The organism is Pseudoalteromonas sp. 2CM39R (genome assembly GCF_023161845.1).
The window spans coordinates 1-115343 of record NZ_JALNTM010000020.1 but is presented as its reverse complement, the minus strand read 5'-3'; the positions used below and the strand labels follow the sequence as shown (position 1 = coordinate 115343).

General features: G+C 41.7%; 103 protein-coding genes, 1 tRNA gene and 1 riboswitch (1 of these 105 running past the window's edge). Of the genes, 71 read left to right on the top strand and 33 right to left on the bottom strand.

Annotated elements, in window-relative coordinates:
• Positions 1-184 carry the final stretch of a D-aminoacyl-tRNA deacylase gene (gene dtd, locus MTF66_RS30850; RefSeq protein WP_058583992.1) on the top strand. Its footprint begins 254 nt before the window's first position, so only the last 184 of its 438 coding nucleotides appear in the window; the start codon falls outside the window, past its left edge; the stop codon is at positions 182-184.
• A gap of 216 nt (positions 185-400) precedes the next feature.
• Here dtd and MTF66_RS30845 read toward each other — a convergent pair whose 3' ends face one another.
• A complete protein-coding gene (locus tag MTF66_RS30845) occupies positions 401-1090 on the bottom strand; it encodes a spermidine synthase (RefSeq protein WP_248529542.1) in 690 nt (229 codons plus the stop codon).
• A 228-nt stretch (positions 1091-1318) separates the two neighbouring features.
• Here MTF66_RS30845 and MTF66_RS30840 point away from each other — a divergent pair, with 228 nt between their 5' ends.
• The gene (locus tag MTF66_RS30840) at positions 1319-2212 is read left to right on the top strand and encodes a bifunctional GNAT family N-acetyltransferase/hotdog fold thioesterase (protein WP_054563461.1); all 894 of its coding nucleotides are present in this window, start codon (positions 1319-1321) and stop codon (positions 2210-2212) included.
• A gap of 70 nt (positions 2213-2282) precedes the next feature.
• Here the strand turns inward: MTF66_RS30840 and MTF66_RS30835 are convergent, their stop codons facing one another.
• The 5 genes from MTF66_RS30835 to dapA all read right to left on the bottom strand — a co-directional run bounded on the left by MTF66_RS30835 (position 2283) and on the right by dapA (position 7475).
• Positions 2283-3320 carry a phospholipase A gene (locus MTF66_RS30835; RefSeq protein WP_248529541.1) on the bottom strand — a complete coding sequence of 346 codons (1038 nt, stop codon included), beginning with the start codon at positions 3318-3320 and terminating at the stop codon, positions 2283-2285.
• Between the two features lie 186 nt (positions 3321-3506).
• Positions 3507-4625: a succinylglutamate desuccinylase/aspartoacylase family protein gene (locus MTF66_RS30830; protein WP_248529540.1), complete on the bottom strand. Its 1119-nt coding sequence runs from the start codon at positions 4623-4625 to the stop codon at positions 3507-3509.
• Positions 4626-4630: 5 nt separating this feature from the next.
• Positions 4631-5836, bottom strand: coding sequence for a PLP-dependent decarboxylase (locus tag MTF66_RS30825; RefSeq protein WP_248529539.1), 1206 nt, complete (start codon positions 5834-5836; stop codon positions 4631-4633).
• Positions 5836-6576 carry a 2,3,4,5-tetrahydropyridine-2,6-dicarboxylate N-succinyltransferase gene (locus MTF66_RS30820; RefSeq protein ID WP_054552405.1) on the bottom strand — a complete coding sequence of 247 codons (741 nt, stop codon included), beginning with the start codon at positions 6574-6576 and terminating at the stop codon, positions 5836-5838. Before MTF66_RS30820 ends, MTF66_RS30825 begins: the two co-directional genes overlap by 1 nt.
• 14 nt (positions 6577-6590) lie before the next feature.
• Entirely contained in the window at positions 6591-7475 is an 885-nt protein-coding gene (gene dapA / locus MTF66_RS30815; RefSeq protein WP_248529538.1) for a 4-hydroxy-tetrahydrodipicolinate synthase, read from the bottom strand.
• Positions 7476-7612: 137 nt separating this feature from the next.
• A riboswitch (Lysine riboswitch) is annotated at positions 7613-7809 on the bottom strand.
• Between the two features lie 183 nt (positions 7810-7992).
• Between dapA and MTF66_RS30810 the strand changes: the two genes are divergently transcribed.
• The 9 genes from MTF66_RS30810 to MTF66_RS30770 all read left to right on the top strand — a co-directional run bounded on the left by MTF66_RS30810 (position 7993) and on the right by MTF66_RS30770 (position 22888).
• Positions 7993-8688 (top strand): DNA-3-methyladenine glycosylase I, encoded by a 696-nt coding sequence (locus tag MTF66_RS30810; protein ID WP_175078888.1) that lies wholly within the window; start codon positions 7993-7995, stop codon positions 8686-8688.
• 8 nt (positions 8689-8696) lie between these two features.
• Positions 8697-10109, top strand: a complete 1413-nt coding sequence (locus tag MTF66_RS30805; protein WP_248529537.1) for a YdiU family protein — start codon at positions 8697-8699, stop codon at positions 10107-10109.
• Positions 10110-10575: 466 nt separating this feature from the next.
• Positions 10576-11646 carry an OmpA family protein gene (locus tag MTF66_RS30800; protein ID WP_054563468.1) on the top strand — a complete coding sequence of 357 codons (1071 nt, stop codon included), beginning with the start codon at positions 10576-10578 and terminating at the stop codon, positions 11644-11646.
• A gap of 295 nt (positions 11647-11941) precedes the next feature.
• Positions 11942-14539: a bifunctional aconitate hydratase 2/2-methylisocitrate dehydratase gene (gene acnB, locus MTF66_RS30795; RefSeq protein ID WP_058583984.1), complete on the top strand. Its 2598-nt coding sequence runs from the start codon at positions 11942-11944 to the stop codon at positions 14537-14539.
• A gap of 212 nt (positions 14540-14751) precedes the next feature.
• The gene (locus MTF66_RS30790) at positions 14752-15693 is read left to right on the top strand and encodes a hypothetical protein (protein WP_054563470.1); all 942 of its coding nucleotides are present in this window, start codon (positions 14752-14754) and stop codon (positions 15691-15693) included.
• Positions 15693-16697, top strand: a complete 1005-nt coding sequence (locus MTF66_RS30785; protein WP_248529536.1) for a hypothetical protein — start codon at positions 15693-15695, stop codon at positions 16695-16697. The genes MTF66_RS30790 and MTF66_RS30785 overlap by 1 nt, the downstream gene beginning before the upstream one ends.
• A 106-nt stretch (positions 16698-16803) precedes the next feature.
• Positions 16804-20808 carry a hypothetical protein gene (locus MTF66_RS30780; RefSeq protein ID WP_248529535.1) on the top strand — a complete coding sequence of 1335 codons (4005 nt, stop codon included), beginning with the start codon at positions 16804-16806 and terminating at the stop codon, positions 20806-20808.
• A gap of 199 nt (positions 20809-21007) precedes the next feature.
• A complete protein-coding gene (locus MTF66_RS30775) occupies positions 21008-21640 on the top strand; it encodes a 2OG-Fe dioxygenase family protein (protein ID WP_248529534.1) in 633 nt (210 codons plus the stop codon).
• A 9-nt stretch (positions 21641-21649) separates the two neighbouring features.
• Complete coding sequence (locus MTF66_RS30770) at positions 21650-22888, top strand: cysteine desulfurase-like protein (RefSeq protein WP_248529533.1); 1239 nt, start codon at positions 21650-21652, stop codon at positions 22886-22888.
• 79 nt (positions 22889-22967) lie between these two features.
• Here MTF66_RS30770 and MTF66_RS30765 read toward each other — a convergent pair whose 3' ends face one another.
• The gene (locus tag MTF66_RS30765; protein ID WP_054563475.1) at positions 22968-23672 is read right to left on the bottom strand and encodes a 2OG-Fe(II) oxygenase; all 705 of its coding nucleotides are present in this window, start codon (positions 23670-23672) and stop codon (positions 22968-22970) included.
• 36 nt (positions 23673-23708) lie between these two features.
• Here MTF66_RS30765 and MTF66_RS30760 point away from each other — a divergent pair, with 36 nt between their 5' ends.
• The 10 genes from MTF66_RS30760 (at position 23709) to MTF66_RS30715 (ending at position 33691) form a co-directional block, all read left to right on the top strand.
• Positions 23709-24104, top strand: coding sequence for a thioesterase family protein (locus MTF66_RS30760; protein WP_248529532.1), 396 nt, complete (start codon positions 23709-23711; stop codon positions 24102-24104).
• A gap of 85 nt (positions 24105-24189) precedes the next feature.
• Entirely contained in the window at positions 24190-24768 is a 579-nt protein-coding gene (locus MTF66_RS30755) for an aminodeoxychorismate/anthranilate synthase component II (RefSeq protein WP_058583980.1), read from the top strand.
• Positions 24769-24816: 48 nt separating this feature from the next.
• A complete protein-coding gene (locus MTF66_RS30750; RefSeq protein WP_248529548.1) occupies positions 24817-25977 on the top strand; it encodes an HDOD domain-containing protein in 1161 nt (386 codons plus the stop codon).
• A 369-nt stretch (positions 25978-26346) separates the two neighbouring features.
• Positions 26347-27552, top strand: a complete 1206-nt coding sequence (locus MTF66_RS30745; protein WP_248529531.1) for an aspartate aminotransferase family protein — start codon at positions 26347-26349, stop codon at positions 27550-27552.
• A gap of 80 nt (positions 27553-27632) precedes the next feature.
• Positions 27633-28649: an arginine N-succinyltransferase gene (gene astA, locus MTF66_RS30740; protein WP_055198948.1), complete on the top strand. Its 1017-nt coding sequence runs from the start codon at positions 27633-27635 to the stop codon at positions 28647-28649.
• An 18-nt stretch (positions 28650-28667) separates the two neighbouring features.
• Entirely contained in the window at positions 28668-30137 is a 1470-nt protein-coding gene (astD, locus tag MTF66_RS30735) for a succinylglutamate-semialdehyde dehydrogenase (protein WP_248529530.1), read from the top strand.
• A 128-nt stretch (positions 30138-30265) separates the two neighbouring features.
• Positions 30266-30613, top strand: a complete 348-nt coding sequence (locus MTF66_RS30730; RefSeq protein WP_054563480.1) for a DUF3802 family protein — start codon at positions 30266-30268, stop codon at positions 30611-30613.
• Positions 30614-30758: 145 nt separating this feature from the next.
• Positions 30759-31172, top strand: coding sequence for an OsmC family protein (locus tag MTF66_RS30725; RefSeq protein ID WP_055020887.1), 414 nt, complete (start codon positions 30759-30761; stop codon positions 31170-31172).
• A gap of 88 nt (positions 31173-31260) precedes the next feature.
• On the top strand, positions 31261-32073 hold the full coding sequence (gene speD, locus MTF66_RS30720; RefSeq protein ID WP_054563482.1) for an adenosylmethionine decarboxylase: 813 nt from the start codon (positions 31261-31263) through the stop codon (positions 32071-32073).
• A 118-nt stretch (positions 32074-32191) separates the two neighbouring features.
• Complete coding sequence (locus MTF66_RS30715; RefSeq protein WP_248529529.1) at positions 32192-33691, top strand: NAD(P)H-hydrate dehydratase; 1500 nt, start codon at positions 32192-32194, stop codon at positions 33689-33691.
• Between the two features lie 25 nt (positions 33692-33716).
• Here the strand turns inward: MTF66_RS30715 and MTF66_RS30710 are convergent, their stop codons facing one another.
• Positions 33717-34166, bottom strand: a complete 450-nt coding sequence (locus tag MTF66_RS30710) for a response regulator (RefSeq protein ID WP_130167205.1) — start codon at positions 34164-34166, stop codon at positions 33717-33719.
• A gap of 200 nt (positions 34167-34366) precedes the next feature.
• Between MTF66_RS30710 and MTF66_RS30705 the strand changes: the two genes are divergently transcribed.
• Positions 34367-35095 carry a LexA family transcriptional regulator gene (locus MTF66_RS30705; RefSeq protein ID WP_248529528.1) on the top strand — a complete coding sequence of 243 codons (729 nt, stop codon included), beginning with the start codon at positions 34367-34369 and terminating at the stop codon, positions 35093-35095.
• 9 nt (positions 35096-35104) lie between these two features.
• On the opposite strand, the gene MTF66_RS30700 is transcribed toward MTF66_RS30705, so the two are convergent.
• The 5 genes from MTF66_RS30700 to MTF66_RS30680 form a co-directional block, all read right to left on the bottom strand.
• Positions 35105-37447, bottom strand: a complete 2343-nt coding sequence (locus MTF66_RS30700; RefSeq protein WP_248529527.1) for an ATP-binding protein — start codon at positions 37445-37447, stop codon at positions 35105-35107.
• On the bottom strand, positions 37444-38076 hold the full coding sequence (locus tag MTF66_RS30695; RefSeq protein WP_248529526.1) for a biliverdin-producing heme oxygenase: 633 nt from the start codon (positions 38074-38076) through the stop codon (positions 37444-37446). The genes MTF66_RS30700 and MTF66_RS30695 overlap by 4 nt, the downstream gene beginning before the upstream one ends.
• A 225-nt stretch (positions 38077-38301) precedes the next feature.
• A complete protein-coding gene (groL, locus tag MTF66_RS30690) occupies positions 38302-39951 on the bottom strand; it encodes a chaperonin GroEL (RefSeq protein ID WP_058583976.1) in 1650 nt (549 codons plus the stop codon).
• 51 nt (positions 39952-40002) lie between these two features.
• Positions 40003-40290, bottom strand: a complete 288-nt coding sequence (locus tag MTF66_RS30685) for a co-chaperone GroES (RefSeq protein WP_248529525.1) — start codon at positions 40288-40290, stop codon at positions 40003-40005.
• A 143-nt stretch (positions 40291-40433) separates the two neighbouring features.
• Positions 40434-40910 (bottom strand): FxsA family protein, encoded by a 477-nt coding sequence (locus MTF66_RS30680; RefSeq protein ID WP_054552425.1) that lies wholly within the window; start codon positions 40908-40910, stop codon positions 40434-40436.
• Positions 40911-41072: 162 nt separating this feature from the next.
• Here MTF66_RS30680 and cutA point away from each other — a divergent pair, with 162 nt between their 5' ends.
• The 15 genes from cutA to MTF66_RS30605 all read left to right on the top strand — a co-directional run bounded on the left by cutA (position 41073) and on the right by MTF66_RS30605 (position 56727).
• Positions 41073-41393 carry a divalent-cation tolerance protein CutA gene (gene cutA, locus MTF66_RS30675; protein ID WP_248529524.1) on the top strand — a complete coding sequence of 107 codons (321 nt, stop codon included), beginning with the start codon at positions 41073-41075 and terminating at the stop codon, positions 41391-41393.
• Positions 41393-43219 (top strand): protein-disulfide reductase DsbD, encoded by a 1827-nt coding sequence (locus tag MTF66_RS30670; RefSeq protein WP_248529523.1) that lies wholly within the window; start codon positions 41393-41395, stop codon positions 43217-43219. The genes cutA and MTF66_RS30670 overlap by 1 nt, the downstream gene beginning before the upstream one ends.
• A 348-nt stretch (positions 43220-43567) precedes the next feature.
• Positions 43568-44020 (top strand): type II 3-dehydroquinate dehydratase, encoded by a 453-nt coding sequence (gene aroQ / locus MTF66_RS30665; protein WP_062566645.1) that lies wholly within the window; start codon positions 43568-43570, stop codon positions 44018-44020.
• A 30-nt stretch (positions 44021-44050) separates the two neighbouring features.
• Positions 44051-44515: an acetyl-CoA carboxylase biotin carboxyl carrier protein gene (gene accB, locus MTF66_RS30660; RefSeq protein ID WP_054552429.1), complete on the top strand. Its 465-nt coding sequence runs from the start codon at positions 44051-44053 to the stop codon at positions 44513-44515.
• Positions 44516-44538: 23 nt separating this feature from the next.
• The gene (gene accC / locus MTF66_RS30655; RefSeq protein WP_248529522.1) at positions 44539-45879 is read left to right on the top strand and encodes an acetyl-CoA carboxylase biotin carboxylase subunit; all 1341 of its coding nucleotides are present in this window, start codon (positions 44539-44541) and stop codon (positions 45877-45879) included.
• Between the two features lie 142 nt (positions 45880-46021).
• Positions 46022-46495, top strand: coding sequence for a tRNA (adenosine(37)-N6)-threonylcarbamoyltransferase complex ATPase subunit type 1 TsaE (gene tsaE, locus MTF66_RS30650; protein ID WP_055020890.1), 474 nt, complete (start codon positions 46022-46024; stop codon positions 46493-46495).
• A gap of 66 nt (positions 46496-46561) precedes the next feature.
• Positions 46562-47869: an N-acetylmuramoyl-L-alanine amidase gene (locus MTF66_RS30645; protein WP_248529547.1), complete on the top strand. Its 1308-nt coding sequence runs from the start codon at positions 46562-46564 to the stop codon at positions 47867-47869.
• A gap of 23 nt (positions 47870-47892) precedes the next feature.
• On the top strand, positions 47893-49737 hold the full coding sequence (gene mutL, locus MTF66_RS30640) for a DNA mismatch repair endonuclease MutL (protein WP_248529521.1): 1845 nt from the start codon (positions 47893-47895) through the stop codon (positions 49735-49737).
• 15 nt (positions 49738-49752) lie between these two features.
• A complete protein-coding gene (gene miaA, locus MTF66_RS30635) occupies positions 49753-50670 on the top strand; it encodes a tRNA (adenosine(37)-N6)-dimethylallyltransferase MiaA (protein WP_248529520.1) in 918 nt (305 codons plus the stop codon).
• Between the two features lie 80 nt (positions 50671-50750).
• Positions 50751-51014 carry an RNA chaperone Hfq gene (gene hfq / locus MTF66_RS30630; protein WP_054552435.1) on the top strand — a complete coding sequence of 88 codons (264 nt, stop codon included), beginning with the start codon at positions 50751-50753 and terminating at the stop codon, positions 51012-51014.
• Between the two features lie 17 nt (positions 51015-51031).
• A complete protein-coding gene (gene hflX / locus MTF66_RS30625; protein WP_248529519.1) occupies positions 51032-52321 on the top strand; it encodes a ribosome rescue GTPase HflX in 1290 nt (429 codons plus the stop codon).
• A 91-nt stretch (positions 52322-52412) separates the two neighbouring features.
• On the top strand, positions 52413-53579 hold the full coding sequence (gene hflK, locus MTF66_RS30620; protein WP_054563492.1) for an FtsH protease activity modulator HflK: 1167 nt from the start codon (positions 52413-52415) through the stop codon (positions 53577-53579).
• A 5-nt stretch (positions 53580-53584) separates the two neighbouring features.
• Entirely contained in the window at positions 53585-54463 is an 879-nt protein-coding gene (gene hflC, locus MTF66_RS30615) for a protease modulator HflC (protein ID WP_062566639.1), read from the top strand.
• 225 nt (positions 54464-54688) lie between these two features.
• Entirely contained in the window at positions 54689-56002 is a 1314-nt protein-coding gene (locus tag MTF66_RS30610) for an adenylosuccinate synthase (RefSeq protein ID WP_058583965.1), read from the top strand.
• A 116-nt stretch (positions 56003-56118) separates the two neighbouring features.
• Positions 56119-56727, top strand: a complete 609-nt coding sequence (locus MTF66_RS30605) for a tetratricopeptide repeat protein (RefSeq protein WP_054563494.1) — start codon at positions 56119-56121, stop codon at positions 56725-56727.
• 51 nt (positions 56728-56778) lie between these two features.
• Here the strand turns inward: MTF66_RS30605 and MTF66_RS30600 are convergent, their stop codons facing one another.
• Positions 56779-58638, bottom strand: a complete 1860-nt coding sequence (locus MTF66_RS30600) for a sodium:proton antiporter (protein ID WP_248529518.1) — start codon at positions 58636-58638, stop codon at positions 56779-56781.
• A 909-nt stretch (positions 58639-59547) separates the two neighbouring features.
• Between MTF66_RS30600 and proB the strand changes: the two genes are divergently transcribed.
• The gene (gene proB / locus MTF66_RS30595; RefSeq protein ID WP_248529517.1) at positions 59548-60654 is read left to right on the top strand and encodes a glutamate 5-kinase; all 1107 of its coding nucleotides are present in this window, start codon (positions 59548-59550) and stop codon (positions 60652-60654) included.
• Positions 60651-61898 (top strand): glutamate-5-semialdehyde dehydrogenase, encoded by a 1248-nt coding sequence (locus MTF66_RS30590; protein ID WP_248529516.1) that lies wholly within the window; start codon positions 60651-60653, stop codon positions 61896-61898. The genes proB and MTF66_RS30590 overlap by 4 nt, the downstream gene beginning before the upstream one ends.
• 158 nt (positions 61899-62056) lie before the next feature.
• Here the strand turns inward: MTF66_RS30590 and MTF66_RS30585 are convergent.
• Positions 62057-62132: transfer RNA gene (locus MTF66_RS30585), tRNA-Ala, on the bottom strand.
• Between the two features lie 165 nt (positions 62133-62297).
• On the opposite strand from MTF66_RS30585, the gene MTF66_RS30580 reads away from it, so the two are divergent.
• Together MTF66_RS30580 and MTF66_RS30575 are read left to right on the top strand one after the other, a co-directional pair.
• Positions 62298-62684: a hypothetical protein gene (locus MTF66_RS30580; RefSeq protein WP_054552444.1), complete on the top strand. Its 387-nt coding sequence runs from the start codon at positions 62298-62300 to the stop codon at positions 62682-62684.
• On the top strand, positions 62685-63185 hold the full coding sequence (locus MTF66_RS30575; protein WP_248529515.1) for a prolyl-tRNA synthetase associated domain-containing protein: 501 nt from the start codon (positions 62685-62687) through the stop codon (positions 63183-63185).
• Here MTF66_RS30575 and MTF66_RS30570 read toward each other — a convergent pair.
• Entirely contained in the window at positions 63152-64288 is a 1137-nt protein-coding gene (locus MTF66_RS30570; RefSeq protein ID WP_248529514.1) for an MFS transporter, read from the bottom strand. The genes MTF66_RS30575 and MTF66_RS30570 overlap by 34 nt on opposite strands.
• A 232-nt stretch (positions 64289-64520) precedes the next feature.
• Here MTF66_RS30570 and MTF66_RS30565 point away from each other — a divergent pair, with 232 nt between their 5' ends.
• The 4 genes from MTF66_RS30565 (at position 64521) to MTF66_RS30550 (ending at position 67569) form a co-directional block, all read left to right on the top strand.
• Positions 64521-65060, top strand: coding sequence for a DUF2058 domain-containing protein (locus MTF66_RS30565; protein WP_054563501.1), 540 nt, complete (start codon positions 64521-64523; stop codon positions 65058-65060).
• Between the two features lie 103 nt (positions 65061-65163).
• Complete coding sequence (locus tag MTF66_RS30560; RefSeq protein ID WP_058583960.1) at positions 65164-65487, top strand: c-type cytochrome; 324 nt, start codon at positions 65164-65166, stop codon at positions 65485-65487.
• Between the two features lie 129 nt (positions 65488-65616).
• The gene (locus tag MTF66_RS30555) at positions 65617-66384 is read left to right on the top strand and encodes a class II aldolase/adducin family protein (RefSeq protein ID WP_054552449.1); all 768 of its coding nucleotides are present in this window, start codon (positions 65617-65619) and stop codon (positions 66382-66384) included.
• 9 nt (positions 66385-66393) lie between these two features.
• On the top strand, positions 66394-67569 hold the full coding sequence (locus MTF66_RS30550; protein WP_054552450.1) for a mandelate racemase/muconate lactonizing enzyme family protein: 1176 nt from the start codon (positions 66394-66396) through the stop codon (positions 67567-67569).
• Positions 67570-67634: 65 nt separating this feature from the next.
• Here MTF66_RS30550 and MTF66_RS30545 read toward each other — a convergent pair whose 3' ends face one another.
• The 9 genes from MTF66_RS30545 to MTF66_RS30505 all read right to left on the bottom strand — a co-directional run bounded on the left by MTF66_RS30545 (position 67635) and on the right by MTF66_RS30505 (position 74833).
• Complete coding sequence (locus tag MTF66_RS30545; RefSeq protein ID WP_248529513.1) at positions 67635-68009, bottom strand: hypothetical protein; 375 nt, start codon at positions 68007-68009, stop codon at positions 67635-67637.
• A gap of 8 nt (positions 68010-68017) precedes the next feature.
• Positions 68018-69565, bottom strand: coding sequence for a S41 family peptidase (locus MTF66_RS30540; RefSeq protein ID WP_248529512.1), 1548 nt, complete (start codon positions 69563-69565; stop codon positions 68018-68020).
• Between the two features lie 44 nt (positions 69566-69609).
• Complete coding sequence (locus MTF66_RS30535) at positions 69610-70452, bottom strand: amidohydrolase (RefSeq protein WP_248529511.1); 843 nt, start codon at positions 70450-70452, stop codon at positions 69610-69612.
• Positions 70449-71174: an SDR family NAD(P)-dependent oxidoreductase gene (locus MTF66_RS30530; protein WP_248529510.1), complete on the bottom strand. Its 726-nt coding sequence runs from the start codon at positions 71172-71174 to the stop codon at positions 70449-70451. Before MTF66_RS30530 ends, MTF66_RS30535 begins: the two co-directional genes overlap by 4 nt.
• A 9-nt stretch (positions 71175-71183) precedes the next feature.
• On the bottom strand, positions 71184-71672 hold the full coding sequence (locus MTF66_RS30525; RefSeq protein ID WP_054552455.1) for a peptidylprolyl isomerase: 489 nt from the start codon (positions 71670-71672) through the stop codon (positions 71184-71186).
• A gap of 63 nt (positions 71673-71735) precedes the next feature.
• Positions 71736-73232 carry a LysM peptidoglycan-binding domain-containing protein gene (locus MTF66_RS30520; RefSeq protein WP_248529509.1) on the bottom strand — a complete coding sequence of 499 codons (1497 nt, stop codon included), beginning with the start codon at positions 73230-73232 and terminating at the stop codon, positions 71736-71738.
• A 28-nt stretch (positions 73233-73260) separates the two neighbouring features.
• Positions 73261-74247 carry an MBL fold metallo-hydrolase gene (locus MTF66_RS30515; RefSeq protein ID WP_248529508.1) on the bottom strand — a complete coding sequence of 329 codons (987 nt, stop codon included), beginning with the start codon at positions 74245-74247 and terminating at the stop codon, positions 73261-73263.
• Between the two features lie 68 nt (positions 74248-74315).
• Complete coding sequence (locus tag MTF66_RS30510) at positions 74316-74603, bottom strand: cell division protein ZapA (protein ID WP_054563511.1); 288 nt, start codon at positions 74601-74603, stop codon at positions 74316-74318.
• Complete coding sequence (locus tag MTF66_RS30505; protein ID WP_054563591.1) at positions 74603-74833, bottom strand: cell division protein ZapB; 231 nt, start codon at positions 74831-74833, stop codon at positions 74603-74605. The genes MTF66_RS30510 and MTF66_RS30505 overlap by 1 nt, the downstream gene beginning before the upstream one ends.
• 240 nt (positions 74834-75073) lie before the next feature.
• Here MTF66_RS30505 and MTF66_RS30500 point away from each other — a divergent pair, with 240 nt between their 5' ends.
• On the top strand, positions 75074-75913 hold the full coding sequence (locus tag MTF66_RS30500; RefSeq protein ID WP_248529546.1) for a 23S rRNA (adenine(2030)-N(6))-methyltransferase RlmJ: 840 nt from the start codon (positions 75074-75076) through the stop codon (positions 75911-75913).
• Between the two features lie 55 nt (positions 75914-75968).
• Here MTF66_RS30500 and MTF66_RS30495 read toward each other — a convergent pair whose 3' ends face one another.
• A complete protein-coding gene (locus tag MTF66_RS30495) occupies positions 75969-76778 on the bottom strand; it encodes an META domain-containing protein (protein WP_058583951.1) in 810 nt (269 codons plus the stop codon).
• A 150-nt stretch (positions 76779-76928) separates the two neighbouring features.
• Positions 76929-77495 (bottom strand): alkylphosphonate utilization protein, encoded by a 567-nt coding sequence (locus MTF66_RS30490; RefSeq protein ID WP_058583950.1) that lies wholly within the window; start codon positions 77493-77495, stop codon positions 76929-76931.
• 183 nt (positions 77496-77678) lie between these two features.
• Between MTF66_RS30490 and MTF66_RS30485 the strand changes: the two genes are divergently transcribed.
• From MTF66_RS30485 to MTF66_RS30455, 7 genes are all read left to right on the top strand, one after another.
• Positions 77679-78956 (top strand): EAL and HDOD domain-containing protein, encoded by a 1278-nt coding sequence (locus MTF66_RS30485; protein WP_248529507.1) that lies wholly within the window; start codon positions 77679-77681, stop codon positions 78954-78956.
• Positions 78957-79010: 54 nt separating this feature from the next.
• A complete protein-coding gene (locus MTF66_RS30480) occupies positions 79011-79625 on the top strand; it encodes a paraquat-inducible protein A (protein ID WP_175079148.1) in 615 nt (204 codons plus the stop codon).
• Positions 79626-79668: 43 nt separating this feature from the next.
• Positions 79669-80022 (top strand): hypothetical protein, encoded by a 354-nt coding sequence (locus MTF66_RS30475; RefSeq protein ID WP_054563518.1) that lies wholly within the window; start codon positions 79669-79671, stop codon positions 80020-80022.
• A gap of 104 nt (positions 80023-80126) precedes the next feature.
• Positions 80127-81449, top strand: a complete 1323-nt coding sequence (locus MTF66_RS30470; RefSeq protein WP_248529506.1) for a TolC family protein — start codon at positions 80127-80129, stop codon at positions 81447-81449.
• A complete protein-coding gene (locus tag MTF66_RS30465; RefSeq protein ID WP_248529505.1) occupies positions 81442-82899 on the top strand; it encodes an efflux RND transporter periplasmic adaptor subunit in 1458 nt (485 codons plus the stop codon). Before MTF66_RS30470 ends, MTF66_RS30465 begins: the two co-directional genes overlap by 8 nt.
• Positions 82896-86000 carry an efflux RND transporter permease subunit gene (locus MTF66_RS30460; protein ID WP_248529504.1) on the top strand — a complete coding sequence of 1035 codons (3105 nt, stop codon included), beginning with the start codon at positions 82896-82898 and terminating at the stop codon, positions 85998-86000. The genes MTF66_RS30465 and MTF66_RS30460 overlap by 4 nt, the downstream gene beginning before the upstream one ends.
• A gap of 143 nt (positions 86001-86143) precedes the next feature.
• Complete coding sequence (locus MTF66_RS30455) at positions 86144-86599, top strand: hypothetical protein (protein ID WP_054563522.1); 456 nt, start codon at positions 86144-86146, stop codon at positions 86597-86599.
• Positions 86600-86620: 21 nt separating this feature from the next.
• On the opposite strand, the gene ppx is transcribed toward MTF66_RS30455, so the two are convergent.
• The 3 genes from ppx to MTF66_RS30440 form a co-directional block, all read right to left on the bottom strand.
• On the bottom strand, positions 86621-88108 hold the full coding sequence (ppx, locus tag MTF66_RS30450) for an exopolyphosphatase (protein WP_248529503.1): 1488 nt from the start codon (positions 88106-88108) through the stop codon (positions 86621-86623).
• Positions 88101-90182 (bottom strand): polyphosphate kinase 1, encoded by a 2082-nt coding sequence (ppk1, locus tag MTF66_RS30445; RefSeq protein WP_248529502.1) that lies wholly within the window; start codon positions 90180-90182, stop codon positions 88101-88103. The genes ppx and ppk1 overlap by 8 nt, the downstream gene beginning before the upstream one ends.
• A 160-nt stretch (positions 90183-90342) precedes the next feature.
• Complete coding sequence (locus MTF66_RS30440) at positions 90343-90849, bottom strand: glycine cleavage system protein R (RefSeq protein ID WP_054563525.1); 507 nt, start codon at positions 90847-90849, stop codon at positions 90343-90345.
• Positions 90850-91197: 348 nt separating this feature from the next.
• Between MTF66_RS30440 and MTF66_RS30435 the strand changes: the two genes are divergently transcribed.
• From MTF66_RS30435 to MTF66_RS30390, 10 genes are all read left to right on the top strand, one after another.
• Positions 91198-93432, top strand: coding sequence for an ABC transporter permease subunit (locus MTF66_RS30435; RefSeq protein WP_248529501.1), 2235 nt, complete (start codon positions 91198-91200; stop codon positions 93430-93432).
• A gap of 15 nt (positions 93433-93447) precedes the next feature.
• Complete coding sequence (pstA, locus tag MTF66_RS30430) at positions 93448-95097, top strand: phosphate ABC transporter permease PstA (protein ID WP_130167225.1); 1650 nt, start codon at positions 93448-93450, stop codon at positions 95095-95097.
• Between the two features lie 26 nt (positions 95098-95123).
• Positions 95124-95951 (top strand): phosphate ABC transporter ATP-binding protein PstB, encoded by an 828-nt coding sequence (pstB, locus tag MTF66_RS30425; RefSeq protein WP_062566615.1) that lies wholly within the window; start codon positions 95124-95126, stop codon positions 95949-95951.
• Between the two features lie 47 nt (positions 95952-95998).
• On the top strand, positions 95999-96700 hold the full coding sequence (phoU, locus tag MTF66_RS30420) for a phosphate signaling complex protein PhoU (protein ID WP_054563528.1): 702 nt from the start codon (positions 95999-96001) through the stop codon (positions 96698-96700).
• Between the two features lie 150 nt (positions 96701-96850).
• Positions 96851-97528 carry a TIGR00153 family protein gene (locus MTF66_RS30415; protein WP_248529500.1) on the top strand — a complete coding sequence of 226 codons (678 nt, stop codon included), beginning with the start codon at positions 96851-96853 and terminating at the stop codon, positions 97526-97528.
• Between the two features lie 42 nt (positions 97529-97570).
• On the top strand, positions 97571-98839 hold the full coding sequence (locus tag MTF66_RS30410; RefSeq protein ID WP_248529499.1) for an inorganic phosphate transporter: 1269 nt from the start codon (positions 97571-97573) through the stop codon (positions 98837-98839).
• 76 nt (positions 98840-98915) lie between these two features.
• Positions 98916-99830 carry a hydrogen peroxide-inducible genes activator gene (locus MTF66_RS30405; RefSeq protein ID WP_248529498.1) on the top strand — a complete coding sequence of 305 codons (915 nt, stop codon included), beginning with the start codon at positions 98916-98918 and terminating at the stop codon, positions 99828-99830.
• A gap of 131 nt (positions 99831-99961) precedes the next feature.
• Complete coding sequence (locus MTF66_RS30400) at positions 99962-100504, top strand: RNA polymerase sigma factor (protein ID WP_248529497.1); 543 nt, start codon at positions 99962-99964, stop codon at positions 100502-100504.
• Positions 100497-101096, top strand: coding sequence for a hypothetical protein (locus MTF66_RS30395; RefSeq protein WP_248529496.1), 600 nt, complete (start codon positions 100497-100499; stop codon positions 101094-101096). Before MTF66_RS30400 ends, MTF66_RS30395 begins: the two co-directional genes overlap by 8 nt.
• 1 nt (position 101097) lies before the next feature.
• Complete coding sequence (locus MTF66_RS30390; RefSeq protein ID WP_248529495.1) at positions 101098-102006, top strand: hypothetical protein; 909 nt, start codon at positions 101098-101100, stop codon at positions 102004-102006.
• A gap of 23 nt (positions 102007-102029) precedes the next feature.
• On the opposite strand, the gene MTF66_RS30385 is transcribed toward MTF66_RS30390, so the two are convergent.
• Together MTF66_RS30385 and MTF66_RS30380 are read right to left on the bottom strand one after the other, a co-directional pair.
• Positions 102030-102233 (bottom strand): hypothetical protein, encoded by a 204-nt coding sequence (locus MTF66_RS30385; RefSeq protein WP_054563535.1) that lies wholly within the window; start codon positions 102231-102233, stop codon positions 102030-102032.
• 233 nt (positions 102234-102466) lie between these two features.
• A complete protein-coding gene (locus MTF66_RS30380) occupies positions 102467-104977 on the bottom strand; it encodes an EAL domain-containing protein (protein WP_248529494.1) in 2511 nt (836 codons plus the stop codon).
• A 214-nt stretch (positions 104978-105191) separates the two neighbouring features.
• On the opposite strand from MTF66_RS30380, the gene queA reads away from it, so the two are divergent.
• The 8 genes from queA to MTF66_RS30340 all read left to right on the top strand — a co-directional run bounded on the left by queA (position 105192) and on the right by MTF66_RS30340 (position 114110).
• Positions 105192-106223, top strand: coding sequence for a tRNA preQ1(34) S-adenosylmethionine ribosyltransferase-isomerase QueA (gene queA, locus MTF66_RS30375; RefSeq protein WP_248529493.1), 1032 nt, complete (start codon positions 105192-105194; stop codon positions 106221-106223).
• A 156-nt stretch (positions 106224-106379) separates the two neighbouring features.
• Positions 106380-107507, top strand: coding sequence for a tRNA guanosine(34) transglycosylase Tgt (gene tgt, locus MTF66_RS30370; protein WP_248529492.1), 1128 nt, complete (start codon positions 106380-106382; stop codon positions 107505-107507).
• Positions 107508-107535: 28 nt separating this feature from the next.
• Positions 107536-107874 (top strand): preprotein translocase subunit YajC, encoded by a 339-nt coding sequence (yajC, locus tag MTF66_RS30365; RefSeq protein ID WP_036973302.1) that lies wholly within the window; start codon positions 107536-107538, stop codon positions 107872-107874.
• Positions 107875-107893: 19 nt separating this feature from the next.
• Positions 107894-109753, top strand: coding sequence for a protein translocase subunit SecD (gene secD / locus MTF66_RS30360; protein WP_248529491.1), 1860 nt, complete (start codon positions 107894-107896; stop codon positions 109751-109753).
• Between the two features lie 8 nt (positions 109754-109761).
• On the top strand, positions 109762-110709 hold the full coding sequence (gene secF, locus MTF66_RS30355) for a protein translocase subunit SecF (protein ID WP_248529490.1): 948 nt from the start codon (positions 109762-109764) through the stop codon (positions 110707-110709).
• A 56-nt stretch (positions 110710-110765) separates the two neighbouring features.
• Positions 110766-111317, top strand: coding sequence for a hypothetical protein (locus MTF66_RS30350; RefSeq protein ID WP_248529489.1), 552 nt, complete (start codon positions 110766-110768; stop codon positions 111315-111317).
• Between the two features lie 87 nt (positions 111318-111404).
• The gene (locus MTF66_RS30345; RefSeq protein ID WP_248529488.1) at positions 111405-113195 is read left to right on the top strand and encodes a GGDEF domain-containing protein; all 1791 of its coding nucleotides are present in this window, start codon (positions 111405-111407) and stop codon (positions 113193-113195) included.
• Positions 113196-113279: 84 nt separating this feature from the next.
• The gene (locus MTF66_RS30340; RefSeq protein WP_248529487.1) at positions 113280-114110 is read left to right on the top strand and encodes an ABC transporter substrate-binding protein; all 831 of its coding nucleotides are present in this window, start codon (positions 113280-113282) and stop codon (positions 114108-114110) included.
• A gap of 34 nt (positions 114111-114144) precedes the next feature.
• On the opposite strand, the gene suhB is transcribed toward MTF66_RS30340, so the two are convergent.
• Entirely contained in the window at positions 114145-114948 is an 804-nt protein-coding gene (gene suhB / locus MTF66_RS30335) for an inositol-1-monophosphatase (protein ID WP_054552496.1), read from the bottom strand.
• Between the last annotated feature and the right edge of the window lie 395 nt (positions 114949-115343).

Genomic DNA, 115343 nt, shown 5'->3' with positions numbered 1-115343 from the left:
TAAAAAGGGTATGCGTCCGAGCTTTTCAAGTGCTGGCACGCCAGAACAAGCCAATACGCTCTATGAGTATTTTATTGCTGAGGCTAAAAAAGCTGGCTTAACAGTGGCTACAGGTCAGTTTGGTGCTGATATGCAAGTAAGCCTATGTAACGATGGTCCCGTTACTTTTAATTTATCTGTGTAATACCAACCCGCAATAATACTTAATCATTTTGAGGGATTAAACCTGTCGCTAACTGCGTTAAAAATCTCTCATTTACGACTGCATGGATGCAGGAGGTAGAGCAATGCAGGAGCAATTGCCGAGAACAACTAAATAACGAAATTTTTGCCTTGTTATCAACGAGGTTTTATTGCCTCAAAATAGACTGCTTAATTAAGCGGATTGGTATAAGTATTTTTATTTTTTGATCATCACGATGTGATTCACGTAGTCGGGGATTTTTACAATGCTTGGGCGCTTGCCAAACTCGGTGATTAGCAGGTGCTCAAGTTGTTTTAGTTGCGATGGGTGATTAGATAAAAAATTAATGAACAACAAGCCATCTTTTGCCATCGCTGCTCTTAGTTTGGTGTAAAACTGGTGCTTGTATAAAAATAATGGCGCATCTACCTCACTGAATAAATCTAGGATAATCCAATTGTATTCGTTGTTTTGCTCTAATACTTGCTGCGCATCAAAACAGTGCAGGTTATTGGCATGGTCGCCACCAAAATAGCGTTTATAGCAGTGAATTATGTCGGGGTTTTTATCAACCGATGTCAGTTGGCTGTCAGGGTAGGTGTACTGTAAGTAATTACGAATAGCACCACCGCCTAGCCCTAGTTCTAAAATCTTTTTAGGTTCCTCTAAGTCTTGCCAAAGCTTTGCAAGGTATTGTAAATGCGGGAAAAGTAATCTGGCAGGTCGGCGTTTTTCAATGACCGATTGCAGAGTTTCGTTGATCAGTAACCAGCGTAATTGGTTAAGTTGCCTAACTTGAATACTGTAATTGCCTTGTTTATGCCAATAGATGAGTTGCCCTAATCGGTGGCAGTCCTCAATAAAACTATGTTTTACTGCGCCACTGGGTTCAAGAAAATGTTCCATATTTCGGGCCTTTAGCTATTTATTTATTAAAATAATACAATTATTTCAGCATAGACCAGCAGGCTTAAAGTGCAATTGTGCATTAGTTTTTACAGCCAAGAATAATAATTTAGGCTGGGTCACCAAAGTATTATTCCAACTTGTTAGAAGATCGCGTATCGTAATTCGCATTCCAAAGGCCATGACAGAAAAACAACAGACAGTGGCTGAATTATCACAGGAGTTTTTATGTTTAAAGTGACCACCCCACAAAGCAGCGAAGATTGGCAAGCGTATTATTCATTACGTTGGCAGGTTTTAAGAGCACCTTGGGGCGAGCCGCGTGGTTCTGAGCAAGATGACTTAGAGCAAGACGCTGAGCACCGCTTTATCAAAAATAATGACGGCGAAGTATTAGGTGTAGCTCGCCTGCATTTTAATAATCATCAGCAAGCGCAAGTTCGTTATATGGCGGTCGCTGAAGGTAATCGTAACCAGCATATTGGTAGCCGTTTATTACATGAATTAGAAAAAATCGCATGGACTCAAGATGCTGACGAGCTGGTTTTGTTTGCTCGTGAGCGAGCTCTTGATTTCTATAAGCGTCATGGCTACGAATTAAAAGAAAAAGCGCACCTTGCTTATGACGATGTACAGCATTGGAAAATGGTAAAGCAAAAACCATCTGAGCCGGGTTGGTTCCGTCATCCAAATTGGACACAAGTACTGCAAAACACGTGGCGTGAGTCGATCCCAATCAGTGATGCGATGGGCATTAAAGTTGAAAGCTATACCGATTGGCAGTTTACTACCCGCGCTGATTTAGATGCGAACTTAAACCTTCATAACACTATGTTTGCGGGTTCAATTTATAGTTTAGCAACCTTAACAGGGTGGGGTGCAACTTACCTAGCGCTGAAAGAAGCAGGCCTTGAAGGAAATATCGTGTTAGCTGATGCGAACATTAAATACCTTAAACCACTCAATAACGACCCTCGTGGTAGTGTTGAGCTGGCTGGTTGTAAAGGCAAGTTAGCTGATTTAGAAGACAGTGGTAAAGCAAGCTACCATGTGCCAGTAAATGTATACGATGGTGATGTGTTAGTAGCAGAATTCGAAGGTCACTTCATCGTTAAAAAATAACGACTATTTAGAGCGAGCTAACTAAAGCTCGCTCTTTATTACAGTTAAAGCAAGTCAGTTAATACTGCAGTTAAAGTAAGTCAGTTAATAGAATACCCACACCAAAACGTTCAATATCGGCGTTGTAATCAATCAAGCTCTCACCATAACCATTAAAATATTGTGCGTAGCCACGTAATCGGCCCCAAAGAGGGAAAGACCAATCTAATTGGATTGCGCCACGGTTATCTGAATTTAAGTTATTACGGGTCATAAAGCTAAATTCATGCTCGTTGTAACGGTATGCACCTGAAAACTCAAAGTAACCCATGTATTTGTAGATATCAGGATTATCATCGCCACGGGCTTCTAGCTCATCGTCTTTTTTATCTTCAGGAATGCGGTACCAAGGCTTAAAGCTAAAAACAAAGCCATCTTTTTCCCATAGGAAATCGGCATAGATACGGTTCCACGAACGTGAATTAGGTTGGCTGCGGCCATTCGATTGATGTGAGGCACCAATTGCAATTGCCATTTCATCGCCCCAAAGCACATGCTCAGGATCAAGGTAGTTCACCCAGAAGATCTCTGGTTCGTAATTTGTTTCACGAAATGGTGATGAAATATCTTTGTTGTAAAACTGCCAAAACGATTGCATGGTAAACGCAAAGAATACGCCCTGATCTTCATCTGAAAAGCCTTCGAAGATAGGCACTTTTATTGAAAGTTGATATTTCACTTCAAGATTATCAAGTGGTTCGCCATCAGTTTGCTCAGCAAGATCTTTTAAACCATCAAAAGGGCGCTCATTCGGGTTAGATACGTATGAAAGCGGTAATATGTAGTTACGCTTATGTGGGGTGATCACATTACGGTTTTTCTTGCTCACTTCTTCGCGGGCTTTACGCTTGTCTAAAGCGGTGAGCTTTTTACTCTCGTCTAAGTCTGAGCATTTCTTACGAAGTTCTTCGAGTGTTTGTTTACCGTCACCGCCAATCGCTTCGTTCAAAATACACTGCTTTACGAGTTCTAGCGCGTCGTCTTGTTCGTTAGTTTGTGGTTGTTCAGTTTGAGCAAATACAGGTACAGAAAATAAACCAGCTGCTGCCAGCCAAATGCGCCATCCCATTGCAGTTCCCTTTCAGTAGACTTTTAAGTAGATATAATTATAACGATTTTTACATAAGTAACCGTGAACTTGTACTGAATTGTTGAAATTTTAGGTAAATAGAGAGCCCCAAGCTAAGCTTGGAGCCCTGCTGTAACGGCCTAAGGGCATAAGCCGTTGACTCTCACGCAATGAGAAGGTGTGAGCTTATAGCTCAAATACGTTGGTAAAAAACTTATAAAGTTCGGTGCCTTGATTCACGCTTGCTGAAGCAAAATGCAAAATAGCAATGGCGTCTTTATCAAAGCTTAATGTTTGTAGCGGTTGCTCAGAAAGGTAGCGCTCCATTCTTAAAATACGGGCAATGGGCTCGCCAGCTTTAATATGCCCGCCCAGTGGGGCAAGGTATTCAACCATGCCACCCATAGGTGCATAGTAAGCTACATAATCTTCAAGCATGCAGGCATAGCGTATCATCGCTTTTGGTTGATACGCTGCATCAACTAATACCTCTTTGTGATTGAGGTAACTTAAAATGCTATTTGCATCTTCAAGAGCCGCACTTAAATCGATTTTTTCTTGGCTACCTAGCTCAACGGTGAATGCTTCTACTTGAACAGCAAACTCTCGGCCTTGTTTGCCAAGCTCTTCAGATAGTGACCACCATGGACAAAAACTTGCTTCATCCATCGCGCCATCAAAATCACTTGGGATCAATAACACATGCTCGATGTTGAAGTAACTTGCGCTGTCTTTGGCGTATTCAGGGCAATATAAGTGCTTACTTGAGATAGGCCCAGTGTGAAGGTCTAAAACAATATCAGCCTGATGGGCAAGCTTTTGCAAGTTAAGGGCAATACGCTTACCCGTTGTTAGGCTGTAATCAGGACCCGTTAATTGACTATCGATGTCAGCAACGAGTGCCCGTTTAAACGCAGCTTTAAGGGTCGCATCATCACTGTCTTTATGCTGTTCAGCAATCTGTGACGGTAACGCTTTATTAAAGCGGTACATGCGGTTCCAGTTGGTGCCCGTGATTGGATCGAAGCGACCTAAAGTAAACTCACCTGATTTTTGGTTGCAACCAATAGGGTTAGCATAAGGAACTAGGGTAATATCGCCACGCAGCTTGAGTGATTTTAGCTGCTCAAGCAATTGATAAATTACTGCATTACCTTGTACTTCAGCGCCGTGCATATTTGCTTGTATATACACGTTTGGTCCCGTGCCATTGCCTTTTAAGCGATACACTGGGATTGTTAGAGGTAGGCCGTTGGCAATCTCGCCAACCACAATATTCTCTTGGCTGATTAACTCTTTACTCATGGCAATTACCTTAAATAATAGCTGGCATCTTCAGCGCTACGAATGCACTCAATATTGCCTTGTTCAAGGATGTATTCAGCCGCTAATTCGTGACATAAAAAGTACGGCATACTTTCGGTAAAGCCGTAAGCGCCACATTGGCTGAATACCAACCAGTCTTGCTCATTTAAATCGCTCGCTAATTGGTGCTCACCTAAGCAATCAAGGGCGGTGCAAAGTGGTCCGTATAAAGTCATTGCCGCAGGCTCAGCCGTCGATTCGCGTAGTAAGGCCGCTGGAAAATCTTGGCTTGTCACAGCTGGGCGAAGTAAATGGTTAATGCCGCCTGATAAAATCACCTGTTGTTGATTGTAATTCTCTTTGCGCTCAACAACCGGTGTTGCGTAATGGCCGCATTCGCCCACCGCATAGCGGCCAAGTTCCATCCAAAGCTCTTTGACACCAGCATCCGCTTTAATACCCGCCAGAGTCTCGATAAGTGCAGACCAATCGAGTCGGTTAGCATCTTGAGTATAAGGAATGCCTAAGCCACCCCCTAAATCGAGAATATTAAGGTTAATATTTATTGAGCTTGCTAGCTGTTGTAATGGTGCAATCATCGCACGCCATAGCTCGGCGAGCTTGTCAGTACTTAGCATATTGCCCCATTGGAAAATATGCAGGCCATCAAAGTTAAGAGCTGGGTAATCACTTACAGTGAGTGCTTGCCACTCATCACAGCCCAAACCAAAAGGAGTAAGGCTATCGCCACCAAGAGGGTTCTTTTCGCTGTCTGGCCAACGAAGTTGAACACGCAATAGAACTTGCAGCTGACAATTTGCTTTTGTTGCTTGTTCGTTTAACCAGCGCACTTGGTTAATGCTCTCGGCCACGAAGGTACGCACGCCGCGAGCAATAAAATGTGAAATTTGTTTAGGGCTTTTTGCAGGCCCTGTGTTGAGCACGCGCTCGCTATCGATGCCTTGAGCAAGTACTTGCTCAAGTTCACCTTTACTTGCAACATCAAAGTTAAACCCTGCGCTGTCTAAACATTGAATAATGCGAGACAGTGGGTTGGCCTTAACGGCATACCAAAGTTTCACATCGGTTTGCGCAGTCAGTTGATTTAAATGTGCAGTTAATTTATCTAAATCATAGATAAAAAATGGCGTATCAAGATGTGTTGAAACTTGTTCAACCGCTTGCTTGATGGGCGTGCTCAAAAAGCTCATTAACGTAAAACCTCTTCTAACAGTAATGATGCATCGCTTTGTTCATCACGGTATTTCACGATCAATGCACAAGACATGCTTAGACCTTGCTCGCGAGCCCATGCATTTGAAGCAGGGCGAGAGCCTGGGATCACAATCGCGTTTTCTGGGATGGCTTCACCTTTGTCTAGCTGGCGTTCGTTAACGCAATCGTAGACAGGAATAGTTGCAGATAAACGAACACCTGGCGCAAGTACAGCACCTTTTTTCACAACCACACCTTCAACAATAACGCAGCCTGCGCCGATGAATGCGTCGTCTTCAATAACCACAGGGCTAGCACCAATTGGCTCTAGTACACCACCTAATTGTACTGCTGCACTGAGGTGAACATTTTTACCCACTTGTGCGCATGAACCCACTAATGCGTGGCTGTCGACCATAGTGCCTTCGTCGATGAACGCGCCAATATTTACATACGCTGGTGGCATGATAATCGTGCCTTTGGCAACATGTGCGCCACGGCGAACACTGCTACCACCAGGTACCATACGCACGCCAGCATCTGCTGCAAAGCCTTGTGGTGCTAAGTTGTGCTTATCAACAAATCCACCTGGGAACTCGGTATTTGTGCCATTTTTAAAGGCTTCTAAAATGCCTTGTTTAACTTCAACATTGGCGTGCCAGTTGCCGTTCTCGTCTTGTGTTGCTGCGCGAACTGCGCCTGATTCTAAGTTGTTTAATAATTCTAACCAGCTCATGATAAAACCTGTTTTTAGTTCCAAGATAAAATTGTGTTGTTTGCGTGGGTGATGCTGTCTGTTTGCTCAAGCTCTAAATGCGTAAGCGGTGGACGTAAATGCGGGGTATTTATTTTACCTTGCAGGTGCATCAGTACTTTTACGGGGATTGGGTTTGCCACAGCGAATAAACTTTGGATTGCTTGCGACCAATCGGTGAATAGATTTGGGTATTGACCACTTAAACTGCGTTTAACAAACTCATGGGTTTGACTCGGCCAAGCATTCGCGGCAACCGAAACTAAACCTTTTGCTCCTGCTTGAGCAAAATACGGCATAAGAGCATCATCGCCACTAAATATGGCAAGTGTAGGTGATGCCGTTCTAAAGCCTTCAAATTTGCTAATGTCGCCACTGGCTTCTTTTAAAGCCCAAAGATTTTTGTGTTCAGCAAGGTTTTTGATCACCTGCGGTGAAATCTCAACTGCGCTGCGTCCTGGTACGTTATACAACATACAAGGGTGGTTACTTGCGTCTAGTAGGCTTTCAAACCAATGTGTTTGGCCAACAACCCCAGGTTTTGCATACAGAGGTGAACCTAACAGGTAGCCATGAATAGGTAGTTGGTTGCAGTATTCAACCCAAGCAACTTGTTGTTTGAGGTTCATGCCACCCACAGCAACCATAAGTGGTACAGTCGGTGCTAATTGGCAAACATGCTCAACAATGGCTTGTTGCTCTTTGAGTGAAAGCGCCAGTCCTTCACCGGTACTGCCAAGCAGTAAAATGCCGTTATTTGCATCTTGCTGCTCCGCAACCAGTTGTTCAAGGGTCGTGTAATCGACCTCGCCAGATTCAGAAAATGGCGTGACAAGCGCTGTCCATAATGGATAGTCGTTTAAATCAAAATTGTTGATCATCTCTCACGAACTTATAAGGTATTCGAAGAGTTTATGCGGGAACATTTGAATGGAGCCGCATGTCGTCGTTCGAACAAGGTATAATTCGAAGAGCGAATGGGCTTAAAATAATAAAGACGCGACGGCCTCATTATACTAAGACCAGAAGCTCTCCACCAAACTAATCAATAGCGCTTTGCTATTGTTGGTGACAGTCGCTGGGATTCAGCCCAGTCGCCCGAAATAAGCACCTCACAAACGGTGTTACTTCTCGGCGTTAATTCCCCTTACGTATGATCAACAGAGTCTGTGCTCTTCCCATACGCTACCTGAATAACGCACCTCTTCCAGCCCTTTATGCTCGCTTTAAAGGTTAAAGCCAACATAGTTAAATAGGGTATTGGCGGCGATTAAAGCATTTTAGCCATCTAGGTGTCAAGGCGAAGGATTTGTTTTTTAGTGACCGATTTTGCAACATGGTTACGTATAAGCGTGTTTTTACGTACACTTAGCGTTAACCAAATAAATTGGAAAAATGATGGAAAAATTTAACGATATTTATCAGCGAGCCGTATCTCGAAAAGGCAGCGAAGAAATGCTGCATGCATTGTTATCAAACCCGCTCGATGATACTGATATTGCCAAAATGCATGACGATTTATGGTTAGAAGAGTTCACGCGTAAAGTCTTTCAAAGCGGTTTTTATTGGTCTGTTATCAATAATAAATGGGCTGGTTTTCGTGATGTGTTTTGGGATTTTAGCGTAGAAAAATTGTTGATGATGCCGCCAGATATGCTTGAGCAAAAAGCCAGTGATGAGCGAATTGTTCGTAATTTTAAAAAAGTACAAACGATCCCAGAAAATGCGTACATGATCCACGAAGTTGCCGAGAAACATGGCAGTTTTAGCCAATTTATTGCAGATTGGCCAACTGACAATATTATTGGTTTGTGGGCCTATCTTAAAAAGCATGGTGCGCGTTTAGGGGGAAATACTGGCCCGTACGCTTTGCGAGCGCTTGGTAAAGATACCTTTTTGCTTTCTCGCGATGTAGAAGCCTACTTGCGTGCCCATGAGTTGATTGATGGCGGCTTACAAACTAAAAAGTCATTACAAGCAGCACAAGATTTTTTCAATGAATTACAACAGCAAAGCGGTTACAGCTTGCAGGCATTAAGCCAACTAGTGGCCTATGGTGTAGGCGATAATCGCGTAGGTGTTGCAACACCTTAAGGACAGTTATGAAACTGCAAACCCGATACACAGATATTAGTGAGCTGCTTGCTATTAAAGATATGCCTAGCGCCGTTGCTAAGCCGCAATTACTGCTATTCAATGACAAGCTCGCTGATAATTTTGCGATTAACCACGACAGCGAATTTTTAGCTAAATTTCTATCTGGTTCAACAATAGATAAAGATGTTGCACCGGTTGCACTTGGTTACTCAGGTCATCAATTTGGTCATTTTTCACCGCGCCTTGGTGATGGCAGAGCGCATTTGCTTGGTGCTATTGCAGATCAAAATGGCACCCTGTGGGACTTACAGCTAAAAGGCGCAGGAGCAACTGTATTCTCTCGTGGTGGTGATGGTCGCTGTGCAATTGGTCCGGCTGTACGTGAGTACATCATGAGTGAGGCACTTCATGCGCTTGGTATCGCGACTACGCGTTGTTTAGCTGTAGTTACAACTGGCGAAACGGTATATCGCCAGCCACCTCGCCCGGGTGCAGTTGTCACTCGTTTAGCTAAAAGTCATATCCGTGTTGGCTCATTTCAATACTTAGCTACACAAGGTGATATAGAAGGGCTAGAAAAGCTCGTTGATTACGCAGTTGATTGCCACTTTCCTGACATCAGCAGTAATGGTGAGCAGCGTTATATTGAATTTTTAACCGCCGTGTTAGATAAGCAAATAGAGCTCGTTATCAGCTGGATGCGAATTGGCTTTATACATGGCGTTATGAATACAGATAATACCTTGATTAGTGGTGAAACCATTGACTATGGCCCCTGCGCGATGATGAATCAGTTTGACTTAGACACGGTGTTTAGTTCGATTGACCATCAAGGGCGCTATGCATTTGGTAATCAGCCGAACATTGCCAATTGGAATATTGCGCGTTTAGCTGAAAGCTTAATCCCTTTATTTGCTGATCAAGATGCTGCCGTTGAGCAACTCTCACCGGTTGTGAATGGTTTTGCTGCTAAATTTAATGATGCATTTAATGTTATGTGGCTGCAGAAATTAGGCTTAGCTGGTCAGCAAGAAGGCGATCATGCTTTAGTTTCAGAGTTACTGGGGTTAATGAAGCAACACCAACTTGACTACACCAACACTTTCAATGCACTTACTGAATCTTTAGTGAAAGACTTTGTTATAGATTCTAATTTAAAAGAATGGGTTTCAAAATGGAGGCTCAGAACATCAGCTGAAAGTTACAGCACAATGCGAGCTGTTAATCCTGCAGTCATTCCCCGTAATCATAATATTGAAATGATCTTGGCTGAGTATGAAAAGGCAGGATCTAGTTCATCAATCAATGAGTTTTTAAAAGTTATTCAAAAACCATATGAGTATGAGGAAGAATTTGCGGCATGGTATCAACCTCCGAAGGAAGGTGATTGTAATTACCAAACTTTTTGTGGTACTTAAGGGTTAATCTTTATGGTTGATAACAATTGTAAATGCTCATTTTTTTAAATCTGAGTGTTCGTTGATTGAGCAAGTTAGCTGCCAGTGTTATGATTTATATCAATAAAATAGCACTAAAGTTTTGCTTTTTAACGAAAATTTACAAATAAAGTTGCTTTCAACTTGTTGATTTAAAAATAACCAATATAATAATGTAATTGGGAATGGACTTTTATCGGTTTTGAAGTCAGTAGATTAGGCTGAATCGACTTTCACCTAATCATAACAAAGCGATCTAAAGGCATTGTTACGCAAAGTTATTTAGATAACCTATTATTTGGGTAATTGACTGAAATTACTCGGCAAGATTTTTGTTCTGTACCGAGTTCGTTAAGTTTTGATTAACTATTAGTCGACTACTCTGTTTAAACTGATTGAGCTGGTTTGACTTAGCTACAATTTTAATTGTGAAAATGGGAAGGAAACAATGAAATTAAAATCACTTACTATTGCTTTAGCACTTGCTGCAACTAGTGCTTCAAGCTTCGCTGCCGAAAAGCAAGGTTTCTACATCGGCGCATTTGGCGACTACTATGATAATTCTTGGGAAAATGTCCGCGACTACACTCCAGGTGGCCTTGATGTTGATGACTCTACAGGTTGGGGTTTAGAGCTAGGTTACCGTTTTAGTGATTACTGGAGCGCTCGTTTAGAATACGCTGACATGGACTTCGATTGGAAAGCTGATCTAAACGACGGTACTTCTGTTAGCGGTACTGAAAGTGGCAAACGTTACGGTATTGACGCTTTATATCACTTAGGCGGTGGTCCATTCTACGGTATTTTCGGTCTTAAAAATCTTGATGCGGTTGACGAAGATCTAATGTTCGCAAACGTAGGTGCTGGTTACCAACACTACTTCACAGATAACTTTGCGTTTAACGCTGAAACATCTTTATACCAAGGTCTTGACCGTGGTTACACAGATGTTGGCGCTAAATTAGGCCTAAGCTATATCTTTGGTGCGCAAAGCTCAGCTTCTGAGCCAGTTGAACCTGCTCCAACAGTTGTTCCTGTTGCGGTTGAGCCAGTTGATAGCGATGGCGATAACATCCCTGATGCTGATGACCAATGTGCAAACACGCCAATGACTGACGCTGTTGATGGTACTGGCTGTACATTATATGAAGATCGTGAAGTAACTAAGAGCTTACTAATCACGTTCCCTAACAACACTTCTAAAGTATCTCAACAATACTTAGATGATATTGACCGCGCTGCTAAGTTCTTAAAAGAGCACCCAGGTACTGACGTAGTACTTGAAGGTCACACTTCATCAGTAGGTAAAGCTGACTACAACAAGTGGTTATCTAAGAAACGTGCTGATGCTGTTGCTAAGAAACTAATCGAAGACGGTATTGACCCAATGCGTCTTACTACTGTTGGTTTAGGTGAAGAGCGCCTTAAAAACCCAGCAAATACGCCAGAAGCTCATGCTGAAAACCGTCGTGTTGAAGCGAAAGTAACTGTAATTGAGCGTGTAAAAGTAGAGCGTTAATCTAACCCTTTACGCAAATTTGAAAACCCAGCCTTGTGCTGGGTTTTTTCATTTTTATAACCTATAAAGTAAGTAGATAGGAATGATTCTTAATAAATATTCATTTGAATAGAGTTTTTTTCTAGTACTATTCATGCTACTTATAGTGAATATTAAACTCCTTACTTACAGCATGGATTTTCATCTATACTTAAAAGCTTTATAATTAACTGTCAGAATACTAAAGGTACTGGGTCTTAATTGGTATTTAGCTTAATACTACCGAGTACTTTCACGTCACCAAGAGGGCAATATTGTGCTACAAGAATATCGTAAACACGTAGAAGAACGTGCCGCGTTAGGTATCGTACCAGCGCCATTAGATGCTCAGCAAACGGCTGATCTTATTGAATTAATCAAAAACCCACCGGCAGGCGAAGAAGAGTTTATCGTTGATCTTCTAGTTAACCGTGTACCACCAGGTGTTGATGATGCTGCTTACATCAAAGCAGGTTTCTTAGCTGCAGTTGCAAAAGGTGAAGCGAGCTCTCCACTTGTATCAAAAGAAAAAGCAGCTGAGCTACTTGGTACTATGCTAGGTGGTTACAACATCGCACCTATGATTGATCTTCTAGATGACGAAGCGTTAGCGCCGATCGTTGTTAAAGGTTTATCAAACACATTATTAATGTTCGATGCTTTCTATGATGTAGAAGAAAAAGCGAAAGCAGGTAACGAATTTGCTAAGCAAGTAATCGAATCGTGGGCAAATGCAGAATGGTTTGTAAACAAGCCTGCAGTTGCTGAAAAAATCTCAGTTACCGTATTCAAAGTAACTGGCGAAACAAATACAGATGACCTTTCTCCTGCACCAGATGCATGGTCTCGCCCTGATATTCCACTGCACGCTTTAGCAATGCTGAAGAACGAACGTGATGGTATCAATCCTGAAAAACCAGGTGAAGTTGGTCCAATCTCACAACTAGAAGAGCTTAAAACGAAAGGTTTACCTCTTGCATACGTTGGTGATGTAGTTGGTACGGGTTCTTCTCGTAAATCTGCAACTAACTCAGTACTTTGGTTCATGGGTGATGATATTCCTCACGTACCAAACAAACGCGTTGGTGGTGTATGTTTAGGCGGTAAAATCGCTCCTATCTTCTTCAACACAATGGAAGACTCTGGTGCATTACCAATCGAACTTCCTGTTGATGAGCTAAACATGGGTGACCAAATCGATATCTTCCCATACGAAGGTGTTGTTAAGCGTCACGGTACTGATGAAGTAATCTCTACTTTCTCTCTTAAATCAGACGTAATTCTTGATGAAGTGCGTGCTGGTGGTCGTATTCCACTAATCATCGGTCGTGGCTTAACTGATAAAGCGCGTGCATCACTAGGTATGGAAGCTGAAGATATCTTCCGCAAGCCTGCTCTTGTAACTGATTCTGGTAAAGGCTTCACATTAGCTCAGAAGATGGTTGGTAAAGCATGTAACATGCCTGGCGTACGTCCTGGCCAATACTGTGAGCCGAAAATGACAACTGTTGGTTCGCAAGATACAACAGGTCCTATGACGCGTGACGAACTTAAAGATCTAGCATGTTTAGGTTTCTCTGCAGATCTAACAATGCAGTCTTTCTGTCATACATCTGCTTATCCTAAGCCAATCGACGTAAACACTCACCACACACTTCCTGATTTCATCATGAACCGTGGCGGTGTATCACTACGTCCAGGCGACGGTGTAATCCACTCATGGTTAAACCGTATGTTATTGCCAGATACAGTAGGTACTGGTGGTGACTCGCATACCCGTTTCCCTCTAGGTATTTCATTCCCAGCGGGTTCAGGTGCGGTAGCATTCGCAGCAGCAACTGGTGTAATGCCTCTTGATATGCCTGAGTCAATCTTAGTACGTTTCAAAGGTGAAATGCAGCCAGGTATCACATTACGTGACCTAGTTCATGCTATCCCTTACTACGGTATTAAAGAAGGTCTTCTTACAGTTGAGAAGAAAGGTAAGATCAACGAATTCTCTGGTCGCGTACTAGAAATCGAAGGTGTTGAGCACCTAACAGTTGAGCAAGCTTTCGAGCTTTCTGATGCGTCAGCTGAGCGTTCAGCTGCAGGTTGTACAGTTAAACTTTCTAAAGAGTCTATCGCTGAATACCTAGAGTCAAACATCGTAATGCTTAAGTGGATGATCTCTGAAGGTTACGGTGATGTTCGTACTATTGAGCGTCGTATCAATGCAATGCAAGAGTGGTTAGCTAACCCTGAACTTATGGAAGCTGACGCTGATGCAGAGTACAAGCATGTAATCGAAATCGATCTTGCAGAAATTAAAGAGCCAATCCTTTGTGCTCCAAATGACCCAGATGATGCACGTCTTCTTTCTGACGTAACAGGCGAGAAAATCGACGAAGTATTCATCGGTTCTTGTATGACTAACATCGGTCACTTCCGTGCTGCAGGTAAACTACTAGATGGTTTCAGTGGCCGTATCCCAACTCAACTTTGGGTTGCACCACCAACGAAGATGGATAAAGACCAGCTTACTGATGAAGGTTACTACGGTATCTTTGGTCGCGTAGGTGCGCGTATCGAAACTCCAGGGTGTTCACTATGTATGGGTAACCAAGCACGTGTTGCTGATAAAGCAACTGTTGTTTCTACCTCTACGCGTAACTTCCCTAACCGTCTAGGTACTGGCGCTAACGTATTCTTAGCATCAGCAGAGCTTGCAGCAGTAGCGGCAATCTTAGGTAAATTACCTACACCTGCTGAGTACCAAGAGTATTCAGATAAGATCAATGCAACTGCAGCTGATACTTATCGTTACCTGAACTTCCACCGTATGCCTCAATACACTAAAAAGGCAGACCAAGTGATCGTTCAGCAAGCTGTATAATTAGTAATAATTAAATTTACTAGTATAAAAGCCCGCACCTAGCGGGCTTTTTTATTAAGTTTTTGTTCAGTTTGGTTTGTAAAATTAATACATTTGTCTACACTGATTATTGTTAAAAGTTAACAGTTGTAACTTTGTGTTTAATGTTGTAACCAAGGAAGGCGGGCATCATTTCTTGGCTGCATAGATTTTGCAAATCAAGGAATTGAACAATGAAAGCACTTCTTCTTTTACTCCCCCTTAGTGGTTCGGCTCTTGCTGTTAACCCCTCTTTTAGTGAAGTCCGACTCGGTTTTGAAACGATTAGCTATAGTGAGACTCTCAATGATGTAGCAGGGTTTGGCAAGTTGAGCCAGTCAATTGATGTGACCAATCCCGCAATACGACAGATATCATACACAGGGATTGATGATGATTGGGGATTCTATATTGAAAGTGCTGCAACAATTTCTACCGAAATTGAAACTGAAACTTGGCATTTGGCAGAGTTTGGCGATATTCAAGAAAATGCATTTAAAACAAAAGCGAATGAGATCGGTTTTAAAGGTGCTTATAATTTTTCAAAAGCCATACAGTTTACTTTAGGCACTAAGTTTTTTACTTCTAGTTTTACACGCTCAAATTTTGCTTTTGTGCAACCTGGTGCGGCTGCATTTGATGAGGCACTGATTGCTATCTCAGATGATCCAGATAACCCCGCTCGTTTTACCTTACCGGGTATGAATAACGCGAACAATGTGGGCGACCAACAAGATTATAACTCCCAGCTACGCCCCGTGGTCTCTGTGTCAGAAGATCAAATGGGTATCTTGCTTACTTTAGGTGCCCGTTACGATAGTCGTTTAAAAGACAGTTTTAATAAGTACAGCTGGTATGCAGAAGCTGAATTGAGTACACCCATGTACTCTGAAATTCAAAATACTCAATTTGAAACAACTACATTAACCGACAGTTTTAATGGCTGGGGTGTGTTAGGACGAGTCGGGCTACGTTATCAAATAATGTCACATATTGCGTTAATGGGCGGTATTGATGCGCAATACAAATCTCGCGATATAGTGACTAAGAATCTTGAAAATGGTCAACGTCTGCGCGTACCTGAAGTCGAATATAGTAATGTGTCTTTTGCAGTTGGTTTGCAGTGGAGCTATTAATGAACAAGTTCGCCATAATTAGCTCATTACTTTTATTCTCTTTATCAGGGTGTAAAACCATTGATTCTGTTCAGCAAGATTTAGGTTCTCTTGCGAGTAGTATTACAGGAGAAGAACAGGCGAGCCCCGAACAAATACAGGCAGCCTATGAAAAAGCCCAAAGTGTTTTCCAAGAAGCACTGACAGCTTATAACCAAATAGATACGGAGAACTTAGCGCAATTTGATGAGGAGCGTGTAGCTAAGGCTCGTAAAGTTTGGGCGGTGCTTGAGCCTGAGTTTAATGAACTGCGTTTAGCTCCTGAACATGCTTTAAAAAGTGCGTCACTGTTCTCATCTGACACGGTTGCAGATGAAGTCATGTCTCAAAGTCAGGAGGTCATTTCCTTGGTTACTGAAGCGCAGCTTGCCAAGCAAAGGATCACATCGGTTTTACAGCCAATTAGAGATGAGTTTGCCATTTTAGATCAATTGGATGCTGAAACATCTTATGAAAAGCGTTATCGAGAGCTAGATAAGCAACATCAACAATTAAAGGAAATGCTCATTGACGGGCAAGAGCAGCAAGTTGCTGAGTATGTACCTAAGCTATTAGAGCAACTCATTGATTTAGAAAAAGACGCCGTTGTACAGTTTTATTTCTCTCAGTATATCGAAAAAATTTATGGGCTAGCTAACTCAAAAAAAGTCGATATATTTCCGACAGTTTATCAGGACGTTCGAAAACAATTAGAGCAAGGTGAAACATTTAGTAAAGCTAACTATCGTGAGTACGAGCAAATTAAACAACAAGCTGCTTTATTGTCATTACAAATCGATCGTATTAATAGTCTCTATGCTGAGTACTTAGCCCAAAAATCGGCTATTGATAAAGACACTGTTGAAGCGCACATGCTGAGTCTAGAAAGTGAAATTTATGCATTGACCATGGCTGCTGGTTTGGGTGATCTGAGAGGCCTCTCTTTTCAGGAGCAGCTTCAACAAGTAAGAAAAGCAATTAATTGAGTAAACCAAGAGCCACAGTTCGCTGTGGCTTTTTATCAACGTTAAGGGATTTAGCGTTTACATGGCTAAGAATTTCCCTGCTATAAGTGAATATAATGGAGTATGTATGTTAATTCATAAGCGGCTGTTGGCTGCAGTTATTGGTACCTTATTTTTAGTTGGGTGTGGGGGAGGTGGAGGTAGTGACTCTGAAACTAAACCAGATCCTGTAGACCCCGTTAATCAAAGTCCAACAGTTACTATTAGTGCCGAATCAGAAGGTGCAGAGCAGACTTCTTTTAAATTAAGTGCCGCTGCCACAGATAGTGACGGTAGCATTGCCTCTTACAGTTGGACATCTGATGCTAGTTTTGACTTTGTACAAAGTGATGGATTAACGAGTGCTGAAGCTACTTTTCAAACACCCGATATAGACGCTGATACAACGGTTAATTTCACTGTCACTGTAACCGACAACGATGGAGCAACAGCTTCAGCAAAGCATAGCGTTATATTTAAACGAAATGTATCAACAGTGACAATTACCGGGATAGTAACGGATCAACCAATTGCTAATGCAGAGTTAGAGATTAATGTCGGTAGTGACGTCTTTTCGGTCAATGCAGATCAAACCGGTCGCTATACGATAGAGCTTGTTGTGGACGAATCTGCAAGTGATAAGCTTGTGCTGGTCAAAGCAAAAGGTCTTGATAGCACCAACCCTGGGGTTGCTTTTGTTTCACAGCTAAGCTCAATTCAAGCGTTATTGGAACAGGCTGGTGAGGATAATACGCTTGATAGTGAAGACAACTTTGGCGTCAACATTACGAATGTAACGACCGCAGAATATGCGCTTTTAACACGTAATAATGAAGAACCTCAATCAGTCGAAGAGCTAAACGCAGCACTGCTAAATGTTGATGCTGACGAAAAGATCTTATTGGCAACTCTCATCAAAATCATCGTGGATAATGCAGATTATGTTCTCCCTGAAGGCGTCGAAAGCACACTCGATCTTGTCAGTGACGAAGATATCGCTAAGAACTTTGAAGATGAAGTAAATGAGAAAGATCCAGATCTCATTGAAGAGACGAAAGAAGAAATTAAAAAAGATGAAAACTTAGTTTCTGATAGCGATGAGCCTATTGTCGGTGATTTTATAGTTAACTCACCTCGTTATTATAACAATGATGCATATCACCTTGTTCTGGCAAGTGACGGTACAGGTGAACTTAATGCAAATACAAGCTCAACACTGACAATGAGTAAAGAATCAGGGGTGTATACCTTAGCACTAGCAAATAGTGTAGTGACTTACACTGATGAATATAACGATGGCAATGAATCTTATATTGGGCAAACAAAATTAACAGATTTTAGTTTTCAAGTTTTAGCAGAAAATGAGGTTTTCAGAACGATTGAAGTGACTCAAACCACACAAAGAACATTGGACTACCAAAATGGTAGTGAACCCGTTGTGGAACCTTCAATTACTCGAACCTATACAACTAACCTGATTGATAAAGCTAAAACAATAGCACTAAATACTACAGAGTTAACCGAAAACACATGGGTTTTAGACCTAAGAGACAATGATTATGATTCTGCGTCATCTGATGATGAACCTGAAACTTTGCGCTTTTATGCCGATGGTACAGGGGATGTAACGGGTGAGAGTACTGAGGTATTTAGTTGGGAGCTCAATGATACTAAGTTATCTATTAGTTATGATGAAAACGGTGAAACTGGGTTAATTGAGTTTTGGTTTACAAAAGCTCTCTCTGCGGGCTACCAAGTGGTTGCATTAGACACTAGTTTTGATGAGCCAAGTAATACATTAACAGGCTTAATGGTTAAAAAAGCGAATGTAACAACAACCAATGAGGATATTATTGGTCGTTGGCATGGTTTTGTTGGTACGTCTCAATCTTATGATTTGAATATTTATCCTGATGGTAGTGTCGCTATTGGTTTAGGTAATTCAAGTTTCCAAGGTCATATTGAAGATGGCAACTTCTCTAGAAAACGTTTTTATTCAGAAACATATGGTCTTGTTTCAAGTTGTGATGGCTTTGCTGATGACTGTTACCTTGAAAGTGAAATGCAACATGAATTCATTAATATCGTTGGTAGCACCTACTACATAATTAGAACGCTAACTTATTACACTATGGCTGGTGAGGCATATGATGAAGTTAAATCGGTATTCATTTATGAATATAGTAAAGACTTGTCATACTCAGCTTTTACTGAAGAGCTATTAGATGGTGCGATTTCTCTTTACAAAGATGATAGCTCTACAGATGCTATTTACATTCAATACAATGATTTAGGTGAAGAAGAGTATGTTGTCCGTTTTGATGCTGTTGAGCATATAGCAACGTTCAATGATGGCGTATTAAGCTATCAAGTTGATGGCAATACGTGGTTTGTTGAGCTGGTTTCTGCGGATGAAAATGCTGTTACTATTTGCCGATATCAGCAAGGAAGCAGTTGTTCAGCTGATACGCAGATTAGCTACTTACCTAAGCGCCCTAAAGTAACGTTAACAGTAAACCCATCTCAGAATGGTAGTCTCTCACCTAGCAGTCAAACTTCGTATTGGCACCAATACGCGTCTTTCGTAATTAGCCCAGATGAAGGGTATGTTGTTGACGAAATTACAGGATGCGAAGGATATATCGAAGGAGCTTATTACCTTGTCTATACCACAGGTGCTGATTGCGAAATTACAGCAACATTTAAACCTGCATTATTAGCCGCTGGCGAGTATATTTTAAATAATAGTGATTTATATAATGCACCAGCCTTGGGCTTATTACTAAATGCAGATAACACTGGCGCTGTAACTCTCAACGGTAGTTCAAATATCAACTGGTATGAAGTTGATGATCACATTGAGTTATCACCTATCGATAGTATTGTCGTGGAAGAATATATCTCTTTCCCTGATGGCATGACAGAGGTTCAATATCGCACGGAGATTAGTTACGCTGAATTAATGCCAATGGCAGAAAAAGGGCTTAATTGGCATTGGCTAACAGTTGAATATAGCTATTATGAGAATGACGTTTTAGTGAATACCAGCACTGAAAGTTCCAATGTTTATGCATTTTCTGATGGCGATGAAATTGCCGTTGTAGGTGATGATGTCGTAGGGCAATGGGCTGTAAGCGCTGAACAAGGAGGAGTGCTATTAAATATGCAGATCAATGCTGATGGAACAGGCTCTTACATAGATATTTTGAGTGATGAGCAAGATACGTTTAGTTGGCAGATCATTGATAGCAATTTAGTACTTAATCACAGCAGTGATAATTCAACAGATACACTCTATTTTACTAAAAACATCAACGTTGGTTACCAATTTTTAGATAAGGGTAATGATAACGAGGGGGACTATGTTGATGCAGGCATGTTTGTTAAACGCAATGAAGTAGCCATTAATGCAAGTAATTTTTCTGGTCGTCATCAGTTCAGAGAGGGTCATGATATTGATTCGCATTGGGCTGAAATCCAAATTTATGACGATGGTGAAATCTTCTTTACCTTTGGAACAAGTTCATATCAAGGAAGCTTTATTAATAACCGCTATATTAGAAGGCTTTATGTAGATACTAGCTCAGGAGGTTGGGAAACAACTGACTTCTGTGATACTAGCTTGGATACATGTTACATTTATGGTGAGTTCGTTTACAAGCTGATTGCTATTGATGGAGCCCGCTATTTTGTCGAGCGTACTGTGGCGTTCGATGATAATGGTACTGGGGTGCTAGAAAAATCATCTGCACATCTATATGTACATGATTATGCTACTTCAACAGCAGTTGATAAATTCTACGACTACGACTTATATAGTTTCACTTTATATGAAAGCGATGGTACGAAATGGTCATTAAATGAGCAGGGCTATAATGAAGATAGTCAGTCTTATGAGTACTCCCTGACGATTGGAGAGCAAAGTATCACAGGTGCTCAGTTGGTTGATGGTAAATTGTCATTTATTGAAAATGGCCAAGACACGCTGCTTGAGCTTATAAGCAACAATCGCACCGAACTCGTTTTCTGTAAGTATTTAGCAGGTAATAGTTGTCAGTCACAAGATCAAGTTTCCCTTTCTATGAGCAATTAAACTTGTCGTAAATTGTGCAACCTAAAACAGCCACATTTGTGGCTGTTTTTATTTTTTAGATTAAATATTCTAAAAAATGTCTATAACGATCTTAAAATTATCCAATATACCTTGCTGGTTTACATAAAAACGCAAATATTCCCTGCTAATTGAATTAAAATCCTCGCCAACATTCTCAACGTATTAAGGCGAGATCGAAATGACTACATTAAACAACCAGAACCTTCTACAACTTCGTTTTGTAAGCCAAGCGCACATTGACGCAGTTAAGCCTTCTTTTGCTAACCTACCTGCTAACCCATACGCAGATGGTGAATTTCGTAAGCGTCGTTATTCAGTAATTAAAGTTGTTGATGGTGAATTAAAACTACAACCAACAAAAGCATTCGTGCAAGATGACTCAATCAATACCTTCCAAGGTAATGTTGAGCGTACCTATGAAAATCTAGAAGATAGCTTATTAGTGACTGATGGTATGAAGCAAATCGTGAATCAGTTCCGTGATATGACGGGTATCAGCGATGATCGCGTTATTGAAATTCACCAATTCAGAATGCTTGCGATCGACAGTGACACACCAGCTGCGCCAGAAGGTGTTCACCAAGATGGTTTTGATCACGTATGCGTATGTGGTGTATCACACGAAAACCTAGAGGGTGGTGAGCTGCTTGTTTATGAACACCAACAAGCTGAGCCATGTTTCAAAATGGAAATCAAAGACGGCATGTTCGCACTGATTAATGACCGTGAAGTATGGCACAACGCTACACCAATGAATAAATTAGATGCAAGCAAAGAAGGTTACCTTGATTGCTTCGTACTAACCGCGTAAGGGTATCTCATGAACTTAACGCAATTACGTCGCCAGTTCCCTGCACTTATGCAACAAGTTGCAGGTCAGTCACCGATTTTTCTTGATGGCCCAGGTGGCTCGCAAGTACCACAGTCAGTGCTAAGCGCTATGAGTGCATATTTGGGTTACTACAACTCAAACTTAGGCGGTGCATTTTTCTCAAGTGATAAAACGGTAGAGTTAATGGCAAATGCTCGCCAAGCTGCAGCCGATTTATTAAATGCGCCATCTAAAGAGCAAATCGTGTTTGGTGCAAACATGACAAGTTTAACGTTTAGCTTTAGCCGTGCTATCTCGCGTGATTGGACTGCTGATGATGAAATTATCGTCACCAATGCAGATCACTTCTCAAACGTATCATCTTGGCAGCAAGCTGCTGAGGATAAAGGCGCGTCAGTTAAAACTACTCTTATCAACGAAGCTGATTGCAGCCTAGATATGGCACACTTTGAAAGCCTTTTATCTAGCAAAACAAAGCTTGTTGCAGTGACGTATGCATCAAACACCACAGGTTCAATTAATGACATTAAACGCATCGTTGAGCTTGCACATGCTGTTGGTGCGCTAGTTTATGTTGATGCCGTACATTACGCACCTCATGAATTGGTTGATGTACAAGCACTTGATTGTGACTTCTTAGCCTGCTCTGCATATAAGTTCTTTGGTCCTCACCTTGGTATTGTCTATGGCAAACGTGAGCATCTTGAAAGTTTCACACCATATAAAGTTGAACCTGCAAAAGATGTTGCGCCAGGTCGCTGGGAAACGGGTACACAAAGCTTTGAAGCGCTAGCTGGATTAATTGCTGCTGTTGATTACATTGCTGCAATTAGTGAGCTTGATGACAGCCATTCACGCCGAGAAAAACTCGCGGCTGCATTTGCTATTACTAAACAACACGAAATGGCATTAAGTAAGCATTTCTTAACGCGTTTAGCTGATTACCCACGCATCAAGTTATTTGGTATTGATGATCTAGAGCGTATAGCTTATCGCACACCGACTTTTGCTTTAACTTTTGAAGGCATCGAGCCACGTGTTGTGTCTGAATTTTTAGGTAAGCAACATATTTGTGTGTGGGATGGTAACTTCTACGCTCAAGGCTTATGTAAGCAACTAGGTGTATTAGAAGCCGGGGGCGTAGTACGCATTGGTTGTATGCATTACAACACAATTGAAGAGCTTGATAAGGTTTTTGATTTATTTGATCAATTACTAGCAGATTAAAGCTGAGCTTTAATTAAGCTATAAGCTTCAAGCCTTAAGCTATAAGTTTTAAGCAGCCCGAGTGGGCTGCTTTTTACCGCTAGGACTGTGGTTGTCCATAAATTTGTTCCGCGCGGTTGAATAAGACCCACGAGGTTAAAATATACTTATCATTTGAAATTGGCTTATTACCACGGTGCGTGTGGGTAAAATAGCCCGGTGCTACGACCATAGAGCCTTGTTTTGGTGATATTTTTCGTTGTTGATAGTAAAACTCAGTTTCACCACCTTCTTCTACATCATTTAAATAGAACATAAATAACAGCACACGATGCAGAGCTTCGTTGTGGCCAGCTTGCGGGTATACCTCGCTATGCCAATAAGGGTAGCCACCTTTATTGATATCGTATTTCTGTGCTTGAATTGGACCCATGCGGAAAATTTGCTGCACAAGTAATGGCAATTGTGGTTTGCCGACTTCTTCAAAGTTATCTTGTGTTAGGTCAACAGGTTTGCCCGTTTGCGGATGGTAAACCTTTAAACCAAAGGCACCAATCATCATAAAAATATGCTCTTCAAGGTATTTGAAGACGTAACCCGCAGTCGTTTGTTGAATATGCTTTAGTTGCTCAGCGTATTCAGGGTGGTTATTAAGGTATAAATCGCGGCTGTCTTTTTTCGCTAAATCTACTCCGCCTGAGGTAATGCCTTGTTTTAAATGCGGGCTTTGTTCAAATACCGTGATAAAGTTGTCGCAAAATTCTTTGCTGAGGGCGTTTTCGTATACGCGAATAAAGTCCGTCATGAGCTACCTTTAGTTTATATTTTTTATAGGGTTACTATGTTTACTGAAACTATCACACCACGCTTTAGCGAAACAGATGTGCTAGGGCACATCAACAATACCGTACTCCCTGTATGGTTTGAAGCCGCCCGAGCGCCTATTTTCAGGTTTTTTACTCCCGATTTAAACCCTTATGAGTGGAAACTGATCATTGCTAAGGTTGAAGTAAGCTTTGTGGGTGAGTTGTTTTATGGTCACGATGTCACAGTGAAAACCTGTGTTGAGCACATAGGCTCTAGTTCATTTGTACTGCGCCAAGAGGCTTGGCAGCAAGATAACTGCTGTGCCGTTGGTAAAACCGTACTAGTACGTTATGACTTTGCAAATAAATGTTCGCAAAAACTTAATGAGCAAGAAAGGGCTGAGCTTACAGCGCATTTAATCGCTGAGTAATCCCCCATTTTTTGCCGACATTTATGAACGCTTGGGGTAAAATGCGCCTTCATTATTTTGACTGAGTAATTTTGGGTTACACGCAATGCTGTTAATGATCGACAATTATGATTCGTTTACATACAACCTAGTGCAATATTTTCAGCGCTTAGACCAAGATGTATTAGTTAAACGAAACGATGAGATCAGCATTGCTGAGATTAAACAACTTAACCCAGAGCACATCGTACTATCGCCTGGGCCATGTTCACCAAACGAAGCGGGTATTTCTTTGCAAGTGGTTGAACAACTAAAAGGCCAGTTGCCAATTCTTGGTATTTGCTTAGGTCACCAAACTATTGCTCAGGCTCTAGGTGCTGATGTTATTCGTGCAAAGCAAGTGATGCATGGTAAAACCTCGTTAGTTAAGCATACCAATCAAGGTGTGTTTAACGGTTTGGCAAATCCGCTGACGGTATGCCGCTACCATTCTTTAGTGGTGGATAAACAAAGTCTGCCTAGTGACTTCAGCATTACCGCATGGACAGAACAAAATTCTGATTTTGATGAAATTATGGGGATCATGCATAATGATTTAGCACTTGAAGGAGTGCAATTTCACCCCGAAGCAATTTTGACCCAACAAGGGCTTGAATTACTTGCTAACTTTTTAACTCGCTTCTAACCTTAGGCTAGTGAATTAACAAATATGACCGACAATACGCCTGTGCAAATGACCGAAGAAAACCGACAACAAAGGACTGCGATGGTGCTTAATGAGCGCGCGCACGATCTTTTGCTTGGTCACAGTTTTGCACAGCGTCAAATTGGCTATATTCACACTCTCGAAATTGATTATGGCGAATCAATGGAACAGCGAACTCTATTAGAAGTAGAAGTTGCTGCTGAGAAAAAACGTCAAAAGAGCAGCACAGCTCACCATAAATACCGTGCACAGGCGAGCAAGCAATTACACCAAGTGATTGAGGCTGCCATGCATAAGCAGCTTGAAGACATTGATTCAGTAATTCATGAAACTATAGGGATTCAAGATAGCGTACCTGCTATTTTAGATATTTTAGCTGTGCGCTCGGCCTCAGTAGGTCGACTAGAGCCGTTAGTTAAAGATTTGAGTTGGTTAGGTCGTGAGCTCGTTGCGTTTGTGAATTTACCTTTTTATAGAAAACAACGTAATAAACACACTTCAGTTCAGGTCGATAACCCACTGTTAGCGCTGCGCTACATTGGTTTAGATAACTTAAAGTTTGTCGTGCCAACCTTTGCGGTACGCCATTGGATGCCACACAGTACAGAGCCATTTCCACTACTAAAGCGTCGACTTCGTGATAACTCAATGGCGTGTGCCATTGCTGCTCAAGAACTTGCTAAATTAAATGGTGTAAATGAGGTGCACGCGTTTACCTTAGGTATGCTACTTGATGTGGGTAAGATAGCGCTAGTGCGCATATACCTTCGTATTTTCGAGTTAGTTTGGCAACGCCAAGTAAAGAAAGCCCGTGATGAGCAAAAGAAAGACTTACACACAGCTTTATTAGAGTTAAAACCCGATCCTTTATTTTTAAGCTCTTTGCTGAACAAGCAGTCGATGAAGGTAACAGCGACCGTAATTGAGAAAATGGCCTTTAGGTATTTGCCATTTAATGCGGTAATGCAGCAGTTAACTACACCTTTAGCTAAAAACGATGAGTATTTGCCGCTTACCAAGGTGATTTTAAAAGCACGTTGTTACGCTCAGTATTTAAGTTTAAATGAGCATCAACTAGTCGAAAATGACGAAACCGAACGTTGGTTTGCACACTTCGATTTCACTAAAGAAGAGCTTGATCAGCTAGCAAAATGCAATTTTGATCGCTTTCATATTCAAATTAATTAAAAAAATTGTTAATTTTTTTGCGACTATTCATTCATTGTTTATCAATCCGCAGCGACAAATTTTTTCTCTTTAGCCTCTGCTTGGCTCACTAGCCGTACGCCTTTTTGTAGTATTTAGAACAAAAAGTAGCCTTCAAATAGTTATTCACTATCCATGAAAAAATATCTCAAGCCCTTTATTTTCAAGGGTTACATGAAAGTTTTCTAAGAGACAGGATGAAAATTTTCTGGAATAATGGATGAATGAAAATTGAACCAAAGAGTAATTTTGGTGATTTTGCGCTAAGCTCAATCGGCTAAGTAAAATGGCTTAGTTTAGCTTTAGAGCGCCACCTTACTCTGAGTGTGCTTACAATTATGAGGATATAAAATGACAGTCAATCGCGAATTATTTGATCAAGTAATGGTTCCTAACTATGCACCATCAAGTGTTATTCCAGTTCGAGGCGAAGGCTCTCGCGTATGGGACCAAGAAGGTCGCGAATTTATCGATTTTGCTGGTGGTATTGCTGTTAACTGTCTTGGCCATTGTCACCCAGCTCTTGTAAGTGCATTAAAAGAGCAAGGCGAAAAAATTTGGCACTTATCAAATGTAATGACTAATGAACCAGCGCTTCGCTTAGCTAAAAAGCTAACTGATGCAACGTTCGCTGAAAAAGTATATTTTGCTAACTCTGGTGCAGAAGCTAACGAAGCGGCACTTAAACTTGCACGCCGTTTTGCACTTGATAACTTTGGTGAGCAAAAGTCACAAATTATCTCATTCAACAAAGGTTTCCACGGCCGTACCTTCTTCACAGTAACAGTAGGCGGTCAAGCTGCGTACTCTGATGGTTTTGGTCCAAAACCTGGTGATATCGTTCACTGTGACTACAACGATTTAGCAGCATTTGAAGCGCTTATCTCAGACAGCACGTGTGCAGTAATGATGGAGCCTCTGCAAGGTGAAGGCGGTATCATTTCGCCAACTGCTGAGTTTGTTGAAGGTGTTCGTGAGTTATGTACAAAGCACAATGCACTACTTATCTTTGATGAAGTACAAACAGGTGTTGGTCGTACGGGCGAGCTTTATGCTTATCAAGGTCTAAATGTAACTCCTGATATCTTAACGACTGCAAAAGCGTTAGGTGGTGGTTTCCCTATCGGTGCGATGATCACCACAACTGATATCGCTAAGCACTTAAAAGTAGGTACTCATGGTTCTACTTACGGTGGTAACCCACTTGCGTGTGCAGTAGCAGAAGCAGCATTCGACACAGTAAATACTCCTGATGTACTTAACGGCGTTAAAGAAAAGTCAGCGTTATTCCGCGAGTTACTAACTGCGATCAACGAAAAGTACAATGTATTCAATGAAATCCGTGGCGAAGGTCTATTAATTGGTGCTGTAGTAACAGAGCAATTCAAAGGTCGTGCAAAAGAGTTTTTAGTAGCAGGTACTGCAGAAGGCGTTATGTCTTTAGTTGCTGGCGCTGATGTTGTTCGTTTCACTCCGTCACTTGTAATTCCAGAAGCTGATATCCGCGAAGGTATGGCTCGTTTCGAAAAAGCAGTTGCAAAAGTCGTTAACGGCTAAACGAAACTGTCATTTCAGGGCAAGTTAAGCTTGCCCACATTTCTTAATTTACCGTTATTTATAAGGGAGCAAGCGGACTTATGATGATCCTTCGCCCAATCCAGCAAAGCGATTACCAAGCGTTAGTAAAGATTGCTGTTGAGTCAGGCCATGGCTTTACGTCTTTGCCTAATAATGAAGAGTTATTACAAAAGAAAATTGATCATTCTGTCAGCTCATTTGCAAAAGCAGCACAGCAGCCAGGTGATGAAGGTTACTTGTTTGTTCTTGAAGATAGCGAAACGGGTGAAGTTGTAGGGACTTCGGGTATTGAAGCCGCTGTTGGTTTAGATGATGCTTTTTATCATTATCATTTAAGCAAAGTAATTCACTCTTCTCGTACGCTAGACGTGTATAAAGCCGTTGATATTTTAACTCTGTGTAATGATTACACCGGTGCAACTGAGCTGTGTACATTATTCTTAAAAGATGGCTACCGTAAAAACAATAACGGTAAATTGCTTTCAAAAGCGCGTTTTATGTTTATTAATCAACATAGAGAACGTTTTGCTGACACCGTCATTGCTGAAATGCGAGGTGTGTCAGACGAAAGCGGCGAAAGCCCATTCTGGCAATGGCTAGAAGAGCACTTTTTCTCAATGGACTTTCCAACGGCAGATTACTTAACGGGTATTGGCCAGAAAGTATTTATTGCTGAGTTAATGCCTAAATACCCAATTTACGTCAACTTACTGAGCAAAGATGCACAAGCTGTGATTGGTCAAGTACATGACAACACACGCCCTGCGATTGAACTATTAAAGAGCGAAGGTTTTACCTTTAATGGTTATGTAGACATTTTTGATGCAGGCCCAACTGTTGAAGCAAAAGTAGATAACATTGCTACAGTCAGAAATGCCCACACAGTTAAAGTTGAAATTGGTGAAAGCCAAGGCGACACCACGGTATTGTTAGCAAATGATAAAATTGCTGATTTTAGAGCAACCGTGACTCAAGTTAGCCTATCATGCGATGCCGATAGCATCACAATCTCAAGTGAATTAGCAAAAGCACTTCACTTAGAAGCGGGTGATTCAGTATCACTTGCAGAACTATAGAATTCAGGAGACATATTAATGACTCATGCAGCGCAATTTATTAATGGTCAATGGCAAGCAGGCCTTGGTCATACTTTTCAATCTGTAAACCCAGCAAATAACGATGTAATCTGGCAAGCAAACACTGCTACAGCCGAACAAGTAGACGGCGCAGTCGCTGCTGCACGTGAAGCGTTTTACAGCTGGGCTGATAAAACATTTGCAGAGCGTTTAGCGATTGTAAAAACATTCGCAGAAACACTGAAAGAGCACAGCGAAGAATTAGCGATTGCTATCGCACAAGAAACAGGTAAACCACTTTGGGAAACACGCACTGAAGCAGGTGCGATGGTGGGTAAAATTGCTATCTCTGAAAAAGCATTTTTAGAGCGTACAGGCGATGTTGAAAACCCAATGCCACAAGGTCGCGCGATGATCCGCCACAAGCCTCATGGTGTTGTAGCTGTGTTTGGCCCTTATAACTTCCCTGGTCACTTACCAAATGGTCACATTGTACCTGCACTATTAGCAGGCAATACCGTGGTATTTAAACCGTCTGAGCTAACGCCAGCAGTTGCTGAGTTAACGTTAAAGTTATGGCAAAAAGCGGGTCTGCCTGCAGGTGTTATCAACCTTGTGCAAGGTGAAGTAGAAACGGGTAAAGCGCTTGCATCTCATAAAGGGATCGACGGTTTATTCTTTACAGGCTCTTCGCGCACTGGTCATATTTTACATGAACAGTTTGCTGGTCAACCGGGTAAAATCTTAGCCTTAGAAATGGGTGGTAATAACCCGCTTATCGTTACTGATGTTGCTGACACTAAAGCGGCTATCCACGATATTATTCAATCAGCGTTTATCTCTACAGGTCAACGTTGTACGTGTGCGCGTAAGTTATTCTTACCTGCAGGCGAGCAAGGTGATGCCATCTTAGCGGGTCTTATTAAAGCAACTAAAGCTATTAAAGTCGGTGACTACGACGCAGAAGATCAACCTTTCATCGGGTCAATGATTTCTTCAGCGGCAGCAGCTGGTATGGTCACAGCACAACAGCAACTTGTTGAGCTTGGCGCTGAAGTGTTAGTTGAGCTAACGCACAAAGAAAATACCGGCTTTGTAACACCGGGTATTTTAGAGTGTACAAATGTCGCTAACTTCCCAGACGAAGAGCACTTTGGACCATTGCTTAAAGTATTCCGCTTCACTGATTTTGATGCCGCTATTGATAAAGCGAATGACACAAGCTTTGGTTTATCAGCTGGTTTATTAAGCGACAGCGCAGCAGATTACGACCATTTCCTTCGTCGTATTCGCGCAGGTATCGTAAACTGGAACCGTCCTATCACAGGTGCATCAAGTGCAGCACCATTTGGTGGTATTGGTGCATCAGGTAACCACAGAGCAAGCGCATATTATGCTGCTGACTATTGTGCATACCCAGTCGCTTCGGTAGAGCTTGAAAAAGTAGCAATGCCAGCGACATTAAGCCCAGGCTTAAAAATCGATTAATAATCGTAAATCATTATAAAAAGCAGCTTCGGCTGCTTTTTTTGTATGAGATGCTTGGCAAAGGTAGCAATTAAAAGCGCTTTCTGCTTAAATCTAAAGAGATAGTTTTTTATTAGGTGTGCAGTCGTATGGTTTTAGATAGGCAAGGGTATGATGATCTTGTCATGTATCTCACTCAAAATTTAGCGCTTTTTGAGAAGCCGGGTCAAATTAAACCAGGAGCTCCAACAGTGTTAGAGCTGATTGAAGACGTGATAGCAGAAAATGTCATGTTACTTTGCGAGCAACACACAGAGCTTAATACTGAACAACGCAGCCAAATTGTTCGCGAAGTCGACGGTATCGTATATGACTTACAAGAAGTGCTAAGCAGCGTTACAAATCACACAGTAACCGTTGAACAACACGCGTTTATTGATGAGTTTGCTGGATTAGTGAAAAACTTATTCGATAGTGCTGTTGTCGAAAGTGCCTAATTTATAAAGCACAACACAATTTCTAGTCTTTAAGCGAGCAGCTCAAAGTTAGCAACTCGCTTTCCTTTAAAGCTCACCTCTTATCCCTTGCATCTGTGTGTGACTTGCTTACAATCAAGCAAAATAACTTTAAGAGATAAAGCACATGCAAGCGAATGTAAAATGGGTAGAAGGCGATACGTTTATTGGCCTTTCAAATTCAGGTCACAATGTAGTTTTTGATGCAGGTAGCGATAGCGCTGCGCCAAGCCCAATGGAAATGGTTTTAATGTCAGCGGGTTGTTGTTCATCTGTTGATGTTGTTAGTATTTTAAAAAAAGCAAAACAGTCATTTTCTGATGTGCAAGTTAAGCTATCTGCAGAGCGTGCTGAGTCAGCACCTCGCGTGTTTACCAAGATTAATCTACACTTTGTGGTTACCGGTGATAATGTCTCTGAAAAGCACCTTGCAAGAGCGGTACAATTATCTGCTGAAAAGTATTGTTCTGTAGCCTTAATGCTTGATAAGACAGTAGAAATTACGCATAGTCATGAAGTTGTGCAAGAACAGGTAAAATAACGCTTTTTCCGAGCAGGAAATTCGTATAAAATCCGCGAACTTTTATTTCTGCTGGTGCAGGTTTCACTCGTTTTAAGGTTGGTTTAGCATGAATAAACCCTTCGATAAAATTAAGCTTCATGGCTTTAATAACTTAACTAAAAGCTTAAGTTTTAGTATTTACGATATTTGTTACGCAAAGACGGAACAACAGCGTAAAGAATATATTGAATATATCGACGAACAGTACAGTGCTGATCGCCTTACCGATATTTTAGGTGAAGTTGTGGATATTATTGGCGCAAACATTCTAAATGTTTCTCGCCAAGATTATGATCCGCAAGGTGCCAGCGTGACAATCTTGATCTCTGAAGAGCCAATTGAGCAACAAACAACGTATGACGTTGATGAAGCGCCGGGCCCTCTTCCTGAAACAGTGGTAGCGCACTTAGACAAGAGTCACATCTGTGTTCACACTTACCCAGAAGCACACCCTGATGATGGTATTTGTACGTTCCGTGCTGATATCGAAGTATCAACATGTGGCATTATTTCGCCATTAAAAGCGTTAAACTTCTTAATTCACAGCCTTGAGTCTGATGTTGTAACAATTGACTACCGCGTACGTGGTTTTACTCGTGACGTAGATGGTGTAAAACACTATATCGATCACGCGATTAACTCAATTCAGAACTACATGACTGAAGATACCAAAGAAGCGTACCAAATGATGGACGTGAACGTGTATCAAGAGAACTTATTCCACACTAAGATGATGTTAAAAGAAACTGACTTGAATACTTACCTATTCGGTGTTTCTACAGCAGATCTTTCGGAAGAAGAAGAAGAAGCCATCTACTCTAAGCTGACCCGCGAGATGCAAGAAATCTTCTACGGTCGCAACTTACCAGACACTGAGTAAGTCACTATAGCTTTAAAGATACGGCGCGTAATGTAAGTTACGCGCCGTTTTTTTATGCCTCATTGACTGCACTCATCTGTACTTATATGCTGATTAAAAGGCCAATTTAAGGATAGATATGTCAGTTGTTCTCTCGCAGTCAGTATTTTTAGCAGAGCAAGTTCGTGACCATGAAGGAGTAGCAGCTAAGCGCTCTGGCGTTACCTTGTATGAGCTTATGGAGCGAGCAGGGCTGGCTACTTATCAGCAAGCTATCAGCTATTTTCCTAAAGCAAATACATTCGTTGTGTTAGCGGGCGTTGGTAACAATGCCGGTGATGGTTATGTTGTTGCTCGCTTAGCTAAACAAGCGGGCAAACAGGTTACGGTTATTGCAGCAATATCTGATAAACCTCTTAAAGGTGATGCACTCAGTGCTCAGCAAGCTTGGCTCGACGCAGGAGGGGAAATAACCGCTGATGCCAGTGCTATTGAGCGTGCAGATATCATTATTGATGGCCTGCTTGGTACTGGCATCCAAAGCAAAGTGCGCGAGCCTTTTTCACAGCTGATTAAAGCTGCTAACGAGAGCCAAGTGCCGATAGTTGCTATTGACCTACCCTCAGGCATTCATGCAGACACAGGTGTCGTACAAGGAGTTGCAATAAAAGCCGCGCTTACAGTGACTTTTGTGGGGATTAAACAAGGTTTAGTGACAGGGCAAGGTCGAGCACATGCAGGGACACTAGAGTTTAATGATTTAGGTATTGAAGATGCCTTTTTAAAACAGACATTACCCACGGCTAAGATTATCAATTATCTAAACCAAGCTAGGCTTCCTGAGCGCGATAACAACAGCCATAAAACCAGCCATGGTAAATTACTGTGTGTTGGTGGTAATGCCGGTACTGCAGGCGCTATTCGTCTAACTGCAGAGGCAGCGCTTCGCACCGGTGCGGGTATGGTCAAAGTGTATACCCATAGTAGCTCTATTTTACCTGTGAGTATTGGCCGGCCAGAACTGATGGTGACAGATACAAATCTGATTAGCGCCCTAGAGTGGGCAACCTGTGTTGCTATTGGACCAGGGCTTGGTCAAGACACTTGGTCAGAAACAACCTTTGAAGCAGTAATGCAGTATTGCTTTACTAATAACAAGCCACTGGTTATTGATGCTGATGCACTTAATTTAATGGCTCAGCATGCTTCGTCATTTCCATTAGCTAATACCGTTATCACACCACACCCTGGTGAGGCAGCAAGGTTACTTAATTGTCGCACTAGCGATATTGAAGAAAATCGCTTTCATGCGGTAAAGCAGCTCGCACGTAGCTATACCACTACTTGTGTACTCAAAGGCGCTGGTAGTTTAATTGCTGAGAATAACCAAACATGGGTGTGTACCGACGGTAACCCTGCACTTGCGGTTGGTGGCAGTGGCGATGTATTAACAGGTATTATAACGGCATTGATCGCACAGGGGCTTACTCCTCAGCAAGCAGCTTGCTTAGGCGTAACCTTACATGCAAAAGCCGGTGATATTGCCGCTGAACGTGGTGGCGAAAGAGGCATGTTACCGAGTGATTTATTTATCGTTGTAAGGAGGTTGATAAAAGAGTTGGCAAGTAGCACTAATTAGGGTCTGTAAGGCGAAATGTTTCGCCTTAGTCTAACACTATCCTAGCTTGAACAAGCCAGTATTGAGTGAGCATTTTCATTGAATCAACTAAATCATAATAGCTAGAAGGCTTGGTCATAAAGGCGTTCGTACCTAAACTATAACATTGCTTAATGTCAATTTCTGAATCAGAAGTTGTAAAAATAATGATGGGGATATGGCGGTAAAGCTCCGATTTTTTTAGTTCAACTAGCGCTTCTTTTCCACCCTTTCGTGGCATGTTTAGATCTAACAGAATAAGGCTAGGTAAAATTTTGTTTTTATCGAGCGACTCAAGTAATTGCATGCCGTCATCAACAAATTGAATTTTATTTTCATCGACATTGTTTTCAACAAGGGCATCTCGGATAAGCTCTTGATCATCGAGATCATCATCCGCAACTAAAATATAGCTCACAGAGCGTAATTTTTTGGTAAATAATTTGTCGTTAAACATTGGCAGCTCCTGATTTCATCAAATGTGGCTCATCTATTCCATGTAGATACTTTTTAATAAAAACAACAAATTAAATAATTAGTTACTTGAGTAGTATATACTTTAGTTAAGCAAGTGTTATATTAACTTGCTTATACCCATAATACAAACATAAGTTTATTAATAACCTAATGCCATTAAATCATACTAGTACGAACAGAGTGACAGCTCTACGCGAAAATTTGAACCTTTCTCAACAAGAATTTGCCGATAAAATAGGTATAACACAGGGGGCTTTATCACAGTTGGAGGCTGGCAAGTCGACCTTGTCTCTCAGTACTATCACTAAAATCAGCCAAGTGTTTAATGTCGATTGTAACTGGCTTATTTTAGGTATTGAGGGGTACGATGAATCGAACTTTCAGAGTTATCAAAAAGCCTTAGAGACTTCATTTATCCCGCTTGTTAATGAAGAAGCTCACGCTGGATATATAGAACAGTGTAGTGATGAAGGCTATATTAAAACTCTGGATGTTTATAAAATCCCAGGGTTTGAAAATGGTAATTATCGTCTATTCGAAGTTGAAGGCGATAGCATGATGCCAACTATCCGCCCTAGAGAAACGCTGATCACTGAGCAAATCAAGGATATTAAGCAGTTAGAGAATGGTTCAGTGTGTGTTGTTGTCACTAAAGATGGCATTGTAGCTAAACGTCTCTTTAGCCATGACACAGACCCTATCAGTTACTTATTTAAGAGTGATAACCCTGAATACAAAACATATTCAATTCAGGGAAGTGATATCCTAGAAATCTGGCGTGTAAAAGCAAAAATAAGCTCTATAACAGATCAAGATTCACAGATTCAAAGTCAGCGTTTCCAGTCTATTGAAAATGAAATTAGACAACTTAAAGAGCATATTAGTAGACTGTTACCGCCACAATCGTAGCGGTAACAACTAAAGCTGACTTAGTTTTATGTCTCTTAGTGGTAAGTTAACGTAAAACTGAGAGCCTTCATTGATATTTGCTTCTGCTGTAATTGTTCCATGGTGCCGTTCTACTATTTTCTTACAAATAGCCAAGCCTAACCCTGTTCCTTCGTATGCTTGTTTAGAGTGAACCCGTTCAAAAAGGTTAAAGATTCTGTCTTTAAACTCGTTATTAAAACCTATTCCATTATCAATGACAGCGATAACAATATGCTCGTCTGTTCGCTCAACTGACTTAATCCCTATAATGGGTGGTTGATGTGGGTGACTAAATTTAAGCGCATTAAGAATTAAGTTTTGAAATAAACGCTGGATTTGTCGTTTATCACCATAGATTTCACCGATATCTTCTATATGAAACATCGCTGACTTATCAGCTATAATTAGCTCAAGGTCATCAAGAATATCATCAAAAACATCTTGTGCTGAAAAGCTACGAAACTCTTCGCCTTTTCGATTGATTCTAGAAAAGCTCAATACTCCTTTGATAAGTTTTTGCATTCTTTCAGCAGAGTCCATCATACGTGAGATATAAGAAGCGTTTCTTTCCCCAATTAGTTCTTTAGAGTTTTGTAGGCGATCGCCGAACATCTGTATTTTTCGTAAGGGCTCCTGTAAATCATGAGACGCAACAAAAGCAAAACGTTCTAACTCTTTGTTAGACTCTTCAGATTTTCTAAGTGCGATTTCAAGGTCTAGTTCAGCCTGTTGTCGAGTGAGTATTTCCGACTTTAAAGCGGCGGTTCGCTCATTAACTTTAGTTTCTAGTAAGTCATTTAACTTTTTAAGGCGCTCAGATTTTTCGATAACATGATTAACTAGGTGATTGCGAAACTTTATAGCGCAAGATATTTCGTTTGCCTTCCAAGGTGAGCATTTATTACGTACATTTTCTTGCCATAAACGAAAAGAACTACGAGGCATAAGGCGATGACTACCGTCGTCAAGGAATTCGATTATCTTTTCAGGTTTTCCTCCCCAATTTTTTGTTTCAATCACCTCTTTACGAAACCACATAATAAATAGGTTTTCATTAGTAGAAACAGGCATAGCTAGCACGCCGCTAGCAATATTAGCAAACTTATTAAATTCAGCATTCTCATTAGATAAATGATGGTTATGATATAGAAGCTCATCTTCTAAGTGGTTGCTTTTTAACCATTCAAATAAATAGTAAATATCATCATTTGCGGGTACATCGCCAAAGCTTTCAATATCTTTTTCTAGCCGCCATGCAACACCATCAGCACTTAGCATGCTGAGTAAAGCTGGAACTTGTTTACGTAAGCCATCAATAAAAAAGACTTCTTCAGACATATGCTCTGCTATTTCTGCACTGATGGCGGTGGCTTTAGCTTCTTGAATTGCTTCGATTGATTGTGTTTTAAGGGATATAATATATGAGAGCATCAATCCCATATATTGTGCAACTTGTCGTGCTTCAAATGGGACGACATGGCTTGTATAGTGGTGACAAGCAATTAAGCCCCATAATTTACCAGCAATAATAATACTGATAGACATTGATGCTTTAACACCCATATTGCGTAAATATTGACAATGAATGGGGGATACACTTCTGATTATACATGTGCTTAAATCTACCGGCTCGTCATGTGGGTAGATTGGTGATACTTCAGCATCAACATCTGCAAGTAACCTTATAGGATTACGCAAATATAAAGCGCGTGCTTGCTTTGGAATATCTGACTCAGGAAAGTGTTGGTGTAGAAATGAGTTTAACTCATCTTTTTTGGCTTCTGCTACGACTTGGCCATTATATTCATGGTCAAACTGATAGAGCATAACGCGATCAAAACCGGTTAAGCTACGGACTTCTTCTACTGCCGTTTCGAATGATGAGCTTAGCTCTTTTTTGTCAGCTATTAGGTGAAGAGATTGCTTCATCAAGTAATTCATCGGGTCAATACTTGAGTGCTCTTTCTTTGTATCAAACTCAAGTTCAATGAGTAAATATTTATCGTTACGAGAAATAGCGCCTTTAATAGAGGTCTCAGACGACTTCCCTTTTAGCTCAATCTTGAGTGGGTTGATAGCATGAAAGTCTTTTTCAGCTTTATTTTTCTCTATGATATTAGATGTATTTGCTTCAAAGAAATTAGTTATATGTGAGCCTACTAAGCGATCTTTTTGTGTATCTAAAAGCGATAAAATATTTTCGCTGAAATAACATATTTTGAGTGTTTCAGGATCAACAACTAGCAAAAACCCATGCGGTTGGATGGAGCCTGGAATATGAATGGGTTCTTTATGACAATTGTCTAATGAGACTTTAAATGTATTGCTCAATTTATATCTCCAAGTGCTTGAGAGATTAAGCTAAATGCCTCATTTGCCCCTAATAAAATGTCATCTGTCGAGTTTGGGTATTGGTTATGATACTGTTTTAGTGCGTGGATATACTCAGCCCACTTTTGCTCCCTAAGCTCACCATAACTATAAAAAAAATGGATCCCTTCAAGCTCATTTATCCATTTATGCTTTTTAAGTGCTTTATAAATGTGACCTCCACCCATGGTGGCTCCCTCCATTACATACATCATTCCGAATGCATGGGACACATTGCAGATATTTTTTAGATCATCGTGTTTATAAAAATTAACAGATGGGGCGTCTTGAGATGCTTGTAAGTAAGCAATATCTTGATTTAACCAGCTCAGCTTACTGCGGCCAACAAGCAGTTGTTTTGTGGTACTAAAGGTTGATATAGCACCCTCCATAATAGAATAGCTACTATGCATTGCGATTAAAATTTTTAAATACGATTGTTGGGTCATATTTTTATCGAACAAGACAGCACCTAGTTGTTTTTCTACACGAGAGTGAAAGAGGTCAGTACTATTTTTTATAAAAGTATGAATATTACTTTGATCGCTGTCGCAAGCTATTTCGGTGGCGTTTGATAAAGCTGAACCCATTGTTATCCTGAACGTATTTGGTGCATTCGAGTTATAATCGCACCAGTATATACTTAGGTACAAGTATGTAAAATATAAAATTAAGTAGGATTATGAAAACTACTATTTACCGAAGGTTCAAATGACTTGTCTAGTTAGAAGTTCTTTGTTTATTTAAAGAGTAAGTAAATGAAAGCAAAAAACCCAGCCGGAGCTGGGTTTTTTAAGCGAAGTGCTTGGGGATGATTACATCATGCCGCCCATACCACCCATGCCGCCCATGCCGCCCATATCTGGAGCAGCTGGTGCATCTTCTTTCGGGATTTCAGCAACCATAGCTTCAGTTGTGATCATAAGACCCGCGATTGAAGCTGCGTACTGTAGTGCCGAACGCGTTACTTTAGTTGGGTCTAAGATACCCATTTCGATCATGTCGTTGTACTCGCCTGATGCTGCGTTGTAACCGTAGTTACCTTCACCGCCTTTTACTGAGTTAACAACAACAGATGCTTCGTCACCTGCGTTAGTTACGATTTGACGAAGTGGTGCTTCCATCGCACGTAGTGCTACTTTGATACCGTGGCTTTGGTCTTCGTTGTCGCCAGCAAGTTCAACAAGTTTGCTTGCTACGCGAACTAGTGCAACACCACCACCTGGTACAACACCTTCTTCAACCGCTGCGCGAGTTGCGTGTAGTGCATCTTCAACGCGGTCTTTCTTCTCTTTCATTTCGATTTCAGTTGCTGCGCCAACTTTGATTACTGCAACACCGCCAGCTAGTTTAGCCATACGCTCTTGTAGTTTCTCTTTATCGTAGTCAGACGTCGCTTCTTCGATTTGTGCTTTGATTTGTGCAACACGACCATTGATGCCGTCTTCTTCGCCTGCACCGTCGATGATTGTTGTATCATCTTTAGTGATCACAACGCGCTTCGCAGTACCTAGGTCTTCGATTGTCGCTTTCTCTAGCTCTAAACCGATTTCTTCAGAAATAACAGTACCACCTGTTAACACTGCGATGTCTTGTAGCATTGCTTTACGACGGTCGCCAAAACCAGGAGCTTTAACCGCAGATACTTTAACGATGCCGCGCATGTTGTTCACAACAAGAGTTGCAAGTGCTTCACCTTCAAGGTCTTCAGCAATGATAAGTAGTGGCTTGCTAGCTTTTGCAACAGCTTCTAATGTAGGTAGTAGCTCACGGATGTTAGATACTTTTTTGTCTACAAGTAGAATGAATGGGTTGTCTAGCTCTACAGCGCCTTTTTCAGCGTTGTTGATGAAGTATGGAGAAAGGTAACCGCGGTCAAACTGCATACCTTCAACTACGTCTAGTTCGTTTTCTAACGACTGACCTTCTTCAACAGTGATAACGCCTGAATCACGGCCTACTTTTTCCATTGCTTCAGCAATGATGTCACCGATTTCTTTATCAGAGTTAGCAGAAATAGTACCTACTTGTGCAATTGCTTTAGTGTCTGCACATGGAACAGAAAGTGCTTTAAGCTCTTCAACTGCTGCAGTAACTGCTTTGTCGATACCGCGCTTAAGGTCCATTGGGTTCATACCCGCTGCAACTGCTTTTAAGCCTTCGTTTACGATAGCTTGCGCTAATACTGTTGCAGTTGTTGTACCGTCACCTGCAGCGTCATTCGCTTTAGACGCTACTTCTTTAACCATTTGTGCGCCCATGTTTTCGAACTTGTCTTCAAGCTCGATCTCTTTTGCTACAGATACACCATCTTTAGTGATCACTGGAGCGCCGAATGATTTGTCTAATACAACGTTACGGCCTTTAGGACCTAAAGTTACTTTTACTGCGTTTGCTAAAATGTTTACGCCAGTTAGCATTTTGCCACGTGCGTCACCTGCAAAAAGTACTTCTTTTGCTGCCATGATTAAATTCCTCTTAAATTCTGTAAACGGGTTGCTAAACGAAAAGTAGGATTAGCTTACAATGCCTAGAATGTTATCTTCACGCATGATCAGGTACTCTTGACCTTCGATCTTTTCAGCTTTCTCAACATAAGAGCCGAACAGCACAGTGTCACCGGCTTTAACTTCTAATGCTCTTACTTCACCGTTGTCTAAAACACGGCCATTACCAACAGCGATAACTTCTCCGCGAGTTGATTTTTCAGCTGCAGAGCCAGTTAATACAATACCGCCAGCAGACTTAGTTTCTTCTTCTAGACGCTTAACGATGACGCGATCATGTAAAGGACGAATGTTCATTTATTTAGTTCTCCTAACAGTTTCTGAACAGTACAGAAAAAATCTTGTGTTATTGCAGGGGAGTGCTAAGCCACCCGTTGCGTTTCATTGCATTCATTAATGGGGGTGGCTTAAAAAAATCCAAGTACAAAAATTAAAAAATTTTAATCTTTTCGCTCAAATTCACCATCAATAGTTGTAGGTTGATGGTTTGGCTCTTCATGAGTGGTTGTTTTACTATGGTATTGGAAGTGTGCAGAGCCTTGATTTGCCTGCGAACTCATGCGCACGGTTGCTTGACTAGCAAGGCCTGCAGCCAGTTTGTTGCGGATTGCTGGCGTGAGTAGTAAAAAGCCAAAAAAGTCAGTCATGATGCCTGGTGTCATTAATAAAACACCGGCGATAATGACACATAATCCAGTAAATAATTCTTTTGCAGGCATTTGCCCTTGTGCCATTTGCAATTGCACGTTTTGAATCGCGCCCATACCTTGCTGCTTCACTAATTTCGCACCGACAATCGCGGTCACAATTACAAGCGCTATGGTGGCAAAGCCGCCGATCACTTCACTCACTTGGATGAGTAACGCGATCTCCACAATCGGCACTAAAATAAATAACAAAAACAAAAATCTAAACATAACGCTCTCTAAAAAATGTCATTCTCTTTCGAGTCAATGAAATATAAATTGGGGTGAGCAGGTCATTTTTCAAGACGGAACCTAGGATCACCTTGCTCGCTACACATTATAGTTACTATCGGCTACTATGGTGCGACTCACGTAATCAAATAAAGGTTCCTTATGACTACGCATTTTCGACTTATTTTTACTACTTGTGCAAATGAGGCTGAAGCCCGTCAGTTGGCACAACATCTAGTTAAAGAAAAGCTAGCTGCTTGTGTGAACATTTTGCCTACTATTGAATCTATTTACATGTGGGAAGGCGAGGTGACTCAAGCTCTTGAGAGTAAGTTACTGATCAAAACTAAGTCAGAAAAAATGAATGAGGTGATCCAAACTATCAAGAAATTGCATAGTTATGAGGTGCCTGAAATTCAGGTCGTTGATGTGGCTACAGGCAATTTAGCCTATTTTAATTGGATGGATGAGGTACTTAATTAATGCGATCGTTCCTTTTATTACTTTGTGCATTGTGGCTAATGCCAGCAAGCGCAAGTAATAACAATTTACTTGGAAATCTACTACAACCTGCGGAGCAAACATTTCTCCCAGTTGATCAGGCTTTTGTTTTCGATTTTGACCAGCAAGGCAAAACGTTATTTATTGGCTGGGATATTGCGCCTGATTATTACCTTTATAAAAAGAAAGTCGAAATTATTGCCAAAGGCGCAGATATTGAAATTCCTGATCTTGGCAAGGGTGTGATTATTGAAGATGAGTTTTTTGGTAAGACCGAGGTATTCTTTGATTCGTTAAGTGTGGTTTCTAAGCTCAGTAACGTCACAGAAGGTGCGGTTGTTAAAGTGCGTTTTCAAGGCTGTGCCGAGGCGGGGTTATGTTATCCGCCAGAAGTTAGAACCATTCCTTTATCTGTGATTGCAGGTGAGCAAGTATCACAGGCTGCAGATGCGGGGAACGCATTGGCTGCATTAACACAAGCAGCCGATACTAATGAAGCGTCATCAGCCCCTTCTCAAGCAGCATCAAAACCAGCTGGTGAGCAGTCATATACCGATAAGTTGGCATCGCAAGGTTTACTAACTAACCTAGTAATCTTCTTTTTAGTGGGTGTTGGTCTTGCCTTTACGCCATGCGTATTTCCAATGTTTCCGATTTTGTCGAGCCTTATAGCGGGTCAGCAGAATTTATCGACTAAAAAAGCGTTCTCACTGTCGTTTGTATATGTACAAGGTATGGCCGTTACCTACGCAGCACTGGGCTTAGTGGTTGCATCATTAGGTGGGCAAGTACAAGGGTATTTACAGCATCCTACTGTACTAATCAGCTTTAGTATCTTATTTGTATTGCTGGCAATGTCGATGTTTGGCTGGTACGAAATCAAATTACCTAGCAGTATGATGAATAAACTCACTCAGGTTAGTAACCAGCAAAAAGGCGGCAACTATGTTGGCGTATTTATGATGGGTGTACTGTCTGGTTTGATTGCCTCACCGTGTACAACAGCACCATTGTCTGCTGCTTTACTTTATGTGGCGCAAAGTGGTGACTACCTTGTCGGTGGTTTAACACTTTATGTGCTCAGTTTAGGCATGGGCTTACCGTTATTATTACTGGGGACTTCTGGCGGTAAATTACTACCAAAAGCCGGTGGTTGGATGGAGCAAGTGAAAACCCTATTTGGTTTCATTATGCTGGTCGTGCCGCTTATTCTGCTTGAGCGTATTGTTGATATTGAAATCATTTGGTTAATGGCGGGTTTATTAGCACTTGCTACAGCGCTTTATTTACACCATTGGCAAAGTGGTCAATCACAAGGCAAGCTAAAAACAGCATTGTGGTTTGCAGCAACCTTATTGGTTGTGACAGGGGCGAGTTTAACGAAAAATTATTTTTGGCCTAGTAAAGCAGTGGTTGCTGAAGCTGCTGTACAAACACATGGTTTTAGACAAGTTGCTAATCTAAGTGAGTTAAAAGAAGAAATTGCACAGGCAAGTAGCGAAGGGCGCTTAGTAATGGTCGACTTATATGCCGACTGGTGCGTTGCCTGTAAAGAGTTTGAGCATTACACGTTTCCTGACGCTAAAGTGCAAGAGCAATTTGCTCACTTTGAATTAATTCAAATCGATTTAACACAAAGCGATGCAAAGACCATAGAGCTAATGGAAGAATACACGGTATTTGGGTTGCCGAGCATTTTGTTCTTTGACAGCCAAGGTAATGAGCTTTTAGAGCAACGTGTAACAGGCTTTTTAAATGCCAAAGACTTTGCAGAACATTTAGCAAAAGTACGAAATAGCGCTAAATAAACGCAAACGTGCAAGAAAATAGCAAAACGCCACTCATCTGAGTGGCGTTTTTGTTTATGTGTCGTAAAAAATACTTATTTTAAGTGAAAAATGGCAAATTCACTGATTGAAGCTCAATTAATCAGCAGGAAAACACTTAGAATGACCCTGTTGCGTGCCTTGCTATGCTTGACTTTGCCACGAATAGGGAGTGATTAGACCAGTATTTTGCTGCTATTTACGTCGAAATATCTATAATAGGTGGTTAACGTGAGAAATAGTTGCTATTTTACATCAGCACGCTTAGGTTAAGCGTGGGTTTATGATGAATATGGTTAAACTGCTTACTTATAGGATATATCGCGTATTATGGCTGCAAAATTCAAACTTTTAGTTCTAAATGGGCCAAATTTAAACATGCTTGGCAAGCGTGAACCAGAAAAGTACGGTACTCAATCTCTTGATGAGATTATAGCTGAACTTAGTCAGGTTGCTGCCGGTCTCAATGTTGATTTAACGCATTTCCAAAGTAACAGTGAAGCTGCATTAATAGAACGCATTCACGATGCATGGCAAACGGTTGATGCAATAATTATCAACCCTGCTGCATTTACGCATACAAGCGTAGCCTTACGGGATGCATTACTTAGTGTAAACATTCCCTTTTACGAGGTGCATTTAACTAATGTGCATGCTCGAGAAGCATTCCGTCATCATTCGTATTTTTCGGATGTGGCACAAGGCGTCATTATTGGATTAGGAGCAATGGGTTATAAGGTGGCACTTGAAGCTGCTGTTAGCCGATTGCAAAACACACATTAATTTTTAAATAACTAACAGGCGGGTCGTTCAATGGATATTCGCAAGATCAAAAAACTTATCGAATTAGTAGAAGAATCTGGTATTGCTGAATTAGAAATCACTGAAGGTGAAGAGTCAGTACGCATCAATCGTAACAACATGTCTGCAGCACCTGCTATGCAGTATGCACCACAACAGTTTGCAGCACCTGCGCCAGCAGCGGCACCAGCTCCAGTAGCAGAGGCACCAGCAGCAGAAGCGGCTGCTCCAGCTGCACCGACAGGCCATCAAGTTAAATCTCCTATGGTAGGTTCATTCTACTCAGCGGCTTCTCCAGAAGCAGCACCATACGTAGAAGTAGGTTCTAAAGTAAATGTTGGTGATACGTTATGTATCGTTGAAGCAATGAAGATGATGAACCAAATCGAATCTGATAAAGCAGGCACAGTAAAAGCTATCTTAGTTGAAAATGGCGAGCCAGTAGAATTCGATCAACCTTTATTCATCATTGAATAATAGCGCAACAAAAGGCCAACTCTATGTTAGATAAAGTAGTCATTGCAAACCGAGGTGAAATTGCACTTCGCGTGCTGCGCGCCTGCAAAGAGCTTGGGATCAAAACTGTTGCTGTGCATTCAACGGCAGACCGTGATCTTAAGCACGTGTTACTGGCAGACGAAACAATTTGTATTGGTAAACCAGCAGCCACTGAAAGTTACTTAGATATTCCGCGCATTATTGCAGCGGCAGAAGTAACAGACGCAGTTGCTATCCACCCAGGTTATGGTTTCCTTTCTGAAAATGCAGACTTTGCTGATCAAGTTGAGCAAAGCGGCTTTGTATTTATCGGTCCTAAAGGCGACACGATTCGTCTAATGGGTGACAAAGTTTCTGCAATCGAAGCGATGCGTAAAGCCGGTGTACCTTGTGTACCAGGTTCTGATGGCCCATTAACGGCAGACAGTGAGCGCAACATTCAAATCGCTAAGCGTATTGGTTACCCTGTAATCATTAAAGCAGCAGGCGGCGGCGGTGGTCGTGGTATGCGTGTTGTTCGCAGCGAAAAAGAACTGATTGATTCAATCGCTCTTACTCAACAAGAAGCAAAGCAGTTCTTCGGTAATGGTATGGTTTACATGGAAAAATTCCTTGAAAACCCACGTCACATCGAAGTTCAAGTACTTGCTGATGGCCAAGGCAATGCAGTTCACTTAGGTGAGCGTGATTGTTCAATGCAACGTCGTCACCAGAAAGTTGTTGAAGAAGCGCCAGCGCCAGGTATCACAGCTGAAATGCGTAAGTTTATCGGTGACCGTTGTACTCGTGCATGTATCGAAATCGGTTATCGCGGTGCAGGTACGTTCGAATTCTTATACGAAAACGGCGAGTTCTATTTCATCGAAATGAATACCCGTATTCAGGTTGAGCACCCAGTAACAGAAATGGTCACTGGCGTTGACTTAATCAAAGAGCAGCTAAAAATTGCAGCTGGCCAGCCACTATCATTCACACAAGAAGATGTGGTTATTCGTGGTCATGCAATTGAGTGCCGTATTAATGCGGAAGACCCAGACACCTTTATTCCATCACCAGGTAAAATCACGCGATTCCACCCTGCTGGCGGTTTAGGTATTCGTTGGGACAGCCACATCTACGCAGATTACACAGTACCACCTCATTACGATTCAATGATTGGTAAGATGATCTGTTACGGTGAAAACCGTGATGTAGCTATTGCTCGTTCACGCAATGCGTTAAACGAATTAGTGATCGATGGCATCAAGACCAACACACCACTGCACAAGAAAATCTTGGCAGATGAAAACTTCCAAAACGGTGGTACAAACATCCACTACCTTGAGAAGAAACTAGGTCTGTAAACAAAATTCTGTTTAAGCTAAAAAGCCGGCAACTTTGCCGGCTTTTTTTTGTCAAACTAGGCATAAGAGCAGCTCTCGCCTTACAAAATTATTCTGGTATGATTAACAAAGTAATGTGTTTTTAGTTTTTCATGAGGTAATAATGACCGACAGTGTTGGTTTTCCACTCGCTGATGAAGCAGCAACGGTTAATATGGGTAAGCAACTTGCAACCTTGATGGAGCAAGGGGCAGTCATCTATTTACATGGTGATTTAGGTGCCGGTAAAACGACATTAACCCGTGGTATCGTGCAAGGTTTCGGTCATCAAGGTAAGGTTAAGAGTCCAACTTATACACTGGTTGAACCTTACCAATTAGCTAAAGCTGATGTCTATCACTTTGATTTATATCGCTTAGGTGATCCTGAAGAACTTGAATATATGGGAATTCGTGACTATTTTTCACCACAGGCTATTTGTGTTGTGGAATGGCCTGAAAAAGGCGGCGAATTTATTCCAACACCGGATCTTGATATCACCCTACGCTATGAAGGTGAGGCGCGTGCTATTGCAATTAACAGCTTAACCGAACGTGGTCAGGCAATTGTTCAGCAACTTAAGAGCGCGCAAGAATAAACATATAAAAATAAAGGTGTATTAGTAAAAATGGGTCGTTGTACGTTTAAACTATTAACTACTTTGATGTTATTGGTTGTGAGCCAGGTTGCGCTTGCACAAAATACTATTAATAGCGTACGTGTGTGGCCTTCACCTGACAGCACTCGTGTGGTCTTTGATTTAAACGATAAACCTGATTTCAGCTATTTCATGCTGAAAAATCCAGCTCGTTTAGTGATTGACCTAAAAAATACCGACAAACTAGATAGCTTGCCTGCTATTCCTAAAAAGCATCAGATTGTTTCAAAACTGCGTTACTCGAAACCTAAAGATAGCAAAAGTGTGCGCTTTGTTTTTGAGCTCGCCCGTGCCAGCAAACCAGTGGTATTTGCCTTACTACCTACCGACCCATACAAGCATCGTTTAGTAGTTGACCTTGTTGATAAAACACCGAAGGCAGAACCTGTTGCTGTAACCAATACCAGTGTGAAAAAACGCGAACTCAATCAAGAGCGCGATATTGTTATTGCCATTGACGCAGGTCATGGTGGTGAAGACCCTGGTTCAATTGGTCCGTCAGGCACTTATGAAAAAGACATTACACTACAAATAGCGAAGCGCTTAGAGCGAATGATAGATGCTGAAAAAGGCATGATTTCGCGTATGGTGCGCCGCAGTGACTACTTTGTAAATCTAAACACTCGAACCAGTATTGCCCGTAAGAAAAAAGCTGACTTCTTTGTGTCGATTCATGCGGATGCCTTTACCAGCCCACAACCAAACGGTGCCTCAGTGTGGGTGCTATCACTGCGCCGTGCTAATTCAGAAATTGGTAAATGGATTGAGGATAAAGAAAAACACTCGGAGCTTTTAGGTGGTGCAGCTGGGGTATTAAAAGATACTGCAAGCGAAAAATATTTAGCGCAAGCACTGCTAGATATGTCGATGGATCACTCGATGAAAACAGGCTTTAGTGTCGCAGAAGAAGTGGTTAGCGAATTACGAAAAGTGGCTAAAATGCATAAGAAACGCCCACAAGCGGCGAGCCTTGCAGTATTAAAGTCACCAGATATACCCTCTATTTTGGTCGAAACTGGGTTTATTTCGAATCCACGCGAAGAGCGAATGCTAAAAACGGCGCAGCATCAGGAGCGCTTAGCTAAAGCAATTTTCACCTCGATTAAAAATTACTATATGCAAAACCCGCCAGATGACTCGCTTTTCGCTAAGTTAAAGTCGCAGTTTCCGACTAAACACAAAGTTCGTCCTGGTGAGTCGTTAAGTATTTTAGCAAGCAGATATAACACCTCTGTGAGTAAGCTAAAAACGGCCAACAACTTAAAATCGAATACCTTGTTCATTGGTCAAGAGCTTGATATTCCTCAAAGCTAGTCAATTTTCGTGTTAGGAACACTATGAGTATAGAAATACTACCCGCGCGATTGGCTAACCAAATTGCTGCTGGTGAAGTGGTTGAACGCCCAGCATCCGTTGTTAAAGAGCTGGTAGAAAATAGTTTAGATGCTGGCGCAACGCGCATTCAAATAGATATTGAGCGTGGTGGTCATAAGCTTATTCGCATTCGCGATAATGGCTCTGGCATTAATAAAGATGAGCTAACATTAGCCTTGTCGCGCCATGCCACTAGTAAGCTTAAGTCACTCGATGACCTAGAGAACATCTGTTCACTTGGCTTTCGTGGTGAAGCGTTAGCATCAATTAGTTCTGTTTCTCGCTTAACCTTAAGCTCAAAGCCAAAGCAGCAAGAGGCTGCATGGCAAGCGTTTGCTGAAGGTCGCGATATGGCGGTGCAGATTAAGCCAACCGCACACCCTGATGGCACCACCATTGAGGTGAAAGACTTATTCTTTAATACCCCTGCGCGCCGTAAATTCCTTCGCACCGAGAAAACCGAGTTTTCACATATTGATGAGCTCATAAAGCGTATTGCGCTGAGTCGTTTTGATGTTTCTATTACCCTGACCCATAACGGTAAAGTAGTGCGCCAATACCGTGCTAAACCAAACCCTGAGCAAGCAATAGCGCGTGTTGCTCAAGTTGCTGGCAAAGCGTTTAGTGAGCAGGGGCTGCATATTCAATCAGGTGAAGCTGGTTTGATGCTGCGCGGTTGGGTATTACCCGTGGGCTCAACGAATAGCACGCAATATACCTATGTGAATAATCGCATGATGCGCGATAAACTTATTTTGCATGCAATCCGCCAAGCCTTTGAAGAAGTCGCAGGCTCAGAAGAGCTACCCGGTTTTGTCATTTATATTGATATTGACCCACGTCAGGTCGATGTAAACGTGCACCCAGCAAAACATGAAGTGCGTTTTCATCAAGGCCGTTTAGTGCATGACTTTATCCTGCAGGCAATAAAACAAGTGGTGGTGCCGCTTCAGCACGAAGCTGGTTTTACAGAGCATAATGACACTGATTTTCAGCATGCTCCGTTTGATGAGGCGCACTCAAGCAGCACACAGCCAAGTTTTACTCAATCAGCGCCAGCAGAGCAGTATGATTACCCTAAATCTGAATTACAGCCGACACGTTCAGCGAGTTATTCTGGGGCAACAGGAGCAGGGCGCTCTGGCGGTGGTTTTAGTAGCGACAGTCAAGGTCGCAGTAAAACATCGCACCAAGATGTCAATGCATTTTATCAAGGGATCAGCGAGCAACATGCTGCGCATTTTGACCAAGTACGCCCTGAACCAAGTGTTACAGCACCGGTTGTAGAGCAAGCAAAACTTGCCAAGCTTATTCATGTACGAGAAGGCGAGTGCGTATTTAGTGAAGACAACCAACTCTTTGCTGCGCACTTTAAGCATGCATTAGCACTCGACTGGCAAGCGCACGTAGAGCAAGCAGGTAGCCTTGATGGAAAAGCCTTGTTGTTACCTGTGCGAGTAAATGCAAGTGCTGATGATATTAGTGCTTTAAATGTTCAGCAGTCGTGGTTTACCTTACTTGGTTTTGATTTAGTCATTGAAAAACAGTTTGTGATGGTGAAAAAGCTTCCGCCTTGTGTCTATTTACTTGATGTAAGTGATGCTATTGAGCGACTTATTGCTGGCTGTAAGGCCTCACCAAGTTCACTCGATGAATGGTTAGCTTGGTTAGCTCAGCAAATCCCGGCACGCTATTACGCAAGCCAAGCCTTTTTGGAGCAAGTGGCTCGGTTAGAAAATAATCCACAAACTATGCAACGTTTACGTCAAAAAGCAGTTAAAATAGAACTATCTCAGTTTTTAAACTAAGCAAGGTATTTAGGCTTGAATAACTTACCCGTCATTTTTTTAATGGGACCAACCGCTGCAGGGAAAACAGATTTAGCAATTTCTTTGTGTGAGCATTTAAACACAGAAATAATCAGTGTTGATTCAGCATTAGTCTATAAAGATATGGACATCGGCACCGCAAAGCCAAATGCCGAAGAGCTTGCTCGTGCGCCACATCACTTGATTGACATTATCGACCCAGCAGATAGTTATTCAGTGGCAGATTTTCGCCGTGATGCAATTGAAAAGATTGATCTATTTCATCAGCAAGGTAAAGTACCTGTATTGGTTGGCGGTACAATGATGTATTTTAAATCGCTTATTGATGGCTTATCACCGCTACCAGAGGCATCACCTGAAGTACGTGCTGAACTTGAAAAGGAAGCAAAGCAGTTTGGCTGGCCACATTTGTATAAAGAGCTTGTGAAAATCGATCCTGATGCAGCGAAAAAAATGAGCGAAAATGATTCGCAAAGAATTAATCGTGCATTAGAAGTGTATCGTATTACAGGCAAAACAATGACTGAGCTGCAAAAACAAAAGCAGCCTGAGCTTCCTTATACTTTCCATCAATTTGCCATTGCACCTGATGATCGCAGTGAATTACATCAGCGAATTGAGAAAAGGTTTAAAATAATGCTCGATCAGGGGTTTGAAAATGAAGTTTCATCCCTATATAAACGTAAGGATTTACACCCAGACCTGCCTTCGATTCGTTGTGTGGGTTATAGACAAATGTGGGATTACATTGCTGGCGAAATTGACTATGATGAAATGGTCTTTCGTGGTATTGCAGCCACACGGCAGTTAGCCAAGCGACAACTCACTTGGTTAAGAGGTTGGCCTGAAGTAACTTGGTTGACCACGGGTGATGAAGAAAACTTGCAACGTGTAGTAAGTTCGCTAAGCTAGTAGTAGCTGGAAGTTTTTTAGCTTTGTTAAATTAGTTCAGCTACTTAATTATAATAACACCTAGAACGAAGGAAAATAACATGGCAAAAGGCCAGTCGTTACAAGACCCATTTTTAAATGCGTTACGTCGTGAGCGCATTCCAGTATCAATCTTTTTGGTTAATGGCATTAAATTGCAGGGTAAAATCCAGTCATTTGACCAATTTGTTATTTTACTTGAAAACACCGTTAATCAAATGGTGTATAAACACGCTATTTCAACTGTTGTTCCAGCGCGTTCTGTTAACTTCCAAGGCGTTCAAGGAAGTGATGATTCAGAAGAGCAAGAATCTGGAAATTTTTAAACTTAGGAGCGTAATGCTTGTTTGACCGTTATGAAGCCGGCGAACAGGCAGTTTTAGTTCATATCGACTTACCTAAAGAGGGAGATCGCGAAGATCTTCACGAATTAGAGTTGTTGGTATCTTCTGCTGGTGTTAGTAGTTTGGCGATTGTGCAAGGCAGTCGTCAAGCACCACATCCGAAACTTTTCGTCGGGACCGGAAAAGCAGAAGAAATCGCTGAAACTGTCAAAATCCACAATGCAGATGTCATCATTTTCAACCATCAACTTAGCCCGTCACAGGAACGCAATTTAGAAAGCGTTTGCCAGTGCCGCGTTCTTGATCGTACGAGTTTGATCTTAGATATTTTTGCGCAGCGAGCGCGTACTCACGAAGGTAAACTTCAGGTTGAGTTAGCTCAGTTACGCCACATTTCTACTCGCTTGATCCGTGGTTGGACCCACCTTGAAAGACAAAAAGGCGGGATAGGTTTACGTGGCCCAGGTGAAACCCAGCTCGAAACCGATAGACGATTACTGCGCGCAAGAATTAAAAACATTCGTGCCCGTTTAGATAAAGTTGCTGTTCAACGTGAGCAGGGACGACGTGCGCGTACGCGAAATGAAATCCCAACGGTGTCACTGGTAGGTTATACCAATGCGGGTAAATCAACGTTATTTAACCGTATTACAGACTCAGATGTGTATGCTGCTGACCAGCTATTCGCAACCCTAGATCCAACCTTACGTAAGTTGGATATCGGCGATATAGGTTCAATTATTTTAGCTGATACGGTAGGTTTTATTCGTCACTTACCACACGACCTTGTTGCAGCATTTAAAGCAACCTTAACAGAAACCCGTGAAGCTGATTTACAGCTACATGTTATCGATGTGGCAGACCCTCGTCGAAAAGAAAATATTGAGCAAGTACAGTCTGTTTTAAAAGAAATCGAAGCAGATGAAGTGCCGCAATTATTGGTTTATAACAAAATTGATGCGCTAGATGACGTTGTGCCACGTATAGATAGAAACGACGAAGGTCAACCGGTACGAGTCTGGTTGTCGGCGCGCACTGGCGTTGGTTGTGAACTGCTAAGTGAGGCAATTAATGAGTTACTTGCCAAAAAGATGTTTGCTGATGAGCTAAAATTACCACCACAACATGGTCGTATTCGCGCAGCATTATTCAACTTAAATGCAGTTCATCAAGAGTGTTTTGATGAGCAAGGAAACTGGTTATTATCGGTACGCTTGCCAATGGCAGAATGGAATCGCTTGAAAAAAGAGATGGGACAAGACCTAGACTCTTTCGTAGTGACTGATTAAAAATCACCAGCATTTGTCTTTTTTAGTATGAGAAATGCTGTAGATTTGATAGATTTAACCTAATTCATTTAGATAACAATGGAGTATAGCTATGGCCTGGAATGAACCGGGTAATAATGGCAATGATAAAGATCCGTGGAATAATAAAGGCGGAAAAGATCAAGGCCCACCTGATTTAGACGAGGTAATGCGTAAGTTCGGCAACAAGTTTGGCGGTTTATTTGGTGGTAATAAGCCAGGTAAAAACGGCGGTGGACTTGGTGGCGCAGGCATTTCTTTCATCCTTATTATTGCCATCATTGTATGGGCATTAAGTGGTATTTACACGGTAAAAGAAGCTGAGCGCGGTATTGTTTTACAATTTGGGCAATACGATCGCATTGCAGAACCTGGCTTACGTTGGAAAATGACCTTCATTGAACGCGTGATCCCTGTTGATATCGAAGCGGTTCGCTCGTTATCTGCTAAAGGCTTTATGCTTACCGAAGACGAAAACGTGGTAAATGTAGAATTTGAAGTACAGTACCGTGTTATCGACCCACATCTTTACAAGTTCAGCGTTACTGATGCTGACCACAGCTTACAACAAGCACTTGATAGTGCATTACGTTATGTAATTGGCCACGTAAAAATGGACCAAGTACTAACAACAGGTCGTGAGTTAGTGCGTCAACAAACGTGGGATGAGCTTAACAAAATCATCGAGCCATACAATCTAGGTATTATTGTAAGCGATGTGAACTTTAAAGATTCACGTCCGCCGGGTGAAGTAAAAGACGCGTTTGATGACGCTATTGCTGCACAAGAAGATGAAGAGCGTTTCATCCGTGAAGCAGAAGCCTATGCTCGCGAAATTGAACCTCGTGCCCGTGGTCAAGTTACTCGTATGACGCAAGAAGCAGAAGCGTACCGTGAACGTATTACATTAGAAGCACAAGGTGAGGTAGCGCGTTTTGAAAAGCTATTACCTGAGTACCAAGCTGCTAAAGAGGTAACTCGTAAGCGTCTTTACATCGATGCGATGGAAGAAGTGCTAGGTAACAGCTCTAAAGTGTTAGTTGATGTTGAAGGTGGTAATAACATGATGTATTTACCGCTTGATAAAATCATGGAAAAGCAAGGTACAGCAACACGTGTTGCATTACCAAGCTCAAGTGATATCAAAGACCTTCGCAATAAAATAAACACGTCGCGTAACAGCACGGTAAATTCAAGCAATGACCGTTTCGCAACTGACCGTTTTAATGAGGGGAGATAAGCAAGATGAAAAATTTTAGTTTAGTAATACTTGCCCTTGCAGTTGTGCTGTCTTTCTCAGCGATTTTTGTTGTGCAAGAAGGCGAGAAGGCAATCGTACTGTTATTCAGCAAAGTTGAAAAAGACAGCGACGACAAGGCTGTAGTATACGGCCCTGGTTTACACCTAAAAGTGCCTTTCTTTAGCCAAGTACGTCGTTTAGATGCACGTATTCAAACGCTAGATGGTGCACCTGACCGTTTCGTAACAAGTGAGAAAAAAGACTTAATCGTTGATTCTTACGTTAAGTGGCGAATTAATGACTTTAGTGCATTCTACCTGCGTGCCCGTGGTGATAAGCAATACGCTGAAACACTACTTAAGCAAAAGGTAAACAATGGTCTGCGTACTAACTTCGGTTCTCGTACTATCAGAGAGATCGTTTCTGGTGAGCGTAGCGAGCTGATGGAAGAAGCATTAGTTCAAGCGTCTGAAAGTGCGCAAGAGCTAGGTATTGAAGTACTTGATGTACGCGTTAAGCAAATTAACTTACCACAAGAAGTGAGTAGTTCAATCTTCCAACGTATGCGTGCTGAGCGTACTGCGGTTGCAAAAGAGCACCGTTCTGAAGGTCAAGAAAAAGCTGAAACAATTCGTGCAGAAGTCGACCGCCGTGTAACAGTAATGCTTGCAGACGCTGAGCGTAATGCGCGTACTGTTCGTGGTCAAGGTGATGCCGATGCAGCCGCTATCTATGCTAACGCTTATAACAAAGACGCTGAGTTCTTCGGTTTTGTGCGCAGCCTAGAAGCTTACAAAAACACCTTTAAAAATAAGCAAGACGTGATGGTGATTTCACCTGATAGCGACTTCTTTAATTATATGAAAGGTACAAAAGCACAGTAATTAATATTTGTGTGATGAAAAGCCCTGCTTTATGTAGGGCTTTTTTGTTTTTGCGCGTGATTAATTTTTATCCTGAACTATTTTATAAACCCCTGTTCTGCATGTAGTTGTTTAAGTAATTAAGAAGGTAAAAATTCAGGCGCAGAAAAAATAAGCTAAACGGGGTGATCTTTCACCTCGTTTTCTGATAAAATCTCGTCCTAATTTTTTCTAAGTGAATTTGCAATGGGTAAAAACGTTGTTGTACTAGGCACCCAATGGGGTGACGAAGGTAAGGGTAAGGTAGTTGACCTCCTTACAGACAAAGCATCTTTAGTAGTTCGTTATCAAGGTGGTCATAACGCAGGCCATACTCTGGTAATCAACGGTGAAAAGACGGTTTTACACCTTATTCCATCGGGTGTATTACGTGACAATGTTAAGTGTGTGATCGGTAACGGTGTTGTTTTATCACCAGAAGCATTAATGAAAGAAATCGGCATGCTAGAAGAGCGTGGCGTACCAGTACGTGAGCGCTTATTAATCAGCGAAGCATGTCCATTAATTTTACCTTTCCACATTGCATTAGATTTAGCCCGTGAAAAAGCACGTGGCGATAAGCCAATTGGTACTACAGGTCGTGGTATCGGTCCAGCTTATGAAGATAAAGTAGCACGTCGTGGTTTACGTGTAGGTGACTTATTCAACCCTGAACAGTTTGCTAGCAAGCTTAAAGAAGTATTGGAATACCATAACTTCACATTAGAGCATTACTACAAAGCTGAACCAGTTGACTTCCAAAAGACATTTGACGATGCAATGGCTATCGCAGATATCTTAAAAGCAATGGTTGTTGATGTTACTGAGCTTCTTGATCAAACGCGTTTAGCGGGCGACAACATCTTATTTGAAGGTGCGCAAGGTACATTACTTGATATCGACCACGGTACTTACCCGTACGTAACATCATCAAACACAACGGCTGGTGGTGTAGCAACAGGTGCTGGTTTTGGTCCATTACACCTTGATTACGTGCTAGGTATTATTAAAGCTTACACTACACGTGTAGGTTCTGGTCCATTCCCTACAGAGCTTTACGACGGTATCGATAAACAAGATCCAGTTGGTAAGCACTTAGGTGACAAAGGTCATGAGTTCGGTGCTACGACAGGTCGTTTACGCCGTACAGGTTGGTTAGATGCAGTGGCAATGCGCCGCGCAGTGCAAATCAACAGCATCTCAGGTTTCTGTTTAACTAAACTAGACGTTTTAGACGGTTTAGAAACATTAAAAATCTGTACTGGTTACCAGTTAGAAGATGGCACAGTAACGAACGTTACACCATTAGCAGCTGAAGGTTACGAGAAAGTAACACCAGTATACGAAGAGATGCCAGGCTGGTCAGAAAACACAGTAGGTGCTACGTCAGTTGATCAATTACCGCAAGCGGCACTTGATTACATCAAACGTATTGAAGAAATCACTGGTGTTCCAGTTGATATCATCTCTACTGGCCCAGACCGTGTAGAAACTATGGTATTACGCAGCCCGTTTGCATAATCGTCATAGTGACTGAAAAAAGAAGCTGCCTTGGCAGCTTTTTTTGTGCCCGAAATTCACTCTGGAATGATAATTGTATATTATTTGCTAAGACTGACTTTATTTAAGTGATTTTGATGCGTGTTTTATTGCCTTTAACATTACTCTTCTCAAGCCTAAGCATGGCTGAAGAGCCTATAACAGCAGTGCCTCTGTACACAGAGAGCGAGTTAATTGGCTTGATCAATAAAAATGCACACCTAGCACGTGTAAAGGCAGATGATTGCCAGTTAGTGCAAGATATCGAAGCGCGAGCCAATAAAATGGCACTGCCATCGTATCAGTTCTTGTATGGCGATATGCTAGCTTATGCTGTGTGTGTAGACCGTAATGTAGAGTTAGGGGTCTATTACATGCGTCAGGCTGCTCAACAAGGGCTAGGCGCGGCATTAGAGCAACTTGGTCGCTACTACGATGTTGGCCAGTTAGTGCAGCAAGATAAAGCGATGGCGGTAACCTATTTACGAGAAGCATCAGCCCAAGGCAACTTAAAGGCACAAATGCGACTGGTTAACCTATTTAATCAAGGTTATGGCAGTCCGCGTGATTATGAAGACGCCTACCGTTGGTTATTTCATTCAATGGTTGCCGACAAAGCAACTCACAAGAAAGTCGAAAATTTACTCGCTAAGCTTGCCGAAAAAATGCCAGACAGCGTCGTTGCCCGCGCTCGTTTACCTATGTAGATAAATACAAATACATATAAATAAAAAGGCCAGCTAATGCTGGCCTTACTGTTATTTCTCTTCTTTATTTTCTTTTGGTTTGCCGTTATTTGGGTCTTTTAGTACCGACAACTTAGGTGGCTGTAGTGCCACAATACGTTCACCTACTTGCGGTGTTTTTTCCATGTTCGTAGTGAACGGGCGAATTTTAATAGGTGAATCGTCATCATCACTTTTCTCACCATTTAAAATAAACAGCGGGATAGCTTCGCTATTAACGTCTTTGTATTGCTCCCAGCTAAACTCGTCAGAAATCCGTGTTGCACTGACCTTGCCGCCTTTGGCAATTAAGCTACTTAAGCGCGCATAAGCGCCATTGTCGCCAAACAGAATTTGTCGCGATAAGAAGGTCGCACTGTCTTTATTTGCTTTAGCGTGGTTTGTTGAAGAACGCAGTGAAAACACATCTTTCTCGTCGAGGAAATGCGAGAAGTACTGCACGCCTAATGCGTTGTGGTGGCGGTTAGGCGAAAGCGCGAGTACGCTACGAATTGTCGTTAACGGTAAATAGCGCTCAGCATGCTCTGACTGCGGATTACCATAGTAACAAGGTAAGCCATCCATGCGTGCCATTTTGCAGTTCTCCCATGCAGGATCAGACAAGTGCACCGGAATGTTTTGATCTTTTAAGCCGCGTGCGATGGCTCTTGCTACATGGTTGGCACCAATAATCAAAATTGTATTTGGTGCAGGTTGGCGCACTTTTAACAGCTTTGCCAATGGCGTTGCTGTTAAGCTTTGTAGCACCACAGTGACAATGATCACTGTGAATATGAGTGGTACCATTTTTTCAGCATCAGCAATGCCAGCTTCAACCATGCTTAGCGCGAATACTGAACCAACCGCAGCCGCAACAATACCTCGCGGCGCAATCCAAGCCAGCACTAAACGAGACTTGATAGGTAAATCGGTTTTAAAAGTCGATATTGCAATACACGCTGGGCGAGCCACAAAAAGCACGATGGCTAAGAAAATAAACACATCGCTATGTAACATCATTAAATCTGATAACTGTAGGCGGGCTGCAAGTAAAATGAATAACGATGAAATCAAGATCATCGAAAGGTCTTCTTTAAACTCAAGCACAGAGTCAATTTCAAGCTCGTCTTGGTTAGCAAGCCAAATACCAAACACGGTGACAGCTAGTAAGCCAGATTCGTGGCTTAGGTGGTTTGAAACCGTAAAACTAATGAGTACTAAGGCTAGAATGCCAAACTTGTGTAACTCAAACGGTAACCATTCTCGACGAATAAGCAGTGTTGTAAGCCAGCCTGCAACCACACCAATGGTTAAACCTACACCAAGAGTTTTAAAGAGCGCAATAATGGTATGGCTAAATACTTCGCCTTGGCCTACCAGCATGACCGCTTCAAACACTAATACAGCAAACAAGGCTCCAATAGGATCTATTACTATACCTTCCCAGCGCAAAATTCGGTCTATGTCTTGGTTTGGTCTCATGGAGTTTAGTAGGGGGGCAATTACAGTAGGGCCTGTAACAACTAACACGGCTCCTAGAACCGCGGCAACACGCCAATTAAGTTCTAATATCCAATAGGCGCTCAGGCTTACCACTAGGCAAGTTGTGATCATCCCGATTGAGCAGAGGTTACGAACTACCTTGCCAATCCCTTTTAGTTCTCGAAAATGCAGAGTGAGTGAACCTTCGAATAAAATCACTGCCACACTTAAAGAAACCACTGGGAATAATAAATCTCCCAACAATGCATCTGGTTCTAATACGCCACTAAAAGGCCCGAGAATTAAACCTGTTAGTAGTAAAAATAAAATAGCCGGTACACGAAACGCCCAAGCTACCCATTGTGCTAATACTGAGCACAAGGCGATCCCTGCTATAAAAATTGCTGACATAGAATGAATTATCCTTTAGTTACTTCACTTTAAAATACCAACACCTTAGATAATTGCGTAATTGGTTGCTGACCTTTTAAATATAATGCTTGCCTATTAAAGCCTACTCACCGTCATGGATACAAGCAAACTCGTTGCTTCAAATACGATTTTAGTCGTTATTAATACTTTTTGGGTGTGTTTATGAAATTAAACCCTGCTAGGCTCGTTAAAAATTATTACACAATAAAATTGCGCGCCTAAGGTACTGTTAATAAATGTATATTTTCTATGTTTATGGTAAGTATAAAAGTTATGACTACTTTTTGCACTTGATCTTTGCCCCTGATTTCCCGTATTATAGTTCGTGTTCAAACAATTTGATATCTAAATAGTTATTAGCTTTAAAGACACTCTTTGTAGCTTAGCTTTCTGAAAAGATACTTGTTTGCGACATTATTAGTGTTTTATACACTTTGTTTTCTAATTAAATAGAAATGAGCTCTAAGTTGTTCAGTGCATATTTATTACGTGTTGAATAGAATATAAGTTCATTATCTGGTCAATGTTTAGCTCCCATCGTGGCAGCTAAATCTCGGTCATACAATCTACACCCTATCTGTTGGTGTACCAGATTGTATAGGCTCTATGTATGTTGTTATTAATAAAAGCCGCACACAGCTTTTTACAGCGATACATAAACAACACTTATCTTTTTTTATCAACTTATGGTTTATAACCGTTTGGTCTACTGACTGAATAAAAGTTGTGCTATATCTAATCGCAGTACTTGCGTGGCGTAGTCGTGTGCATAGATAAGTGGTTTGGCAAAGTGATAATAGTCAGTGCGTTTAGTAAAGCTAAGCGCGAGTCTTTTAATCAGTGGCAAATTGGCACTGAACAGATAGTAAAATGGAAAGTTGAACAGTTATGCAAAAGTTAAATTGGCGACGTATAGTACTAAAAGTAGGTAGCGCATTAATCGCACCCGAACAAGACGGGTGTCGCTCTCGTTATTTACTGACCATTGCACAGTTCATCGTTCGCTGTCGAGCGCAAGGTATCGAAGTTATTTTAGTATCATCGGGTTCGGTAGCTGCTGGTTCGCATTTATTCCCTGAACAAGAAAAGCGTTCAGTGACGATGAAAAAAGCAATGGCTGCTGCCGGTCAGACAGAAATGATGGCGATGTGGGATCGTTTCTTCGATTTCCCATCAGCACAGATTTTATTAACTCATGGTGACTTACGTGACCGTGAGCGTTACACAAGCATTCGTGAAACCGTTTTCACCTTACTTGAGCATGGTGTATTACCTATCATCAATGAGAATGACACGGTAACAACCGACGATTTAAAAGTTGGCGACAATGATAACTTGTCGGCAATGGTTGCTGCAGCTGCGGATGCAGATGCATTGATGATTTTTTCGGATGTTGATGGTCTTTATGACAAAAACCCGAATTTACATGAAGATGCAGTGTTATTACCTGAAATTGAAAGTATTGATGAGTCAATTTATGCCATGGCCGGTTGTGCAACCAGTGCCGTTGGTACAGGTGGTATGAAAACGAAAATCGAAGCGGCTGAAAAAGCCACTTCACATGGTATTACAACCTTTATTTTAAATGGTTTTAAAGAAGAGACATTTAACCGACTGCTAGCGGGTGACAACCCAGGTACTATCTTCACACCATATGAAAAACCAATGCAAGAAGCTGTGCATTGGATGACTCACACAGCTAATGAGCAAGGTGAGGTTGTCGTTGAAGGTTCATTTGAGGAATCATTAGAAGATGAAGACGGTTGTATTCGTAGCGATGAAATCGTTGCAGTACACGGAGAATTTGGCGTAGGCGATACCATTTTAGTTCGTAGTGATGATGGTACGCGTCTAGCAAAAGCCACAGCGAATTACAGTAGCTGTTTATTGAATTTTATTGCTGACAACGAGCAAAGTGAATTTAGCGAAAAAATGCAAGATTCAATCGGCCCAGTTGTTTCAGAAAAAGATATCGCATTATTGGAGAAGTCATGAGTTTAATTACGGATATTTCGAGTCAAGCTGCAAAAGCTGCAACCCAGTTAGCTTTACTTGATACTGCTACTAAGAATCAAGTTTTAACTGAGATGGCAGAGGCGCTACGTGAAAGCAAAGCTTTTATCATCAAAGAGAACGAAAGCGATTTAGCGGCAGCACGTGATAACAACCTTGCTGCATCGATGATTGACCGTTTAACGCTTAACGATGAGCGTATTGAAGCCATGGCTGAAGGCATCGAAGTAATTGTTAGCCTTGATGATCCTGTTGGTCAATTACGTGAAATTTCAGAGCGTCCAAATGGTATTAAGATCAGCAAGATGCGCGTACCATTGGGTGTTGTGTGTATGATTTATGAAGCACGTCCAAATGTGACGGCTGATGCAGGCGCTCTATGCTTTAAATCGGGTAATGGTGTTATTTTGCGTGGTGGTAAAGAAGCACTACGTAGCTCGCAAGCAATCGCGAGTGTAATGCATAAAGTACTTGAAAAGCATGGTTTACCAGCTGCGTTGATTTCAGTGATCCCAGATCCAGACCGTGGTCTACTGATGGAGCTGATGCAACAGCGTGAAACAATTGATTTAATCATTCCGCGTGGTGGTGAAGGTTTAATTAATTTTGTAACAGAAAACAGTACTATTCCTGTGATTCAGCACTTTAAAGGTGTATGCCACCTTTATGTTGATAAAGACGCTGATTTGAACGTAGCAATCAATTTACTATTAAATGGTAAAACTCAGCGTACTGGTGTGTGTAATGCTCTAGAAGGTTTAGTGGTTCACCAAGATGTCGCTGATGAGTTTTTAAACCTGTGTGCAGTTGTTCTTCGTCAAGAAGGCGTAAAAGTAAATGCAGATGCGAAAGCTGCCGAGTACTTTGATAATGCAACAGTACTTGCTGACGACGAGTTTGGTGAAGAATACTTAGATTTAGAAATCGCAATCAAAGTTGTACCTGACTTTGCTGGTGCCATTGATCATATTGCTAAATTTGGTTCAAACCACACTGAAGTGATTTGTACTAAAGACCAAGCTGCAGCTGAGTTATTCCAACGCAGTGTGGATGCATCTGTGGTAATGGTTAATGCGTCATCGCGTTTTTCTGATGGTTCACAATTAGGTTTAGGTGCCGAGATTGGTATTGCGACAACTAAGCTACATGCTTATGGTCCAATGGGTCTAGAGTCACTTACAACTGAAAAATACTTAGTGAATGGCGAAGGTCAAATTCGTGAATAATCACTAAAGAATAATTGTTTAAAAAGCCGGGCTTTGCTCGGTTTTTTTGTGTCTGATATAAAACGAAGACGACAGAAAGACTAATAAAGTCGCTTTAATTTAGAATTTATTGGTTTTTATTAAGTATTCGGCAGATTGCCTAAAGAAAGGTAGGAAAGTGGTGGAGCTAAGCAGGATCGAACTGCTGACCTCCTGCGTGCAAGGCAGGCGCTCTCCCAGCTGAGCTATAGCCCCACATTCCTAAATACAGGATGCTTAAGTCTTGCGTCTCAAGCGGGGTGAACTTTAAATATTTTTGCATTTGTGGTCAAGTATTTTTTTTAAAATGTTCGATTTTTTACTCTGTTGTTTTATTTTTGGTAGACTAAAGCGCATTCACTGTTCAAGGCTTATCCAATAATGAAAAAAATAGCATGGCTTTTGGTTGTTTTACTTGCCGGTTGCGCAAGCCAAGAAGAAGCGCCTCCTTTTGAAATCAATAATAAGCAGTTTTACGAAAAAAATGATGAGCAAGGCAATAAAATTTTTGCCTATGTGGTGTCAGTTAAAGCACAGGGCAGACGCCCGATTAATCTCGATAAGCCAATGACACGCAGGCAGTTTAAAGATTTTGCCGAGCAAGAAGTATTTGAAGAGTCGAGCAACTTAAAACTTATGCTCGAAGACCAAGCGGTTGAATTATTAAATGAAGAGCTTAAAGAACGACAATACTGCGACGATAAACACGTTATTGACGAAGTATTGTGGCGTGATTTAAGTGTGCAATTACGAGGACGTTGTTTGTAAATGTATGCAGATAAAAGCAAGTTAGCTGCTACGCTAGCTCAATTAGATATTAATTATGATGTGATTGAGCATCCACCATTACACGGCAGCTTAGATGCCGATAAGTATATGCTCGATAGACCGGGCACACGTTTAAAAAACCTGTTTTTACGAGATAACGAAGGTAAGCGCCACTTTTTAGTGATCACCGCTCACGATAAGCAGCTCGACTTAAAAGCCATTGCTCAGCAGCAGGGGTTATCGCGTTTAGGGTTTGCATCTGATGAGCGATTAGCGCGTTATCTTAAAGTGCCACCGGGCTGTGTTTCTATGTTGGCACTGTTAAACGATAAGCAAAATAATGTCACTCTTTGGCTAGACCAAGAAATTTGGTTTAACGAGCTTTTTCATTGTCACCCTTTTGAAAATACCGCCACTTGGTTGATGAAAAAAGAGGACTTAGAGCTGTTTTTTGAAAGTACCGGGCATCAACCGCGTATTGTATTTCTACCTGCCAAATAAACTAAGCTTAAACCCACTAAGCAGACTAAAAGTAGCACGGTCATAAAGGCAACTTGGCCGTGTTGCTGATATACCAGTCCTGGCAATAATGAACCTAATGCCCCACCGCTATAATAAAACGATACATAACCGCCATTGGTGACACTTGCAGGTGCGCTGCTGATTTTATTTACCAGTGGAGCGGCACTTGAGTGGATAACAAACATTGCGCCACAAAAGCCAGTAAAAGCAATAACAAAAAGTAATAACTGTTGGCTCATCAATAGCACCATTGTCAGGCTATAAAATACAAAAACCCAGGTTAGTAAACGCCAAGGTGTTGATGACTTTCGTAACAGCCAAGGTGTGGCTATGGAAGCCAGCGCGCCTAACAAGTAGCCGCTGTAAACCAGTCCGATGTCTCGGGTGTTAGTGATAGCAAAACTGTCTTGCAGAATGAAAGGTAAATAATTTAACAGTGCCGCAAAACAAAAGAACATACAAAACACCGCTCCGTAGAGCTTTAATACCAACGGATCTTTTAATTGCTTTAGATACAACAGCGGCGACTTTGCAGCATGAATACTCGCACCTTTGTTTGATTTAGGAATGGCGAGTGCAAATAGTACTAACCCAAGCGCAATCACATAATAAAAACTTTGCCAGCTTAAAAAGTCAGTAAACAAGGCGGCGAGCATACGTCCGAAGTAGCCACCAACAATGGTGCTGCCAATGTAAAGTGTCATATTACGTTGTAATTGGTCAGCCTGAAAAGTCACACCAATATAACTGGTCATGGCAGTGAGCGCTGCGGGTAGGGTGATCCCTTGTATAAAACGAACCAGTAATAGCAACTCAAAGCTTGGTGCTAAAGTAAAAGCGATACAGCTGATTGCTAACACAAACATGGCAATCTTTAGAATTGTTAGTGGGTTTCGCTTAGCTAAAAACAAGCCATACACAAAAGGAGCAATTGCTAGTGGCAACATAGTAGCAGTCATTAAGCTACCAGCAGTGGCAGGTGACACAGAAAAATGACTGGCAAATAATCCAAGTAAGGGTTGTGGGGCGTATAAAACAAAGAAAATAAACACAGAGCAAAGTAACAAATGTCGCAGCTGCATTTTTAGCTCCCAAGAGGAAAAGCCCTAGCTTATCGGGTACAGGTTTTTTTACAAGTTCAAAGGCGACTAAAATGATAAATCTTGCGTTAAATCAATATGTCATGATTTCATCGCGTGTTAATCTCACATCAATATACTCGATTGCTGTGAATCAAGTGGGCTCAGTACTGTTATTTGTTGGCAGAGCTGATTAAAATAACCCTAATACGCATTAATAAATTGGAATTTCGTCATGGGTTCATTACAAGATCAATTACTTAAGGCTGGTCTTACTACGGCACATAAAGCTAAAGTAGCCAAATCTGAAAAGCGAAAACAGCAAAAGAAGAAAAAGAAAGGCGCCACGAGTAATCCTAGCGATCTGCAAAAGCATATTGAGCAGACTAAGCTTGAGCAGCAGAAAAAAGCCGACGAGCTTAATAAAGCGCGTTTAGAAGAGCAAAAACAACGTGAGCAAGTGGCTCGCGTTAAGCAGATTTTAGAGCATCACAACCAAGATGAAATTCGTGGTGACCGTACGTTTAACTTCACTTATCAAAATAAAGTGAAGGAACTCGAAGTAAACGAAAAAACACAAAAGGCCCTAGCTGGTGGCCGATTAGCAATTTGTGTTTTAGAAGGCCAATTTTTTGTACTGGAAGACGAACCAGCACGAAAAGTCGCTGAAGTCAGCGAAGACTACATAGTGTTCCATGTTGAGCCTGAAGATAAGCAAAAGGATGAAGATGATCCGTATGCTGATTTTGAAGTACCTGATGATTTAATTTGGTAGTGACTGTTTCTATTGCCGTTACAATTTTCGGGTGCAATATTGTTAAATCATGGTCTACACTAAAGAAAATGTTTAATAACCCGTCAAAAAAGAGAAGATACAAATGAGCAAGATCACGAAAATTTTATGTGGGGCTGGCATTGCAATGGCTGCAAGCCTATCTTTCAACACTATGGCTGCGGATGGTGCAACACTATACACAGCTAAGCTTTGCCAAACTTGTCACGGTGCAGAAGGTAAAGCGCCTATCATGGCTCAGTACCCTAAATTAAATGGTCAAAATAAAGAGTACTTACTAGCACAAATGAAAGACATTAAGTCAGGTGCGCGTAGCAACGGTATGGCTGCTGCGATGAAAGCAATGGTTGCAAACGTATCTGAAGAAGAAATGGCTGCAATTGCTGATTACTTATCACAAGTAAAATAAACACCATTTTAGCGTGAAAAGGCCACATCAATTGATGTGGCCTTTTTGTATCACCTATTGATCATCTATTAATAGTGATTTAGACTTCTATACATCTATTTGTGCAGTGTCACATATACAAGGTTTTCCATGTTTGACTTACCAAAACTCGATTTAAAAAATAAAGTATCTGAACAAGAATGGCAGCTTCGTGTTGATTTAGCTGCATGTTATCGTTTAGTTGAGCACTTTAGATGGGGGGATTTAATTTATACCCACCTATCAGCACGTTTACCGGGCACAGATCACTATTTAGTTAATGCATTTGGTCTTAGTTTTGATGAAGTGACGGCATCAAACCTTGTGAAGGTCGATTTAGCTGGCAATATTCTTGATGACACGCCATTTAAAATTAATCCGGCTGGTTTCACTATTCACAGCGCTATTCATGAAGTTCGTGATGACGCTCACTGTGTTATTCATTTACACACAAAAGAAACCATCGCCGTTGCAACGCAAGAAAAAGGCCTGTTACCACTTAGCCAATACTCAATGTTCTCATTGCCATCATTGTCTTATCATGGCTACGAAGGGTTAGCGGTAAACAGTGATGAGAAAAAGCGCTTGCAAGATGATTTAGGCACTACTAATCACATGCTATTGGTTAACCACGGTGGCTTAACTGTTGGCCCAACAGTGGGAGATGCCTTTATGCGATTTTATGATTTGCAGCGTGCCTGTGAAATTCAATTGGCTATTCAAGCCAGTGGTCAAACGGCAATTCCAGTACCACAACCTATTATCGATAATATTTATAATCAAGCGAATGTCGTGCATAGTGGCAGCACAGGTGGCCAGTTAGCTTGGCCAGCCATGTTGCGTAAAGCTTATCGTCTTGATCCTAGTTTTGCTCAGTAAGGAGTAACCATGAAAGTTAATCGCGTCGAAGTGTTCGATATTCATTGTCCAGACAGACCTGCTTGGACACCTGTTTTTGTGCGTATTCACACCGATGAAGGTATTAGCGGTGTGGGTGAAGCGGGTCTGGCTTATGATTTAGGTCATAGCGCAGCTGCGGCAATGATCAAAGAAATGGCTGATGCCTTTTTAATTGGTCATGACCCATTTCAAACAGAAAAACTGTGGTCACGAATGCTACGCGAAAGCTTTTGGGGTTTAGGTGGTGGTCCTGTTGTATATGCAGCAATGAGCGCCATTGATACTGCACTTTGGGATATTAAAGGTAAAGCATTAGGCTTGCCTGTTTACCAGCTATTAGGTGGTAAAGTTAACGATAAGCTGCGTACTTATGCATCACAATTACAGTTTGACTGGGACAGCGAATTTAAAGCGCTTGTTCACCCAGAAGAATACGCAGAAGCTGCATTAAAGGCGATGGCTGAAGGGTATGATGCGGTAAAAGTTGACCCTATCCAGTACGATAAAAACGGCAATACTTACTACGATCGCACTAACATTATTTCTCGTGCAGAAATGAAATTATATCGTGCGCGTATGCAAGCTATTCGTGAAGCAGTCGGTGACGAAGTTGACATTATTTTTGAATGTCACAGCTTACCTGGTGCGACATCAGCAATTCAAATTGGTGAAATTGCTGAAGAGTTCGATTGTATGTATTACGAAGAGCCTGTGAATTACTTAAATCATTCATTACACGCAAAAGTTGCTGATAAAGTAGCGGTGCCAATTGCAGGTGGTGAACGTTTGTATAACCGCTGGGGTGTGCGTCCATACTTAGAAGATCAAAGTATTGATGTATTACAACCAGACTTAGGCCTGTGTGGTGGTTTCACTGAAACTAAAAAAGTGTGTGATTATGCAGATATCTTTGATGTGCGTATTCAAGCTCACGTGTGTGGCGGCCCAGTAGCAACTGCAGCTTCGTTACACTTAGAAACCGCAATTCCTAACTTCTTAATTCACGAACATCACACCTATGCGATTAAAAAATGGAACCGTGAGTTATGTATTCAAGATCCACAACCTAAAAATGGTTTCTTCCAAGTATCAGAAGAACCAGGTATCGGTATTGAATTAAATGATGAAGTCGTTATGCGCTCACAACGTGTTGAGATTAAGTAACATTCACTAATATATTTTAAAAAAAGCCCGTAAGGGCTTTTTTTATATCTGCTTTTTAGTTTAGGTTAGTTTATCGGTTTACATTTTACCAAAGGCAGTGGCTCGGTCGCTTTACTATCTAAATGGCGCACAAAACACATTTTATTTTTGATTAATAATTCAAAACGCTCAGGCATAGCTAGCTGTTTACCCATTATCGGGTTACCTTGCGCATCCAGTACATTCATACTATCAGTCACTAATACACTGCTATTTATAAACGCATCATCGGCTATAGCGATAGGCTTGCTATGCATTAGTCTTGCTATCCCTTTTGCTATTAGCTCACTTTGTGGCTCAGTTAACCGCGCATGCTGTAGTTTCGGTGTTGGCTCTTGGCTTTGAGCACTACAGCCTAGCAGTGTCGATAACAGTAATAGACTAGTTAGTTGGGCTCTCATTAAGGTTCCTACAGCTCTAAAATTTTACTTTGCTGAAGCAAGGTAGAAGTACGGGTATCAAGGACTTTCGGTGTGTCTGTAAAAATAGCCGGTGCAAACCCTTGTTCACTAATCGTTGAAGTGGCGGCAGGGCAGCGGCCAGTCTCACGATAGCTAAGCGCTGTACTTAGCATAGCTTCACTTTCATCGCCTAATTGATGAGTGAAGTCGTCAGCAACAGCACAGCCTGGGAGCATTACAGGTTGAAACTCGCTATCGTTGCTGTTTTGTGGTGCAAAGCCATCTGCATATTCACCAAATTCCTTATTATTGACGCCCGTAAACTGAATACTGAAATACGTAGTATCACAGTTATCAGTTGGGTAGTAACCATAGGGTTTGCCACAGGTTGTTTCGCCTATTTGAATTACCTCGATGTCGGCACCGCGTAGGCCATTAATCACTGCCTCACTTGCTGAGCAGGTGTTACCCGTTGTCAGCACAAAAACACGTTCTAGGTTCAACGAAGGCAATGGAGTTCCTGGGCTGACAGCTGGGTTTTCGGCAAAGCCTAAAAACTCATCAGTAAAATAAACAGGCTCTAAGCGATCGCCAGTGATTGGGTTAAACGTTGGATGCTGATCATTAAAAATAGTGCGCTCGAAGATTTTACCTGTGGTGTTGCTTTCACCAGCTACCATGTAAGCAACTTGGCTGGCCATTTGCAGGAATCCACCGGGGTTATAGCGCATATCAATAATTAAATCTTTAACGTTACTTGCAGCTAAATCATTAAAGGCATCGTATAAGGGTTTTTCTGCTACAGCATTATGGCGATTAAACTGAAAGTAGCCTACTTCACCATTAGCGAAGGTCTTTATGTTGCTAACTGCTTGGCCTGTAATAGTTTGTGCAGTCATAGTGACTTCGCGAATTTCGCTGGTATTAATGTCTTTGAATACAAAAGAGGTCACCTTGCCAGACTCTGATGGAAAGAGGCCTGCATTTAATACATCAACCTCAGCTTGGGTGCTGGCATTTACAAAGTCAACGCCATCCACTTCAATGACTTCTAAGCCTCGGCTCAGATTGAGGTTTGCAGCCGGTGAGTTAGGTTCTGTGTAGCTGATAATCCCTTGGCGAGGGGCGCTGGCACTGATTAACTTAAGTTTAAAGCCATAACCAAAAGACTGCCCCGATTGGCTCTGAGCTTGCCACTCGTCAGTTGGCAAGCTGGCATGAAAGTTATCTTTATTTGCACCTGAATCAGTGGTGTTTTGGGTTTTTAATAAGGCAAAGTAATTTAAAACACCGTCAGTTAATGCAGGGTCGCGATCAACAATTTCGTCATACCAAAGGTAGGTTTCGTAACTCCAAGCGCGTAGCCAGTGCTTTTCATTAAGTGCTTGGCATTGTTGGTCAAACTTATTTGATGGCTCAAATACACCTTCAGTCCATGTGATATCAGCAGCATCGATAGTCCCTGACTCTGAGCTACCAGAACCACCACAGCCTGCAATGATAAGCGAACACGTAACTGCTACAGCAGCTAAAGGCTTTTTAAAATGAACAAACATAACACCAACCTAAACAGCTTTACTGACCTGAATATAGCTAGTTTTTAAGCAATTAGATAGATTTCGCGGGCGTTTTTATAGCTTAGTTTATGCCATAAACTCGACTGCGAGCACAGTGAGTGATAGTGCTGCCAGCAGTTTGTGTAACTGGTATTTATTTGGCAAACAGGGAAATTACTGGCAAACATCACTCGATGTTCACCAAAGTACTTAACTAAATTATTAACCAGCCAAAGATGTTTGTTTACTGCTATTTGCGTGAACTCTAACCCTGAGAATTTTATCGCGATATTATCGCAGCGGCTGAGTTTAATGATTGCTTCGAGCCATCTTTGCTCATTACTAATAAAGCCTAAATGATTAATTACCACACGTAATGAGGGCAGTGCGGTGCAATATTTAATAATCTGCTCGGTTACCTGCATGTTTTCAATTTCAAACTGTGCTTCAAAGTGTAAGTTTTCGCTTGCGAGCATGGCTAGGTTATCTTGGCAGTGAGGAGTTAATAAGCGCTTTGCTTCATCACCTTCGGTTATATCGCGAATACCAACCAAAGATGAGTGCTTTAACTCATTGAGTGACGCTTCAAAGTGTTTGCTAGATGCGTCAATCGCGCTGTAGCTGATTGCGCGATAGGGAATGTCATTTAAATGCGTTGCAAGCCAATTAAGCTCATTTACTGGCGCTTGATTATCAAAGCCAGCTTCAATATGTACCAGCGCTTCTAGTTGAAATGGGCAAGCGGCTTTAAGCTCTGAAGCAGTAATTTGTTTTTTTATTTTATCTAGATTTGGCCAAGCGGGGGGATTGTTACCTTGTAGCCAAGTGTATTGACCCTCAGTGAGGTTAAAAAAGTGCACATGTGGGTCAATAATTTTGTCGCTCATTGCGTGGTGTATCCACCATCAATGCTTTGTAAGCTACCAGTTATAAAGCTTGCTTCTGGACTTATTAAAAAATTAACCAAAGCAGCAATTTCTTCTGGTTGCCCTAAACGGCCTAGCGGTTGCAGTGCGGCTTCTTCAGCAACAATTTCTGCTTTATCGGCACCACTGCGCTGGCAATATGCATCAATCGCATTATGAAACAGTGGTGTTTCTATCGTACCCGGACAAACCGCATTAGCACGAATATTAAACGCGGCATAATCGAGTGCTGTCGTTTTTGCCATTGAAGCTAGCGCATGTTTGGTGAGGTTATAAGCAAACGAGTTTGGTTTGCCAATGATTGCCTGATCAGAGGCAACCAATACAACACTGCCGCCTTGCTGGCTTTTCATGCTAGGTAATACAGCTTGAATTGCTGCATAGGCACCTTTCACATTGAGCGCAAACAGGGCATCAAACGTTGCTTCATCGGTATTTTCGATGCTGGCACTTAAATGACGACCCGCATTAGAAATTAAGGCATCAACGCGACCCGTCTCGGCAATAATTTCGGCAATAACCGACTTCACTTGCTGAATATCACTAACGTCACAGTGGCGATAGTTGCCCTCAGACGGGGTGATATCTAAGTTATATACTGTGTAGTCTTCACGTTCTAAACGCTCAACAATAGCTTTGCCAATACCTTTACTACCACCAGTGACAATTGCAACGTTTGTCATCATTAATCCTTAGTGGCTGTGGCCACAACCGCCTTCACCGTGCACGTGGCCGTGTGATAATTCTTCGGCTGTTGCTTGGCGAACATTAATCACTTCAACATCAAACGTTAGTGTTTTACCAGCAAATGGGTGGTTTAAGTCACAATCGGCATTGAAACGGCCTACTTTAACGATAGTCACTTGGTGACGACCCTGGTTTGAATGAACGATTGCAGTCATACCTGGCTTCCACACTTTTGTGTTGCCTTGTAAGTGCTTAAGTGGAATACGTTGAATAAGGTTATCAACGCGTTCGCCGTAAGACTCGCTAGGCTCAAGTGTTACGCTAAAATTATCGCCAGCTGCTTTACCTTCAAGGGCTTTTTCAAGACCAGGAAGCATGCCTTCAGTGCCATGGATATATGAAAGTGGCTCGCCATCTTTACTTGATTCGATTTGCTCGCCTGCTTCACTAAGTGTGTAGTGAAACTCAACCGCTGCGTCTTTACTGATCTGCATGTTATTTCTCTTTAGAATTTAAATATAGGCGCTGATTTTACGCTAACCACAAAGAGTGAGCAATCAAGGCTTTTTCAACGAGCTTTCGATGCCTGACAACATGGCTTCGCTGGCTGGTACTTGCGGCTCAGCGGGTTTTGCTTGCGGTAGGTGCAATGTTAAAATAGTGCCTGGTTTTAAAATGCTGGTGGCACTGAGTTTATTCCATGTTGCGACGTCTTTATGAGGCACGTCGTATAGCTGACTGATACTCCAAATTGAATCACCTGGTTTGACTAGGTAATCAACCGCAATGGTTGCGATAACTTCCTCATGCTGTTCAAGGTAAGGGCTGATATTGTAATCAACCATAAGTGATTCCGGCATGGTTTGGGGCTGTGATAAGCGCAATTGTTCACCGACCTTAATCAGGTTACTTGTTTTGCTATTAAGCGCTTTCAGATCCTTTACAGACATATTAAAGCGTTTGGCAATGCCATAAAGGGTATCGTCTTTTTGCACTATATACTCACCGGCAAAGTTGTTGCGAAACAGCTTACTTTGCAACAAGGTGCGGCGCTCCATAGGTAAAAGCAGAGTATGTGGACCATTTGGCGAGCTTTGGTTTTTTAAATATCCTGGGTTTAATTTGTGGAGCTGGTTATGCCCCACGCCAGATAAGTTAGCGATCACCGAAAAATCAAATTGCTGGCCAACATCAAATTCTGTAGTGAGTGCTTTATTCGCTAATTTAGGGCGTTTTAAGCCTTGTTCAGGATGTTTTAGTAAATAGCTAAGTGCCAAAAGTTTAGGTATATATTCAGCGGTTTCTTTTGGTAGTGATAATGACCAATAGTCAGTTTTTTTCCCAAGCTTTTTATTTTTTTCGATAGCTTTTTTAACGCGCCCTTCACCACTGTTATAGGCAGCAAGGGCATGCAGCCAATCACCATCAAAGCGTTTATGTAAGTAACTTAAATAAGCTAAAGCGGCATCGGTTGAAGCGAGTATGTCTTGGCGGCCGTCATACCATTGGTCGTTTTGCACACCAAAATGATAAGCCGTTGCGCCGACTAACTGCCAAACACCAACAGCTTGCTCTGATGATCGTATTGTTGGTCTAAAATCACTTTCAACAAAGGGTAATAGGGCCAGCTCCATCGGTAGCTTCTGTTGCTCGATACGTGTGACGATATGATACAAATAAGGTGCCGCACGTTTATTTACTTTAATCAGGTAATTGGGTTGTTTTAAATACCATTTTACTCGTGCAGATGTATGTTTATTGGTTTGAAATACCAGCGTTAAATTGTTGGCGATATGCTGCCATAGATCTTTCGAACGAAGCTTTGCTAGCGGGGTATTATTGACTGCTATGGGCGCAGCAACAGGACGCGGTTCAACAGCTGTTGAATCGACAAACTCACTAGGTGCTTGTTGGGTTGTTAAATCGGGCTCGTAATGGCTAAAAATCTCCGGCCTTGCCCGTTGTTGTTCTGTTTCTTGCTGAGTTACTTGGCATCCTTGTAAGCCAATAAACAAGCTCAGCAAAAGTAAATATTTCAAACTTACTTGAGCCATATAATAAAATCCTTTTACTATTTTAGCCCTATTTTGACAATTTGCTTTGTTTAAGTCCAGCTTCTAGAAACATAGAAAACGCTCTTTCGCCCACTTCATCAAGCTGGTATTGCTGTTTAACCTCTGCAGGAAAAAGCGGAATTAATTCACTCACTGGTTTATCTGGCGAGGAATTTGTCATTTCTTGAATGGTTTTTAAAAACCTTAAAGGGAGTGCAAGCTCAGCAGGTGTCAGTGGCTTACCGTGACCCGGTAAAATTGTTGTCAGTGTGGTATTTTTTTGGATACCTTGCAGCGTGGTTATCCAGCTAGAAAACGTACCATGCCCAGGATAGGGTAAGCTGTCGACTATATCGCCACCTAACAGCACGCGACCTTGATCTGCACTTAAAGTGAGATCGCCCTTAGTGTGTGCTTGATACGGTGTAATAACGATAGGGTAATTACCAATGTCTAGCTGTGTTGGTTCAGTAATTCTAATCGCTGGTGGCTTTAAGGTGAGCTCTCGCCAGCGAAATAAGCGTTTTTTAGCAAGTTCTAGTTTGTCGCGCCAAATAGCTTGTTGATCTTCAGGTTGATTGGCAAGGCGTTGATAGCTCAATTCAATACTTTTTTCATAACCATCTAATTTATCTGTCAATGCTTGCTGCATTGCTGAAAACTCATTCGCTACTTGCTGATGCACAATAAGCTTAGCTTCAGGGAACTCAGCCTGTAAAACGGCTAAGCCTAGCAGATGATCATCATGATAATGGCTCGCTACTAAATAACATAATGGTGTTTTTAAGCGTTTTTTTAACTGCACTGCGAGCTTTTCTACTTCGGCAAAGTTACCACTGGCATCAAACATTAATGCGCATTCTTTACCTTCAATCAGCACTTGATTCGAATCGTAAAAACGCAGTTTATTTTGTTGTTGTAGAAATTGAATTTCGGGAGTGATGCTATGCCAGCTAACGCTTGCTTGGGCGCTATAGCTTACGAAAAGACAGATCAAAAAAGCACAAAATCGCATAGTGTTTCGCTCTGATAGTGGATAGTAGAATTGATTGTAAACAAAAAAAGCGCAGGATGCGCTTTTTTCTAAATACTAAGGTGCTGGCTGAGCTTATCTATTAAGCTGTCATGTTGTTGCTCTTGTTCTGCTTGTTGAGATTTAACTTCAAGCAATTCATGACTTAAATGTAATGCTGCCATCAGCAACGCTTTTTGGTCATTGCGAACCGATGAGCGTTGTTTCATTTGCTCCACTAAGTCATTCAAATTTTGTGCAGCAGCAACTAGGGCGTGCTCTTGCCCAGGTGGGCAAGAGAACTCATGTTCTTTACCTAGTAGCTCTACGGTGACCCGCTGACTTTGTGGGCCGCTCATTAGCTAGCCTGTTGAACGCTTTGTAATTTCTCAAGCAGGCCAGTTAGTGTGCTGCTTGTATCTTTTTGTTTCTCTTCGTTTTCTAGTACTTCTAGTTGCAGAGTTTCGTTCTCATCTAAAAGCTTAGAGTTTTGCTCTTGTAAGCTTTTAACTTCGCTTTCAAGTTCACTGTTGCGAAGAATTAACTTGTCGATCAGTTGTTCGAGTTGGGAAAGAGTTTCGTTATTCATAAATGCGCTCATAAAACTGTGATTATTGTCATGCAAATGTAAAGGAAAGTGTCTTGATATGCCAGCATTTACGGCCGTTTTAGAGGATTTTTATTTATTATTAAGGTGTAATTCAGCGTAGCGGCTTTTTTATTCATTTATGATTCACCAAAGCGCCAGATGCTAGGATCATTTTCTGTTTATCATGTACAATATGGCTATTCATTTTTAATGCAGATTTGCATTTGGCGATTTATAAATATGCTTAGTTATCGACACTCTTTTCATGCAGGCAACCCTGCTGATGTGCTAAAACATCTTGTTCTAGCTGAAGTTCTTAAATACCAAACAATTAAAGACAAACCACTTGATTATGTGGACACCCACTCAGGTGCTGGCTTTTTTGAACTTGCAGGCAGTGATGCACAAAAAACACAAGAGTATTTAGATGGGATTGCTAAGCTTTGGCAGCATAACAGTGAACACAATGCACTTAATGAGTACATTGAGCTGATTAAATCATTTAACTCAAATGGTAATTTAGATTTTTACCCTGGTTCGCCAAAAATTGCAGAGCACTTTTTACGTCGCCAAGATAACGGTTGGTTCTTTGAGTTGCATCCACGTGACTTAGAGTTACTGCAAGACAATATGAAAGGTAAGCGTTCTATTCGCGTACGTGGTGAAAACGGCTTTCAAGGCTTAATTGGTTTATTACCACCAGCATCACGTCGAGCTTGTGTGCTTATTGACCCTCCTTACGAAATCAAAAACGACTACGATACGGTTGTTAATACCTTTATGAAAGCGCATAAACGCTTTGCAACTGGAACGTACATGATTTGGTATCCGGTTGTAGATCGTGAGCGAATTGACAGAATGGAAGCGGGCTTAATCGCATCGGGTATGCGTAACATTCAGCTTTTCGAGCTTGCAACGGAGGCAGACACCGACGTTCACGGTATGACAGCATCGGGTATGATAGTGATCAACCCGCCATGGAAACTAAAACAAACAATGGATGCGGTATTACCAGAGCTTGTTTCATTACTAAGCGATAGCAGTGGTTTTTATCGCAGTGAGCAGTTAGTTGAAGAATAATTACTTCAATACAAAAACGCCCAGCAATTGCTGGGCGTTTTTTATTTAACTGTTGTTAATTCATGTAAGTCGCTGCGAAGGTCGCAAGTGGCTCATCACTATCATCTAACAAGGTTAACTGTTCACCATTGATAGAGTACTTAGCTGTTGCCGCAAGTGCTGCAGACATGGCCGCTTCAATATCCATTTGTGATACACACATTTTTTTGGTGCTTGCTAATGGGTTGAATGTAAGCGTCTGCTCGTTAACTTCGTAACTGCCTGAGAAGTTATTACAACCTAAGTGACCATTGGTTGAACCATCGTCTTTAAACTGTACGAAAGGTTCTTTATTTTCAACGGTGATAGCCTCACCGCTGATTGTAACTGCTTTCCAATACGTATTGGTCAATGTTACGTCTGGCTTTTTCGCTGATACTTTTGTCACAGTCACCTTGTACACATCACCAGAGGCATCTTCGGCAAATGGATTATTATGAGTGGTGCTGATGTAAAGTAATTTACCTTGATTCTCAATGCGTGCACTCACACTGTAGCGGTGACGATCAGCAATTTTGCTTTCATCATACTCAAGTGCCACGTTATATGGCGGTGCGCCATTTAACTCAATTTCTTGTTCGCTAATAACCTCTGCTTTGGCATCCATTTTTGATACATCAGCAAGTTGTACTTTTAATACTGAACCCGGTGGCAGCATGCTGCGGTCTAAATAAATAACCTGAGTATTGAGGGTTTTCATTGTTGATTGCTCAGCTTGTGGTGCGGCAGAGTCTTCACCACAACCTGTTAATACTAAGCTGCTCCCTAAGATCATTAAACTGCATAGAGAAGCGCGTTTGAAAGATGAGATGGTATCCGAAGCCATGATTGTTTCCTTGCGTTTTAGGGTTATGCGTCTTTGTAATTGAATAAGCATAAAGTTCGCTGACTTAATCATAGCTTAATTAACAAAAAATGGGCACTAGGCCCATTTTATTAATTACGGATTCGCTTTAAAAAGCAAATTGAGTGCTCGTTATTTTTTCACGTATTTGGTTAGAATAACGATGCGTTGACCATCAACACGGCCTTCAATATGTTCTGGGTTGCTCGTTAAGCCAATGTTTCTTACTGCTGTGCCACGCTTAGCAACAAGGCTACTGCCTTTCACATCAAGATCTTTAATAAGTGTCACAGTGTCACCCGCTTGAAGTACAACACCATTACTGTCGATGTGCTTAATATCGTCATCTTCAGCTAAGGCTGTTTGCGCCCATTTTAACGTGTCTTCTTCAAGATAAATCATATCTAGTGCATCTTGTGCCCAGCCGTTATCAGCAGCTAAACGCTTTAACATGCGATAAGCCACAACTTGTACAGCAGGAGTTTGACTCCACATGCTGTCATTCAAGCAGTGCCAGTGGTTTGCAGTCAAATCAGCATTGTTTTCGATTTGATCTTTACAAGTTTGGCAAACATAAATGCATTTATCAGAATGAGCCTCTGTAACAGGCGGCACTTCGTATACAGACAGGTTATCTGTAGCGGCACAAAGTTCACATTGGTTATTACTGCGTTCGATTAGGGCTTGTTCAATGCTCATAGGAGGCTCTTTTTAGTTAACAAGGTAAGAAAAACAGCGCGCATTATAGCAAAAGCAGGTCCAAAGCGGAATATCCTTAGTCATTGTAGGGGTATGAATATAATGATTTAGCAAGGCAAACATCTTTCACTATACTTACAACAATAGTAATGTGGAGTTAGCCACATCTAAGTGAGAAGTAGAATGTCAGAATTAAGTATGGAAGGTAACAAAAGTCAGAGCATGACTCAGTATATAGCCCGGCAGCCGATATTTAATGCTGACAGAAGTTTGTATGCTTACGAATTATTGTATAGAGAATCGAGCGATAATGTCTTTCCAGTAGGCACGAGTGATGGCCAAGCGACAGGTCGACTGTTTTTTAATGCGTTAATGTTGATGGGACTCGAGAAGCTAACGGGTTTTCAACCTGCGTTTATCAACCTATCGACTGACGCTATTTTGGATGACTTCCCTAAGTTGCTGCAACCACGCAGTGCAGTTATCGAAATAGTAGAGCGGGCTACTAGCATTCCAAAAGTAGTAAACCGCGTTAAGCAATTAAAACAAGAAGGCTATTTGTTCGCGCTTGATGATTACGATGGCACTGAGAAATGGCAAGATATTTTGCCTTTGATGGATTTTATTAAGCTTGAAGTTACGCAGCCGATTATCAAAACCAACATGATGATCAAAAAGCTCAAACGCAGCTTCCCAGAAACCACTATCATAGTGGAGCGCATTGAAACGTATGAAGACTTTAAGCAACTAAAAGCGGCTGGTTGCGACCTGTTTCAAGGCTACTTTTTTGCCAAGCCAGAGCTTTTAAGTTTTGGTAATGTTGAACCATCAAAAGTTGCCGTGCTTGAATTACTTAACTGTACTGCGCAAACAGATTTAAATTTTGATGCAATTCAACAACGTGTTGCTAAAGATATAGGCCTTACAGCACGCATTTTAAAATTAGTTAATGCGCGAATCAGCAATAGTCAGCAAACAATTCGTTCGATTTCACAAGCGGTTATTTACCTTGGTGAAGACGCGATTAGACAATTTGTACGGGTATTAGCGCTGAGCGAGTTAGGCAACGATAAACCGCAAGAGCTAACTAAACTGGGCTTAACAAGAGCTAAATTTATTGCGCTGATGCTTGAACCCGGTGGTAAACACCTAGCTGAGCAGGGTTATTTAGTCGGTTTACTATCCGTACTTGATGCTATTTTAGATATGGAGCTTGATATCATTGCCAAAGAGTTTTCACTGGGTAGTGAGCTTTCGAGCGCACTGTTAAACTTCAATGGCATGCAAGGTGCGAGCTTACAACTTGTAAAGGCGATGGAAGAAGAGCAATGGCAAACTGCTCATGAACTGCTAATGATGATCCGCCCTGCGTCAAAGATGGATGTGGTTTTTCAAGCTATGTACGATGCCCGTGCTTATGCCGATGAAGTGTTCGCAAGCTTATCATCGGTTACAGACTAAAAGCGCAGAGTTCGTTATGATGCGGGCTCTGAGTATTAAAAAGGTTTGTAACTAATGCGTGTTGTTTTTCCTGTACTGGCTATTTTAATTGCCTTGGCGTTACTAATTCCTGGTGTAACCCAGCCTGTGCTCACCCTAGAAGGAAAAATTGATAAATCTAAGCTTGCCAAAACAGGTATTGAAATGATTGCCGATGAAGGCGATCGCAATACCCGTAGCGTGTTAATGATGGCTTCAAGCATGCTGGGGCTTGATAAGCTTGAAGGTGAAATTGATGCCTACAAAAAAACACGCAGCATTTGGGGTACTGTGAATGAGCTTGCCAATAACAAAAACTATCTTGTTGCCGCGCTTGTTGCAGTGTTCTCGATTGTTATTCCCACTTTAAAACTCCTGATGCAATTGCTTTATTGTTTTTTACCTGCGAATAGATTTAAGCATTTGCTCGGTCAACTCATACAGGGCCTAAGTAAATGGAGCATGGTTGATGTGTTTGTGATTGCATTGATCGTGGCCTATTTAGCAGGTAATGCCGATGGGCAAATGGGCGAGCTAATAAAAATGCATGCCGAACTAGGCGATGGTTTTTGGTATTTTACTGGTTATTGCCTGTTTGCTATTGCTGCCAGCAGTAGCATAAAAATAGATAAACCCTTGTCGAGCGCGTAAATTTCGGGCTACAATTTGGGCAATTAATTTTTAAGGTATGATGATGACGCGACTTTCAAGCTACTTATTGATAGCTATGATGCTGCTCACTTTTGTGGGTCAGTCAGTTGCGTCTGTTGCTATGGTGTGTGATATGCCACATGCCAGTATGCAGATGGATCATCATGCTAATATGAGTGCTGACAGCGACATGAGTGATATGGATTGTTGCCATGAAGACGTAATGGATAACAGCGATTGTGCGTGTCCGTTCAATGCCTGTACAGCTCATTCACTCTTGCCGTTAAATGATTTAGTTGTTAAATCAATTAAGCAATCAGAAAAAGTCACCGTGTTAGGCGCAAGCCAGCTTAGTTTCCACGCAAGTTCTTTATATCGCCCACCTATTACTGCTTAAGCAGGATAGGTCTGTCTAAAATTCAGTAAAACGCTGAAATACTCCTTATTCTGCACCCAAAATCTATTGTTTTTTAACCATTTTTAAGATTTTTGGAGCATGTGATGATTCACAGCAAATTGATTAAGGCGCTTTCTCTAGGCGCAGTATTGATAACCTCAAGTTTAGTGAAAGCAGAGCCGTTGGCGCTCAATCAGGTGATTGATTATGCATTGACTCACGAGCCTTGGTTACAGGCAAATAAATACCAGCAACAGGCGATAGAAGCGCAAAGCATTGCGGCCGGTACCTTGCCAGATCCAGTATTAACCGTTGGACTCATGAACTTACCAACCGATGGCTTTGCCTTTGACCAAGAGGGTATGACGCAATTCAAAGTAGGCTTGTCACAACAATTTAGCCGAGGTGATAGTCTTGCCTTACAGCAACAAGCTTTAAAACAATCGGCTGAGCAATATCCTTGGCTTAGAGCTGACCGCCAAGCACAGGTTAAAGCCATTGTTAGCGAAGCATGGCTAAATGCCTATCGTGCACAAAAAAGTATTCAACTGATCAACCAAGATAAAGCCTTATTTAATCAACTTATTGATATTACAGAAGCAAGCTATGCCAATACACTTGGAGCGACTCGCCAGCAGGATATTATTCGCGCTCAGCTAGAGCTGACTCGTCTTGAAGATAAGCTGGTGATGTTAGAGCAACAGTTTGATAGTGCCAAAAAACGATTAGCACAATGGTTACCTATTGAAATGCTAAATGGTGCCGTGAGCGATGAAAATACCAAGGTGGCTGCACTAATGTCTTATCAAGAGCTTGCACCATCGGGTGTCACAGAAGTGCTGATGAGTCACCCGGCAATTATTGCTATTGATCATGCAATGCGTGCTAAAAACACCCAAGTGCAAGTGGCGAAAGAAGCGTATAAGCCGCAATTTGGTATGAACCTAGGCTATGGCTATCGTGATGATACCCCTATGGGAGACTCTCGCGCTGATTTACTCTCTATTGGGGTGAGTGTTGATTTACCGCTGTTTACTGATAACCGTCAAGACCAGCAAGTCAATGCGGCAATAGCTAATGCCGAGGCGGTAAAAACCAACAAACTTATTACCCTACAAAAACTGCAAGGTCAGTATTTTAAAGAGCTTAGCCAGTTGAGCCGACTTGCTCAGCGCAAAGCGCTGTATCAACAGCAGCTTTTACCGCAAATGGCAGAGCAAGCTGAAGCAACATTAAATGCTTACACCAATGATGATGGTGACTTTTCAGAAGTGATGCGTGCTCGTATCAGCGAACTTAACGCAAAAATTGATGCGTTAAACATCGAAATAGATAAACAAATAACCCTCGCTCGCCTTAACTATTACGCAGCAGCAAAAGATAACCAAATAAATGCAGCACAAAGCCAAGGAGCTACCAATGAATAACACAGTGAAATTAGTTATCGCTTTGGCGGTAGGTGCGGCATTGGCAACGGCTGTAAATAAACTAGCTGAGTCAGAACATGCACAAATGCCAAGCGCTGAGAAAAAGCCGCTATATTGGGTGGCGCCTATGGACAGTAATTACCGCCGTGATGAACCGGGTTTATCACCAATGGGTATGGAATTAGTCCCCGTTTATGAGGAGCAAAGTAGCGCTGAAGACAGCCCAGGTACTGTGAGAATCTCACCAGCAGTCGTTAATAACTTAGGGGTAAGAACGGCGCCTGTACGTTTTAAATCATTACAAACTACCGTTGATACGGTTGGCTATGTGCAATACGACCAAGACCAACTCGTGCATATTCACCCTCGTGTCGAAGGTTGGATAGAAACCTTATATGTAAAAGCTGCTGGTGACCAAGTTAAGCAAGGCGAGCCACTTTATACCTTGTATTCTCCACAGCTAGTGAATGCACAAGAAGAGCTACTGCTTGCCCTCAAACGTAACAATGCAGTGCTTATACGTGCGGCCAAAGCACGCTTAGCCTCACTGAATGTTTCTGACGATTTTATTGCCCGATTAGAGCAAAGCCAAAAGGTCAGACAAAACATTACCTTTTATGCCAAGCAAAGTGGCGTATTGGATGAGCTAAATATCCGCGAAGGCTTCTTTGTGAAACCGGGCACAACCATGATGAGTATTGCCCACCTAGAAGAAGTGTGGGTTGAAGCTGAAGTTTTTGAGCGCCAAGCAGGGCTTATCCATAAAGGCTTGCCAGTTACTATGAACCTAGACTATTTACCGGGCAAACGCTGGCAAGGCAAGGTCGATTATATCTACCCAACCCTTGATGAGAAAAACCGTACCCTTCGCGTACGTTTACGCTTTGCCAACCAAGATGGCTTACTCAAACCGAATATGTTTGCTGAAGTCAGCATTACTACTAAGCCAACTGAGCCGCAATTAGTGATAGCAAAAGAAGCGGTGATCCGCACCGGTAGCCAAGACCGTGTCGTGATTGATTTAGGTGAAGGGCGCTTTAAATCAGTGGCCGTAACGCTAGGTCGTAGTGATAATCATGATGTCGAAATATTATCAGGCTTATTGAAAGACGATAACGTAGTGGTTTCAGCGCAGTTCTTAATAGATTCCGAATCAAGTAAGAGTTCTGACTTTATGCGTATGCAAGAGCCTGATAGTGACAGCGCAATGGTAAATGGCGTGATCAACAGTATTGACCGCGAAGCTCGCACTGCTGTGATCAGTCGTGAGGCTATCCCTAAGTGGGGACGCGAGGCTGCAACTATGGAGTTTAATTTTTCGCCGCGCATTGATATGTCTAGTTTGCAAAGCGATGATGAAGTGCATTTTACCTTTAAGTTGGTAGACGGTGAGTTTGTGATTTTTGACATCATGACCATGAGCCACCCTATGCAAGGAGAAATGCAATGATAGCTGCCGTGATCCGTTGGTCAGTCGGTAATCGCTTCTTTGTATTACTGCTGTCTTTAATGTTGGCGGGCTTTGGGATTTTTTCTTTAAAGAATACCCCAGTTGATGCCTTGCCTGACTTATCTGATGTACAGGTTATTGTAAAAACGTCTTACCCAGGACAAGCGCCTCAAGTGGTGCAAGACCAAGTAACGTTTCCTATCACTACAGCGATGTTGTCGGTGCCGGGAGCTGAAACCGTAAGGGGCTTTTCGTTTTTTGGTGACTCTTATGTATACGTTATTTTTAACGAAGACACCGACCTTTATTGGGCCCGTAGTCGGGTGCAAGAGTATTTGAGTCAAGTAAGTGCTCGCTTACCAGATTCAGCAAGGCCTGAACTTGGCCCTGATGCAACAGGTGTGGGTTGGATTTACTTGTATGCGCTGGTGGATAAAACCGGTATGCACGATATTAGCCAGCTACGCAGCCTGCAAGATTGGTTTTTAAAGTTTGAGCTGCAAACTGTGCCGGGCGTATCAGAAGTAGCGTCTGTTGGCGGTATGGTTAAGCAGTATCAGGTTAATGTCGACCCTGATAAATTACGTGCTTATGGTATTCCGCTCAGTTTAATTCAAACAGCAATTAAGCAAGGTAACCAAGAGCGTGGTGCTTCTGTGGTCGAAATGGCTGAAGCCGAATACATGGTATCAAGCACAGGTTATATTAAAAGTGTCGCAGATTTAGAAGCCATTCCGCTGGGTACTAATGCCAATGGCACGCCACTACAATTACGTGATGTGGCTGATATAAAACTTGGACCGCAAATGCGCCGTGGTATTGCCGAACTAAACGGCGAGGGTGAAGTAACTGGTGGTGTAGTTGTGATGCGCTTTGGAGAAAACGCCGAAGCAACCATCAAACTAGTAAAAGAAAAACTAGAGTCGCTCAAAAAAGGCCTGCCTGAGGGGGTTGAAATCATCCCTGTGTACGACCGTTCTAACCTTATTACCCAAGCGCTTGATAACTTAAGCTCAAAGTTAATTGAAGAATTAATCGTCGTGGCCTTAGTGTGTGTGGTGTTTTTATTCCATATACGCTCATCGGTCGTAGCCATTATCACGCTGCCAATGGGCATTTTAACGGCTTTTGTGGTGATGTATTGGCAAGGTATAAACGCCAATATCATGTCGCTTGGCGGGATAGCGATTGCCATTGGTGCAATGACCGATGGTGCTATCGTGATGATCGAAAATATGCATAAGCATATGGAAAAAACTCCACTTACCGATGAGAACCGCTGGCAAGTAGTGATGGACTCAGCCGCAGAAGTCGGGCCCGCGTTATTCTTTAGTTTATTGATCATCACTGTCAGCTTTATGCCGGTGTTTATTCTTGAAGCACAAGAAGGGCGTATGTTCTCGCCACTGGCTTATACAAAAACCTATGCGATGGCAGCTTCGGCTGGTTTAGCGATTACACTGGTGCCGGTATTAATGGGCTACTTTATTCGCGGTAAGGTTATTTCGGAGCAGAAAAACCCTGTAAACCGCTTATTGGTGGCAGCCTATAAACCCTTGTTAAATGCAGTATTAAAAGCGCCGAAAACAACACTGGTACTGGCATTAGTGTTGGCTGCTATTGGCTTTTACCCGGTTAATAAAATTGGTAGTGAGTTTATTCCTCCCCTTGATGAGGGCGACTTAATGTATATGCCAACGACTTACCCTGGTATTTCAATTGGTAAGGCCCGTGAAATCTTACAGCAGACCGATAAGCTAATTGCCAGTGTTCCAGAAGTTGAGTCGGTATTTGGTAAGGTAGGTCGTGCAGACACTGCCACAGATCCTGCGCCGCTCACCATGATCGAAACCTTTATTCAGTTAAAGCCAAAATCACAGTGGCGAGAGGGTATGACAACAGAAAAACTGAAAAAAGAGCTCGATAATCTGGTTAAGTTCCCAGGGCTTACCAATGCGTGGGTTATGCCAATCAAAACGCGAATCGACATGCTTGCTACTGGTATTAAAACACCTGTAGGGATCAAAGTCGCAGGGCCAAAGCTGAGTGAAATTCAAAAAATCGGTGAGCAAATTGAAGTCATCTTAAAAGATTTACCGGGTACAGCTTCGGTTTACTCAGAGCGCGTTGCTGGTGGTCGCTACATCAAAGTCGATATTAACCGTGAGAAGGCTGCGCGTTACGGTTTAAACATTGCTGATGTACAACAGGTTGTTGCTACTGCTATCGGTGGTATGAATGTGACCGAAACTGTTGAAGGGCAAGAGCGTTACCCGGTTAACTTGCGTTACCCACAAGATTATCGCGACTCGCCAGAAGAGCTTAAGTTGTTACCGATAGTGACACCAAACGGACAGCGTATCGCATTGGCCGATGTAGCTCATGTCTTTATCGAAGATGGTCCGCCGGGTATTAAAAGTGAAAATGCCCGCATTAATGGCTGGAGCTTAATCGACATTGAAGGCAGTGATATCGGCAGTTATGTTGAGCGTGCGCAACAAGCGCTGCATGAGCAACTTGAGCTACCTGCTGGTTACTCAATTACGTGGGCGGGGCAATATGAATATATGGAGCGCGCAAAAGCTAAACTCAGTTACGTATTGCCATTAACCTTGGCAATTATTGTGGTGCTGTTATACCTTAATTTTAGAAGCTTTATTGAGGTGGCAATGATCATGCTGACCTTACCGCTTGCGATGATAGGCGGTATTTGGCTGATGTACCTTGAAGGCTTTAACTTCTCGGTTGCTGTTGGGGTTGGTTTTATTGCCCTGGCTGGGGTTGCTGTGGAAATTGGCGTGATCATGCTGGTTTATCTCAACCAAGCTTATCAAGATGCTAAAGCGCAATCAGCACAGTTCACGGTTACAGAACTGCGCCAAGCAATCATCAATGGTGCAGGCCTTCGGGTTAGACCCGTGATGATGACAGTTGCCACTATTATCATTGGTCTACTGCCAGTACTTTATGGCACTGGAACGGGCAGTGAGGTGATGAGCCGAATAGCTGCGCCTATGGTCGGCGGGATGCTCAGTGCCATAGTTTTAACGCTACTTGTGTTACCTGCGCTTTATTTTATATGGCGTAAACGTTACCTATAAATTTTACAGTCAGTGTGTAACTTGTACGCTTTTACTTGCTGCAAGTTACACGCTTTACTTTTAAGTTATTGAAAATTATTGATTTTATTACTGGTGTGATTTATGCAAACTCATTATTAAATTGATTTTGATAAGGAATGCACATGCAAGTTAAAACAATACAACAAGTTTATGATTGGACCGTGTTATTTCATACTCAAATGGCAGCCAATTTCCACAGTGTTAAAGACTTACTGGACGAGCATAATCAAATGCTGGTGGATTATTACCTGCAATATGAGAAGAAACTAGCAGAAGATCTCGTTGGCTTTAAAGCCATTACTGAAATAAACACGCTAGATACCTATTGCTATGAGTACTTTGCTGAAAACCCAGAGCTAATTACTTTTAACGATATCAGTACAGATCAGCAAATAGATGAAAAGGCGATTCAGGTTTACTTAACCACGCAACACCAAAAAGTAATCGACTTATACGAGTACTTGGTATCGCGAGCTGATACAGAGCAAAGCAAAGAAAAGCTCGAACGTTTACTTGAGCTTGAACATCAAGGCCTTAAGCAAATGATGCAAAGCTCAAACCGTCATATGGATATGTAATCGATTAATCTATTAATTAGCTTAATGAAAATCGAGTAAGAAGCCGACTTTTTTAAGGTATTTTTGCTCTTGCTGTAAGTCAGCTAAAAGCAAGGTATGTTCTTTAAGCCACTTATTGTGAAACTTTAAGAACATACTATTTTGCTTGGCTGTTACCTCAAGCCTAAAGCCTTGATCGGTAATACGCTTTTGGTTCAGAAGTACCGCTAAGCGTAAAATCACAATAAGCTGCAATATTTCATAATGCTGCATGGTATGCAGTGCAGGAAACTCTTCTAAACGAATTTTTTTACGATAAAAACGGATCATGCAACTGAGCAAGGTTTGTTGTTGCTGCGTAAAGCCAGGCAACTGACTATTCGCAACGATATACGCGCTGTGCTTATGTATCCCTGATGAGTTAACCCCTAAGCCAATTTCATGCAGCTGCGCGGCCCAATCCAGCAAGTTGATATAGTCAGGATCGGTAAGTTGCCATGCCTCTTTTACTTGTTCAAACAGCCACTTTGCAGTTGTCGAGACGCGGTTAGCATGCTCTTTATCTATGGCGTTACGCTCAGATAGGTTCGCTATAGTATTAGTGCGAATATCTTTGTGGGCGAGCTTTTGCTGCATTTCATGTAGCAGGCCTTCACGAAGTGAAAAGTCGCTGTATTGCAAGGCTTCGATTTTAAACAGCCTAAATATCGCAATTAAAATAGCTAAACCACCACAAATACTCACTTGCCGCTCAGGTGTAAGACCTTCAATTTGTAGCGCTTTTATTTGTTTAGCTGCAATAAACTGAGTTTTTAGTTCTAATAATCGCTCTAATGTAATCAGCTCTTGATCTGCATCGTTAGCATTGATCATGGCAAGGATAGATTTAATAGTGCCTGATGTTCCCACCACAGATTGCCAGCCAGCCGATAAGTAATTGGCAAAAATCACTTCGAGTTCTTGCTCTGCACGAACTTCAGCTTTGGCAAAGCGCTTAGCAGTGATTTGTCCATCTGCAAAAAACTGCTTGGTGTAACTAACACAGCCCATATTGCGGCTAGTAAGTAATTTATGTTTAAAGTGTTTGCCAATGATGAGTTCAGTACTGCCGCCGCCGATATCAATGACTAAGCGGTTTTCATCGTGATGAATGTAATGGGCAACACCTTGATATATTAAACGCGCTTCCTCCTGCCCCGATATTACTTCAATTGGGTAAGGAAACACTTTACTTGCTTGGGTTAAGAACGAATGAATATTTTTCGCGCGGCGTAATGTGTAAGTTGCCGCCACTTTGACGTTCTTTAAAGGGAAGTCCTGCAAGGTAGTAGCAAACTGCTTAAGAATCGCCAGCGCGCGTTCGATTGCTTCTTGGCTTAAATGATTTTTATCATCTAAACCGTCAGCTAAGTAAACGCGCTGTTTCTCTTTATGTAAGATTTGCAAAGAGCCATCGACCTCTCTTGCCACCACTAAATGAAAACTGTTTGAGCCTAAATCAACGGCAGCAATTGAGGGATAATCATTCATTATTATAGTTACTTTCCCATTTCTTAAGGTGGTCATAAATGGCAATTTGCGAGCGAATTTTCTTACGATTGCCGCGGCGCACATAGCTGTTTTTTTGTTCGCTATCGATTATGCGTGCTTTTGTTCTATCTTTAAACTGTAGCTCAAGAATATCAATAATAAGCTGTTTTAATTTTTCATCATAAATCGGTGCGGCTACTTCAACACGGTGATCAAGATTTCGGGTCATCCAGTCTGCCGATGAAATATACACTTTTTCGTCGCCATTATTATGAAACACCATCACCCGAGGGTGCTCTAAAAAGCGGTCAACGATACTAATAATACGAATATTTTCGTTAACGGCAGAGGGCACTAACGAACACATGCCACGCACAATAATGCGAATCTTCACACCGCGTCTAGCGGCAAAGTAGAGGTGATCAACCAGCTCTTTATCAACAAGGTTGTTTATTTTTAGCGTAATTCGGCCAGCCTTACCATGTTCTACATTAGTTATTTCAGCATCAATTAGCGACATAATAGTTTGTCGTGCGTTGACTGGCGAAATCATCAAGTGATCAAATTGAAATGGTTTATAGCTGCTTTCGATAAACTTAAACACGCTATCGCACTCTTCACTAATGCCTTCAAACTTGGTGAATAAGCTAAAGTCAGTGTAGATTTTGGCGGTTTTTTCGTGGAAGTTACCCGTGCCGATATGGGCATATTTCACTATGTTGTTCTTTTCTTTACGGTGAATAACGCATAACTTACTGTGTACTTTCAGCGCAGGAATACCAAAGATCACTTTAACACCGGCATTGCTTAGGATTTTTGCCCATTCAATATTGTTTTGTTCATCAAAGCGCGCTTTCAGCTCAACCATAACGGTTACGTGTTTGCCATTTTTTGCTGCATTAATAAGCGTAGAAACTAGGCGAGACTGACTAGCAACACGGTAAATATTGACCTTAATTTGGGTTACATCTGGGTCAAATGCTGCTTGGCGTACAAATTCAAGTAAATGGTTAAAGGTGTGATAGGGGTAATACAGTAAAATATCTTGTTCTGAAATGGCATCAAACACACTTGAGTGATTGTTAAAAGCCGTGCTTTGTAATGCAGGCAGTGGTTTATTTTCTAAATACTGACGGCCAACATTTGGAAACGCAATAAAATCGCGGAAGTTACGATAACGACCACCGGGGATCAGCGCATCATGTTGGCTAATATTAAGGCGCTTTTTCATCACCTTAAGCATTTCAGCTGGCATGCTCTCGTCATAAACAAGGCGCACAGGCTCTGCATAGATACGTTGTTTTAGACCTTTTGACATCTTATCGAGCAAGCCTTCTTCAAGCTCGTCATCTAAGTTGTACTCGGCATCACGGGTGAGTTTGATGGCATAACATTGAATATCATCAAAGCTAAAAAAGCTGCTAAACACATCGCGAATAAAGTAGGCGATGATGTCATCAAGCATCACAATGGTTTTGTGGCGGCGTGTTTTCTCTGGTGGCAAAATAACAAAACGAGATACGCGGTCGGTTGGCACTTCCATCATGGCATAATGACTTTTTTGATTGGTCATCTCGACAAACAAATAGGTCATAGTGTCGTTGATTTGATCTGAATAGTCTTTCTTTTCAGAGAGTAAAATCGGCAATATGTGCTGTAGTACATTGTCGTGGAAGAATTTTTTTAGCCAACTCAAATGAAATTCAGATAGCTCCTCAGGTAACTCAACGTGAATATTGTGCTCGTTTAAGTCATTTAAAATATTTTTATGGATTTGGTTAAACTTTTTACCAAGCTGCAGCACTTTACTTTGGATCTGATGAAGCAATATTTCGTCTTCTTCAAAGTTCGCATCAGGAATTTTATTAAGTAATATTCTGCGTTTTACATCGGCAACACGGACACGGAAAAACTCATCCATGTTGTTTGAGTAAATACCTAAAAAGCGCATGCGCTCAATAATCGGGTTCGATTTATCTTTAGCTTCTTGCAGCACGCGTTCATTAAAAGACAGCCAACTTAGCTCTTTGGCAAAGTAGTTAACGGCTTGAGAAGAAGAATGTGATGCGTTCATCTGGTTTTCCAACGTTTATAGCTAGTTAGAATATAGAGGATGCAGATGACGTTTATATGACGTATTTATCACTTTTATGACATACATGTCAGTTTTGTGACATGTATGTCGTTAATTTTAAAGCTTAGTTTAAGTTTAAATATCCCTATAAACTTGCCTGTTATGCGTCCTCAATATCAACAATTAAGTCTGTGGTGATAGACTCGAGTGCAGTGATTACTTCGTCCTTGTTCATGCCTATTGGCAAAGCAACGGTGGCAACAGCACTAAAAATTGGCACACCCCAGTTAGGTGCACTTTGTTGTTTTGAATTTAGGTGAGTGATATTCGCCCCTTTGTGACGAATAACGCTGGCAAGCTCTTGCACAATGCCAGGTCTGTCGTTGCCAGTAATGACAAAATTGATTTGTTCAGATTTTTCTTCTGAAAGTGTTTCGGCGCCGCGTTCAATTCTAATTTCTAAATACGGTAAACTATGCAATGCGTCTTGCAGCTCTTGCAGGTGCTCTTCAGGCACTGCTGCTTCAATGATCCCAGCAAAGTGACCTGCAAGGTGGCTCAAATTACTGCTTAACCAGTTACCATGATGGTTTAAAATTGTGGCTGAAAGGTCTTCAACTAGGCCGGGTTTGTCTGGCCCCAAAATAGTAATAACTAACTGCTTCATACTTATATCTCTGTAAAAAGGCCTCTGAAAAATGCAATAAAAGGAAGGAGGCGTTGGTTAAAAATGATTCTTATTGTCGAAAAAAATAAGTCATCTTGAGTATTGATGCAGTTTTATTGTTTGTCCAATTTTTTCCATATAGTAATAAAAAATTAGTTATAACAGTTTGTTAGCTTGTCAATTTGGTCGTTATAAATACGCAGAGTAATGTCGCAATTTGGTCATTTTTTAACTTTAAAATACGTCCCTGAAATACTCGCTTTATTACACTGAATTATGACGTTTGTAACATTACTGTCATCTTGGTGAAATATAATGCGCGCAACGTTAAGATTTAAGGGTGTTTTGATGACTTCCAATCCGAATAAACCTACCTTTCATACGGATAGAAGCCGTCTATTTAAAGACAGGTTTGCCAAGTGGGGTATTTCCGCAGGTGGCGTAATGGTGCTCGTAGCATTGTTACTCATATTCTTTTACCTTCTTTATGTTGTTCAACCTATTTTTGAGTCAGCAAAAGTAGATACACGTAACAGTGTAAAACTACAAAATGCGTCAGAAGTTGTAGGTCTTGGCATTGAAGAGCAAACAGAAATTGCCTTTTTACTCGGTAAAAAAGGTACTGTGGACTTTTACAATGTTGAAAAAGAGCAATTTGGTAAAAAGATCACCACTCTTAATACTGAATTACCAAGCGATGTAAGCAGCTTTGCAAGCTCTGCACCGTTTCAGGGGCAATTCGCATACGGCCTAGAAAATGGCTCTGTGGTTGTGGTTGCGCCAAAATTCTTGGTTACATTCCCGAACAACCAACGCAAGTTAACACCACGCTTAGATTACCCATTAGGTGATATGGCGCTTGAAGTTGATGAGCAAGGTGCGGCAATCACTAAATTTGCATTTAGCCACTACGAAGATAAAACAGCTGTTGTTGCTTTAACTGCTGACAAGCGCGTTTTATTTAGCAGCTTTGTGGGTGAAGAAAACATGTTCACTGGCGAAGTAGAGTGGGTTGTTGAGCGTACTGAGCTTGATATCGAAGGTCGTGTTGATGAGCTATTAATTTCACCTGATACAACACGTACATTCGTGCGTTCAGCAAATCAAATTTACGTATACGATACCCGTTATCCTTCAGAGGTTGAGCGAATCCAACTGCTTGCAGCTAACGAAGAAAACGCGAATCTAGTTTCAACTCAGCTATTAGCCGGTGCCAACTCACTGATGCTTGCTAACGATAATGGCGAAGTTTCACAGTGGTTTGAAGTAAACACTGAAAATGGCCGTGAGTTCCAAAAGATTCGTGCTTTTGAAACCAGCAAGCAATCGAAGCTAAACATTTTTACAGAGTTCTACCGTCGTACCTTCTTCACAGCGGGCGCTAACGGTGAGCTAGGTATTTATTACACAACCAGTGATGCCAAACTGTGGCAAGGTAAAGTAAGCGAAGGTCCAATTCAAAACTTTGCAATTGCGCCACGTTCAAATGCGGCACTTATTCTTGCTGATGACGCGCTAAAAGTAATAGAAATTCATAACGAGCACCCAGAAGTAACTTGGTCTGCGTTATGGCAAGAAGTATGGTACGAAGGTTACCCAGAGCCGGGTTATATCTGGCAGTCAACGTCTGCAAGTGATGACTTTGAATCTAAGTTCTCATTAGTGCCAATTTCGTTCGGTACAATTAAAGCGGCAATGTACGCAATGTTATTTGCGGTACCAATTGCGCTTTCAGCGGCAATTTACACGGCGTACTTTATGTCGAGTGAATTACGTAAAGTGGTTAAGCCGACTGTAGAAATCATGGAAGCATTACCAACGGTAATCCTAGGTTTCTTAGCGGGTCTTTGGTTAGCACCATTAATTGAAGAGCATTTACCTGCGATTATCGGATTATTGGTGTTGCTACCAATCGCTATTTTATTAACGGCTTTTGGTTGGAACAAGCTACCGGCGTCAATTCGTCACCGTATTCCTGAAGGTTCGCACTCAATTTTACTTATTCCAGTGGTTATCTTTATTGGTTGGTTATCGTTTGCGATGAGTAACTCAATTGAGCTTTGGATGTTTGACGGCAATGTGCGTCAGTACTTAACCAATGAATTGGGTATGACGTTTGACCAACGTAACTCGTTAGTTGTTGGTATTGCGATGGGCTTTGCTGTTATCCCGACTATCTTCTCAATTGCTGAAGATGCGGTATTCAGTGTTCCTAAGCACTTATCTAACGGTTCATTAGCACTAGGTGCAACACAATGGCAAACATTGGTTCGCGTAGTATTGCTAACAGCAAGCCCTGGTATCTTCTCAGCTGTGATGATGGGTCTAGGCCGTGCTGTAGGTGAAACAATGATTGTACTAATGGCAACAGGTAATACACCTATTATGGACTGGAGTATCTTCCAGGGTATGAGAACACTTGCAGCGAATATCGCGGTAGAAATGCCTGAGTCTGAGGTAGGTAGCTCGCATTATCGCATTCTATTCTTAGCAGCATTTGTATTATTCATATTCACATTCATTTTCAACACAGTGGCTGAGTTTGTTCGTCAGCAACTGCGTGATAAATACAGTTCAATGTAGGTGGAGAGACACGACATGGTAAAGCAGTGGTTTAAGTCTGGTTCTCCTTGGATTTGGATGACCGGCGGTGCGGTAAGCATCAGTTTAATCTCGGTTCTTGGCTTACTAGCCATGATTGCTTGGAAAGGTTTAAGCTTTTTCTGGCCATCAGAAGTAGTGCAATTTGAGCTGCAAGGCTCAGTTGAAAAACAAACAGTTATCGGTGAAATTTATGACCGTGAACTAGTTGCAAAATCACGTATTGAGGCGACGGGCGTTGATTTATCTCATTACGACAAAGAGCAACTAGAGCGTTTATTGATTAAAACAGGTAACCGTGAGTACGTAGCTCTAGATTTCCGTTGGGTACTAGAGACAGACATCACATCGCGTACTGCGCCAGCTGAGCTTGCTGTATTCGAACGTAGTAAAAACGGTAACTTCTACGGTTATGTAGAACAGGTTATTAAAGACGGTGAAGTTATCACAGATAACAAAATCGACGTGCTTTATGATCTTGTAGACCGTGCTGTTGACCTGAATGACCAAGCGTTAGACTTACAAAATGGTGATATTGGTCATATTAACTATGAACTTGAGCGTTTACGCTTAAGAGAAAAAGCATACCAGCTTGATAACGAACTAACCGATGAGCGTGTTGCTGAGCTTGCACAAGCGCGTGCTGAGCTACGTGCTGAGTACACAGTGTTAGAAAAGCAGTTATTCGCACTTCGTAAACAAGCTAAGCGTGACCAAGTAACTGTAAGAGACATGCGTGGTGAAGTGGTTACTTTACCTCTGTATCAAGTTCTTGATGTGTGGTTCCCTAATGACATGGGCTTCTTTGCTAAGCTTGGTCATTACTTTGTACAACTTGGTAAGTTTGTAGCTGATGACCCACGTGAAGCTAACACTGAAGGCGGTGTATTCCCGGCAATTTTCGGTACCGTGTTCATGGTATTACTAATGGCAGTGATTGTGACGCCGTTTGGTGTTGTTGCAGCGATTTACTTACATGAATACGCAGCAAAAAATGCCGTGACTAAGATGATCCGTATCGCGGTAATCAACCTTGCGGGTGTACCTTCGATTGTATACGGTGTATTTGGTCTAGGTTTCTTTGTATACATGCTAGGTGGCAGTATTGACCAATTGTTCTACCCAGAGTCGTCGCCAAGCCCAGTATTTGGTACGCCAGGTGTGATTTGGTCTGCTTTAACACTAGCAATTTTAACGCTTCCTGTTGTTATTGTTTCGACTGAAGAAGGTTTATCACGTATTCCTAGTACTGTTCGTCATGGTTCATTAGCACTTGGCGCAACAAAAGCAGAAACGCTATGGCGCATCATCATTCCGATGGCAAGCCCAGCGATTATGACAGGTTTAATCTTAGCGGTTGCACGCGCAGCCGGTGAAGTAGCACCACTAATGCTTGTTGGTGTTGTTAAGATGGCGCCAACACTGCCACTTGACGGTAACTTCCCATACATACATTTAGATAGAAAATTTATGCACTTAGGTTTCCACATTTACGATGTTGGTTTCCAAAGCCCTAACGTAGAAGCGGCACGTCCGCTGGTATATGCCACGGCATTCTTACTGGTATCAGTAATTATCGCCCTGAATATCACCGCGATTGGTATTCGTAACCACTTACGCGAAAAGTTTAGAGCTCTTGAGCATTAATACAGAATTTTTATAGGTAGACAGAGATGATTACAGTTGCACCACAAGTAAACCAAGCGAAAAGCGCGGCAAAGCTAGATTTAGATAACCTAACTGCAGAACAAACAGCGTTAGAGATTAAAGACTTAGATCTATACTACGGTGATAAACAAGCGCTTAGCGGCGTAAATATGAACATCCCGAAAGGCCAGGTAACAGCATTTATCGGTCCATCGGGTTGTGGTAAATCAACACTTTTACGTTGTATCAACCGTATGAACGACCTTGTTGATAGCTGTCGTATCGATGGTGAGATCTTACTTCATGGTCACAATATCTATGATAAGAATGTAGATGTTGCTGCACTACGAAGAAATGTAGGGATGGTATTCCAACGTCCTAATCCATTTCCAAAATCAATCTACGAAAATGTCGTTTATGGCCTACGCTTACAAGGTATTAAAGAAAAGCGTAAACTAGACGAAGTGGTTGAACAATCTTTACGTGGCGCGGCGTTATGGGATGAAGTTAAAGACCGTTTACACGATAGTGCATTTGGCCTATCGGGTGGTCAGCAACAGCGTCTTGTTATTGCTCGCTCAATTGCTATCGAGCCTGAAGTACTACTTCTGGATGAGCCTACATCGGCACTAGATCCAATTTCTACTTTAGTTATCGAAGAGCTAATTAACGACTTAAAGAATAAGTTTACCGTGGTAATCGTTACTCACAACATGCAACAGGCTGCTCGTGTATCAGACCAAACTGCGTTTATGTACATGGGTGAGTTGATTGAGTATTCAGATACCAATACGTTATTTACAACACCAAGCAAGAAGAAAACAGAAGACTACATTACAGGCCGTTACGGTTAGTCAATAAAGTCACTTGGTACCGTAAACGAAATTTATAGAGGTAGACAATGGAACATAATATCAATAAACACATTTCGGGCCGCTTTAATGAAGAGCTTGAAAATGTGCGTAACCATGTATTAAACATGGGTGGTTTAGTTGAGCAACAACTAAACAGTGCACTGGATGCTGTTAGTAATGGTGATGCCGATCTTGCACAAAAAGTTCGTGAAAACGACTATAAAGTAAATGCAATGGAAGTGAACATCGACGAAGAATGTACACGCATTATCGCTCGTCGTCAGCCGGCAGCGAGTGACTTACGTCTTGTAATTGCTATTGCAAAAACAATTGCCGATTTAGAGCGTATTGGTGATGAAGCTGAGCGTATTGCTAAAGTTGCGCTGGACTCATTCACAAAAGATCAGCAAGACCTACTGGTGAACATTGAAAACATGGGTCGCCAAGTATCAAAAATGCTTCATGATGTACTTGATGCATTTGCACGTATGGATGTGCAATGTGCGTTTGAAGTACATAAAGAAGACGCCAAAGTTGACCGTGAATACGAAGCAATTACCCGTCAAATTATGACATATATGATGGAAGATCCACGCTCAATCCCAAAAATTATGGATTTAGTGTGGTCAGTTCGTTCATTAGAGCGTATTGGCGACCGTTGCCAGAATATTGCTGAATACATCATCTATTTTGTTAACGGCAAAGATATTCGTCATACATCTCAAGAAGATATCGAAAAGTCGCTGTAAATTTAACTGCAACTTTTCATTATTAAACCGAGCGGCCTTTGGCCGCTTTGTCTATTTTTGGTGATGTAAGGCAGAAAAAGCGTTCACAATCGAACACAATGCTGTAAAATTCGCAGCTGCCAAAGCATACTAATTTATAAAGGGTCAGTTATGCCTACAAATGCATTTTTAGGGGTTTTTGCTAAATCACCTATTAAGCCTATGGAAGATCACATTAAGAAAGTACATCAAGCAAGTAAAGCATTGATCCCTTTCTTTAATCACGTGTTTAAAGAAGAATGGCAAGAAGCGGAAGAAATCCGTCTAAACATTCGTAATTTAGAGCGTGAAGCTGATGAAATGAAACGTAACATCCGCCTTCAACTACCTCGTGGCTTATTTATGCCAGTTGAGCGTACCGATTTGCTAGAGCTTGTTACTCAACAAGACAAAATTGCTAACAAAGCAAAAGATATCGCAGGTCGTGTAGTTGGTCGTGAGATGACTATTCCTAGTGAAATCCAAACAGATTTTCTTGCTTATTTGACTCGTTGTGTTGATGCGACTAAACAAGCATCAAAAGCAATTAATGAGCTTGATGAGCTTCTTGAAACGGGCTTCAAAGGTCGCGAAGTGACTTTAGTTGAAAAAATGCTCGTTGAATTGGACGCTATTGAACAAGACACGGATGACATGCAGATCAAAATTCGCCGTCAATTGCGCGCCATCGAAAATGAACTTAACCCTGTCGACGTGATGTTCTTATACAAGATCATTGAGTGGGTAGGCGAGCTTGCAGATATTGCTGAGCGCGTAGGTTCTCGTCTTGAGCTGATGTTAGCTCGTTAATTAAAAATCAGTTCAAACACGAAAAAATTTAAGGTTCACACAATGGATATCATTGCAAATTACGGCACATTTTTAGTTTTAATTGCCGCCGCAGTCGGTTTCTTCATGGCTTATGGTATTGGTGCAAATGACGTTGCCAATGCGATGGGTACATCAGTAGGCTCAAAAGCACTTACAATTAAACAAGCAATCATCATCGCGATGGTGTTTGAATTCGCTGGCGCATACCTTGCCGGTGGTGAGGTTACATCTACAATTCGTAAAGGGATTATCGATGCCACGCCGTTTATGGACATACCGGAACTAATGATCCTTGGTATGATTGCCGCGCTATTCGCAGCTGGTAGCTGGTTATTAATTGCCTCTTTCTTAGGCTGGCCAGTATCTACTACTCACTCAATCATCGGTGCCATCATTGGTTTCGCATTGGTTGCTGTTGGTAGCGAAGCTATTCAGTGGGGCAAGGTAATGGGCATTGTAGGTAGCTGGATTGTTACCCCTGCGATCTCTGGTTTTATTGCTTACTTGATTTTCATGAGTGCGCAAAAGCTTATTTTTGACACTGAGACACCACTTAAAAATGCTAAGCGTTTCGTACCTATCTATATGGGTCTAGCGGGCTTCATCATGTCGCTTGTAACAATCAAGAAAGGCTTAAAGCACATTGGTATTAACTTAGGTGCTGTTGAAGGCTATGCGCTTTCTATCGCGATTGCTGTTGTAGTAGGTATCATCGGTAAGATTGCGATTGCTCGCCTTAAAATTGACCCTAAAGCTGACAAAGCAATGCAGTTCAACAACGTTGAGAAAGTGTTCGCAGTACTTATGGTACTAACGGCATGTTGTATGGCTTTCGCACACGGTTCAAACGACGTTGCTAACGCAATCGGCCCACTAGCTGCTGTTGTAAACATTGTTGAGCACAACGGTGAAATCGCTAAGAAAGCGGCTATCGCATGGTGGATTTTACCTCTAGGTGGTTTAGGTATTGTTGCTGGTCTTGCTATTTTAGGTAAGAAAGTAATTAAAACAATCGGTGAAGGTATCACGCACTTAACACCTAGCCGTGGTTTTGCTGCTGAGCTTGCTGCTGCTTCTACAGTTGTTATCGCATCAGGTACTGGTTTACCTATTTCTACTACGCAAACACTTGTAGGTGCGGTTTTAGGTGTAGGTATGGCACGCGGTATTGCGGCACTTAACATGGGTGTTGTAAGAAACATTGTAGTTTCTTGGGTAATTACATTGCCAGTTGGCGCAGCCCTTGCTATTGTTATTTTCTATGTACTGAGAACTGCCTTCGGGGTATAAAAAGTACTAAAAGACTTTTAGCTTGAAAAGATCTCAATGCCTTAGGTATTGGGGTCTTTTTATTTGCAGGTAGAGAATGAATAACTTACCAAGTATTAAACAACTACAGTATTTATTAGCAGTCCACCAACATCAACACTTTGGCCGCGCAGCAAGCGCTTGTTTTATCGGTCAATCAACCTTAAGTAGTGCAATTCAAAACTTAGAAGAAACTTTAGGTTGCCAGCTTATAGAGCGTGAAAACCGCAGCTTAATGTTTACCGCAATTGGTGAAGAGGTTGTCGAAAAAGCACGTAAGATTATTGACGACACCCTTAGCCTTAAAGAGCTGACAAAAAGCTTTTTAACGCCTTTAAGTGGCACACTAACGCTTGGTGTGATCCCGACGATTGCCAGCTTTATTGCTGCGCCTTTATATCATTTCTGCAAACAGACCTTTACCGAGTTAGAGCTAGTCTTGGTTGAAGACACCAGTGACAAGCTACTCGATAAACTTGAGCATGGCCAAATTGATATGGCATTACTTGCTTTACCGTATGACACTGAAAAGTTTCATACCCAAGTACTCGCTAAAGATCAGTTCAGCCTAGTGCACCATAAAGATTACACACCAGCAGATGGCGTGGAAGACTTTAACCTATTACCAGATGCGAGTGTGTTCTTACTAGAGCGTGAGCACTGTATGACAGGCCACGCGTTAAGTGCCTGCCATTTGAATCGCTCAAGCTGTATTAACCCATTTGAAGCGGCAAGCTTACATACCTTATTAAGTATGGTTGAGCACCAGCTTGGTGTTACCTTCTTACCGCAAATGGCTATCAATGCCGGTATTTTAGATAAAAAAGATATGGTTGCTACGCCATCACAAGGCGATGCATACCGAGATATTGGCATTGTGTGGCGTAAAACCACTGGCCGGATCAGAGACTTTAGGCTGTTTAGTCAGCAACTAGAGCTGTTTCTCAATAAGCAGTGTAGCTTAGACGAGTAATGTGACTAATAATAAAGAACCCCAAATAAAAATATTTGGGGTTTTTTATTATTTAAGCAAACTATTTTTTTCCTTCCCTCGACTAACATAATAACAAAACCATTAAAGGCAGATCAGATGACGAGGCTAGCGTGTTTTTTCAATCACTTGAGACACTAATTGCTAAAGCGAAACAGGGCAATAAACGGGCGTGGTTGAAATTAGTCAAGCAGCACGAAACACAGGTATATAACTATTGCCTAAGGATGTTAAGTCACCCTGATGATGCAATGGATTTAATGCAAGAAGTGTTTATTTCTGTTTATAAAAGCTTACCGAGCTTTCGTGGTGAATCGAGTTTTAATACTTGGCTCTATCAAATTGTGCACCGGCGTAGTGTTGAATATTACCGCCGCCGTAAGCTGCATCAAGGTTTAGACGATATACCAGAAGAAAGCTGTGAGCATAGTGAGTTAGAAACCAACCAACTGCAATCTGAGCAGCATCATGAACTCAAAGCAATGATGAACAATTTACCCTGGGAGCAACGCTTGGTGGTGGAGTTAAAGTTTTTTCAGCACTGTACATTTGAAGAAATCGCTGAGCAATTGGGTATTTCGACCAATACAGCTAAATCAAGACTATACAGTGCTCTAGGCAAGTTAAAAGTGCATTTGGAGGCCGTAGATGGCTAATTTAGATTCATTATTTACCGCATTGTTAGAGGGCGAAAGCCTCACTGATGAGCAAATTGCGTTGCTACAAGCCAATGCTGAGTATGCATCAATGATGAACAATGCAATGCAGTGGCAACAACAAAGTCAGCATTATGAAACGGTACCCGTACCAAATTGGGATCGAGAGTCTACGATGCCGAAAGTGCAAAAACAAAGTCTGTTTTTTGGTGCTGGAATGTGGGCAGTGGCTGCTTCAATAGTATTTTGCGCATGGGTTTTTGTTAGTAATCCACAGCAAGGAAACCAGAAGTTACTTGAGCAAATGGCCAAGCAAACCAATTTACTAGAGTCACAACAAAAGCAAATTGATCAGTTGCAAAACATCATCACTGCGCAAAACGAAGTGCAGCAACAACAAATGTACCAACTGGCCAAAGAAGCGATTAAAACCGGTCGAGTAGAGCGCCAAGAAGATATTGCCAGCGTGCTGGCTTATATCAAAACGCAGCGTGCCCAAGACCAAGCGTACTTACGTATGCAGTTAAATGATTTAGCAGAGCAAGTGGACGGCGGACCATTGCCAACCGTTGCCAACAATTTGGAGTATTAAGATGTCAAAATACAAATCAACTACGGCAGCCTTATTGCTTTGCACAGCAGTAAGCTTACAGGCACAAGCAAGTGATGAATTAGATAAAATTCAGCGTGAAGTCGGGATCATGGAAAAAATCCTCTCAGCGGCGTTAAAACAAGATACCGATAACAAGGTAAGAAATGTGTCTTCGAGTTATTTGCAGCATCAAGGTGTGGTGTTTAGCTTTGATGTACGAGGCAGTTCGCGCTGGTCTACAGTGTTTGCCTCTGTACCCGATGCGCCGCTGCCACCTATGCCAGATATTGATTTTGAAGAACTAACTGAAATCGAAGTGTTAGGCGAACATGTGCAAGTGATCAGCGATGCGGTCGTCGTGAAAACGCAAGAAGCCTATCAGCAAGCCATGGAAGTGATGCGTGAAAGCGCAGAGCGAGTACGTGAAGTGGCTGAGCAAGAGCGCGATGTAAGCCGTGAAATTCGAGACCTTGAACGTGAAAAGCGCGACCTTGAATTTGACCGTCGTCACGATAAAGATGCCAAAGAGCAAGAGCTCGAAAAACGTAAACAAGCATTGCAAGCATCGATTAAAGAGCTTGAAAAGCAGCAGCAAAAGTTATCACAAAAGCAGCAACAAATGCGCAAAGAGTTAGCCGAGAAAAAACAAGCTCGTGTAAAAGAGCAAAAGCAACAGCTGGCTTCTTTAGCTAAGCAAGTAGATAAGAGTTTATCTCTGACTTTGTGTGATTATGGTAGCGGTTTAAGAAATCTGCCTAACGATGAACATGTGAGCTTTATCATCCGTGGTGTTAGCGAAGGTAAAACCGAGCAAGTAAAAGTATTTAAAAAGTCAGACATTAAAAAGTGTGTGGTTGGCGATATAAAAGCCGCGCAATTACTCGAAAAAGCATCAAGTTACAGTTTTTAAATTCTCCCAACTAAAAAAGCAGCCTAAAGTGGCTGCTTTTCATTCATTGAAAATGGTTTTAAGTCGGGTAAAAACAACAAGTAAACCCACACGACTAAGTTAAAGTAAGGTACTAAACCTAGCCCTGTAAATGTTTTTACCGGATACCCCTTAAAGGTCGCATTACGGTAACATTGATACGCTATCCCTAGATTCACAATCAGCAACAAAACGATTAGTTGTGTCATCACTTTTCTCCTTTATACCGCTAATAGATGGACTTAACGATGTTAAGTCATACTCAGTATGTTTAATGTAATAAGTAATGTCATGTTTATTATAGATAATCACTATAAAAACACGACATTTTATCTTGCTGTGGATTTAAGTATAGATGAGTATTGTCAGTATGGAAGTTTAAAAACTAAGAAAAAATGTTTAAAAATGTATTGAATTTAGGCTTTTTAAGGCTAGATATTTGTTAGTTAAAAAGATTATTTTCAGATATTTTTTTCAGCTCATCGCTAATTTTTTCAACCGGTACTGGGCGGGCAATAAAGTAGCCTTGACCATAGTCGATACCAATTTCTTTTAGTGCTAAGAATATTTCTTTGTTTTCAACATATTCAGCAACAGAGCGCTTATCAAGCGAGCGGCTAATATCATTAATCGCTTTTACAAGCGCTAAATCGATTGGGTCGTTCAACATATCGCGAACAAATGAACCATCAATTTTTACGTGTTGAGCCGGTAACTGTTTAAGGTAATTAAAGGTACTAAAGCCGGTACCAAAGTCATCAATAGAGAAGTGACAGCCTAAGCCGTTCAAACGCTCGATCATGGCACGGGTTGCAACTAGGTTATTAATACTCGCAGACTCGGTGATCTCAAAAATAATACGTGTTGGTTCAACATTGTATTCTTTTAAGCTCGACTCAATATGCGGCAGTAAGCGTTCATCTAAAAACGACTGTGCTGATAAGTTAATTGCGACTTGGTTAAGCTCTGGGTACTCGGCAACGCTCTTAATAGCATTACGAATAACACATTGGTCCATCAAGAAAGTATCGTTTAGAAGCTCTAAAGCAGGAATAAACTGATTAGGGTAGATAAGCTCATCATCAAGCTTTAAGCGTAATAGTGCTTCAAAGTAGGCGACGTGGCCGCGTTTAAAGTCCCAAATCGGTTGATAGTGCAGTTCGATAGCATCATGTTGTAATGCTTGGCGAATACTATGACCCCATTCAAGACCGGCTTGTAAACTATTGTGATGACTATCTTCTTTTGAATAACAGTGTACTAAGTTACGGCCTAAGCTTTTTGCTACATAAAGGGCGATATCAGCTTGTTTTAAACACTCACTTGGGTCGTTATTTTGCTCGGTGATTTGTGTTAAACCAATTGAACAGCTAATTGAGTACTCTTGACCTTCTGAATGAAAGCGGTGCTTTTCAATCGCCATACAAATACTTTCTGCAACCAAGTGTGCATCGAGTAAGTTAGTATTTTTTAAGATCACAGCAAATTCATCACCACCAATGCGGCACACTAAGTGCTCATCACTAATATTCGCTGTGAATAACTGGGCAACTTCTTTTAAAACGATGTCACCTTGTTGGTGACCTTTACTATCGTTGATGATTTTAAAGTGATCTAAATCGATATAAATCAGTGCGTGCTCTGTATCGTTACTGGTGTATTGTGCTTTACAAATACGTTGTAATTGTTGGTCAAAGTAGTAACGGTTATGCAGCTCTGTGAGCGTATCGTGCAAGGCTAAATGACGAAGTTGTAACTCTGCCTGCTTACGCTCATGAATGTTATCTATGGTGGCGGTAATAGTCGCTGAGTTTTGGCTGTTTTTAATCAGCTGTAAGCGACATTCAACCCAAATGGCATTGCCATTTTTATGTTTTAGTTGGATCTCTACCTGTTGCTGTTGCTCACCACCATGCAAAATACGCTGGATAGTATCTTGTAGCTTTGTTTTACACTCAGGTAAACAAAAGTCAGTTAATGACTTTGCTAAACTAGACTTAATGCCATAGCCTGTTAGGTGCTCCCAGGCAGGGTTAATAAAGCGAATATTACCCTCTTGGTTAAACTCAAGTACCACAGTATTTAGGTGTAATAAAATACGTTGGTGGGCAGAAAACAGCTCTTTATAACGGCTTTGACTTTGGCTTAGTTGTTCTACTTTTTGCGCAAATTCTGCATAGCTCACCATGAAATCTTCACGGCGGGCAGCGTGGTCACACACTTTACTCAATAACGAGTGATCGTACGGGGCGCGAATAAAATCAGTTACGCCAGATAGCAACAACTGCTCTGCATAATCTGCATCATTGCTATCAATAATGGTTACAATCGCTTGCTTTGGGTTGTGTTGTAATATTTCGCTAATTAACCCAGCTGCGGTATCAGAATGAGATTCGGTGGCGTCAATCAATACAATGGCAAATTTTTGCTGCAGATAGGTCGCAAGAGTCGCTTTTGTTGAAGTGGTATGGGTTATCGCGAAGCTAAGTTTTAACTGTTCGCTGATATCTTCTGCTTTACGGTTATCGGTTTCAAGTAGTAATAAATTAAGGCGACTACTTTTTTCAAGGTGAGTTGATAACACGTTGGCAAGCACTTGCGGCAGCATATCTTGGCGTTCAAATGGCAATACTGCATCGATGCCATAGCTGCGAGCTGTGGTTTCAGCTATACGTTCACAATAGATTGGCGGAGTAAGTAATATTGGTGTGTTTTTTGGTGTTTTTAATAACCCTGAACGGATCATGCGCGAAAAGCGCCAACCATCAATCTTACCGACCTCAAGGCCTGTAATGATAATATCCACCGGGTGGCTTTTAAGAATTTTAAGCGCATCTTGAGAGTCACTGGCTTCGATAAACGTGAAGACATTAAGCTTGTTTAATGTGGTCTTAATTGTTTCACGCTCAGCAACGCTCGCGTTCAAAATTAGCAGCTTTAACTGCTTTGCCATGGCGCTACTACCTCTTACTTAACCCATGTTTAGTGAATAAGCTAGAATAATGACATTTTGCCTAATCTACAAGCAAACTTTACCCAAAAGCGGTTAATAAGTACTTAAGTTTGTAATCCTTTAAGCTAGTACCAAGTTGACGCAGGGCTTTGCTTGAGGTGGTGGGCGTATCAGAGTAAACTTGGCGCGTTTTTATTAATGAGAGATATGCTCTATGCGCGTAGCTGATTTTAGCTTTGACCTTCCTGATGAATTAATTGCTCGTTTTCCTAAAGCAGATCGAACTAGCAGTCGTCTACTGACGCTTGATGGCCCATCAGGCCAAGTCGAGCATAAAGTATTTAGTGATATTTTATCGCTCGTTAATGAAAATGACCTATTAATTTTCAATAACACCAAAGTGATCCCAGCTCGCATGTTCGGGCAAAAAGAGTCAGGCGGTAAGCTTGAAGTGTTAGTTGAGCGCGTACTCGACGAGCACCGTGTGCTTGCGCATGTGCGAGCTAGTAAATCGCCAAAACCAGGCTCAAAAATCATTCTAGAAGGTAAAGCCGAAGCAATCATGGTTGCGCGTCATGGCGAGCTTTTTGAGCTTGAATTTGCCGAAGACGAAAATGTACTCGATATCCTTAACGACATCGGTCATATGCCATTACCTCCTTATATTGACCGTCCTGATAACGAGTCAGATCGTGAGCGCTATCAAACTGTATACGGTGAAAAACCAGGTGCAGTTGCTGCGCCAACAGCTGGCCTGCATTTTGATGATAAATTAATGGCAGCCTTAAAAGACAAGGGCATTAACATGGCTTTTGTGACCTTGCACGTGGGCGCAGGTACCTTCCAGCCTGTTCGCGTTGACTCAGTTGATGAGCATGTTATGCACTCAGAGTACATCGAAGTACCAGATGAAGTGGTTAAAGCGGTAGCCGAAACGAAAGCAAAAGGTGGTCGTGTCATTGCTGTAGGTACTACATCAGTTCGCTCACTGGAGTCAGCTGCAAAAGTGCACGGCGGCAAACTAGACACTTACTTTGGTGATACCGATATTTTTATTTACCCGGGTTATCAGTTCAATGTGGTTGATGCCATGGTGACAAATTTCCACTTACCTGAATCAACGTTAATCATGTTAGTGAGTGCCTTTGCAGGTCAAGAGAACATAATGGGTGCTTACCACACGGCTATTGAGCAGCAGTATCGCTTCTTTAGTTATGGTGATGCGATGTTCTTAACGCGCAAATAACGAAAAATAGTTTATACCCAATAAAAAGCCCAGTTTTTTAACTGGGCTTTTTATTTTCGAATTTAGCCCAATTTATAGTAATAAACCCGCAAACAGGGTAGAATCGAGCGGTTAAATTATAGCTTGTTGGACTGTTTTTCCGACACTGAGGATAATATGAAATTTGAATTAGACCGCACTGACGGTAAAGCGCGCCGCGGCCGCTTGATTTTTGAACGTGGTGTTGTAGAAACACCAGCATTTATGCCTGTAGGTACTTACGGTACTGTTAAAGGTATGACGCCTGACGAAGTGAAAGGTACTGGCGCGCAAATCTGCCTTGGTAACACATTCCACTTAATGTTGCGTCCTGGCACAGAAATCATTAAGCAGCACGGTGATTTACACGACTTTATGAATTGGGATCGTCCAATTCTAACTGATTCCGGCGGTTTCCAAGTATTCAGCTTAGGCGCAATGCGTAAAATCACTGAAGAAGGCGTAATGTTCAGCTCACCAGTTAACGGTGAAAAAATCATGCTTTCGCCAGAAAAAGCGATGCAAGTTCAGCGTGATTTAGGTTCTGACATCGTGATGATTTTTGACGAATGTACGCCATATCCTGCGACAGAAAAAGAAGCTAAAGACTCTATGGAGTTATCACTTCGTTGGGCTAAACGCTCAAAAGAAGGTCATGGCGATAACCCAGCTGCACTATTTGGTATTATCCAAGGTGGTATGTACCCTGAACTTCGTGCAGAATCACAAAAAGGCCTAGAAGAAATTGGCTTTGATGGTTATGCATTAGGTGGTTTATCGGTCGGTGAGCCGAAAAACGAGATGATCAATATTCTTGATCACTGTGCTTACAAAATGCCTGAAGACAAGCCTCGTTACTTAATGGGCGTTGGTAAACCAGAAGACTTAGTTGAAGCGGTTCGCCGTGGTATCGATATGTTTGACTGTGTAATGCCTACGCGTAATGCCCGTAACGGTCATTTATTCGTAACTGGCGGCATTGTTAAAATCCGTAATGCAGTACATAAAACAGACACCGGTCCACTGGATCCTGAGTGTGATTGTCATACGTGTAAAAACTATTCGCGTGCATACTTGCATCATCTTGATAAATGTAATGAAATCTTAGGCGCACGTCTAAACACGATTCACAACTTACGTTATTATCAACGCGTGATGGAAGGCTTACGTAATGCCATCAGTAATGGCAAACTAGACGAATTTGTTGCAGATTTTTATGCACGCCGTGGCCAAGAAGTGCCAGAGCTTGCAGATACATCAGATTAAATTTTAGAAAAATTAAAGAGGAAGTGAAATGAGTTTATTCATCTCAAACGCCCACGCAAGTGCGGCAGGTGCAGCACCAGCAGGTGGTGGCATGGAAATGCTAATCATGTTGGGTATTTTCGGTCTGGTATTTTATTTCTTAATCTACCGTCCACAAGCTAAGCGTGTAAAAGAGCATAAAGCCCTAATGAGCGCAATGGCGAAAGGCGACGAAGTACTAACGCAAGGTGGTTTAGTGGGTAAGATTGCTAAAATCGCTGACGACAAAGACTTCATCGTGATTTCATTAAACGACCAAGCAGAAGTAACAGTACAAAAATCAGCTGTTTCTGCAGTATTGCCAAAAGGCACTATGAAGTCGCTATAACAATAATAAGGACTCACACGTGTTAAACAAGTTTCCATTATGGAAGTATTTACTTGTTCTTGTAGTGTTAGTCGTTGGTATTTTATATGCCTCACCTAACTTGTATGGCCGAGACCCGGCCATACAAGTTTCGGGCACTAAAGGTACTGATGCTGACCTCAGCGTACTCGATAAAGTAAATGCGACTCTTAAAGAACATAACGTTACTGTTAAATCAAGCAAACTTGAAGACGGACAAATCCTCGTTCGTTTTAAGAATGTTGAAGACCAACTAAAAGCGCAAGATCTACTGCGTGATTCCCTTAGTGAAGATTATATCTCTGCAATCAATATGGCGCCTGCTCAACCAGAGTGGTTAAAGTCACTGGGTGGTAACCCAATGAAACTAGGGCTAGATTTAAGCGGTGGTGTTCACTTTACTATGGAAATCGACATGGCGACGGCGGTTGATACTCAGCTTGAGCAAATGGAACAAGATTTCAAAAGTGACTTACGTGAAGAAAAACTGCGTTATCGCACCGTTCGCCGTGTAGCGAACAGCGAGCGATTACGTGTAGAAATGCGTAACGAAGAAGATAAAGACGCAGCAGAGCGTTTCTTATCAACACGTTACCCATTAAACGTTTACGTTGATGATAGCAGCAGCGACAATGCTTTTTATGCCAGCATGAGCGAGCAAAAGCTTAAAGAAATTCGTGACTACGCTATCAAACAAAACGAAACGATTATCCGTAACCGTATTAACCAAATCGGTGTTGCAGAGCCTAACGTACAGCGCCAAGGTGCTGAGCGTATCATCGTGCAACTTCCGGGTGTACAAGATACAGCGCGTGCTAAAGAGATTCTGGGTGCAACAGCAACACTAGAATTTCGCGAAGTTGATGAAAACGCAGATACAAGTGCAGCCCTGCAAGGCCGTTTACCGCCAGGTACAGAAATGATCATGGCACGTGAAGGTTACCCAGTGGTACTTAAGCAACGCATCATTCTTGAAGGTAGCCACATCACTGGCGCGCAATCAGGTATGGATGAGTATCAACGTCCACAAGTTAGCATTACGCTAGATAGCAAAGGTGGCGCAAAAATGAATGCGTTCACTAAGCGTGCTATCGGTAAACGCATGGCAACGGTATTCATTGAATACAAGCCATCAGGTAAAACAGATGAAAACGGTAAAGCACTTCCACCAATTAAAGTTGAAGAAGTGATTAACGTAGCGACGATTCAAGCGCGCCTTGACCGTTCATTCCGTATTACTGGTATCGATAACCCAGCTGAAGCGCATAACCTAAGCCTATTACTTCGTGCCGGTGCACTTGTAGCGCCAATTCAAATCGTTGAAGAGCGCACGGTAGGTCCAAGTCTAGGTCAAGAAAACATTGAAGCAGGTATGACAGCGGTTGTGCTTGGTTTTGTGTTTGTACTTTTATTTATGCTTGTTTACTACAAAGGTTTCGGCATGGTGGCGAATATCGCACTGGGCGCAAACCTAGTATTAATTGTTGGTGTGATGTCGCTTATTCCAGGTGCTGCGTTAACGCTACCGGGTATTGCAGGTATCGTATTAACCGTAGGTATGGCCGTTGATGCCAACGTACTTATCTTCGAGCGTATTCGTGAAGAACTTGCTGATGGCCGTAGTCCACAACAAGCCGTTCACTTTGGTTACGACAGCGCGTTTAGCACAATTTTAGATGCTAACATCACAACACTTATCGCAGCAGTGATCCTATTTGCAGTGGGTACTGGTCCTATTGCTGGTTTCGCAGTAACACTGGCGATTGGTATTATCACCTCTATGTTTACAGCCATTGTTGGTACCCGTGCGGTAATCAACTTATTCATTGGCGGTAAGCGTATTGATAAGTTGTCGATTTAGGAGTCAGCATGCAAATTTTAAAACTCGGTGGTAAAACACTCCCGTTTATGAAGTTAAGAAAGTTTGCCATGGCACTATCAACCTTGTTGATATTGGCTTCTTTCGTTTCGTTTTTTACTAAAGGCTTGAATTTTGGTCTCGACTTCACTGGCGGTACCGCTGTTGAGGTAGGCTTTACACAAGCACCTGATCTTAAAGACGTTCGTGATGCAATTACTGAAAGTGGCTTTGACGATTTCTCGGTGCAACTGTTTGGCTCAAGTAAAGAAATTTTAGTGCGTCTTGCTCCACAAGGTCCTGGCGTAAAAGCAGAAGTAATTGGTAACCAAATCATTACGGCATTACAAAAAGTTGAGTCGACAGTAGAAATGCGTCGTATCGAATTTGTTGGCCCAAGTGTTGGTGAAGATCTAAAAGAGCAGGGTGGCCTTGCCATGTTAACTGCGCTTATCTGTATCTTAATTTATGTTGCGTTTCGTTTTGAATGGCGTTTTGCGATCGGTGCTGTATCGGCACTATTACACGACGTTATCATCACATTAGGCTTATTCTCAGTACTTGGCCTAGAGTTTGACTTAACGATCCTTGCGGCGATTTTGGCGGTAATAGGTTACTCACTGAACGATACTATCGTTGTATCTGACCGTATCCGTGAAAACTTCCGTAAAGTGCGTATTGATGACACGATTGAAATTATCGATATTTCATTAACGCAAACGTTAAACCGTACCCTAGTAACATCAATCACCACTATCTTAGTATTGATTGCGTTATTTGGCTGGGGTGGTCAAACGATCCACGGTTTCGCAACTGCATTACTATTTGGTGTGTTCATCGGTACTTATTCATCTGTTTATGTTGCTTCAGCTGTAGCAATTGCAATGGGTGTAAGTAAAGAATACTTAATTCCAGAAGTAATTGAAAAAGAAGGTGCGGATCTCGATCCTATGCCTTAATAAGTGATACAAAAAGAAACCGCCCTAATTAGGGCGGTTTTTTTATGGGAGAAATTATGAAACACCTGATGTTTAGCGTGTTTATACTTTTAATGCTTAGTGCTTGTGACGATAAGCCTGAGCCAGAACAGACTGATGTGCAGCAAATACCTGAGGTAACACTTCAGCAGCAGTTCGACAGCTATAAAGGGTTGGCTTGGCAAGTTGTAGAAGCACTACAAAACCAATCAACTGCTCAGCAATTACAAGACTTGACGCTTAAGCTAATTACTTCATCAACAGGCTTATTTTTGAATCTAAAGGCACAGTTGCCAGAGTGTGAGGCAAGCTTGCAAGCGATGGCAGACGCTACAGAGTTTCAGCAACAACAAAGTGATGATACAGAGGCGTTGAAGAATGTAATAACAATTAATGTAGAGCCTGAACTACCTGATTTTGCTGCGCCAAGCTGTTATCACGCACAAAAGTTATTACTTAATCCGCTCGCAGTTTATAAATTTGCGCAACAAGCTGATTTAGCACAGAGTGATTACCAAAACGCTAAATTAAAAATGACTGATAGTTTTGCCCGCATTAAGCAACTTGAGCTGATCACCGCTATTGAGTAATCTGCACTCGTCATAGCCTTGCCATAAAATTGTCATACAAGGTTGATAATTTACCCACCTATTTGTATTACTAACGCTAGGTGTAAGGTGAACGCACAACTACAGCAGATCTTAGATAACAGTGCAATTGAGACCTTGTTTCAACCTATCTTTGATATTTCTAATCAACATATTTTGGGTTATGAGGCATTAAGCCGCGGCCCGAAAGAGTCTGAGTTAGAAATGCCGAGTGCATTATTCAGTGCAGCTATTGCTTGTCATAAGATCTCTGAATTAGAGCTACTTTGCCGCAGTAGAGCAATTGAGAACTTTGTTAAGCTCAATCTAGAAGGCAAGCTATTTTTAAATGTAAGCCCTAAAACCTTACTTGACCCTTGCCATCCTAAAGGTGAAACATTACACCTAGTTGAACACTTTGGCCTAGCAACTAATCGGGTAGTAATTGAAGTTACAGAACAAGAAAAAGTCGATGATGGCTTTTTATTGTTAAAGACCATTGCTCATTATCGTGAGTTAGGCTTTTCGATTGCCATTGATGACTTAGGGGCTGGCTATTCGGGTTTAAAGCAGTGGTCTGAGTTATGTCCTGAGTTTGTAAAAATAGACCGCTACTTTATCGACCACTGCGACCAGAGTGTGGTTAAAAAAGAGTTTTTAAAGTCAATTATAGAGCTTGCAAAAGCCACCAATACGCAAGTTATCGCAGAGGGCATAGAACGGGCAGAGGAGCTTCGTTTACTCGAAAGTTTAGGCGTACAACATGCGCAAGGCTTTTTACTCGAAAGGCCGAGCTTACAGCCAAGTTACGAAATTAATATCCACTGCTTAAAGCACTTAGAGTCATCAGATAATAGCAATGCATTTGAGCAGTCTATGGCGATTGGCTGGTTGGCAGTCGAGCACGCCAGCATTGAAGCAACAACCCGCTGTAAAGACGCTCACAGTATCTTTGAGCAAGATAAAAGCTTAACGAGCTTGGCAGTACTTGAACACAATATTCCTGTTGGTTTATTACACCGAGATCAACTTACTGAAGTGTTTGCCGCTCCTTATGGCCATGCACTTTATGATAAGCAGCCAGTTACTTCTTTAATGGATAAACAGCCGTTAGTAGTAGACGAAAACGAGTTACTTGATACGGTGAGTCAGCAAATTACCGAATTTGAGTTTGATATTCGACGCCACATTGTGATCACCCGAAGTGGTGAATACTTAGGGTTGGCGCCATTGCGTAATATCTTAAAACACATTACCGAAGAAAAAATCCGCCATGCACAACATGCTAACCCGCTTACTATGCTGCCGGGGAATGTCGCAATTAACGAAGCAATTGAGCTGAGGCTTCGTAATAATTATCCGTTCTCACTCGCATACGTTGATTTAAACCACTTTAAACAATTCAATGACCTGTACGGTTATGCCAGTGGTGACAGCGTTATAAAATTACTTGCTGAAGTCATCGTAGAGGCCTGTAGTATTAGCAAAGGGTTTGTCGGGCACATTGGCGGTGATGACTTTATGGTGGTGTTTGATAAAAATGATGCAGAGCAAGTTTGCCATGACATCATTAGTAAGTTTGAGCTGCAGTCTCGGGCCTTTTTCACCCCAGAACATATTGAGCAAGGGGGTTATTGGGCAAGCAATCGTGAAGGTAAAAAGCAGTTTGTGCCACTACTTACATTATCAATCGGTTTAGTTAAGCCTGATTTAGAACTATGTATTAACAGCCACCAAGTCGCAGCGCTGGCAACAGATGCGAAAAAAGAGGCCAAGCGTTATCAGAGTAGCCACTTGTTTGTATGTAAACGTAGCCGACCAGCCCCCGCAGTGGTGCGTTTAAGCAGCCAAAAAGATGAAGTGATATCTATTAGCTCATGAAGAAATTTTAAGTTCGCTTAATTTTACTTGTGTCCCTGTTTAACTGGGTGTAGCTTAAAAAAAACACAATAAACAAAAATAACAATGAAGCGACTATGTAGTGCAATCCTAGTATTGCTAAGCCTAGGATACAGCCTTACCACAGAAGCTAACAATGTGGTCAATTTAGCGGTTGAGCAACGCCCACTGTATAAGCGCGATTACTATCTTCATGAATTGCTGGCAGCAGCCTTGCGTGCTGGTAATTACCAAGCAGAAATCAACGAAGTGCTGGTTCACCCTCATCAACAACGTACATTGCTTATGCTTGATGCGAAGCAGGCCGATGTGTTTTGGAGCATGACAAGCCCTGAGCGTGAGCATCTTGCTATTGCTGTGCCAGTACCTTTATTTAAGGGTTATATTGGTAAACGAGCACTACTAACCAAGCGAGCGTTTTTACCGCGATTTAAAAGTATAAAAACAAAACAAGATTTAGCCCCTTTTAACGCTATTCAAGGTCATGATTGGCCCGATACTAAAATCCTTGCTCAAAACGGCTTAACAGTCAGACCGCTGGCAAATTACCAGGCAATGTTTAGCTTAGTGATCAGAGGGCGAGTTGATTATTTTCCGCGTTCGTTCATTGAGGTTATTTCTGAAATGGAACAAATCAAAAGTGACGATCTGGCTATAGTGCCTGACCTTTATATTAGCTATCCAACGGCATTTTACTTTTTTGTCAGTAACCACAAGCCTGAATTGGCAGAAGCCCTGTTAAAAGGACTCAAGGTGATGAAAAGCACGGGCGAGTTTGAACAGTTATTTGCCAGTTACTTTGCTGAAGACTTGGCTAAGTTGCCATTTAAAGAAGGTGAAGTCATAGAGGTAAAACTCGACAACGATTATTTTCAGCCACAAAAAAAGGAGCCTTAGCTCCTTTTTTGCATTTTTACATTACAACCCGCTATTAGCGAAGTAGTGACTCAGTTAACACTGGGCGAATTTCACGAATGATCGCTTGAGTTAACTTAGGTGCACCACAAATGATGTTGCCGCTTTGGTTGTAGTTAATACCACCTGCGAAATCAACAACCATACCGCCAGCTTCTTTAACTAAAAGCTCGCCTGCGGCTGTGTCCCATGGCTTAAGGCCAATTTCAAAGAAACCATCAACACGACCCGCTGCAACATAAGCCATATCTAATGCAGCAGAACCTGCACGGCGGATATCAGCAGTGTGCACGAAAAGTGCTTTAAACGCTTCAGAGTATGCGTCTAAGTGGTGCTTTTGTTTGAATGGGAAACCAGTTGCAAGTACAGAACCTGCTAACTCGTTAGTTTTAGTTACGCGTAAACGCTTGCTGTTAAGCTGTGCGCCTTGACCACGAGAAGCAGTGAATAATTCACCACGGATTGGATCATAGATAACAGCTTGGTCTAAACGACCTTTAACTTTAAGTGCAATAGATACTGCGAAATGAGGGATACCCTTGATGAAGTTAGTTGTGCCATCAAGAGGGTCTACAATCCATTGGTAATCTGCATCTTTGCCTTTATGCTCACCTAGCTCTTCACCTACGATAGTGTGATCTGGGTAAGATTTTAAAATGGTATCACGAATTGCGGCTTCAGCTTCTTTGTCGATGTTAGTCACTAAGTCGTTAGTGCCTTTTTGTTGTACATCAACTTTTGATAAATCTTCACTTGCGCGAAGTAAAATTTTGCCTGCGTTACGCGCAGCGCGAACCGCAATGTTTAACATTGGATGCATAGCATTACCTTTGGGTTGTAAAAGAACGAATATATTTAAGCCGGCGTATTCTAGCGATTTCTAGCGTAAAGTAAACAATAAACTCGAATAAATTAGTTTGTTTTTTGTACAGTTTTGATTTTGTTGTTGATTTAATTTCAGAAGAAGGGGCTAGTGGTCAGAAGAAGGGGTTAGTGGTCAGAAGAAGTGGTTAGTTGTCAGAAGTTAGATATCAGTGGCCCGAGTGGGCTTGGTATCTTGATGGCTGCAACAAATATATAATGATTATTGTTTATAAGGAGGTATTGCATAAAGTTACTGAAACCTGAAACCTGAAATCTGAAATCTGAAATCTGAAATCTGAAATCTGAAATCTGAAATCTGAAATCTGAAATCTGAAATCTGAAATCTGAAAT

Bases quoted from the DNA above. Each gene is read 5' to 3' on its own strand.
- groL (WP_058583976.1), bottom strand. From the start codon at position 39,951: ATGGCAGCAAAAGAAGTACTTTTTGCAGGTGACGCACGTGGCAAAATG.
- MTF66_RS30710 (WP_130167205.1), bottom strand. From the start codon at position 34,166: ATGTTTAACGACAAATTATTTACCAAAAAATTACGCTCTGTGAGCTAT.
- MTF66_RS30395 (WP_248529496.1), top strand. From the start codon at position 100,497: ATGGCTAATTTAGATTCATTATTTACCGCATTGTTAGAGGGCGAAAGC.
- MTF66_RS30565 (WP_054563501.1), top strand. From the start codon at position 64,521: ATGGGTTCATTACAAGATCAATTACTTAAGGCTGGTCTTACTACGGCA.
- MTF66_RS30715 (WP_248529529.1), top strand. From the start codon at position 32,192: ATGTCAGTTGTTCTCTCGCAGTCAGTATTTTTAGCAGAGCAAGTTCGT.
- MTF66_RS30480 (WP_175079148.1), top strand. From the start codon at position 79,011: ATGCGTGTTGTTTTTCCTGTACTGGCTATTTTAATTGCCTTGGCGTTA.
- tgt (WP_248529492.1), top strand. From the start codon at position 106,380: ATGAAATTTGAATTAGACCGCACTGACGGTAAAGCGCGCCGCGGCCGC.
- astA (WP_055198948.1), top strand. From the start codon at position 27,633: ATGATGATCCTTCGCCCAATCCAGCAAAGCGATTACCAAGCGTTAGTA.
- hflC (WP_062566639.1), top strand. From the start codon at position 53,585: ATGAAAAATTTTAGTTTAGTAATACTTGCCCTTGCAGTTGTGCTGTCT.
- MTF66_RS30455 (WP_054563522.1), top strand. From the start codon at position 86,144: ATGCAAGTTAAAACAATACAACAAGTTTATGATTGGACCGTGTTATTT.
- MTF66_RS30830 (WP_248529540.1), bottom strand. From the start codon at position 4,625: ATGAGTAAAGAGTTAATCAGCCAAGAGAATATTGTGGTTGGCGAGATT.
- MTF66_RS30475 (WP_054563518.1), top strand. From the start codon at position 79,669: ATGACGCGACTTTCAAGCTACTTATTGATAGCTATGATGCTGCTCACT.
- MTF66_RS30415 (WP_248529500.1), top strand. From the start codon at position 96,851: ATGCCTACAAATGCATTTTTAGGGGTTTTTGCTAAATCACCTATTAAG.
- MTF66_RS30760 (WP_248529532.1), top strand. From the start codon at position 23,709: ATGTTTACTGAAACTATCACACCACGCTTTAGCGAAACAGATGTGCTA.
- tsaE (WP_055020890.1), top strand. From the start codon at position 46,022: ATGACCGACAGTGTTGGTTTTCCACTCGCTGATGAAGCAGCAACGGTT.
- MTF66_RS30750 (WP_248529548.1), top strand. From the start codon at position 24,817: ATGACCGAAGAAAACCGACAACAAAGGACTGCGATGGTGCTTAATGAG.
- cutA (WP_248529524.1), top strand. From the start codon at position 41,073: ATGACTACGCATTTTCGACTTATTTTTACTACTTGTGCAAATGAGGCT.
- MTF66_RS30500 (WP_248529546.1), top strand. From the start codon at position 75,074: ATGCTTAGTTATCGACACTCTTTTCATGCAGGCAACCCTGCTGATGTG.
- MTF66_RS30780 (WP_248529535.1), top strand. From the start codon at position 16,804: ATGTTAATTCATAAGCGGCTGTTGGCTGCAGTTATTGGTACCTTATTT.
- MTF66_RS30435 (WP_248529501.1), top strand. From the start codon at position 91,198: ATGACTTCCAATCCGAATAAACCTACCTTTCATACGGATAGAAGCCGT.
- MTF66_RS30495 (WP_058583951.1), bottom strand. From the start codon at position 76,778: ATGGCTTCGGATACCATCTCATCTTTCAAACGCGCTTCTCTATGCAGT.
- MTF66_RS30600 (WP_248529518.1), bottom strand. From the start codon at position 58,638: ATGTCAGCAATTTTTATAGCAGGGATCGCCTTGTGCTCAGTATTAGCA.
- MTF66_RS30610 (WP_058583965.1), top strand. From the start codon at position 54,689: ATGGGTAAAAACGTTGTTGTACTAGGCACCCAATGGGGTGACGAAGGT.
- MTF66_RS30810 (WP_175078888.1), top strand. From the start codon at position 7,993: ATGGAAAAATTTAACGATATTTATCAGCGAGCCGTATCTCGAAAAGGC.
- MTF66_RS30785 (WP_248529536.1), top strand. From the start codon at position 15,693: ATGAACAAGTTCGCCATAATTAGCTCATTACTTTTATTCTCTTTATCA.
- MTF66_RS30580 (WP_054552444.1), top strand. From the start codon at position 62,298: ATGAAAAAAATAGCATGGCTTTTGGTTGTTTTACTTGCCGGTTGCGCA.
- pstA (WP_130167225.1), top strand. From the start codon at position 93,448: ATGGTAAAGCAGTGGTTTAAGTCTGGTTCTCCTTGGATTTGGATGACC.
- MTF66_RS30680 (WP_054552425.1), bottom strand. From the start codon at position 40,910: ATGTTTAGATTTTTGTTTTTGTTATTTATTTTAGTGCCGATTGTGGAG.
- queA (WP_248529493.1), top strand. From the start codon at position 105,192: ATGCGCGTAGCTGATTTTAGCTTTGACCTTCCTGATGAATTAATTGCT.
- MTF66_RS30845 (WP_248529542.1), bottom strand. From the start codon at position 1,090: ATGGAACATTTTCTTGAACCCAGTGGCGCAGTAAAACATAGTTTTATT.
- MTF66_RS30340 (WP_248529487.1), top strand. From the start codon at position 113,280: ATGAAGCGACTATGTAGTGCAATCCTAGTATTGCTAAGCCTAGGATAC.
- aroQ (WP_062566645.1), top strand. From the start codon at position 43,568: ATGGCTGCAAAATTCAAACTTTTAGTTCTAAATGGGCCAAATTTAAAC.
- hflK (WP_054563492.1), top strand. From the start codon at position 52,413: ATGGCCTGGAATGAACCGGGTAATAATGGCAATGATAAAGATCCGTGG.
- MTF66_RS30410 (WP_248529499.1), top strand. From the start codon at position 97,571: ATGGATATCATTGCAAATTACGGCACATTTTTAGTTTTAATTGCCGCC.
- hfq (WP_054552435.1), top strand. From the start codon at position 50,751: ATGGCAAAAGGCCAGTCGTTACAAGACCCATTTTTAAATGCGTTACGT.
- MTF66_RS30775 (WP_248529534.1), top strand. From the start codon at position 21,008: ATGACTACATTAAACAACCAGAACCTTCTACAACTTCGTTTTGTAAGC.
- MTF66_RS30460 (WP_248529504.1), top strand. From the start codon at position 82,896: ATGATAGCTGCCGTGATCCGTTGGTCAGTCGGTAATCGCTTCTTTGTA.
- MTF66_RS30350 (WP_248529489.1), top strand. From the start codon at position 110,766: ATGAAACACCTGATGTTTAGCGTGTTTATACTTTTAATGCTTAGTGCT.
- phoU (WP_054563528.1), top strand. From the start codon at position 95,999: ATGGAACATAATATCAATAAACACATTTCGGGCCGCTTTAATGAAGAG.
- dapA (WP_248529538.1), bottom strand. From the start codon at position 7,475: ATGATCAACAATTTTGATTTAAACGACTATCCATTATGGACAGCGCTT.
- MTF66_RS30800 (WP_054563468.1), top strand. From the start codon at position 10,576: ATGAAATTAAAATCACTTACTATTGCTTTAGCACTTGCTGCAACTAGT.
- MTF66_RS30485 (WP_248529507.1), top strand. From the start codon at position 77,679: ATGTCAGAATTAAGTATGGAAGGTAACAAAAGTCAGAGCATGACTCAG.
- suhB (WP_054552496.1), bottom strand. From the start codon at position 114,948: ATGCATCCAATGTTAAACATTGCGGTTCGCGCTGCGCGTAACGCAGGC.
- MTF66_RS30505 (WP_054563591.1), bottom strand. From the start codon at position 74,833: ATGAATAACGAAACTCTTTCCCAACTCGAACAACTGATCGACAAGTTA.
- MTF66_RS30530 (WP_248529510.1), bottom strand. From the start codon at position 71,174: ATGACAAACGTTGCAATTGTCACTGGTGGTAGTAAAGGTATTGGCAAA.
- MTF66_RS30825 (WP_248529539.1), bottom strand. From the start codon at position 5,836: ATGAGCTTTTTGAGCACGCCCATCAAGCAAGCGGTTGAACAAGTTTCA.
- MTF66_RS30490 (WP_058583950.1), bottom strand. From the start codon at position 77,495: ATGAGCATTGAACAAGCCCTAATCGAACGCAGTAATAACCAATGTGAA.
- secF (WP_248529490.1), top strand. From the start codon at position 109,762: ATGCAAATTTTAAAACTCGGTGGTAAAACACTCCCGTTTATGAAGTTA.
- MTF66_RS30730 (WP_054563480.1), top strand. From the start codon at position 30,266: ATGGTTTTAGATAGGCAAGGGTATGATGATCTTGTCATGTATCTCACT.
- MTF66_RS30405 (WP_248529498.1), top strand. From the start codon at position 98,916: ATGAATAACTTACCAAGTATTAAACAACTACAGTATTTATTAGCAGTC.
- MTF66_RS30525 (WP_054552455.1), bottom strand. From the start codon at position 71,672: ATGCAGATCAGTAAAGACGCAGCGGTTGAGTTTCACTACACACTTAGT.
- MTF66_RS30575 (WP_248529515.1), top strand. From the start codon at position 62,685: ATGTATGCAGATAAAAGCAAGTTAGCTGCTACGCTAGCTCAATTAGAT.
- MTF66_RS30515 (WP_248529508.1), bottom strand. From the start codon at position 74,247: ATGCGATTTTGTGCTTTTTTGATCTGTCTTTTCGTAAGCTATAGCGCC.
- MTF66_RS30695 (WP_248529526.1), bottom strand. From the start codon at position 38,076: ATGGGTTCAGCTTTATCAAACGCCACCGAAATAGCTTGCGACAGCGAT.
- accB (WP_054552429.1), top strand. From the start codon at position 44,051: ATGGATATTCGCAAGATCAAAAAACTTATCGAATTAGTAGAAGAATCT.
- MTF66_RS30820 (WP_054552405.1), bottom strand. From the start codon at position 6,576: ATGAGCTGGTTAGAATTATTAAACAACTTAGAATCAGGCGCAGTTCGC.
- MTF66_RS30520 (WP_248529509.1), bottom strand. From the start codon at position 73,232: ATGGCTCAAGTAAGTTTGAAATATTTACTTTTGCTGAGCTTGTTTATT.
- MTF66_RS30545 (WP_248529513.1), bottom strand. From the start codon at position 68,009: ATGAGAGCCCAACTAACTAGTCTATTACTGTTATCGACACTGCTAGGC.
- MTF66_RS30470 (WP_248529506.1), top strand. From the start codon at position 80,127: ATGATTCACAGCAAATTGATTAAGGCGCTTTCTCTAGGCGCAGTATTG.
- MTF66_RS30535 (WP_248529511.1), bottom strand. From the start codon at position 70,452: ATGAGCGACAAAATTATTGACCCACATGTGCACTTTTTTAACCTCACT.
- MTF66_RS30390 (WP_248529495.1), top strand. From the start codon at position 101,098: ATGTCAAAATACAAATCAACTACGGCAGCCTTATTGCTTTGCACAGCA.
- MTF66_RS30745 (WP_248529531.1), top strand. From the start codon at position 26,347: ATGACAGTCAATCGCGAATTATTTGATCAAGTAATGGTTCCTAACTAT.
- ppx (WP_248529503.1), bottom strand. From the start codon at position 88,108: ATGAATGATTATCCCTCAATTGCTGCCGTTGATTTAGGCTCAAACAGT.
- MTF66_RS30555 (WP_054552449.1), top strand. From the start codon at position 65,617: ATGTTTGACTTACCAAAACTCGATTTAAAAAATAAAGTATCTGAACAA.
- mutL (WP_248529521.1), top strand. From the start codon at position 47,893: ATGAGTATAGAAATACTACCCGCGCGATTGGCTAACCAAATTGCTGCT.
- MTF66_RS30605 (WP_054563494.1), top strand. From the start codon at position 56,119: ATGCGTGTTTTATTGCCTTTAACATTACTCTTCTCAAGCCTAAGCATG.
- MTF66_RS30510 (WP_054563511.1), bottom strand. From the start codon at position 74,603: ATGAGCGGCCCACAAAGTCAGCGGGTCACCGTAGAGCTACTAGGTAAA.
- astD (WP_248529530.1), top strand. From the start codon at position 28,668: ATGACTCATGCAGCGCAATTTATTAATGGTCAATGGCAAGCAGGCCTT.
- MTF66_RS30590 (WP_248529516.1), top strand. From the start codon at position 60,651: ATGAGTTTAATTACGGATATTTCGAGTCAAGCTGCAAAAGCTGCAACC.
- MTF66_RS30765 (WP_054563475.1), bottom strand. From the start codon at position 23,672: ATGACGGACTTTATTCGCGTATACGAAAACGCCCTCAGCAAAGAATTT.
- MTF66_RS30540 (WP_248529512.1), bottom strand. From the start codon at position 69,565: ATGTTTGTTCATTTTAAAAAGCCTTTAGCTGCTGTAGCAGTTACGTGT.
- MTF66_RS30645 (WP_248529547.1), top strand. From the start codon at position 46,562: ATGTTATTGGTTGTGAGCCAGGTTGCGCTTGCACAAAATACTATTAAT.
- accC (WP_248529522.1), top strand. From the start codon at position 44,539: ATGTTAGATAAAGTAGTCATTGCAAACCGAGGTGAAATTGCACTTCGC.
- MTF66_RS30805 (WP_248529537.1), top strand. From the start codon at position 8,697: ATGAAACTGCAAACCCGATACACAGATATTAGTGAGCTGCTTGCTATT.
- MTF66_RS30770 (WP_248529533.1), top strand. From the start codon at position 21,650: ATGAACTTAACGCAATTACGTCGCCAGTTCCCTGCACTTATGCAACAA.
- yajC (WP_036973302.1), top strand. From the start codon at position 107,536: ATGAGTTTATTCATCTCAAACGCCCACGCAAGTGCGGCAGGTGCAGCA.
- MTF66_RS30685 (WP_248529525.1), bottom strand. From the start codon at position 40,290: ATGAACATTCGTCCTTTACATGATCGCGTCATCGTTAAGCGTCTAGAA.
- MTF66_RS30835 (WP_248529541.1), bottom strand. From the start codon at position 3,320: ATGGGATGGCGCATTTGGCTGGCAGCAGCTGGTTTATTTTCTGTACCT.
- MTF66_RS30560 (WP_058583960.1), top strand. From the start codon at position 65,164: ATGAGCAAGATCACGAAAATTTTATGTGGGGCTGGCATTGCAATGGCT.
- MTF66_RS30670 (WP_248529523.1), top strand. From the start codon at position 41,393: ATGCGATCGTTCCTTTTATTACTTTGTGCATTGTGGCTAATGCCAGCA.
- MTF66_RS30725 (WP_055020887.1), top strand. From the start codon at position 30,759: ATGCAAGCGAATGTAAAATGGGTAGAAGGCGATACGTTTATTGGCCTT.
- MTF66_RS30465 (WP_248529505.1), top strand. From the start codon at position 81,442: ATGAATAACACAGTGAAATTAGTTATCGCTTTGGCGGTAGGTGCGGCA.
- MTF66_RS30550 (WP_054552450.1), top strand. From the start codon at position 66,394: ATGAAAGTTAATCGCGTCGAAGTGTTCGATATTCATTGTCCAGACAGA.
- proB (WP_248529517.1), top strand. From the start codon at position 59,548: ATGCAAAAGTTAAATTGGCGACGTATAGTACTAAAAGTAGGTAGCGCA.
- MTF66_RS30380 (WP_248529494.1), bottom strand. From the start codon at position 104,977: ATGGCAAAGCAGTTAAAGCTGCTAATTTTGAACGCGAGCGTTGCTGAG.
- MTF66_RS30385 (WP_054563535.1), bottom strand. From the start codon at position 102,233: ATGACACAACTAATCGTTTTGTTGCTGATTGTGAATCTAGGGATAGCG.
- MTF66_RS30840 (WP_054563461.1), top strand. From the start codon at position 1,319: ATGTTTAAAGTGACCACCCCACAAAGCAGCGAAGATTGGCAAGCGTAT.
- pstB (WP_062566615.1), top strand. From the start codon at position 95,124: ATGATTACAGTTGCACCACAAGTAAACCAAGCGAAAAGCGCGGCAAAG.
- MTF66_RS30755 (WP_058583980.1), top strand. From the start codon at position 24,190: ATGCTGTTAATGATCGACAATTATGATTCGTTTACATACAACCTAGTG.
- speD (WP_054563482.1), top strand. From the start codon at position 31,261: ATGAATAAACCCTTCGATAAAATTAAGCTTCATGGCTTTAATAACTTA.
- MTF66_RS30570 (WP_248529514.1), bottom strand. From the start codon at position 64,288: ATGCAGCTGCGACATTTGTTACTTTGCTCTGTGTTTATTTTCTTTGTT.
- MTF66_RS30790 (WP_054563470.1), top strand. From the start codon at position 14,752: ATGAAAGCACTTCTTCTTTTACTCCCCCTTAGTGGTTCGGCTCTTGCT.
- ppk1 (WP_248529502.1), bottom strand. From the start codon at position 90,182: ATGAACGCATCACATTCTTCTTCTCAAGCCGTTAACTACTTTGCCAAA.
- MTF66_RS30440 (WP_054563525.1), bottom strand. From the start codon at position 90,849: ATGAAGCAGTTAGTTATTACTATTTTGGGGCCAGACAAACCCGGCCTA.